The sequence below is a fragment of the Hyphomicrobium sp. D-2 genome, from assembly GCF_029872155.1.
Taxonomy (GTDB): Bacteria; Pseudomonadota; Alphaproteobacteria; order Rhizobiales; family Hyphomicrobiaceae; genus Hyphomicrobium_A.
Genome location: NZ_JARXLA010000008.1, coordinates 401,787 through 515,092, shown reverse-complemented (window position 1 = coordinate 515,092; position 113,306 = coordinate 401,787). Strand labels below are relative to the sequence as shown.

Genomic DNA, 113,306 nt, shown 5'->3' with positions numbered 1-113,306 from the left:
CGGAAATCAGCGGCGTGCCCGCATCCGAAATCAACGCTATGCGCTTGCCCTCCGCCAGGTCCGCCAGTACCCGCGGCCGCTCCCGCGCTGCGTTGTGCTCGTGATAGGGCCGCATCGGCGCGGTGATCGCGAAATGCGCCAGTAGCGTGCGGCTATGGCGCGTGTCTTCGCACAGGATGATGTCCGCGCGGGCCAATACTGCAAGCGCTCGCAGGGTGATGTCGCCCAGGTTGCCTATAGGCGTCGCCACCGCATAGAGCCCGGCGGGCAACGGCGGCGCGGTCTGGCGCGCCAGTTCTCCACCGGCTCGGGCCATCAAATGACTGAAATCGGTGGATGATTCGGCCATGGTAAAGGACACTTTCCTGGGGGTGGGGTCGAATGTTCACGATAGTGGCAGAGCGGCACTTCCCGCAGGCGAATCGAGCGGCTAACCAAAGACTTGTGAGTCGTTACACCCTTCCGCCCGCAGAAACCAACACGCGGCGTCGGAAGGCCTTAAGATGCGGGGCCACATCTGATGCGAAACAGCGTGCAGCGAGCAAGGCTGACAGGCCGCGGGGTTGCCTCTGCAGCACTGGGGATGCTTGCGGCCACTCTGTTCGCAGGCTGCTCCACCGGCGGCATGGGCGGCAGCGCAACGCCTTCGGCAGCGCTGGCACCACCGCCCGGCCTCAGCCAGGGCCAGATCCGTGCACCGGTAAAAATCGCTCTACTGCTGCCGCTGGCCGGCATGGGTGAAATGGCATCCACCGCAAAGGGGATGAAGCAGGGCGCTGAGATGGCGCTGTTTGAGCAGAACGACCCTAACGTCGAACTCATCACCAAGGACGACGGCGGCACGGCCGCTGGTGCGCGAGCCGCAGCCGACGCTGCAATCCGGGAAGGCGCCGAGATCATCATCGGGCCGCTGCTGGCCGACGCCGTGACCGGGGTCGCGCCCGCTGCTGCCAGCGCCAACGTGCCGGTTGTTTCCTTCTCCAATAATTCGCAGGTGGCCGGTCGCGGTGTTTATCTGCTGAGCTTCTTGGCGGAGCAGGAAACCGAACGCATCGTTTCGTACGCCGCTTCCAAGGGTAAGCGCCGCTTCGCCGCCCTCATTCCCAACAGCGCGTATGGCTCGGTTGTCGAAGAGGCGTTCCGGCGCTCGGTCCAGCGCAACGGCGGCGTCGTGGCTACGATTGAGCGTTATCCGCCGACGCCTAACGGCATGCTTGAACCCGCAAAGCGGCTGGTTGAGATCATCAAGGGCGCCGAAGCGCAAATGGCGCCGATCGATGCACTGTTCCTGCCTGCGGGGCAGGAGTCGCTGCCGCAGATCGGCCCCGTCATCGCCTATTCAGGCCTCGACACGCGCAAGGTCAAACTACTGGGCACCAGCGCCTGGGATTATCCCGCCATCAGCCGCGAGCAGGCGTTTATCGGCGGCTGGTATCCAAGCGCCGATCCGGCGGCATGGCGCGGCTTCTCGGAGCGTTTCGCCAAGACATTCGGCACCGCGCCGCCGCGCATGGCCTCAGCTGCCTATGACGCAATCGGCATTGCCATCGGGCTGGCCAGCAACGCACCGGGCGCACGCTATACGCAGGCCAATCTGACCCGCGCCAACGGTTTTGCAGGCGTCGATGGCATCGTGCGCTTCCGCCCCGATGGCATGAGCGAACGCGGACTGGCCGTGCTTGAGGTGCAGCAGTTCGGTGCGGCCGTTGTCGACACAGCGCCCGCCAGCTTCGAGGCAACGCGCGTTTCTACGGCCGATCAGATTGCCACCACCGGCTCCATTCCATCGCAGAACTGAGCCGTGAGCGCGGCAGCTAGCACTACGCTGCCGCAGATGCTCAGGCCGCCAGCGCCGTGGCGTGACGCGGATACCGCGAGCGCTGAGCTGCACCCTGTCGCTCAGCCTCCGCCAGCACAGCGCGCAGACCGGAAACATCGGTCGGCAGCGCCATCGCGGGCCGCAGATCATGCAGCAACTGCGTCAACGCATAGTCGACGGAATCAAGCTGCTGGGCGGCGGTCCGGTGCAGGCTTTTGATCCGCTCAAGCCGCTGCATCGCACTCCGGAGCACCGACGTGACACGGGTCCAATGGTCGGCGGCTGTGATGCGTACCGGTTCGACAACGGCGGGCAGTTCATCTCGTCGCGCGCGCGACGCGGTCGCTGCGTGCAACGGCAGCAGCGCAGCCAGACTGGCGACGGTGATTTTGGCCGGGGCAATAAGGCTTCGAAACATCGCGGTGCCTCTCAATCCGTGATTGATCAAGTTGCATACGCGCCACTAGCGGCAACAGCACACCTAAAGCATGCAAAGACTGAAACACCCAACATCGTGCCATTATTCGCTTTATTAGACAACGACTTCGACTGTTACGCTAACATTTGGCATCGCCTTTGGCCGAGTGGCGGCGCTAAGCCAATGTATTTTTTAGGCACAACGCTTAAGAAAGTACTTACCAAGGTATTTTTTGACGTGTTTAGCTTGGCTTAGGCCACTGTTTCTCAGATTTTACTGGAGCACTGGCTTACTCCCGCGTCGGGCGCCGTCAAAAGCCGCACAGCCGGCGCACGTCCGCAGCCGTCACGCCCTGCGCCCGCAACGCGGCGAGACCAATATCGCCCGCGCTCTTTGCCAGCTTGCGGCCTTCATCGTCCGTCAGCAGGCGATGGTGGTGATAGAGCGGTTCTGGCAACCCCAGCAGTACTTGCAGCAGCCGGTGCAGGCCCGTTGCGTGGAACAGATCCCGCCCACGCGTGACATGCGTAACGCCCTGCGCAGCGTCATCGACGACGACCGCCAGATGATAACTCGCCGGCACGTCCTTGCGCACGATGACGGCATCACCCCACGCCTCAGCGTTCGCCGGCAATACTGTACGCGTACCGCCCTTGCCCAACTCCGTGAATGTCAGCGGCGCACCGTTCAGCATTTCGAGCGCGCGAGCGACAGCCCGCTGCATATCGATCCGCAACGCGAACGGCTGCCCCGCCGCGATGCGCGCTTCAATATCGTCATGCGATAAATGGCGGTGCAGCCCTGGATATAGCGGAGCTCCATCTGGATCGGTTGCGTCGGGAACTGCGGCCGCATGTACTTCGGCGCGAGTAGCAAAGCAGGGGTAAAGCAAGCCTTCGGCGCGCAACTTTGCAGCAGCGGCAGCGTAAACATCAAACCGCTGCGATTGATGCATCACCGGTTGCTCCCACCCAATGCCGAGCCAAGCCAGATCAGCGAACACCTGCGCAACCAGCTCCGGTCTGCAGCGAACCACATCGATATCTTCGATGCGCACCAGAAAGCATCCATTGGCCCGACGAGCCAACTCAAAGCCGGTGAGCGCTGACAGCGCATGACCAAGATGCAGCGGCCCATTCGGACTTGGTGCGAAACGATATACGGCGCGGGATGGCATACAGGAAGCCAAGCTATTTTGATTGCGGTTAAACCATGCAGCACTGCTTATCGCGGCAACGACGCTGGAAACAACAGCGCGCACAAATCACGGCGTCACTGAAAGCAGCACCCCACCACGCCTAAGGTGCCCGTTTGCAAGTTACGGTCAGCGTGCCTAGGCTCAGGAAGTCATTATACCCCGCAGCGAAGCAGAGCGATGCCTGACCGCCGGACAGCCTCAATAATCATCGATGCGGAAACGATGCGAAAGGGCGTTCGATCCTTGCGCCGCAAGTGCCCGCATATCCGGCGCATCCACGATCTGACCGGCGATCCACCCCTACGGGACTATCGGCCCGGCTTCGCCGGCCTGACACGCATTGTCGTCGGTCAGCAGGTTTCACTGGCGGCGGCGCAAGCGATATGGGGTCGTCTCGAACTGGCGACCGCTCCGGCCGTGACGCCGCAGAACTTCCTGCTGTTGAGCGACAATGACCTGCGTCAGGTCGGGCTATCACGGGGCAAGGTCAAAACACTGCGCGGTATTGCAACCGCCATTGAAAACGGCTTCGACTTGGACGCTCTAGGCAGCCTACCCGAAGACGATCTGCTCACGACACTTACTGCCCTGCCGGGCGTCGGTCCGTGGTCTGCTGAGATCTACATGCTGTTCTGCCTGGGGCGTGCCGACGCTTTTGCCGCCGGTGATCTGGCCCTGCAGATATCCGCATGCGCCGCTCTGGGGCTCGAAAACCGTCCCAATCGGGACGAGTTACTCGCCATCGCGGAGCGCTGGAAACCATGGCGCGGCGTCGCAGCGCATCTTTTGTGGGCGTATTACAAGGTGGCCGACCGCGCCTTACTAGCGAAGAAACCCTCATGATTTCTGCGGCTTATCATTGTTCAAATCGCCGCTTGATCACACTTTCGGCAAGACCTTCACAGAGTTGATATGCATCGCTAGTATTCCGGCCGAACACGCGAGGAGAGACGATTCGAACTAACGCCGATAGGACATAACCACAGTGGATGCACACGCTGCCATTCCGGCCAGCTTTCCAGCATTGGTCCTAAACGCCGACTTCCGGCCCTTGAGCTACTATCCATTATCGCTCTGGAGCTGGCAGGAATCGGTGAAAGCGGTATTTCTTGATCGCGTCAATATCGTCTCCGAATACGACCGCTTCGTTCGCAGCCCCACCGCAGAGATCCGGCTGCCCAGCGTCGTTTCCCTCAAAACCTATGTGAAACCGGCGCTTTATCCCGCATTCACGCGGTTCAACGTGTTCCTGCGCGACCGCTTCAGTTGCCAGTATTGCGGCTCGCGCGATGATCTAACATTCGATCATCTCATTCCGCGCTCACGCGGCGGGTTGACCCGTTGGGATAACGTCGTCGCCGCCTGCGCGCCGTGCAATCTGCGCAAAAGCGATTCGATGCCGAAGGATATCGGTATGCTGCCACGCCAGTCGCCATATCGGCCGACGGTGTTTGAGCTTCACCGCAACGGCCGCCTGTTCCCGCCGAACTATCTGCATGAAAGCTGGCTAGACTATCTCTATTGGGATACCGAGCTGCTGCCGTAACAGGCGACCGGCATCACGATGCGCACGCGTCTAATTGGCTGCCAACAAAAAAGGCCCGGCGGAGAGAACCGCAGGGCCTTTATCGTTTCGGGGGGAAACGAATTCATTCGTGCGCGATGCAGCACATCAGCCGGATGCCGGTGCTGCGCTTTCCGCCGTTAGGCTGCGCGCTTCATCGGAGCTGCGCACAAGGATTCGGCAATCGCCTCAACCGCGCGGCTCCAGTCGTTCGCCGTTCGATCATCAGCATTGAGACCGAATGCAAGAAGCGCATCGGCAGGAGCGCCGCCATCACGGAAGAAGCGAGCGCATGACGTGCGCGCAACGCCCATCGCCTGATGCCACTGCAGAGGATTGATGTGCTGGATACTCATTTGACGTCTCCTCATTTACGCGCCCTTACATTGCCCCGGCGCTGAGGCGGAAAATTGGCGGCAAGCACACAGAGCAATGCGTCACGACGCGAAACCAGTTCATGTGACACGACTGCGGATTGGATACTCTCCTGCGCTCGATATGCTTGCCATCTCGTTTGAGGGGCTGCCCCCTCTGATCCGAGTACGCGGCGTGCTTACTTTGTTGACGCCGACGCTATTGGTCCGTCCGTCGAGGACGACGGGCTGCCGATAGCGACGAGAACATCGCCGATTACATCACCTAAAGAACGCCAATCAGACGACTGAACGACCACGCTACACCTCACTGTCTGACTTGAACTGACTACACTCAACGCAACCGCACTGAACTCATTGCCGCTCACCCGCTGGAGAGCATGACCACTCAAAGGAACGCACGAACTAAGCCTTTGAGTGGTCCGCCGCTATGTTGCACGCTCGATCAGGAGCGCACTGGGGGGATGGCAGAGACGCATTTTACGCAACGGGGACGCTACAAAACGCAACAGACGCAACGCTTACTTACGCAGTACTGAAATGGACTAACGGGACATTCGACGCGAACCGGATACTGAAACGCGGGGCACTGATTACGCTGGCACGCTACGCTTCACGAACAACGCGACTGAACTCGTTACACAACTCACGGGATGCGGGAGGTCCCAAATAGATTGACGCGAAACACCAACTGACGAAGCCGAGACGCAACTGGACGCTACATACGCAACACGACACGAACGCAACCAACTCAACTCAACTCAACTCAACTCAACTCAACTCAAGCTGACGCCACGCACACGCTGCCTTGCAACTCGCTCTCGCTACGCCGAGAAACTGTTGGGCTCTAAAGCCGCAAGACTTGCTGTTCGCTGGCTCAACTCAACTCGTCACCGCTGTGTTCCGCGAACGAGGAGTAATAGACCGTTACTTTTTGACCACGGAAAGGCAGCCGCGTGTCAGACCCACGGTATTTTGCTTGACAGTTGCTGAACGCAAAGAGATGCGACGCTCAAGCGTTTGTTCTGTGGATAACTTTCGAGTTTTTCCACAGGCGCGCACAATTATGCAGCGCGCGCTGCCCTGCGCATGGCGCTGAAACTCAGCCACATGATGAGGAGAGAACAAACAACGTTCCAGCCCGCGAACGAAACGCCGAGGAAACGCCACGCAGCTTCATCGCAACGGACGACGTGCGTTTGCTGCAGCGCTTCAAGCAGGTTGCCTGCGCTGGTCGTCAGCTCCTGCGAGCCGGTGCAGCCAGAGGGCCCTTCCCAGAAGCGCCATTCAACACCGGCGTGATACGCGGCCAGCCCCGCATTGCCGAGAAACGCCAATCCCACGAGGCCGAACAGCAGCGCGGCAACGGCGCGCTGGCCAGCGCTGTAAGCCACCAGCGCAAGAAACAGCGCCGGAACGCCAGCATAAAAAGCGTAGCGCTGCATGAGGCAGAGCTCGCACGGGGCATAGCCGCCGATGTGCTCATACGCCAACGCGATGAGAATAGCCGCTGCAGCGAACAGCAACGCCAGGGCGCCAGACTGATAGGCGGTGTTGCGGGCTGGATTTGATCCTGACAGCGGCATGGCGTGCTTGAGACCTCAATGACGTGAACCACAAAACGCGAAACTAAATGGCCTCTTCGACAAAGGGCCCGGCAATCCCGACTGTGTCAGCCCACAACGGGAGGCGCCGCACGGCGGAAATAGCCTAGAACAGATATTTAACAGCCACGAACCCGCTGACCAAGACCACGACAAACACCGTCGTTACCAGCGTCAGACGCTTTTCGATAAAGTGCTTGATGGGTTCGCCGAAGAAATAGAGCAGCGCAGCCACCAGATAGAAGCGCATCGCGCGCGCAACGATGCTGGCGCCGATAAACGCCATCAGATCCATGTGCGCGACACCCGCCGCGATGGTGACAACCTTGAACGGTATCGGCGTCGCGCCCTTGATGATGATCGCGGGCACGCCATACTGCTGCACGAACGCAATGAATGAATCGAGCGCGTGCTCCTTGCCGTAGAACGCCAGAATGGGCTTGCCGATTGCCTCAAACGCAAAATAGCCGATCGCGTATCCTAGCAGGCCGCCCAGCACCGACGTGACCGTGGCGATGGTGGCGTACCACCACGCCTTCGACCGGTTGGTGAGGATCATCGGAATGAGCATCACGTCCGGCGGAATTGGAAAGAACGAGCTTTCCATGAACGAAACCGTGCCCAGCGCTGCAGGTGCGCGCTTGCTGGCAGCCATCCGCATCATCCAGTCGTACATCTTTCGCATGGGGATCCGTTATTCAGCGGCGGGTGGGAACAGGCTTGCCGGGCGGAGGCCTGGATCGTTGGAAAAGCTCATCGCCAGTCGTAGCACGATTGCATTGAGAACGAAGCGACCGTCAGCCGATGCCCGGATGCGGCTGGCAGTGCCCGGAACGCGCTCAATCATGCCATCTGCAAGCAGCGCGCCGATGACGGCGGGAGCAGGGCGCGCCCCGGTACGCCGCCACAGGCTGTCGAGATCAATACCCTCAACCAGCCGCAGTCCCATCATCACCATTTCGTCAGCCTGCTCGGACGGTGAAAGCGGCGTTTCCTCGATGATGCCGTGGCCGTTCTTTTCAACGAGACTGGCCCAGGTTTCCGGATGGCGTTCCGTGCTGGTGCCGATGTGTCCGTTGCTGAGATGCAGCCGCCCATGCGCACCGGGACCGATCCCGGCATATTCGCCGTAGCGCCAGTAGAGCAGGTTGTGGCGGCTTTCTTCGCCAGGCGCTGCGTGATTGGAAATTTCGTAGGTCGGCAACCCGACTGCCGCCGTCAGCTCCTGCGTGATGGCATAGAGCTCCGCAGCGGCATCGCCATCCGGCACCGTCAGCTTGCCGGCCGCGTACAGCTTGGCGAACGGCGTGTCGGGCTCAATCGTGAGCTGATAGAGCGACAGATGCCCGCCTGCGATGGACAGCGCCTCGCGCAGCTCTTCGCGCCATTGCTCGGGCTGCTGCTTCGGGCGTGCATAGATGAGATCGAACGAGAAGCGATCGAACGTGGAGCGGGCAATCTCGATCGCGCGCTTTGCCTCCGCCACAGAATGGATACGGCCGAGCGAACGCAGAATGTCGTCGTGCAGTGACTGCACGCCGAGCGACGCGCGATTGACGCCGGCGGTGCGAAAGCCGCGAAAGCGATCCGCCTCGACGCTGCCGGGATTGGCTTCCAGCGTTATCTCCGCATCGGCGTCCACGCTCCACAGCGCGGCGATGCGATCGAGGATGGCCGCAACCGTTTCCGGCTGCATCAGCGATGGCGTGCCGCCGCCAAAGAATATACTCGACACCCGGCGCGGACCGATGCGCTGCGCGGTGACATCGAGCTCGCGCAGAAAGGCGGCGCGGAAGCGCGCTTCATCGATGCCGCCGAAGCGCACGTGGCTGTTGAAGTCGCAATAAGGGCACTTCTGGGCGCAGAACGGCCAGTGCACATAAACGCCGAACGCAACTTCGTCAGCCGGCGTCGTCAAGGACAGCCCGCTTGAAGTGGTCGAACGCACGGGTTCGGTGCGAGATCGCATATTTGCTGGCCGGCTCCATTTCGCCGAACGTTTGCGCGTGGCCCTCGGCGACGAACATCGGATCATAGCCGAAACCGTTGCCACCGCGGGGCGGCCAGACGATATCGCCATCGACCCGGCCCTTGAAGAACTGCACCTCTCCATCGGGCCATGCCAAGCACAACACCGAGATAAAGTTAGCCTTCAGCGGCTCGCCCTGCCAGTTCTGGCGCTCCACCAGCTCGCGGTTAACCCGCTCCATGGCGAGGGAAAAGTCGCGATCAGGCCCGGCCCAGTCAGCGGTATAGACGCCCGGAGCGCCATCCAGCGCGTCAATTTCAATGCCGCTATCATCGGCCAACGCGGGCAGATTGGCACCCTTGGCCGCAAACACCGCCTTGAGGCTGGCGTTGCCCTCGAACGTCGTTTCGGTTTCGACCGGCTCTTCAAGCCCCAGATCGCCAGCGGAAACGGCAGCGAGACCATAGGGCTCCAGCAGCTTGTTGATCTCCCAGACCTTGCCGGGATTGTGAGTCGCGACGACGAGACGATCGCCGCGCTTCAGACGTCGGGTCATTGCTTGCTCCAGATGCGCGGCTCTGCGAATTCGAGGCAGTTGCCAGCGGGGTCGCGGAAATAGATGGAACGGCCACCGCCCGGCCATTCGAAATCAGCTTCGATGGCGATGCCGCTTGCTTCGAGGTGCTTGCGCCAATCGGTGATTTCGTCGCCCGATGCCGCAAAACAGACATGCCCCTCGCCATCAGCGCCATGCGGCGGCACGGGCAGCGGCGCATCCTCTTCCGGGGCGCGGCTGGTGGCGATGGGATTGAAGATCAACAGCACCTGATCGCCAAGACGATAGAACACCTGGCGCCCGGCCTCTTTGGCAAACGGCTCCAGCTCCAGCACGCGGCGGTAGAATTCTTCTATGGCCTCAAGATCGCGGGCATAGAGCACAGTTTCCAGGATGGCAGCGGGACGCATTTGGTCAGACCCGGCGGTTAGCGTTTCTAGTGTCTGCTCTCAAGCAGCGCATGAGCGGCAGCAAAAACCCGTCAGACTGCATATCAGCATTCAGGTTGTCGCCACACACTCGATACACCGGATTGTCAGGAGACGGTTAGCTTCTGCAATGCGACCAGCTCGCCGATGCCCTTGCGCGCCAGCGCCATCATCTGGTCGAAGCTTTCCTGGCTGAACGCAACCGTTTCTGCGGTGCCCTGCACTTCAACGATGCCACCCGCTCCCGTCATGACGAAATTGGAGTCAGCGTCGGCCGAGGAATCCTCAGCGTAATCCAGATCGAGAACCGGCGTACCGCGATAGATACCGCAGCTAACGGCCGCAACGTGATCGCGCAGCACGTCATCCTTCACCATGTCGCGCAGCTTCATCCACTGGATGCAGTCATACAGAGCAACCCAGGCACCGGTGATGGCCGCGGTGCGGGTGCCGCCATCGGCCTGGATCACGTCGCAGTCGACGGTAATCTGCCGCTCGCCCAGTTTGTTGAGATCAACGATGGCGCGCAGCGACCGCCCGATGAGACGCTGGATTTCCTGCGTGCGGCCGGAAGGATGCCCGACAGTAACTTCGCGCCGCATGCGATCGGTTGTCGAACGCGGCAGCATGCCGTATTCGGCCGTCACCCAGCCACGCCCCTGCCCCTTGAGCCACGGTGGAACGCGCTCCTCAAGACTAGCCGTGCACAGCACATGCGTATCTCCGAACTTGATAAGGCACGAACCTTCAGCGTGCCGGGAGACCGCACGTTCAATTGAAACGCGGCGTAGTTCGTCGGGATTGCGTTTAGAAGGGCGCATGGGCAGGCATACCGGAGTTGTTGCAGGAAATTTGGCCGAACCTACGGGAGGGGCCGCCCGGCATCAACCAAAACCGCCACAGCGTTTGACGAAGGCCATGCAGCGTCCGTAATCTTCACAACCTTCAGGTTGAGGTTCGACCCCGAACGATGAACGAAAACACCAGCGGACTGACGCGACTGAACGAACGCTCCCGCACTATTCTCCGGCAGATCGTCGAATCCTATCTGGAGACCGGCGAACCGGTTGGCTCGCGCAATCTGTCGCGCGTGCTGCCGATGGCGCTTTCGCCGGCGTCCATCCGCAACGTGATGTCGGATCTGGAGCAGCTCGGGCTCATCGTTGCGCCGCACACTTCAGCCGGTCGCCTGCCAACACAGCTTGGCCTGCGGCTTTTCGTCGATGGCCTGCTGGAGGTCGGCGATCTCGATACGCGCGAACGCCGCCAGATCGAAGCGCACATCGCGGGCCGCCAGGCGACGACGGTGGACGACGTGCTGCGCGATGTCGGCGAAATGATCTCCGGGCTTTCCCATTGCGCTGGCGTTGTATTGGCCGACAAGCAGGTCACGCGGCTGAAGCACATTGAATTTGTGCTGCTGGAGCCCGGCAAGGCGCTGGTGGTACTGGTTGACGAGGATCAGACAGTTGAAAACCGCATCGTCGATCTGCCGAAGGGCATGCCGCCCTCAGCATTGGCCGAGGCGGCAAATTATCTCAACGCGCACGTGCGCGGCCTGACAATGTCGGAAGCGCGTGCGCGTATTGAGCAGCAGCTCCAATCATCACGCGCCGAGCTGGATGAGCTGACCAAGCGTTTCATTCAGTCCGGACTGGCTGAATGGTCGGGCACCATCGACGACCGCAAAAGCCTGATTGTCCGCGGTCAGGCCAATCTGCTGAAGGATGTGAACGCGCAGGACGATCTGGAGCGCATCCGTCACCTGTTCGACGATCTGGAGCGCAAGCGCGACCTTGTGCAGCTGTTGGGGCTGTCTGAAAGCGCCGATGGCGTGCGCATTTTCATCGGCTCGGAGAACAAGCTGTTCTCGCTTTCCGGCTCGTCGCTGATTGTCGCGCCGTTCCAGGATGAGCGCAGGAAAGTGGTCGGCGTGCTGGGCGTTATCGGTCCAACACGAATCAATTACGCGCGAATAATTCCTATGGTGGACTACACCGCCAAGCTCGTTAGCCGACTGTTGACTTGATTTTTGCCATACATCGCCTGATATCGGGCCCGCATTCTTAAGGTGCTTCCCCGATAAAGAAGCACGTCGCGGAGAGATCATGGCTGAAGACGAAAACAAGCCCGAACCGAACGCACGCCCCGAGAACGAGGCTGCGCGCCCTTCTGGCAACGGAGAAGCGTCGGGAACCGTGGTTGAGCTTGAAGCTCGCATTTCCGACCTGACCGACCGCCTGCTGCGGGCCCATGCCGAAATGGACAACCTGCGCAAGCGCACCGAGCGCGACAAGGAAGATACGGCGAAGTATGCCATCTCCAAATTCGCGCGTGATCTGCTGTCGATCGGCGACAATCTGCAGCGCGCAACTTCCGCCGTGCCCGCTGGTGCCGCTGACGCCGATCCGGCATTGAAGGCGCTGATGGAAGGCGTTTCGATGACCGAGCGCGAGTTCCTCAACGTACTGGAACGCAACGGCGTTCGCCGCATTGATCCGGAAGGCGAGCCGTTCAATCCGCACCAGCATCAGGCAATGGCCGAGATCGAGCAGCCTGATGTTGCATCTGGAACCGTCGTTCAGGTGTATCAGCCCGGTTACCTGATTGAAGATCGCGTTTTGCGCCCGGCGATGGTTGTTGTTTCCAAGGGCGGCCAGCGCAAACAGGATGCACAGCCTGGAAATGGTTCCCCAGCGGCCGGCTAACGGCGGCTCACAAATGTTTCCGCAGCCGCGTATGAAAGATCACTTCGCGGCGGCGAATGTAGGCGGCTTAGGGCCGAAAATTACGCAACGGGCACAAACCGAGCCCGTTGCGTGCACAGAAAGCCATCTTATATAAGCCGCGTTTACCGTTTGGATGCTCCATAGGGGATCGCACCGGCGCGCTGTATCGCGCTGCGGTTATTCCGGACGCCAGGACAACCAGGGTCCGGACGGTCTGCCGCAGAAGGATGAGGATTAGCACCATGGCAAAAGTTATCGGCATCGACCTCGGAACCACCAACTCGTGTGTGGCGGTGATGGAGGGCGGCAAGCCGCGTGTATTGGAAAACGCCGAGGGCGCGAACACGACGCCTTCCGTTGTGGCGTTCGCCGCCGATGACGAAAAGCTCGTCGGCCTGCCTGCCAAGCGTCAGGCTGTTACCAACCCGATCAACACCTTCTTCGCGATCAAGCGCCTCATCGGCCGTCGCTACGACGATCCCACCGTCGAGAAGGACAAGAATCTCGTCCCGTACAAGATCGTCAAGGGTCCGAACGGCGACGCCTGGGTTGAAGCCCACGGCAAGGATTATTCTCCGCAGCAGATCTCCGCTTTCATCCTGCAGAAGATGAAGGAAACCGCCGAGGCAAAGCTTGGCGAGAAGATCACGCAGGCGGTGATCACCGTTCCCGCTACTTCAACGACGCCCAGCGCCAGGCCACCAAGGATGCTGGCCGCATCGCTGGCCTTGAAGTGCTCCGCATCATCAACGAGCCGACGGCAGCTGCACTCGCCTACGGTCTCGACAAGAAGAAAGATTCCCAGACCATCGCTGTGTACGACCTCGGCGGCGGTACGTTCGATATCTCCATTCTTGAAATCGGCGACGGCGTCTTCGAAGTGAAGTCGACGAACGGTGACACGTTCCTCGGCGGTGAAGACTTCGACATGAAGCTGGTCGAATACCTCGCCGACGAGTTCAAGAAGGAGCAGGGCATCGACCTGCGCAACGACAAGCTTGCTCTGCAGCGCCTGAAGGAAGCTGCGGAAAAGGCGAAGATCGAGCTGTCGAGCGCCACGCAGACTGAAATCAACCTGCCGTTCATCACCGCTGACGCTTCCGGTCCGAAGCATCTGACGATGAAGCTCACCCGCGCCAAGCTGGAGAGCTCTGGTTGACGACCTCGATCACCGCGCACGCGTCGGACCGTGCGAAAAGGCACTGAAGGACGCTGGCCTCAAGGCTGCCGACATCGACGAAGTGGTTCTCGTCGGTGGCATGACGCGCATGCCGAAGGTGCAGGAAATCGTAAAGCAGATCTTCGGCAAGGAACCGCACAAGGGCGTCAACCCGGACGAAGTCGTCGCCATCGGCGCCGCTATCCAGGCCGGCGTTCTGCAGGGTGACGTGAAGGACGTTCTGCTGCTCGACGTGACCCCGCTTTCGCTGGGTATCGAGACGCTGGGCGGCGTGTTCACGCGTCTGATCGAGCGTAACACCACCATTCCTACCAAGAAGAGCCAGACCTTCTCGACCGCCGAGGACAATCAGAACGCGGTAACGATCCGCGTCAGCCAGGGTGAGCGCGAGATGGCAGCGGACAACAAGCTGCTGGGTCAGTTCGATCTCGTCGGCATCCCGCCTGCACCGCGCGGCGTTCCGCAGGTTGAGGTGACGTTCGACATCGACGCCAACGGCATCGTGCACGTTTCCGCCAAGGACAAGGCGACGGCCAAGGAACAGTCGATCCGCATCCAGGCTTCTGGCGGTCTCAGCGACTCCGAGATCGACAAGATGGTCAAGGATGCTGAATCGCACGCTGCCGAAGACAAGAAGAAGCGCGAGCTGATCGAAGCCAAGAACCAGGCCGAAGCCCTGATTCACAGCACCGAAAAGCAGCTTTCCGAGAACGGGTCGAACGCTGGCGTCGCCGCCGTGAAGTCCGACGTCGAGAAGGCAATCGCCGACCTCAAGGAAGCCATCTCGGCCGATGACGCAGAGCGCGTACAGGCCGGAACGACTGCCCTGGCGCAGGTTGCGATGAAGATTGGCGAGGCTATCTATGCCGCCCAGCAGGGCAGCGGCGATGGTGACGACGCCGACAGTGGCGCTTCGGCCGACGACAATGTCGTCGACGCCGACTTCGAGGAAGTAAAGGACGACAAGAAGAAGTCGGCCTGATCTGACAGGGTGTGGTTCCGCCGCACCAAACCACTACCGAGCCCGGCCTTAGTGCCGGGCTCTTGTTTTCAACCCACGAAAAGGCGCAGCAGCAGCGCGCAGGAACGCCTCAGTAGCGTGGCAAATCAGCCATCCAACGCTATAAGAGCAATCGCTTTTCCTGTGTGGCTCCCTGCACCTTGCGGCGATACCACAGCCTCTCCACATTAGCTTTCGTTGTCGGCGCGCACTTTCCCCGCGCCGAAAACAACGCTATTTCCCTAGAAATGGGGTATCAGCCTTGCACCAATCCGAAGGATCCGCGCTGAACATGTCCAAGCGCGACTATTATGAAACGCTCGGGCTTTCCCGGGGGGCCAGCGAGCAGGAGCTGAAATCCGCTTTCCGCCGCCTCGCCAAGGAATTCCATCCCGATCGCAATCCCGGCGACACTTCGGCCGAGGTCCGCTTCAAGGAACTCAACGAAGCTTATGAGGTCCTTAAGGACCCGCAGAAGCGCGCCGCCTACGATCAATTCGGCCATGCGGCATTTGAGCATGGCGGCGGCGGTCGAGGCTTCGGCCCGGATTTCGCCTCCTCGATGTCGGACATCTTCGACGATCTGTTCGGCGAATTCATGGGTGGCCGGCGCGGCGGCCAGCGTGCCGGCGGGGGGCGCTCAGCCCGCGAGCGTGGCGCTGACCTGCGCTACAATCTGGAAATCACCCTCTCGGACGCATACGTCGGCAAGGCTGCCCAGATCCGGGTCCCGACTTCCATCGCCTGCGAAACCTGCGCCGGCACCGGCGCCAAGGCGGGCACCAAGCCCTCGCAATGCCCAACCTGCGCCGGTTATGGCAAAGTCCGCGCCAGCCAGGGCTTCTTCACCATCGAACGCACCTGCCCCAACTGTCAGGGCCGCGGCGAGATCATCGAAGACCCGTGCGCCTCATGCCACGGTGCGGGCCGCATCACCAAGGAGCGTACGCTCTCGGTCAACATTCCGCCCGGCGTTGAGGATGGCACGCGCATCCGTCTGGCTGGCGAAGGCGAAGCGGGCCTGCGTGGCGGACCGGCGGGCGACCTCTACATCTTCCTCTCGCTCAAGCCGCACGAGTTCTTCCAGCGCGACGGCGCCGACATCTTCTGCAAGGTGCCGATTGCCATGACGACAGCGGCGCTCGGCGGCAATATCGAAGTGCCGACCGTTGAAGGCGGCGCGACGCGCATCAAGATCCCCGAGGGCTCGGAAAGCGGCAAGCAGTTCCGCCTCAAGGGCAAGGGCATGCCGGTGCTGCGCTCGAAAGTGCATGGCGACATGTACATCCAGGTTGAGGTGGAAACGCCCAAGAGCCTCACCAAGCGCCAGCGCGAACTGCTGGAAGAGTTCGAGCAGGAAAGCCATAAGGAAACGAGCCCGGAGTGCGCCGGCTTCTTTGCCCGCGTGAAGGACTTCTTCGAAGGCAAGGGAAGCTGAGGCTGCGATGGGCGACACGGTGAAGATGCTGTTCTTCGCGGGGTCGGCGCGCGCCGGCTCCTATAACAAGCAGCTTGCTCGGCTTGGCGCCTTAATCGCCGAAGCCAACGGCATTGAGGCAACCTTCGCCGACCTCGAAGATTATCCGATGCCGCTCTACAACGGCGATGATGAAGCCATCGCCGGAGCGCCTGAAAATGCGGTGCAGTTCAAGAACCTGATGGCCGAGCACGATGCCATTTTTATCGCCTGCCCGGAATACAACGCTTCAATCACCGCGCTGCTGAAGAACACGCTCGATTGGGTCAGCCGGGTGAACGCGCCTGAGCCCAGCGGCAAGCAGGTGTTCAAGACACGGGTGTTCGCGCTTGGCGCGGCTTCGCCCGGCGGCATGGGTGGCCTGCGGGGCCTTACCGACGTGCGCCACGTGCTGGAGCTTGGCCTTGGCGCGCTGGTGCTGCCGGATCAGTTCGCACTGCCCCGCACTGCGGAGGCCTTCGACACCGACGGCCACCTGAAGAACAAAGACAGCCAGGAAATGCTGAAGGCGCTGATCCAACGTGCGGCCCACACCGCGCGCGTGCTACGCGGCGCCTAGCTAGATAAGGCGAGGTGCAGCGCCTACTTATCGCTGCACCCAACTCTACTCTCAAACTTAGGCCGCTGCGTGCCAAGCTTCCACAAAACCATGGTGGTCAACCAACAGCGAAGTCCACGCGGCGTCTCTTGCCTCCGCCACTAGCAGAAGGTCTTCAGAGCCGAGAATGACTTTGAGCTGATCACGAAGCTGCGCTGCACTCCCCCAGTAGGAAACCCACCATACTGATTCCAAGAGCCGACCGCTTCGCGATGCAACGAATCTCACATGTTCATCCATTTCTTCATGAGATGGAGAACTGCCATTGAGATCGTAGCTAACGATGAAATTTGCCATTATGGCATCCTCATGATGCCGGGCAGGGCTTGACAGCATCCCCAAAACGGACTCATTGTCCGCTGGTGATCACACGCCGCCCTACCCGGCGGTTTATTTCAGCCCCATCCGTTCACGAGGCGGATGGGGTTTCCCTTTGTGCCGAACGAGTCGGCACTCGCCATAGTCGAGTGCCAATGCATGTTCGTCAATTGTGCTCATATCAATTTTTCCCGAGTCCGTTGCACAATGTGCTCTAATCGCCACAACCGTGGGACGATACAGTCCCGCTTGGGTTGAGTGAAATCCTCTATCGCGTGTAGCCTTGCCAAAATTCGCGCGAGGGATCTGGAAATGGCAGCGGCGCAGGCACGCAGGTTCTGGCAATGCTCATACCTCGCCGTCACGGCAGCCCTTTCGGTTGCAGCCGCGTCTCCGGCCCGGGCCGACTCAACCCAGACTGACCCATGGAACGGCTTCTATGTCGGTGCCTTCGCCGGCGGCGCATGGGGCAGCGGCGACACCACGACGGACGTCGGCGAGGTGAATGCCACGTCGTTCTTCACCAGCGACGAGAACATCGCCTCCATCGAACAAAACGCCTCGGGTAAGGCGCGCTCTGGCTCGTTCACCGGCGGCGTGCAATTGGGCGCCAACCAGCGCTTCAATCAGTTTCTGATTGGCGCGGAAGTAGACTTCGGCGCCTTCGATCTGAACGGCGGACGGGGCGCCGTTGACGTTCCCTACCCAACTTTCCCGGGCCCCGCGTATACGGTCAAAGCCTCCTATTCCACCGACTGGCTGCTGACCGCCCGCGGGCGTCTCGGCTGGCTCGCCACGCCTGATATGCTGCTTTATTTCACCAGCGGCCTCGCACTCAGCGACGTAAAAGCCTCAAACGAATTCTTCGACAGATTAGTCGCTCTTGGCCCTCAGAGAGCGACGCAGGGCGCGAGTTCTCGCACCCGCACCAAAGCCGGCTACACCCTTGGCGGCGGCATCGAAGCCAATCTCGGCGGGCCATGGTCCATCAAGGCCGAATATCTCTATGTCGATCTCGGCAAGGTAACGACCAAGGGCATCGTTGTTCCACAGGCAGGTCCCGAACGCAGCCCGCTGAATACCTCCGTTGATGTGACCGCGAACATCGCGCGCGTGGGCATCAACTACAGTTTCAGCGATTGACAGCAGGCTTAATGCGTTCGGGCATCGGCCACCCGTGGCCTGGGAGGACGCGCCTGCCCCTTGCACTCACCGCCCTCGTGCTGCATGGCTAACTGCATTCTGGATCCTTTCAGCGTTTCGCTGGATCGCGGAAAGGCTCTAGACATTTGTTTTTCGTGCTTCTTGTCGGAAAATAGGTTCCCACTTTTCCGCAAAGTACTCCAGCCAACAGCCGCCTTGAAAGCCATGACGACTGCCGCCAAAAACCGTTTAATCGTCGCCCTCGACATGCCAACGATCGAGGAAGCCCGGCGCCTGATCGCCACCCTGGGCGACAGCGTCACCTTCTACAAAGTAGGACTGGAGCTGCTGTTCGCGGGCGGCCTCGATCTGGCGCAGGCGCTGAAGGCCGACGGGAAGCACGTTTTCCTGGATATGAAGTTTCTCGACATCGGCAACACAGTCGAGCGCGCGGTCGCTAATGTCACCGAGCTGGGCCTCGACATGCTGACCGTGCATGGCCACGACCTGAAAACGATGCGCGCCGCGGTTTCCGGGCGCGGCGATAGTAAACTGAAGCTGCTGGCGGTGACGGTGCTGACCAATCTCACCGCCGATGATCTGGCCGAGCAGGGCACATCTCTGGCCCCGGCCGATCTTGTTCTGCGCCGGGCGCTGCTGGCGCAGGAAGCCGGCTTCGATGGCGTCATCGCATCCGGGCAGGAGGCTGCACGCATCCGCGAGGCAACCGGCCCCGACTTCCTGATCGTCACGCCTGGCATCCGTCTGACCGGCAGCTCGACCGACGATCAGCAGCGCATCACCACGCCGGACAATGCCATCAGAGCGGGCGCCAGCCACCTCGTTGTGGGGCGGCCGATCACGCAAGCCGACGCCCCGCGCCTGGCCGCCGAGACGTTCTGCAACCACATCCGCGAAGCTCAGGCTTCGATTTAACAAACCATCGCATCAATCTGAAAAATAACGGAGAACTTAGATGGCCAAGGGCTATGTGATCGTGCGCGCAGAAGTGACCAATCCGGACAAGTGGGCCGAATACGTCGCCAAGTCGAAGGTCGCTCTCGATAAGTTCGCCGGCAAGCCGGTCGTGCGTGGCGGTCAGGCCAAGATCATCGAAGGTGATGGCCTTGCCCGCAACGTTGTCATCGAGTTCGACAGCTACGACACCGCCCTCGCCTATGCTTCCTCGCCGGAATATGCCGAGGCCCGTAAGCTGCGCGAAGGCGCTGGCACGCTGCACATGGTTGTGGTGGAGGGCGTCTGACGCCTGACGTCTCCGGAGCTTGGGGCCTGACGCCCAAGTCTGGCACCCGTTGCCGCCTCGCAGCATCGGTTTAACGCCGCCCTTGAGCCAGCCTCGGGGCGGCGTTTCTGTCTGGCGAACCTGGCATTCATCGACGGCCAGCCGGGGCGAAGGGTGACAGCAGGGCGCGCACGGCCATATAAGCCGGGTATGGCGGGAACTGGCCCGCATAACGAGTTGGCGGCGATGGCGCATTTTCCTGAGAAGACCGATCATCCGGCGTGGCGCGCTACGGTGCTGACCCTGTTTCCGGAAATGTTTCCCGGTCCGCTCGGCCTGTCCCTCAGCGGTCAGGCACTGGAAGCCGGGCTCTGGTCTCTCAACACTGTATTTATTCGCGAATTCGGCCTCGGGCGGCATCGCGCCGTCGATGACAGCCCGGCCGGTGGCGGCGCCGGCATGGTGATGCGCGCCGACGTTCTGGCCGCCGCCATCGATCACGCCCGCACAACCGAACCCGACACGCCGCTGATCTATATGTCGCCCCGGGGCGAGCCGCTTTCGCAGGCGCTGGCAGCGGAGCTGGCCGCTGGCCCCGGCGTCATGCTGCTGGCAGGCCGCTTTGAGGGCGTCGATGAGCGCGTGATCGCCGGACGCCAGATGCGCGAGGTCTCCATCGGCGATTATGTGCTGTCCGGCGGCGAACTGGCGGCGATGGTGCTGATGGATGCCTGTGTGCGCCTGCTGCCCGGCGTGATGGGCACCAGCGCTTCCTTGAGCGAAGAAAGTTTTGAAAACGGGCTGCTGGAATATCCGCAGTACACCAAACCCCGCGAGTGGGAAGGCCGCGCCATACCGGACATTCTGCTGTCGGGCGACCATGCCAAGGTCGCCAAATGGCGCCGCGAGCAGGCCGAGCGCATCACCGCGGAGCGACGTCCGGACCTCATCGGCGGCAAGGGTTAAGCAGCGCTTTCCGGTTGCGCTGCGGGCACTATTTCCAGCAATATGGGGCTGAAACACGCGGTTCATGCGGACTGTGCGGGGTTCCGCATCAGGCGGCTTCTCCGGTTTTTCGTGTTGCATCGGTGCCCCGCGACAACTCGCGGCTCGATTTGATGCGACGGCGGCGACAAATCGCCTCCAACCATATCGACAACCCATCGCAATTCGTCTATGAACCGGCCCAAATTCCCTAATGATGCCGTTTAGGGGTGCCGGCCAGTCCGCCGAGCCTCAACGGCCTGTTGCTCCAGTTTTTCACGGTCAGGTGCCCTATGAACGTCATCCAAGAGATCGAGCGCGAGCAGATCAGCGCTGTAATCGCAAAGCGCCCCGTTCCCGAATTCGGTCCCGGAGACACCGTCAAGGTGATGGTGAAGGTGATCGAGGGCGCCAACACCCGTACGCAGGCCTATGAAGGCGTCGTGATCAGCCGCTCCGGCGGTGGCATCAACGAGAGCTTCACTGTCCGCAAGATCTCCTATGGTGAGGGCGTGGAGCGCGTGTTCCCGATCTACTCGCCGTACATCGCCGAGATCGAGGTTATCCGCCGCGGTAAGGTTCGCCGCGCCAAGCTTTACTATCTCCGTGGCCGTCGCGGTAAGGCAGCCCGTATTCCGGAGCGTTCAGACGCCCGCGCCCGCCGCCTCAACGCTGCCTGGAAGGGCTTCAAGAAGCAGAAGGGCGAGCCTGAGGATCTGACGCAGATCAAGGGCATCGACGCCAATCTGGCTGCTGCTCTGCGCCACCTCAACGCTATCAAGCTTGAGCAGATCGCCAACCTCTCGGACGATGACATCGCACACATCGACGAGACGCTGAAGCTGGACGGCCGCATCGAGAAGGACGACTGGGTCGGCCAGGCTCGTACGCTGATCGCTGAAGCCGCTGTGGCTGAAGTTCCGGCCGAAGAAGCTCAGGGCTAAGCCTTTAGCTGAACGGCCATCCCGGCCGGCATCAAGAATTCAAAACGGCGTGCCTCGCGGTGCGCCGTTTTTTGCTTTTTGGCGCGGCTGCCCTTACTTTATTTGCAGCATCCCGCTCCTCCACCCGCTCAAGGCTCCAGGACCAGACCATGTCGAACGTTGAAGTCGGACGCGTGTCCGCCCGCAGTGAGAAGATAAAGCTGCATGGGCCCGAAGCATTTGCCGGCATGCACAAAGCCGGACGGCTGGCGGCGGAAGCACTGGACATGCTGACCGAGCACGTGAAGCCCGGCGTGACCACCGAAGAGCTGGACGAGCGGGTGCTGAAGTTCGCGCTCGATCACAATGCCTACCCGGCGCCTCTGAACTATCGCGGCTTCCCCAAGGCCATCTGCACGTCTATCAACCACGTCGTCTGCCATGGCATTCCGGGGCCCAAGCCGCTGCGCGAAGGCGAGATCCTCAACATCGACGTGACGCTGATTGTCGATGGCTGGCATGGCGACACCTCGCGCATGTATGCGGTGGGCAAAATCTCGCGCAAGGCAGAGCGCCTCATCGCCATCACCTATGAAGCGCTGAAGCGTGGCATCGATGCCGTGCGCCCCGGCGCCACCACGGGCGACATTGGCGCGGCGATCCAGCCCTATGCGGAAGGCGAGCGCTGCTCCGTCGTGCGCGATTTCTGCGGCCACGGCCTCGGGCAAGTGTTCCACGACCGCCCCAACATCCTGCACTACGGCGAGCCGGGCGAAGGCGTGGTGCTGGAGCCGGGAATGATCTTCACCATCGAGCCGATGATCAATCTCGGCCGCCCGCACGTGAAGGTTTTGAACGACGGCTGGACCGCTGTGACGCGCGACCGCGAGCTGTCAGCCCAGTTCGAGCACAGCATCGGCGTGACGGAGACGGGCTGCGAAGTGTTCACCCATTCGCCCGCCGGGCTGGAATTCCCGAAGTTCGAACAGTAACGCATGGCGGCTTTGAGTGATGGCGTCACGGGGTAAGCGATCCGATAGCGGATCGGGGGCGAGTGTAGAGGACAATCCGCAGGGAACGTTCCTCGCCGCATCGCCTACCGCTTCACCATCTGAAACCGCAACGCTATCCGCGCCGACAGCCTCCATCACCCAGGAACCTCCGCCCGACTATCTCGGCCATCGCCAGCGGCTGCGTGAACGCTTCCGCAAAGGCGGCGATGATGCGTTGCCGGACTATGAGCTGCTGGAGATGCTGCTGTTCCGGGCCATCCCGCGCCGCGATACCAAAAGCCTCGCCAAGCAACTGCTGGCGCGCTTCGGCACATTCGCCGAGGTGATCAGTGCGCCGGAGCAGCGGCTGAAAGAAATTGCCGGCGTCGGCGATTCCGTCATCACCGAGCTGAAAGTTGTACGCGCCGCGGCCCTGCGGCTAATGCGCTCGGAAATCGTGCAGCGCCCGGCCATGTCGTCGTCACGGCAGGTGCTGGATTATCTGCTGGCGGCCCAGCGCTATGAACAGTGCGAGCAATTCCGCATCCTGTTTCTCGACAAGCGCAACCGCCTGATCGCCGACGAAGTGCAGCAGCGCGGCACCGTGGATCACACGCCGGTTTACGTCCGCGAAGTAGTGAAACGGGCGCTTGAGCTTTCAGCTACGGCGGTAATTCTGGTTCATAATCATCCCTCTGGCGATCCGACGCCGTCGCGCGCCGATGTCGACATGACAAAGCTGATCGTTTCGACTGCCGCACCTTTGGGAATTGCTGTTCACGATCACATTATTGTTGGCCGCGAAGGCTATGCGAGCCTCAAATCGCTCGAACTGTTTTGAGAATTCTTGCGCACAAGTTACTTGTGTCGACTTAGTTGTTCTGGCAACGATCCGCCCGCGCGCCATTTAAATCACCAATGGCCGGCGCTATTTGCGACGTTGTGTAACCGGCCGTTTACCTGCGCGGGGTGCATTTTACCCCTCAAGCCGAATCGCCCCCATCAAACGAGGACCTATGTGCGGCATCGCTGGAATTATCGACCTTACGGGCAAGCGCCAGCCGGAGCAGGCCGTCGTACGAAGAATGGCCGACGCGCTGCTGCATCGCGGCCCCGATGAGGACGGTTATCTGTTCCGGCCCGGCATCGGTTTCGCCAATCGGCGGCTATCGATCGTAGGCCTCGGTGACGGCTCGCAGCCCATCTTCAACGAAGATGGCAGCGTCGGCGTCGTCTACAACGGCGAGCTGTTCAACTATCCGGAAGTGAAGGCGGAGCTGGAGGCCAAGGGCCACGTATTCCGTACACACACCGACACCGAAATCATCGTGCACCTTTATGAGGAGTACGGTGAGGATGTCTTCTCGCACCTCAAGGGCCAGTTCGCTGTTGCGCTGATCGACTTCACCAAGCGCACCGTTTTCCTTGGCCGCGATCGCGTTGGCATCTGTCCGCTGCACTGGAGCCGCCAGGGCGACTGGCTCTACTTCGGTTCCGAGATCAAAGCCATTCTGGCTTCCGGCGAAGTGCAGCCGCGCTTTGATCCGCGCGGCATGGATCAGGTGTTCACGTTCTTCGCGCAGGGCACCCAGCGCACGATGTTCGAGGGCATCCAATCGGTGCTGCCCGGCCATTACCTCAAGATCGCATTCCACGCCGATGGCAGGACTGCCGAAGTCGTCGAGCGCCGTTACTGGGACATCGACTTCCCAGACGCTGGCGACGAAGTTGACGCTGCCGATCCAACCGCGCTGATCGACCAGTTCGAAGCTCTGTTCCAGCGTTCTGTCGCGATGCGCCTACGCGCCGATGTGCCGGTGGTTGGCTACCTTTCGGGCGGCGTTGATTCCGCCTATGTGCTGGCTACGGCCTCGAAGCTGCGTGGCTCGCCCATCCCGAGCTTCACCATTCAGGTGCCGGGCAAGGGCCTCGATGAAACATCGGACGCGCTATTCACCGCACGTGCGCTCGGCAGCCAGCCGACGATCCTGCGTTCCGACAGCTCCGTAATTGCCAACACCTATCCCAAGCTGATCGCATCAACCGACAGCCCGGTGATCGACACGTCATGCGCGGCGCTGTGGCGTCTGGCGCAGGAGGTGCACGACCAAGGCTATAAGGTTGCGCTGACGGGCGAAGGCTCGGACGAAGCGTTTGCCGGCTACATCTGGTTCAAGCTGCGTAAGCTCAGCTACTTCATGGATGTCGGCGGCACGCATGTTTCCGATGCCGTCAACCGCATGTTCCGCATCGGCATGGCGCCGCATATGTCGAACGCGCAGCTGAAGCGCATCGACGAGAAGATGGGCCGCGCCCACGCGCAGACGCTGATCTATCACCTCGTTTCGCAGTCGCGCGCGAAGTATTTCAGCGGCGACGTGAAGGCGCAGCTGGGCGATTACACCGCCTACGATGACGTGCACATCGACACCGAGCGCATGCGTCGCTGGGATCCGCTGAACCAGTCGCTCTACTACGGCTACAAGGTGCATCTGCCGGGTCTGCTGCTGAACCACAAGGGCGACCGCGTCGCCATGGCGAACAGCGTCGAGACGCGCTACCCGTTCCTCGATGAGGACGTCGTGGAGTTTGTTTCGAAGCTCAATCCGCGCTGGAAGCTGCGCGGCATGCTGAAGGACAAATACTTCCTGCGTCTCGCCGCTTCGCGTGTGCTGCCGAAGGAATCCGCATTCCGCAAGAAGGGCATGTTCCGCGCGCCGCTGGCGGAGTCATTCTTCATCAACCCGCCGGATTATGTGCGCCAACTGATGAGCCGCGAGTCGCTGAACCGCACCGGCTATTTCGACACCGACGCCGTGCTGCGCGACTACGAAGCCATCGGCGCGGGCAAGGGCGGCAAGATCAACGTGTTCCTGAAGATGGGTCTGACGGGCGTGCTCTCAACCCAGCTCTGGCATCAGATCTATATGGGCGGCGGACTGTGCGAACTGCCGGACAACGTGCCTAAGCCGCAAGTTGATCGCCCCGAAGGCGTCGGCCTGCGCAAGGCAGCAGCTTAACTCGGCAGCCGCAACGAAAGCATATGAAAAAGGCCGGTGACGCGATCTGCATCACCGGCCTTCATTGTTTCAGTAGTCAGCGCTTAGACAATCAGCCCTGACGGTCGCGCTGACCCAGCGTGCGCAGACGCAGCGCGTTGAGCTTGATGAAGCCCGCGGCGTCCTTCTGGTCGTATGCGCCCTTGTCATCCTCGAAGGTGACGAGCGTCGACGAATAAAGGCTCTTCGGGCTTTCACGGCCGGTGACGATGACGTTGCCCTTGTAGAGCTTCAGCGTCACCACGCCCTCAACATGCTCCTGGCTCTTGTCGATGGCGGCCTGCAGCATCTCGCGCTCGGGCGAGAACCAGAAGCCGTAATAAACCAGCTCCGCATAGCGCGGCATCAGCTCGTCCTTGAGGTGCATTGCACCGCGGTCGAGCGTGATGGATTCGATGGCGCGGTGGGCGTGCCACAGGATCGTTCCACCCGGCGTCTCGTAAATGCCGCGCGACTTCATACCGACGAAGCGGTTCTCGACCAGATCGACGCGGCCGATGCCGTTCTCGCGGCCGTAATCGTTCAGCGTCGCGAGGATGTTCGCCGGGCTCATCGGCGTGCCGTTGATGGAAACCGCGTCGCCCTGCTTGAAGCCGATGGTGATGACGGTTGCCTTGTCGGGCGCTTCCTCCGGCGAAACCGTGCGCTGGAATACATACGGCGGCGGCTCGACGTTCGGATCTTCCAGCACCTTGCCCTCGGAGGACGAGTGCAGAAGGTTGGCGTCAACCGAGAACGGCGCTTCGCCGCGCTTGTCCTTGGCGATCAGGATCTGGTTCTGCTCGGCGAATTCGATCAGGTCTTCGCGGCTCTTGAACGACCAGTCACGCCACGGCGCGATGATGCGGATCGAGGGCTCAAGGGCGTAATAGGACAGCTCGAAGCGGACCTGATCGTTACCCTTGCCGGTGGCGCCGTGGCAGACGGCATCCGCGCCGGTGGCGCGAGCGATGTCGATCTGGCGCTTGGAAATCAGCGGCCGCGCGATCGATGTGCCGAGCAGGTAGATGCCCTCGTAGAGCGCGTTGGCACGGAACATCGGGAACACGTAATCGCGCACGAATTCTTCGCGCAGATCCTCGATGTAGATGTTCTCCGGCTTGATGCCGAGCATCAGCGCCTTGGCGCGCGCGGGCTCCAGCTCCTCGCCCTGACCCAGGTCGGCCGTGAAGGTAACAACCTCGGCGCCATAGGTCTGCTGCAACCACTTGAGAATGATCGACGTGTCGAGGCCGCCGGAATAGGCGAGCACGACCTTCTTGATCGGCTTGGTCTGGCTGGTCATGGGAGCTCTTTATCGGCTTGAGCGATAGGAAATGGATGCAACAGCCCTGTACGAGATTTCTCACCTCTAGGCCATAGCCAGCGGGCGCGGCGTGCGAGCTCAGTGCCATTTAGGCCAATGCGCTCGCACCGGGAGACCCTGCACCGGCTCCATCCAGAGCCATCCTGCACCATGCATGTGACAGGAAGGCCACCGCCTATAGTTGCAACAGCATCACCATAACCATCGGGACAGGCCGGGCTGGAAATGCCGTGCCCTGAATGGTAAAAAATAGCTTGTAAGTTGTTTCAGGGGGAAATGCCTCGTGATGCGTACCCAACTGGGGCTGAGGGCCTTCGTGGCTACCGCCATCGTCACCATTGCCAGCGTGACGCCGCTCGCCGCCGAAGACAAGGCAGCGCGCAATGAAACCAAAATCGAGCACCGCTCGGCGACATCGTGCGTAGGGCTGGACATCCACACCTGCCAAACCAAGGGCGAATGCCTTTGGCGCAAGCAGCGCGCCACGCGCTTCGGCGACGTCCGCCAGCCGCATTGCCGGGTGCGCCCCTATGAGCAGGTAGCAAAGAAAACGGCCTGACGACGCAGGAAGGCGGCAGGCCGAGTTTCAGGCCGGGGCGCTCAAGTCGCCCCTTACCGGGCCTTGCGAAGACAGGCCGTAGATCAGCGCAGCTTCAGCGCGGTGAACATGGTGCCGATGTTCAGCGGCACAGCGATCATCATGGTCAGGATGTCCATCGGCGTCGTTGCCTCCGGAGCCGGGGACTTCAAAGCACCCTCACGGCGAAATTTGTCGACCGACTGCTGCACCGAGCGACGGGCGGTGTCGGCGGCATCCAGCACCGCTGCGTTGGCCTCGGCGGTGGGCCAGGCGACAGACCGCGGCACGCCGGACTGCATCATCACGAACGCCATCGGCCAGGCTGCCGCCTGTTTCGAAAACGGGAACATGGCGAGCCAGGCAGCCATCGGATTGGAGGGCTGTGCCATCGACCGCACCTGCGCACCGCTCATGGCGCTCATCGTGTTCACAACAGCATCGGTAAAACTCGTCATCGCCTGCTGCATTGCGCCGACCATGGGCAGTCCGAACGAGGGCATACCAAACGGCGACTGTGACGGCGCTGGAGGGGCCGCTGCTGACGGCTGCATGAAAGGCGGCAGGAAGGGTGCCAGCGGATTGAACTGCGGCGCCGGTTCGGGCTGACGCGTACGGCTGGCCGATGACACTGTGCCGCCCGGCAGTGCCCAGGCAAACGGATTACTGAACAGGTCGGCCGAAGTCTCCGCCCGCTGCGGCGGCGTGGAGGTGGCGCCCGGCGGCGTCATCAGCGCCATCCACGGGGCCAGGAAATCCCACGGCTGAAACAGCGACGACGCAGGCGCCGGAGCGGCGGCAGGCTTCTGCACCTGCGGAAGCGCTTGCTGCATGACACCGGACCAGAAGCCGAGCACCTGATCGGTGAACGCGGCATAAGCGGCGGCATTGGCCTTCGAATAGTTGAGCGCTGCGTCGGCACAGCTCTGGGCAAAGCGCTGCTGCAGTTCGGGATTCAGCATTCTGCGTGCCCTTCGGTTTGGTTCATCGGCCTGCAATGGGCCCTGCAATGCTGGCAGCACCAGCCGCCCGCAAACGCCCGTTTGCAGGCTAACCCTATTGCTGCAATGCAAACAAGCCGTTTGCCTTCATAGCAGAAATTGAAAAACCTGGAGCTTTAACTGGCTGACCGGCTCAGGCGGCGGCTTCTGCTTCGGTCGAACCTTCAGCCGTGGCAGCATTCTTGCGTCGGCGGCCAGCTTTACGGCCAGCGAACAGCCAGTAGGTGAAGCCACCCAACGCGCCCGCAGCCAGGAAAGCCGCCAGCGCGTAGTTGTTCAGGATCGAAGCCTCGCCGGCCACTTCGTTCATGTATTCGGCCGAGAAACCGCCCAGCGCGATGATGACGCCAACGGCGACGTAGAACAGCAGCGACCGCAGACGTGCCAGCTCAGCGATGCCGATAGCCAGCACCGCGAAGGGAAAAGCGAAGATGGCAGAATGGGTTGCGGTGAGAAGGGCCAGCACGCCCGCATTGATGAGCCGCTCGCCCTGGGCATCGGCTGGAAGCGCGGCGACATCGCCCGGCGTGACGATGAAAGCAACCGTCACAGCGCCCGCGACGAGGCAGGCAACGATGAACCCGAAAAGAACGCGCAACAGCGTGAGCATAGCCAAGAATTCCCTACAACCGGGCGTAGCTTATAGGCCCTAAGCGCGTGATCTCAACGAAAAACGCTCCGCCTTGCCTAACGGCCGCCCGGGCGTTGCTGCCCCGCCCCGTCATAAAAGGCAGCGCACGCCTCAGGCATTCCGTCCGGCGATCAGCCAATACATGAAACCTCCGGCAAAGCCTGCGGTTGCAAATACCTGCCAGACGATGGCGTCGGACGAGGCAACGGCGCCAGCCTGCCCATAGCGCGCCAGCAGCGGCACAGCCGCCAGCGCCAGCCCGCCGCCGATAACGTAATACGCCAACGCACGAATACGGGCGATCTCCCCTACGACGACCATCAGCAGCGCGGGAATGATGGTGATGCTGGCTGCCAGCACCGCACCCTGATTGACCATCGCGAAGACGGTCTCGACGTCTTCATCGCCAATCGGATTGACGTGCAGGAATGCGGTGGCCCGCTCCAGCCCCAGTGTTACCAGCACGAAGGCAGAGGCAAGCGCTGCCAGCAGCAGCGCAAACGGAATAACGATCAGCACCCGGCCCGCTGTCTTCCAGAACACTAGCGTCAGGCTCCGTCGCGGCTGGATGCGGGAGTAGGGGCGATGAAGTCCGCCGCCGGAACGGAGGCCGCAGCAACAGGGCCACCAACCTGCGGCAGCGATGACAGCGCGGCACTGGCGCGTTGCTTCACGCTGGCGGACTTCAACTGCCCGCAAGCGGCATAGATATCGCGACCGCGCGGCGTACGCACAGGGCTGGCATATCCAGCGCGGTTGACCACCTCGGCAAAGCGCTCGATCTGATCCCAGTCGGAGCACTCATAGGGTGCGCCCGGCCATGCGTTGAACGGAATGAGATTGATCTTGGCCGGGATGCCCGCCAGCAGACGTACCAGCTCGCGCGCCTCGGCCAGACTGTCGTTCACGCCCTTCAGCATGACATATTCAAAGGTGATGCGGCGCGCGTTCGAAAGTGCCGGATAATTGCGGCACGCCTCAAGCAGCTCCGCGATCGGATATTTGCGGTTGATAGGCACCAGCTCATCGCGAAGGTCATCGCGCACGGCATGCAGCGAAATCGCCAGCATGGTGCCTGTGTCAGCGCCCCAGCGCGCGATCTCCGGCACGACGCCCGACGTTGAAAGCGTGATGCGCCGCTTCGAAACCGACAGCCCTTCGCCATCAGCGGCGACTTCCATCGCGCCCTTGACGTTGTCGAAGTTGTAGAGCGGCTCGCCCATGCCCATCAGCACGATGTTGGTGATCTTGCGATCGGACGACGGCAGCAGGCGGCCATCGCCGGGCGGTTCAGCGCCGGGCCAGTCACCGATGCGGTCGCGCGCCAGCATGATCTGGCCGATGACTTCCTGCGCCGTAAGATTGCGCACCAGCTTCTGCGTGCCCGTGTGGCAGAAGGTGCAGTTCAGCGTGCAGCCGACCTGGCTGGAAATGCACAGCGTGCCGCGCTCGGCCTCGGGGATGTAAACCGTCTCGACCTCGGGCGGGCGGCCATCGCGACCCTGTGCGGGCAACCGCAGCAGCCATTTGCGCGTGCCATCGACCGAAACCTGCTCGGATACGATCTGCGGCCGCTCCAGCGAATAGCGATCGCTAAGACGCGTGCGCAGATCCTTCGCCACGTCCGTCATCTGGTCGAAGCTGGAAACGCCACGCACATACAGCCAGCTGTAAAGCTGGTTGACGCGCATGCGCAGCTGCTTCTCCGGCACGCCAGCTTCGGCAAGCGCGGCGCGCAGCCCCTCGCGGCCAAGCCCTGCCAGTGAGGGCTTTTCCGGGCTGGCTACCAGTGGCAGCGCTGCGACTTCGGCAGTCGCGGAATGGTCGAAAGCTAGGGCCATGGGCGTCCGATAGTTCGATAGGGCTCGCGGGGATTTGCGGAAATCAGCCTCTATCTAGCGTTACCGTCCGAATACAGCAAATCCCCAGACCGGTTGAGGTCTGGGGATCGCACTGAGACGCCTTTGAGAGATGCAGCATAGCTACAAGCGAGATGGTTTCCGGCTGGTTACCTGCAGGCCATCTTTTATAGGTTGCCGCAGCCACTGCGGCGCATATGCGGCAATCGGGCCGTGCCGCTGACGTCGGTGGCGCCCCCAGGGCCAAACATGCCGACGCCGTCAGAAAAGTTCAGGCGGCTGGCACCCAGCGCCCTGCCACAAAACCAAATGCGACAGCATCGGGATGCAGCCGCGCGAGTTGCTGAAGCTTGCCAGCTTCCTTGACGTCGGTCTCGTTCAGTACTGCTTTGGCCCGCGCGGCCTTCACAGTGTCGTGGAAGCCGCTAAGCAGGATCACGCGCTTCCCTCGAACATCGATACTCGGACACGACATAAGACCTCCTGACGGGGTAGCTCTGTCGGTCGATCAACTGCGATTTAATCTGAGAGAATGACGCTCAATAGGGGCGCGTCAAACCGCAATGGAACGACCGCTGACAAACATAATGCTACGCGCTGCTCCGCCCACAGAGAAATAAACTTCCGTTGCGCCTGTGAAAGACGAATACCTGTAAAATTGAATGTTTTTGCGCCCGATTTGAATCGGCAGATCTTGAAATGCCTCAATCGCCTAAAGGCATGTTCAATTGAAGCCGTCCGCGCCAATTTTCAGCACCGCTTGTCGCCCCACTTTCGACACCGCCTGTCGCCTGCAATGTCGAGCCATCCTTCACACCGAACATAACGCCAGCTTCAGCCTTGAGCTGCACATCCGTTGGATTGACCGTTGTCACCATCGGATTGATTGCGTTGAGATCGTTGAAGCCGACGAAAGCACCAACCGCGGCGCGCGGCTCGATGAAGGTTTTTTCGTCGAGTTCAAACCGGCGCGTCACTTCAGGCAGCACTTCCACCTTGCCGCTACCGGCCGCTTTCATTGCACCACTGCTGCCATCGCGCACGGCATCTTCGATGTAGACCATGCCAACGCTGGGCGCGACTTTCCAACCGCTGTAGTCGCGCGTTCCGGTAAGCTTGCCGCGCAACAGGCTGCGCTGCGTGAAGCCGTTGTCGATGTCGGGGCTGCTGACGGCGCTCACCGTTTCACCCCATGCCGCGCGTCCGTCAAACACCACGCCCGGCGCAACCTTCATGCTGACATATGGGCCGACCATCCAGCCCTCCGCGCGCATCTGATCATTGCCGTCAAGCGCGCTTTCAACGCCGCGATCGAGCTGCGCCATCGCGCCGACCATAATGTCGGGCCCAACCATCGATCGCGTGCCGACATACAAAACACCAAGGTTTCCTGCATCGCGCGCGGCCGCGCTGCCGGTTTCATAATTCTGCATCCGGCCTTCCAGCCAGAAATCGACGATGCCCGGATCGGCTTTGCCGCCATTGGTGGCAGCGGTGATTTCAGACAGACTGACCGAGAAACCGACATCCTTGGCGCGGCCGTCGTTGTCCAGCGTCACCGTGCTGGAAAGCGGTTTGTCGGCATTGGCTATCGGCGTTGCAGGACGGTCGATCCGCATCCGATCGGGATCGCGGGAGTTGAGCAGCGATTTTCTGCGATTGAGAAACGCCGCATTGGCGGCCGCACGGCCTGAATTGCAGCTTGCCGTAACCCTGGAACCGGCATCGGTGGTGGCCGTGATCTGGAAGGTGTAGGCGCCATTGCGTGGCACCTTGAACGTCCCGCCCGATCCACCGGTGGACACCAGCGCCAGCGGCGCCCTGAAGCCGCCTGTCAGCGCCACCGATGCGCCGGAAGCCGAAAAGGCGATGCTGTCGCCCTCTTCCAGCATCAGCTGGCGCGAAATCGGCGTCGACGACGAGAAATTGATATTGAGCAGGCCGCGGTTCACATCCGAGCAACCGGCGCTTTCCCCAATTGCCTCATCGCTTTGCGCGCGGGCTGGCGCCAATACCGCAAATGCCGAAATTCCAAAAACGCTGGCCGCAACAAGAACGGCACCTATCGTTTTCACGCTGCTCTCCGTGAATAAGATCCATAGGTGTCGGAGCCGACAGACTGGCCACCGCGCATTGCCCGCCGAATATTTAAGCGGGCGCGATTCAGGAGTTCAGTCTACCAGCGTTCCAGCGCTCTTGCTGCCCTGCAAAATGGACACAACTAAGATCGCCACATCAAATAGTTAGCACAGCGGCCGGCGCGCGCCGATCGGTCGCGCTTAGCTTCCCGGCGAGCTTAAATCGCTGCACTGCTCCACCAAGGCGCACCCGTCACGCCGCGATTTGGCCGCGCCCTGTCCATCAGACCGTCACGCTTGTTGGCTTTTCTCGCGGGCGATCAAAACCCAGGCGCGCGCCTGTTGGGCCGCTGCCTCCGCCGTGTTAAGTCTGGCGTCAAGAGTTTAGGGGGAGCTGCCCATGTCCTTGTCGAAGAAGATTGTCACCGTAGCTATCGGCGCTGCTGCGTCCCTTGGCGTTACACTGGCCGCCGGCGGTATCGCCAATGCCGCCGAATTCACATTCAACGAAAAGACCAACGCTTCCCTCGCCAAGAAGCTGAATATTCCGGTGTTCTTCGCCGTGCCAGCCAGCGCCCGCGCGCCGCTGCCCAAGGACATCAAGACCACCGACAAGCTCTATGACTTCAAGCACCCCGAAGCCGCCACGTCGAAGGGCGATGTCGGCCTGCGCCTCATCGTTGCCAAGCGCGCGGGGCTGGCCAAGCGTCTGGGCCAGAGCGGTCTCGTTCAGACCGGCGACATCCTGCTGACGTTCCGCAACGAGTGGGGCGGCGCGGGTGCTTATCCCAACATTCAGATGGGCATCAGCCACACCGGCTTTGCCTATGTCGACAAGACGGGCACGGTGCGCAATCTCGATAACCCGCTCGATGCTGAATATGTCGGCCGCGGCGACCTGACGAGCGACCACTATCGCACGCTGAACTTCCTGCACATCATCCGCCCCCGCAATTTGACGGACGCGCAGAAAGCGAACCTGTTCGCCTGGGCCAAGCGCCTCAACGACAATTCGAAGAAGATCTATCCCAGCCAAATCAGCTTCAATCAGGACTACAACGCGCCCAAGTATCAATCGAGCTCGAACCTCGGCTTCGTGAAGCAGTTCGGACAGATCGCGCTCGGCCAGGGCAATCCGCAGAGCAAGCCGCTGGATATGTACTGCTCGGAATTTGTCTGGTCGCTGCTGTCGCTGCGCAACTGTGATCCCGAAAAGACCGCCAACGACTTCAAGGGCAGCCGCGTGCCTTCATGCATCAAGGAGCCGATGGAGCCGATGAAGGCGACCGGCAACATCCTGCCGCTGAAGGGCCGCAACGGTTATTCCGGTCTGGCCGATGGCCCGCTGCTGGTGCTGGATCAGCTCGATCTGCCTGAAGACCAGAACAAGGCGATGATCGACCGCGTGTTTGCCGAGAACCCTGCCGGCCTTTCGAAGATGTCGGTCGGCCACCGTCAGGTCGCCACCGAAATGCAGCCGCGTTTCGAGCGCCTGAAGACCTATTACACCGGCATGACGGGCCGCATGTGGCAGAATTGGCGTGCGCGCCTGGTCGGCACCGGCTTCAACTGGGCCGGTATCGCCGAGAATTATTCGCCCACCTCGTTCCTCATCAATACGCTGCTGCCGGAGAACGCCAACAAGCGCACCATGGACTATGTGGCGACTGTTGTGATCGAATAACCGGACCGAACGGCTACAAAAAGCACACGACATGCAAATTGACCGCCGGCAGTTCGCGCTCGGCGCACTCGCCGCTTCCTGCACCTTGACTGGAACTGCGCGTCCCTCATTCGCTGAGGGGCGCGCGCCGGTTTATATCGGCGACATGCACGCCCATCTGTTCTTCTTCGGCGCCAACACGCCGGACAAGAAACCGCTTGGCCCAACGATGCGCGCAGGCCATGCCACGCTCGTCGGCTGGTCGCTAGTGGGCGACGTGCCGTGGATCCGGCCAACATCGAAAGGCCTGAAACAGAAGGGCCGTCCGAAACCGGGCGAAGCGGCGGAGTGGTTCGAGACCGACATCGCGCGCATCAAGAAGCATATCACCGAGCAGAACCTGAAACTGGCGCTGACGCCCGATGACGTCGACAACGCGCTCACCGGTGATCCGCATGTGGTGCTGACGCTGGAAGGCGCAACCATCGTCGAGGATGATGCAACGCCTCTGGTGCGCGCGTGGGAGCAGGGCGTGCGCAGCGTGCAGCTTGTGCACTACATTGAAAATCCGATCGGCGATTTCCAGACCGAGCGTCCACGCCACGGCGGTCTTACGCCGCTCGGCTTCAAGGTGATCGAGGAGTGCAATCGCCTCGGCATCCTGATCGACCTTGCGCACTGCACCGACAAGGCGACGCGGCAGGCGATCGAAGCATCGAGCCAGCCCGTGATCTGGTCGCACTCATCGGTGACGCGCACCCGCCAGCCGAACTGGAAAATGCCGGTGTGGCAGGCGCGTCAGATCACCTTCGACACCGCGAAGCTGATGGCGGAAAAAGGCGGCGTCGTTGGTCTGTGGCCGATGCGCTCCGACATCGGAGCAGGCCCGGATGCCTACGCGAAGCGCCTGTGGGAGCTGGGCCAATGGCTCGGCGCCGAGCACGCCGGCATCGGCACCGACATGAATGCGATTTCTCGCCCTGCCATCGCCAGCTATTCGGATTTGCAGAAGGTCATGCGCGCCTGGCAAAAGGCAGGCCATGACGATGCCGCTATCCGCAACATCGCCATTGGCAACTTCGCCCGCGTACTGAAGCAGGCGATGGCTGCACGGCAGGCTTAGCTTTTTGTGGCGCTCGGCGACTCCCCTTCCGGGGAGCCGGCCGCTGAGCGCGGCAAACGCCTGCTTTCCCCACACTGTCATCCCGACAACGGTCGGGATCCACGCCAGCTTCAGACGTCGAGCCGCATGAAGCGATGCGCGCGGTCTGACTCTAGACGTTCCTGCCGGCCGCGCTATTGCGGAGAATTGCGTAGATCCCGGCCTGCGCCGGGAGGACGTATGTCTGCCCCGTCAGGGAGCCGGCCTTGGTTGTTAGTTGCGCTCGGCAACTCCCCTTCCGGGGAGCCCGCCGCGGAGCGCGCAGTTACAGAATGAACTTCGACAGGTCGGTGTTGGCCGCCAGATCGCCGATGCGCATTGTCACGTAGTTCGCGTCGATGACGATCTCCTGCCCGCCGCGATCCGACGCGTCGAACGAGATTTCGTCCAGCACCCGCTCCATCACCGTTTGCAGGCGGCGCGCACCGATATTCTCAACCGTCGAATTCACCTGCACCGCCACATCGGCAATGGCGTCGATGGCCGAAGGATCGAAGCTGATGGCCAGATCTTCCGTCGCCATCAGCGCCACATACTGCTTGATGAGCGAAGCCTGCGGCTCGGTCAGGATGCGGCGGAAGTCTTCGCGCGTCAGCGCCTTCAGCTCCACGCGGATCGGCAAGCGGCCCTGCAGTTCAGGCAGCAGATCGGACGGCTTGGCGACATGAAACGCGCCCGAAGCAATGAACAGCACGTGGTCGGTTTTCACCGGGCCATATTTCGTGGCAACGGTGGTACCTTCGATCAACGGCAGCAGATCGCGCTGCACACCCTCGCGCGAAACATCGCCGCCAACACGACCCGCATCGGAGCGCGAACAGATCTTGTCGATCTCGTCCAGAAACACGATGCCGTTGTTCTCAACCGCGCTGATGGCTTCCGCCGTGATCTGCTCGCCATCGATGAGCTTCTCGCTCTCCTCCGCGATCAGCACATCGTAGCTGTCAGACACCAGAACGCGGCGCGGCTTGGTGCGCTGGCCGAATGCCTTGCCCAACATCTCGCCGATATTGACCGCACCCATGGATGCCCCCGGCACGCCGGGAATATCGAACATCGGCAAACCGCCCGCTGGCGAATCCGCCACCTGTATTTCGATTTCCTTGTCGTTCAGCTCGCCCGCCCGCAGCTTCTTGCGGAAGCTATCGCGCGTTGCCGGGGAAGCGGTCGGGCCAACGAGCGCGTCGATCACGCGTTCCTCGGCGTTCTTCTCCGCCTTCGCGCGCACATCCTTGCGTCGGGTTTCCTTCACCAGCCCGATGGCCACCTCCACCAGATCGCGGATGATGCTGTCGACATCGCGGCCGACATAGCCAACCTCGGTGAACTTCGTCGCCTCGATCTTGATGAACGGCGCGCCCGCCAGCTTCGCCAGCCGGCGTGAGATTTCCGTCTTGCCGACGCCCGTCGGTCCGATCATCAGGATGTTCTTGGGCAGTACCTCTTCCTTCAGGTCGCCCGTGAGCTGCTGCCGTCGCCAGCGGTTGCGCAGCGCAATCGCAACGGCGCGCTTGGCTTCCCCCTGACCGACGATATAGCGGTCCAGTTCGGAGACGATTTCACGGGGCGAGAAGTTGGTCATGGTCTGTCCTGAAGAAGCATCGGGTAGTAGCGCCGGACGATATGTGGCGCTTGCATGGGGGATTAGGAAGCGGGCGGCACATATTTCCTGATACCGTCGAGCGGCAGGTTGTCCAACACCGCCCGCCGGAGACTGCGCCAACGCGCCGAAAGGGTCAGCACCAGAACCGCCAGCCCAAGCAGCGTCAGCGATACTGACATATCCTTGGCCACGCTCTCCTTCAGCAGATAGCCGATTGCCAGCCCCGCATAGGAGAGCGCCGACACCAGCAGCGCCCGGCGGTCAATTACGAGCGCAACGAGGCCGAACACTGCAAACAGCGCCAACACACCGACTGCCCCGCCGGCACCAAACCCCGCATCCGGGTCAACGAAAACCGAACTCGCCGCGTAGACGATCATCGGCGCCGCTAGCATATGCAGCCAGAACGCAACGTCTGACCGGCGCGTGGTTCGCTCCGGATCGGTGGCATCGATCCGCACCGCGAATGCGAACACTGCAAGCCCGCAGGCTGCGCATACGATCGGGCCCCAAGTCTTCCACTGCTCAGGGGCCAGAGCGCTGATGGAGCCGGTGATGGCGCCGATCAATCCCGCCGCAATCAGCGCCGTGTCGATCGGCACCTTGAAGCGCCAGCGGTGCAGCGCAGCTGCAATCGCCAAGCCTACGCTGAAAATTGCCCAACCCGCCGTCCCGGTATCGCTCTCGGTGACAAGAAACGCCATCGCTACCAGAGCGCGCACAGCAAGCGCGCCTGACAACGCGAACATGACGGCAAGCGCGATGGCCGGCAGCGCCAGCCGCAGACGTGAGATGAAAATTTCCGACAGGACCCACGCCGAAGCCAGCGCGACGAAAATGAAGCCGATGGCAAAGCCAATCGAACCAGTAAGGCCAAACAACGCCGACACCAGCAGCACAATACCGATGGTGACGAACACATCGTTGAATCCGCCGATCAGCCGGAAGCGCTCATCGTCGGGATCAGGGGTGTCACGCAGTTCGTGTGGCATTGGCATCGCTGCTGCCGGCGCGACCGCAAGCGCCCGCAACTGCGCCGCTTGAGCGGGCGAAATGATGCCCTGCGCAATCGCCGCATCCAAATGATCGTCCTGAATCATCGACACGTTAATTCTCTGTTTTGAAAAAGGAAATTTGCGTCAGCGTGAGAGAGGCCACGGACCCAAGCCGCTGGCTCCAGGACGATGCCGGGCAACAGCGGCGCCGCGAGGGCGGGAAGACGGCGCCTTGAACGCAAGAGGGATCTATTCCGGGCGCGTGGAGGGCAGGCTTTCGAGAACCAGATTGTCGTTGGTGTAAACGCAGATTTCAGCCGCGATGGCCATCGCCTTGCGGGCGATCTCTTCGGCCTCAAGCGGCTGATCCAGCAGTGCGCGGGCCGCCGCGAGCGCATAATTGCCGCCCGAGCCGATGCCCATCACCTGCCGCTCCGGCTCCAGCACGTCGCCGGTTCCCGTCAGCACCAGAGTTGTCTCAGCATCCGCCACCAGCATCATCGCTTCCAACCGGCGCAAAAACCGATCCGTCCGCCAATCCTTGGCCAACTCGACGCACGCCCGCGTCAACTGGCCGGGATACTGCTCCAGCTTGCCCTCAAGGCGCTCAAACAGCGTGAAGGCATCGGCCGTAGCCCCGGCAAAGCCGCCGATCACCCCGCCCTTGCCAAGAACGCGCACCTTGCGGGCGTTACCCTTGATAATCGTCGGACCAAGACTGACCTGACCATCGCCGGCGATAACGACACGACCATTTTTACGAATGGTGAGTATGGTGGTGGCGTGCCAGGAACCGGAAGCATCGCTCGTAGAGCCGGAAGTCATCATGGGGTGGCACTCGAATTTGCGGGACGGTGCGCGTTGCTGCACGGCCCTAGAATGGATCGGTCCAAGCTGATAAACGCTCGGTTCCGGTGAGGCAAGCTAGCCTTGAGAGGCCTAAATTGAAGCGTCAGGCGACTATTTCCCGTAGCACCAAGGAAACCGAGATCACCGTGACGGTCGATCTCGACGGCACCGGCGCTACGGACATTGAAACCGGCATCGGCTTTCTGGACCACATGTTGGATCAGCTTGGCCGCCATTCAATGATGGACATTACCGTGCGCGCCAAGGGCGACCTGCACATCGACTTCCACCACACGACTGAGGACGTGGGCATTGCGCTCGGCCAGGCATTCGCCAAAGCACTGGGCGACAAGAAGGGCATCACCCGCTACGCCGACGTGCATCTGCCGATGGACGAGACGCTGACGCGCGTCGCCGTCGATATTTCGGGCCGACCGTTTCTGGTGTGGCAGGTAGATTTCACGCAGCCCAAAATCGGCGAGATGGACACCGAGCTATTCCGCGAGTGGTTCCAGGCCTTTGCGCAGAACGCTGGCATCACGCTGCACGTCGCCAATCTCTACGGCGTGAACAACCATCACATCGCCGAGACCTGCTACAAGGGCCTCGCCCGCGCGCTGCGCAAGGCCGCTGAGATGGACCCGCGACAGGAAGGCCGCGTGCCCTCCACCAAGGGAATGCTTGCAGGCTAGCCGCCGGGCACGCACATAACTTAGCGCCCCGCCTACGGACACAACGTCCACGAGGACCCCATGGCCACCTACGTCGTGCTTGAACCGCCGAATGCTCCCGCTGACCGCATGGAAAGCGCTGAGCGTCTCGCGTTCATCCGTGACGGTTTCACCCCTTACGCGGCAGCTCTTCCTCCGGTTTGGCTGCTGGTGAAACGCATGTGGATCGAGTTCGGCATCTACATGGGGCTAGTCGGCATCGTTGCGTGGTTCTTCACCGCGATTGGTCACGGCATAATCGGCAACGCAGCGCTGCTGATCATTCAGATCCTGTTTGGATTTGAAGCTGGCCTGCTGCATGCCGCATCGCTTGAACGCCGTGGTTGGCGTTTTGTCGGCAGCGTCGACGGCGGCAACCGCGAGGATTGCGAGCGCCGCTTTTTCGAAATGTGGCTGCCCACCTACACGACCATTCCTGCACCCACCGTACGCAACGAGCCATCTTCCAGCGGCGGCGGAAACGGAGCCAGCCGCTATTCATCTTCTGCTGCCAGCAATGCGAGCAACTCTGACGCTCTGGGAATGCCTTCGCAGCGGCCCGCCACACTTACATCCGATGACGGGCACTGGGGAGATGCGGGCGGCGACGGGGGCGCTGATCGCACATCTGCAGCGGGATATTCAGTGCCAAGCTGGACCCATCAAGCCATCACGCAGCCGCTGAGCGTTTTCATGCGTGGACGCCGCGCACTTCAAGGAACTTGAGCGAATATGCAGCGCGTCGCGATCATCGATTATGGCTCAGGCAATCTGCACTCGGCCGCCAAGGCGTTCGAGCGCGCAGCTAATGACGCCGGCACTCCAGCTCAGATTATCGTCACCAACGACCCCGTCATGGTCGCCGCCGCCGACCGAATCATACTGCCGGGCGTGGGCGCATTCGCCGACTGTAAAGCCGGGCTCGAAGCTGTGCCGGGCATGATCGAAACGATCGACGACACCGTGCGCAACAAAGGGCGGCCGTTCCTTGGCATCTGCGTCGGCATGCAACTGCTGGCCAGTCGTGGACTGGAGTTCACTGTCACCGACGGTCTCGGGTGGATCGCCGGCGAGGTCCGCCCGATTACGCCATCCGATCCAACGCTGAAAATCCCGCATATGGGCTGGAACACGCTGAACGTCGCGCGCCCGCATGCGCTGCTGCAGGACATTCCGACCGGATCTGACGGGCTGCACGCCTACTTCGTGCATTCCTACCACTTCGTGCCGGAGCAGCGCGATGCGGTGGTTGCGGAAACGGAATACGGCGGACCGCTGACGGCCATGATCGCCGACGGCAATATCGCCGGAACGCAGTTCCATCCGGAAAAGAGCCAGACGCTGGGCCTGAAGCTGATCGCGAACTTCCTCAACTGGAAGCCTTGAGCGACATTCTGCGCACCGTGCCTCGCCGCCAGCCCGCGGCAGCTGCCTATCGTCCCCGCGCACCCTTTGCTGATCAACTGCTGTTCGCAGCGTCAGACACACCGGCCAACCCGTCCGACGCCATCTCTGCCGCTTAGCATCCACGAACCAGGCGTAAGCCCGGCTACGCCTACATGCGCATCTCTACTCGCCACGCAAAAACGGGGCCCGACCTTGCGATCGGACCCCGGCGCGTCACGCATTACCGGAGGGGGCTGAGAGAAGAGAGAACGCACAACACCAGAACGCAAAACTAAAAAACCGGGCCTGATCTTCATCGCGCCAGTGGGCAGCTAACGCATTTCACGAGACCGATGATTCACGCTTCGGACGGACAGGGTCAGAAACGATCATGGTCTGGCGACCCGATTACGCTGCATCGATCTGAAATTCCGACCGACAACAGCCACGCACTTCACAAAACCAAAACCGACCATCCAAGGCGATCAGCACGCTTCCGCCAGATCGAACGGCAGCTCTTCCTGATCGTCGGAAACCGGCTGCGGAGCAGGGAAGGCGATGACGTTGCTGTTGTTGCCGCCGCTATTGGGGCCTGCACCAGTTTCCGGCTGACGCTGACGGAACCAGCGCAGCGCCGTGTTGGTCATCACCGCCTCATCGCGCGTCGCCTGCACCAGCAGACCATCATCAGCCTCCAGAACAACCCGGAGCATTTCCTCCACCTCGTCGGCGGCTGCTTCCGTGCGCACATACCAGGTCTGTTCCAGCGGGCGGGCCCATGAACGGCCGACGGACATGATGTGCTGGGCCAGGACGTGCTTGTTACGCTGCGGTTGAGCCAGATCGTAGGAGATGATGAGGGTGCGCATGGCGGGTCTCGCGGATTGATGTTTCGGACTTGGGGAAACGCGAAACTTGTCCCGGATACTCGATGCACTGTGTTGCTGCGAACGTAGTGAGAACATCACATGAAACTGTGCCGTTGTCCAGCATTTGTTCTTATGTTGTTCCAAGTGTTCTCCTCATCGCGTACGCGCTTGAAACTACTCAAACAATGCGAGCTGATCAGGATGCGGCGCGCGTTCAAAGCGCTGATGCGGACCAAAATCAATGCGATCGATCAGGCTCGGATAGCGCTGTGCGAACACCTCAAGCGCCTTTGCGCGCGCACCGGCGAAGCGTTCTTCCTGCCAGATTTCATAAAGCCGGCGCGGATCGCATCCGTAACGGTCAAGGAGATCCTTGCGACGGATGCGCAGCCAGCGCGCAATCCAAATATCGACCGCGTCCGCCTCGGTAAGCGGTCGGCGCGTAATGGCACGCGGGGCACTGTCTACAAATGCAATGGCCATTGGCTGCTGAACTCTACGCATCAATCACGAACGTGCGGCCTTGACTTATTGGCCGGCAAAATCTCTATCGCCAATAATAACAGCGATCTGATGGCCGGTTTCAATGGCCGCCGCCGTTCAGCATCGCACAATCGCGAGAGAAGCCCGTGATCCTGTTTCCTGCCATTGACCTCAAAGACGGCAAATGCGTGCGCCTGAAGCTCGGCGAAATGGATGAAGCCACTGTCTTCAACGACGACCCGGCGGCGCAGGCGCGCACGTTCCAGGATCAGGGCTTTGAATACCTGCACATCGTGGACCTCAACGGCGCATTCGCAGGCCAGCCGGTCAATCGCGACGCCGTCGATGCGATCCTTGGCGCTATAACCATTCCCGCCCAGCTCGGCGGCGGCATTCGCGACATGCAGACCATCGAGGAGTGGATCGACAGCGGCATCGACCGCGTGATCCTCGGCACCATCGCGGTGCGCGATCCTGAGCTGGTGCGCCGTGCCTGCGTCGAGTTTCCCGGACGCATCGCCGTTGGCATCGATGCCAAGGGCGGCAAGGTGGCGGTCGAAGGCTGGGCCGAAACATCGGAACTGACCGCCGAGGAACTGGCCAAGCGCTTCGAAGACGCGGGCGTCTCGGCAATCATCTACACCGACATCGAGCGCGACGGCATTCTGAAGGGTCTGAACCTGGAAGCCACCGCAGCACTCGCGCGTGCAACGTCGATCCCGGTTATCGCCTCCGGCGGCCTTGCCTCAATCGACGACGTGAAAGCGCTGCTGCAGCCCGAATATGCAATGCTGGAAGGCGCGATCAGCGGCCGTGCGCTTTATGATGGGCGCATCGACCCGAAGGAAGCACTGACGCTGCTCAAAGCTTAGGAGGCGTTGCATTCTTCATGCCTGCAACGGTGACTACAATACATCCTCGAGAGTGCGGCTTTAGCCTAGGACTAACTGCAAGCTGGAATGATGCCGGTATGCTCGTTCCAAATTGGGAGCCCTGCGCAAAGACATCTTCAGATCTGGTCTATGTCGCGCTTCGCGAGGATGGCGCAGCTTTGAAGATCGGTGCAACAGGCGGCACGCTGCACTATCGTTGGTATGGCATTCTAAGGCTGCTAAATGCCGATGTGACCCGGCATAGCTACCGTCCCAACGAGTGGGATGACCGCGCTAGTTGGCTGCATCACCTGGGGCGCCAACCTTTCGAAGTTTGGCTGAGACCAGCTGCAAAAGTGAGTGTTTCGTATCTAACTGGCTACGAGCGTACGCTTTCCCTGCGCCATGCTGAAGAAGACTATCTCGACGCTTATTATTGCCCCCTGATCGGCAAGTCTCTCGACACAAGAAAGAAGGCGAACGCCCATGCTGAAAAACCGCATCATTCCGTGCCTTGATGTGAAGGACGGCCGCGTCGTCAAAGGCGTCAACTTTGTCGACCTCATCGATGCGGGCGATCCGGTTGAAGCCGCTGCAGCCTATGATGCCGCTGGCGCGGACGAGCTCTGCTTCCTCGACATCACCGCTACGCACGAGGGCCGCGACAACATCTTTCACGTCGTGGAACAGACTGCAAAGCGCTGCTTCATGCCGCTGACGGTTGGCGGCGGTGTGCGCACCGTCGACGACATCAGCCGTTTGCTGAATGCCGGCGCCGACAAGGTCTCGATCAACTCCGCCGCTGTGAAAAATCCGCTGTTCGTGCGGGATGCTTCAGAAAAGTTCGGCGCCCAGTGCATTGTTGTCGCCATCGACGCCAAGCGCGTGTCCGCGCAGGGTGAGCCGCCCCGGTGGGAAATTTTCACGCACGGTGGCCGCGCATCAACCGGCATCGACGCCGTGGAATTTGCAAAGCGCGTAACCGAACTGGGTGCGGGTGAAATTCTGCTGACATCGATGGACCGCGACGGCACCAAGTCCGGCTTCGACCTGGAGCTGACGCGCACGGTCGCCGACGCGGTTTCAATCCCGGTCATTGCATCGGGTGGCGTGGGTACGCTTGACCATCTCGTTGCCGGAATTACCGAAGGCCATGCAAGCGCGGTGCTTGCAGCTTCGATATTCCACTTTGGCACCTACACGATTGGCGAAGCCAAACGCTACATGGCCGATGCCGGCATTCCGATGCGGCTTTGAACAGGGCGATGGCGCTGGTCACAAGCTGACCGGCGCCAATCTCAGCCCTTATGCTGCGCAGGGACGGCGCAGCGTGCATTCCGAAAGCATGGCATCAAGCTGTTCGATCGGAACGGGCCGACCGATAAAATAGCCTTGTGCCTTGCTGCAACCGGCGCGCGTCACCGCATCAAGCTCATCCAGTGTCTCAACGCCCTTTGCGACTGCGCCCATGCCCAGCGTTTCCGCCAGCGTGGCCACTGCGCGGATGATGGCAACGTTGTCCCGGTTTAGCGCCGCTTCCCGCACAAGATCTCCATCGATCTTGACCTTATTGAACGGGAACGCACGCAGAGCCGTAAGGGCGCCCGCATCCTTGCCGAAGCTGTCGAGCGCAATCGTCACGCCAAGCTGCTTCAGCTCCTGCAGCGTCGCGCGCAAATTCCCTTTGTCGCGAGCAAGCAGGGTTTCCCCAACTTCAAGCTCGAGTCTCCCAGCCGCCAGCCCCGAGCTTGCAAGGGCCTGCTGCACCGTCGACGTGAGAGTGCCGCTGTCGAATTCCAGCATCGACACGTTGACCGTAACAGCCAGATCATCCGACCAGCGCATCGCATCGCGACAGGCCTGCTGCAGAACCCATTTGCCGATATCAACGATGGCGCCGGTTCTCTCGGCAAGCGGCATGAACGTGCCCGCTGCTACCAGCCCGTCATCGGGATGCTGCCAACGCAGAAGTGCCTCGCAGCCGGTGACGCTGTTGGATTTGAGATTAAGAATCGGCTGGTAGTGCAGCTCGAACTGCTTGTTACGTAGCGCATCCTGAATATCGACCTCAAGCCGACGCTGCGCTTCAACGTGGCGTCCGCAACCGCATTGATACAGCTCGTAACCGCAGCGGCCTGCCGACTTCACATTATACAACGCGACATCTGCATTCTTCAGCAATTCATCGGGCGAGTTGCCATGCGCGGGCGCGCGCACAATGCCGATGCTGGCGCTGACGCTGATCGCATGCCCCAGAATACTGTATGGCCGATTTATCGCGGTGAGAATGCGCTCTGCCAGCCGCTCGCATTGATCACAGTTCACGTCACCACGTTGAATGATCGCAAACTCGTCGCCACCCAGACGGGCCAGAAAATCACTCTTGCGGATGCTTGCGCGCAGACGCTGCGCAACCGCCTTCAGCAAGGCGTCGCCTATCGGGTGCCCATGCGTATCGTTGACTTCCTTGAATTCGTCGAGGTCGAGCCAGTGGAGCGCCAGGTGCTCGCCAGCGCCCAGATCAGCCAACGCGGCTTCGAACGTCTGACGAAAATGGAATCTATTGGCCACTCCCGTCAGCGCATCGTGATGCGCAAGCCATTCGATCCGTTCTTCGGTGCGGCGCTTCTCGGTTATATCTTCTTGAATGTCGACCCACCCGCCTTCTGCCAATGGCTGGTAGGTGACCAGAAGCGTGCGGCCGTTACGAAGCTGCTGCACTTTCGTGAACGAACGGCCGTCGGCAATCATCTCCATATGCTGCGCCAGCCAGCGCGAGAAGCTTGCCGTTTCGTTAAAATTTTCGCGGCCGGTTTCGGAACGCACATGATAACGCACGATGTCGCCCAGATGCGTACCTGGCTGGGTCAGCTCCTGAGGCAGAGAGTAAATTTCGCGATAGCTCTTGTTGCTGACGACCAGTCTCTGGTCCGCGTCGAACATCGACAAACCGCGAACCATGTTGTTCAGCGCCACCTCGAACCAGCTGTTGATCTGCTCAAGCGAGCGCTTCTGCTCCTTAAGGAGAGCTGTTGTCTCCCAATCAGAAGCATCGGCGGCTGACGGCTCGGCGTCAGGTTGTTTGAATGCGGGTGTGTTACCCATTGAAGCGAATGCCCCTCCACAACGCTACCGCGTTGCATAGCAACGGTATGTGGCCCATTCCGCGGACGATACGCATCCATCCGTATGCGTTGACTTAAGCAGATAGGGGGCGTTTCGCGAAAATCGGCCCTATTGCGGTAACCATTCTGAACAACCGGGCACCGATACACCCCGATAATCAGGGGTTTTTTGCCTGTCACATCATGTCAATGATTAATTACAGCCGAGTCCTACAACCTTTGTCGCAATCACATTTTGTATCGCCGGACTTACCCAATCCGCCTACATCGTTTTCGGCTCGAAAAGACATATTTCCCGAACGACACAACGGGGGCATTCAGGCTTACGCGCCTTGCAGACATAACGTCCCAGCAGGATCAACCAGTGGTGGGCGTGAAGAGCATATCGCTGCGGGATAACGCGCAAGAGATCCTCCTCAACCTCAAGCGGGTTACGCCCACTGGAAAGGCCCGTCCGGTTGGCAATCCGGAACACGTGCGTGTCCACCGCCATCGTCGGTTCGCCGAATGCAATATTGAGAACAACGTTCGCGGTCTTGCGGCCAACACCCGGCAGGGCTTCCAATGCTTCGCGCGCCCGCGGCACCTCACCGCCATGGTTAGCGATAAGTTGACGCGACAGCTCCAGCACATTGCGCGCCTTGTTGCGATAGAGCCCAATGGTCTTGATGTATTCGCGGATGCCTTCTTCGCTCAGCCGTACCATCTTCTCAGGTGTATCGGCGATCTTGAACAGGGCCCGCGTTGCCTTGTTCACGCCAGCGTCCGTGGCCTGCGCCGACAGCACAACGGCGACAAGCAGTGTGAACGGATTGACGTATTCCAGCTCGCCCTTCGGCTCCGGGTTATCCTGCTCCAGCAGGTGAAACATTTCTTCGATGGCCTCAGGACTCAATCGCGTGCGGCCTCGGCTGCGCTGTCGCACAGGCGACCGCGTCTTAGCCGGCACCGATGGCTTCTTCTTGGTCGCCAATGCACCCGCTTTTACGGCTGACACAGGCTCGCCCTCGGCCGGCCGACGCCGCTTGCCCCGCCCCGCCACTGCAGACGTCTCCGATTTTATAGTTGTTTTAGGATTCGCCGCGTTGGCTTGACGGTCAGCCCGATTGACGCTCTTCATAAACGGTTCCCCACGCAAGGCTTGCAACATGGGCCACGATCACGAGCCAAACAACGTTCCTCACCAGGGAACTGCACAACCTAATGCCGATCTGCAGCACTCCGATCCAGGTTCGGTGCAACTCCTGCTGTATCCGCACAGATCGTTGAGCCTCAAGGGCTTTCGCAACCTGATGATCGCTCTTGGGGTCGTGAGCCTTGTTACCGGAGTGATATTTCTGCTCAAAGGAGCCTGGCCGGTTTTCGGCTTTTTCGGGCTCGACATCCTGCTCGTCTATGTCGCCTTTCGGCTGAACTATCGCGCGGCCAACCTCCACGAGCGCATCGATCTCAACCGACAACTCCTCACCATCACGCGAGTTTATCCTTCAGGCGAGCAGGAAAGCCGTGAATTCAATCCCTACTGGGTGCGCGTCCGGCTAGCCCAAAATCCGCAGGGCACCACCGACCTGCGGCTGGCCTCGCACGGTCAGGAGTTCGCGTTCGCACGCTTCCTCACCGATGACGAGCGCCGTGACCTCTGCCATTTTCTTTCTGGCGCGCTGGCTGAGGCGCGGGCGGCGCGCGCCTGACTGCCACGCAACGCCAGCCCCTAATTTTTGCTTTCCCAACCCATCAAGCTTGAAAACAATTTTGCGCAAAATCCGCTTTCCCTCGCGAGCGGGATTGCAACGCACCATGCGTAATATGCCTCGATGGATGGCGGATAAAACCGCCGCAACATCATGCAGCGGGAGAGACAAGCATGCGTGCAATTATTGCCAGCGCTTTGGCTGTGGGGCTGACGTGCGCCATGGGCGTTCAAACGGCGGATGCTGGTCGCAACGGCCGCGCCTATCGTACCGCTGACAGCTGCCGCCCCTACAATGGACCGTTCGGCTTCTACGGCAACATCTGGTGCCAGCCGAGCCAGGAATCCTACATGCGCAACCTGGGTGCGCAGTGGCCGCAGAAAACGCCGCGTTCGCTGCGCAATCCGCCTCGCTATGGATCGTATTACGACTATTGATTTTGCAAACGCACAGCGGGGTAGCGCATCGCCTCAACTCAGTTGAAGCGACCGCCCCGCTGGAGCACCTCGATCTTGTAGCCATCCGGATCTTCGATGAAGAAGAACTGACCGAACGGCTGCCCCTCATGCGTCATTGTCTTGATGTCCTTCGGCGATAGCCCGGCGGACTGCATGCGCGCATGCTCAGCACTGAGATCATCGACAACAAAAGCAACGTGGCCGTAGCCGTCACCCAGCGCATAGGGCTCGGCGCGACCCTTGTTGATTGTCAGCTCGACTTCGAAGGGCGACTGCTCGCCCTTCATGTAAACAAGCGTGAAATCGGGGAAGTCGACCCGCTGGGAAATTTCCAGCCCGAATGCCTTGCGATAGAAATCAACGCTGCGCGCCTCATCCAATACGCGCACCATCATATGGATCGGTTTGGCCATTCGTTCCCCCGTTATCAAATGTCAGCTTCAGGCGTCCGCGCGATGACTATTCAATCAAAGCCACGGGCGTGCAGCTGAAACTGTGTTCTCGAACGTCTCGATTTCCGACTTCTTCTGCAGCGTCAGACCGATGGAATCCAGCCCGTTCAACAGACAGTGCTTGCGGAACGGATCAATTTCGAACTTGATGACGCCGCCATCGGGGCCGTGAATTTCCTGCGCTTCCAGATCAACCGTCAGCGTTGCATTGGCGCCCCGGCTGGCATCGTCCATCAGCTTGTCGACTTCAGACTGCGGCAGCTTGATCGGCAGAATGCCGTTCTGGAAACAGTTGTTATAGAAGATGTCGGCGAAATCGGCGGCAATGACACAGCGGATGCCGAAGTCCAGTAGCGACCACGGCGCGTGCTCACGCGAGGAACCGCAGCCGAAGTTCTCGCCGGTCACCAGAATGGTGGCCTTGCGATAGGCCGGCTGGTTGAGCACGAAATCCGGGATTTCCTTGCCTTCCTGATCGTAGCGCATCTCGTAGAACAGGCTTTTGCCAAGCCCGGTGCGCTTGATCGTCTTCAGGAACTGCTTCGGGATGATCATGTCGGTGTCGATGTTGCGCAGCGGCAGCGGCGCGGCAACCCCGGTGAGCGTCGTGAACTTTTCCATGCTCGCTCTTCAGCGCCTTTCACATTCTGAGGCCATCAGCCAGGGCTCTGAAATAGCCTTCAGCCGAGGCGAGGCGATCAAGGTCTTTGGGCTTGCGGCCAGCCACCACATTTCTGTGCAGTTCGCCAGGTCGAAGCACCTCAAGCCGCCTTTTAACCCCCGCAAGCTTGCGCCCGTCAAGCTGCTGCTCCAGCGCACCGACCATGGTGTCTATGTAGCCGGCAATGCGGCCCAGTTCCCGCACCGCCTGTGCCCGGGCTGATCGATCCACCGGATTGGCTTCCAGCCGACGCAAGGCCTCGCCGGCTCGCTCCAATGTGGTGGCGATCCTTTCCGCATAGCCCGCCAGACGGACACGCCGCGCTTCGTCCAGGCCGGTGAGGATGGCAAGCCAGCAATGGACGGTCTGGGCGATGGCAAGAACACCGCGGGCGTAACTGACGATCGGCAAGATCTATGCTCCTGAAAAGGCAACTGAGCATAGGTGCGGGTTTGTCGGACGGGGATTTCAGTCGCCGAGCCCACCTTGGCAGCGGGCGCGGCAAGCCGCGCACTGGAATAGCGAGACTCGCCAAACCGCCCAGGCTCCGCCACCGAATTGCTGCAGGTGCGAACAATGTGTGCGCCTGCTTATTTTGGTTTCGGAATAATCACGCCGTCCATCTTTTCTTAACCAAAATTATTCACCCTCCGAGCACCGCCGATGACCGGCCGAATAGTGTTTCGGAGATGCGTATGTACCGAGTTCTCGCTGCCGTCCTTTTGACCGCTGTAGCTGTGCAGTTGTCGGGCTGCACCGGCTCTCTGCGCCTGGGAAGCAATGTCAGCGTTATGGAAAACCTGCTGAAGGCCAGCCAGGTTTGACGGTTGCTGCCGACGGAATGTCTTGCGCACGGCCAAACTTCCGTAGACGCTGCCCCGTCTCGCCGCTATTGGCGGCGGGATGCTGTTCAGCGTCCGCAACGCTTTCCGAAGATCGCACCGTAGATTGCCATGACCACTTCGCCATCCGGCCTTGCAGCACTCGCCAACGGCGCAGTGCTCTCTCCGTTCACGCAACTGCGCAAGCTGCTCGGTGATACCCCGGCCGGACATGCGAACGTCATCGACCTGACGATTGGCGAGCCGCGCGAGCCGATGCCGCCGTTCGTCACTGAAAAACTTCTGGAAGTTCAAACGGCATACGCCAACTATCCGCCGATCCGCGGTACCGGCGAACTGCGCAACGCGATTTCAAGCTGGGCAGCAAAACGCTTCGGCGCGAACGCTGCACCGGACCCCGAGCGCGAGATCCTGCCCATCAACGGATCGCGCGAAGGCTTGTTTTTAGCGGCTTTACCCGCAGTTGGGCGCAAGGCGAATGTCTCGCGGCCCGCCGTTCTCATGTGCAATCCGTATTACAGCGCATACGTTGGCGGCGCGTTGGCAACCAACGCCGAGCCGGTCTATCTCAACGCCACAGCCGCCACCGGCCATCTGCCTGATCTGGAAGCGCTGGCGCAGAATAAAGCCCTGCTCGAACGCACCGCCGCGCTCTATCTGTGCTCGCCCGCCAATCCGCAGGGCGCCGTTGCCGATGCGCAGTATATCAAGCGCGCACTCGACCTCGCCCGCGCCTACGACTTCATACTGTTCTTCGACGAATGCTATTCGGAGATCTACGACACCACCCCGCCCGCCGGCGCGCTTGAAGTTGCCGCGCAAACGCCGGAGCGGTTCAGCAATCTCGTGGTGTTCAATTCGCTGTCCAAGCGATCGAACCTGCCCGGCCTGCGCTCGGGCTTCTGTGCGGGCGATGCCAGCTTCATCGACACGTTCGGCGAGATCCGCAACATGGTCGCGCCGCAGATGCCCGGCCCGACGCAACACGCCTCCGCCGCCGTGTGGTCGGATGAAGTGCACGTGGAAGCAAACCGCGCTGCATACAGGCAGAAATACGATGTCTGCGATCGCATTTTGCAGGGCCGTTACGGTTACCAGCGGCCGGCCGGAGGCTTCTTTCTCTGGCTCGATGTGAACAATTTCGGCGGTGCAAGTGAGGCTACGGTAACCTTATGGCAACGTGCCGGTGTCAAGGTGCTTCCTGGCGCCTTTCTGGCACAGGCCGGATGTGACGGAACCAATCCTGGAGCAGATTATCTGCGACTGGCTCTTGTCCGTGACCCAGCGACGGTCGGCGAGGCGCTCGAACGATTAGTAGTAGTTCTTGCGTAACAGAGTACGTTCGATATGTCGCTCGAGTCGCATGACCCGAGACGCCTTCTTCCACCAGACCTGGAAGATCGGCTGATCGGCTGGATGATCCGCGTAGCTGGGCTGATGGCTCTCATCGGCGTCGCTGCAGCCTGGGCAAGCTTGCTGACGTGGTCGCAATCCGACCCGAGCCTCACGCACGCCGCCCATGGCGATCCCACCAACGCATTAGGAGCGGCCGGCGCCATCTTCGCGGATGTGCTGCTGAACACTCTCGGCTTTGCCGGCGTGTTTCTGCTGCTTGCGCCCATGTTCTGGGGCATCGAACTGATGCTGGCTGAGCGCATTTCCGCCAGCCGCAAGAAGACAAGCCTTTTCCCGCTCGCGGTTCTGCTTCTGGCCGGTGGCTTCGCAGCTCTGCCGCTTTCCGCTACCTGGCCCTTCGGACACAGCTTCGGTGGCATCGTTGGCGATTGGGTTTATAAGCTGACCGCTACCGCGTTGGATCTCGTCGGTGCATCCGCCGCGATGCCACTCGCCGGGTTTATCTATTTCCTCGCCGGTTTCGCCGTGCTCGGCTACAGCATCGGCCTGGAACGCGAAGACCTGAATCGCCTGCTGGATCGCAGCCGCCGCGTTTCGCGCAGCCGTGGTCCGCTGATGCCGGAATGGCTGGGCCAGTATTTCGCCCGTTCGCCGGTGGTGTTCCAGCCAGCAACTGCGGCGCCGATGCAGCCGGTCTACGCAACTGACAATGAAGCGCCTATCGCGCGCCGTCGCGAGCCGTTCCTTCCCGGACCGGCCAAGTTCGAACGCGCCATGCCGGATGACGCCGATACAGAAATCATGCATCCGGCGCAGCCGCCACGCTCACTGACCGACGCCATCGCAACCGACGCCGTACGCGATCACGATGACATCGGTTTCGATGACACGACCGACGCTGAAAGCCGTGCCATTGCACAGCGCTTTGCGCCCGCCAATGCGCCGCGCGTTGTCGCTGAACCTGACGACTCCGAAGACCTGCCCGCAATCGTAACCAAGCAGCGCGAACAGGCGGCGAAGACGGCGAAGCGCTCAGGGCTTCTGGGTGGCGTTGCCGCCCGCGCCCCGGCTTCGTATCGCCCGCCCGCGATGAACCTTCTGCGCCGGCCCCCTGCCGGAAAGCAGGGCCCAACGTTCACGCAGTCCGTGCTGCGTGGAACTGCACGCCTGCTTGAAGAAGTGCTGGCCGATTTCTCCATCAAAGGAGAAGTGCGCGAGATCAAGCCCGGTCCGGTCGTCACACTGTTTGAACTTGAACCCGCACGCGGCACCAAGTCATCACGCGTGGTGGCGCTGGCTGAAGACATCGCACGCTCGCTCAGCGTCACCTCGGCCCGCGCTGCGGTCGTTCCTGGCCGCAACGTGATCGGCATCGAGCTGCCGAACGTGCGCCGCGAAACCGTATATCTGCGCGACATCTTCGAAGCCGACACGTTCAGCGCATCCGAAGCCGCGTTGCCGATGGCGCTCGGCAAATCCATCGGTGGCGATCCCATCGTCGCGGATCTTGCACGCATGCCGCATTTGCTGGTTGCCGGCACCACCGGTTCGGGCAAGTCGGTCGGCGTCAATGCGATGATCCTGTCGCTGCTCTATAAGCGCGCGCCGGAAGATTGCCGGATGCTGATGATCGATCCGAAGATGCTGGAGCTGTCGGTTTACAACGGCATTCCGCACCTGCTGACGCCTGTCGTCACCGATCCGCACAAGGCCGTCGCGGCCCTGAACTGGGTCGTCGGCGAAATGGAAGAACGCTACAAGCGCATGGCCGCGCTGTCGGTTCGCAACATCGAAGCCTTCAACGCCCGCGTGAAGAAGGCGCAGAGCCGTGGCGAACAGCTTACGCGCACGGTGCAGACCGGCTTCAACGAAAGCACCGGCGAAGCCATCTACGCACAGCAGGAAGTTGCCGCTGAAACGATGCCGTACATCGTCGTGGTGGTGGACGAGTTCGCTGACCTGATGATCGTTGCCGGCAAGGAAATCGAAGCTGCCATTCAGCGTCTTGCACAGATGGCGCGTGCCGCCGGCATCCACCTCATCATGGCAACGCAACGTCCGTCGGTTGACATCGTCACCGGCACGATCAAGGCCAACTTCCCGGCTCGCATCAGCTTCAAGGTGGCATCGAAGATTGACAGCCGCACGATCCTGAACGAGCAGGGTGCCGAACAGCTTCTGGGGCAGGGCGACATGCTTTACTCGCTCGGCACCGGTCAGATCGTGCGCGCGCACGGACCGTTCGTTTCGGATGAGGAAGTGGAATCCATCGTCGAAGCGCTGCGCAAGCAGGGCACACCGCAATACGTCGATGGCATCACCGACACCGCGCCCGCAGCAGACGAAGCCGGTTCCGACCCGCGCACCGCAAGCGAAGATGACATCTACGACATGGCCGTCGCCATTGTGCTGCGCGATCGCAAAGCGTCGACTAGCTACATCCAGCGACGGCTGTCGATCGGCTACAATCGCGCCGCCGATCTGATCGAGCGCATGGAAAGCGAAGGTCTGATCAGCGCCGCAAGCAGCACCGGAAAACGCGAGATCCTCGTTTCCGGTCGTGACGGCTCCGGCGGCCGGGGCTGACCCGATACCGCCACCAGATTATCCAACCCCGCCGCTGTTTGGCGGGGCTTTTCAATGATCCGAGCCTAGCAACGTAAAAACCGCCAACATGTGGTCTCATTGTTTGGCCACGAGTGCGGGTCAGGTGTTCCCGGTTCGGCTGGGATATTCTATCTAATGCGAAAACTACGGCGATTCGGGAGACGTTGAGGGTCCATGCAGGAACTCAAAGCAGTCGCAGCAGCGGCACTGGTATCCCTCGGCCTTCTGGCCGTACCGGCGGCCGCCGTCGATCAGCCGGTCAAGCCTCCCGCGCCAATGCCAGCCTCCGGCCCCAAGCCGGGCGAAGCGACGGCAGGTGCCGGATCAGCCTGGAGCGCTCAGGTTGCCCCCACCAAGGCTGGCAACGAGGGCCTCGCTCTCGATGAACGCCAGACCGATCTCGTGCATCAGGTCTCGCAGTATTTCGCCGGTCTCGACACGCTGCAGGGCAACTTCGTCCAGACGGGCGCAGACAACAAGCGCATGCGCGGCAAGTTCTATGTGATGCGCCCCGGTCGCTTCCGCTTCGACTACAACCGCCCCTCACGTCAGATCGTCATTTCTGACGGTCGCTATCTGGCCATCCAGGATCTCGACCTCAACAACGAAGATCGCGTTGCGCTGGACGACACGCCATTCCGTCTCCTGCTGCGCTCGGACGTCAACCTCGTGCGCGATGCCAAGATCATGGAAGTTCAGGAGGCGGACGACCTGCTCGTTGTGGGCCTCGTCGACAGGAACCCGAACACCCCTGGCCAGATCAAGCTCTTCATGACGACCAAGCCGTCGCTTGAGCTTAAGGAATGGGTAACCAAGGATGCGCAAGGCCTTGATACGCGGGTTCAGGTTTCAAACCTCGCCAAGAGCGTCGAACTCGATTCCGCGATGTTCAAGATTCAGGCCCTGGGCAGACCGCTCGGCACCCCCTGAGCGGCGCGCCGCGAATCACATCACTGTGGCTCCACGAGCCCTGGGCAATCTCTGTCTGGGGATAACTTCCTATGCGCCGGTAACATTTTCGTGATCGACCGGGGGCGCCACTATTGAACTTTCAACCTTTGCGCTTAACTCAAGTCAGACAGGTGATGTCACCCTGTATCGGTAGTGCCCCCCCGTCTAGCCGAAAGACATCACCTGGGGCGCCGGCTTCCCTCCCGGCGCCGCGCGCGAAAGCGCTCTCGACGCCCAACCCCTCCCCCCGGGGTTGGGCGTTTTTTGTTCTAAGCCCGGATTTCAAGCCCGAACGTCAGCCTGCGGCAGCGCGCACTTCCTCTGCCCGCTGGGGCTGCTCAGCCGTTTCCGCCACCCCTGCGGGCTTGTGCACTGCCAGCGCATCCGCCTTCGCAAGGTGGGTATCAACACGCCGCAACACTTCGGCCGTCTGGGCCAGACGCGCTGACAGGTTCTGCATCAGGCGATCCGCCATCGCACGATCCTGCAAAATAAGTTCGTGCAGGCTGTCGCGTCGGATATGCACCGACCGCACCTTGTTGCGGGCAACGACGGTGCAACCGTAATTGGTCTCGATCAGCATCGCCGCTTCGCCGATCAGCGATCCACTCATGATCGGTTCGCCAACGGTGATGAGTTGCGGCCCGCTCACGCGCATCGCCTTACCCGACACGATAAGGATCGCAGCGTCGGCAACGGCGTCTTCCTCAACCATCGTCGCGCCCGGCGTGTAGGTGACGCGATCGGCTCGGCGCGCAATCGCGGCCACCTGCAGCGGCGTCAGCCCGCGGAAAATCGGGAGAATGGCGAGTTGTCCGGCAAAGAGTTCCAAGGCGTTCCCATCGCGTTTGAGTGGCCGAGGACGCGGAACTTTTCAGCATGCGAACATGCCTGCATCAGCTAAACCTTGCAGCGACGCAAGCTGCGGAAACCGTGAGTGATTCGCGGCATCGCACGCATGAGCGGTACACAATTGGCAGCGACGACGTCCACAAGTTACGCACGCACCCTGTGGAAAACACGCCTATCGGAACCCGCTCGCGGCCCAAAGGCCACGCCCTGCCGACGCACGGAATGGGGCAGTAAAACTTGCGAAAAATTAGCCGCGCGCCCAATCGGCAGCACCAGCTGCGATAGGCTTCGTCAGGGTACAAGCCGGTAGCCGCCAGCTTCCGTCACCAGAAGCTCTGCGTTCGACGGATCGCGCTCAATCTTCTGCCGCAGCCGGTAAATGTGCGTTTCCAGCGTGTGCGTCGTCACGCCAGCATTGTAGCCCCACACCTCGTGCAGCAGCGTATCGCGCGACACCACCTTGTCGCCGGAACGGTAGAGATACTTCAGGATTGAAGTTTCCTTCTCCGTCAGCCGGATCTTTGATCCCTTCTCGTCGGTCAGGAGCTTCGAGGCCGGCTTGAAGGTGTATTGGCCGATAGTGAAGATCGCATCTTCGCTCTGCTCGTGCTGACGCAATTGCGCGCGTATGCGTGCCAGCAGCACGGCGAACTTGAACGGCTTGGTGATGTAGTCGTTGGCGCCCGCATCAAGGCCGAGGATCTGATCCGCATCCGATACATTGCCGGTCAACATCACGATTGGCGTCTTGAAGCCGCCCTTGCGCAGCAGGCGAACCGCTTCCCTGCCGTCCATATCCGGCAACGATACGTCGAACACAACAAGATCGAAGTGGTTCGACTTGGCTATCTCCATACCCTTGGCTGCCAGACCGACAGTCTCGACGTCGAACTCGTCATGCAGGATGAGTTGGTCTTTGAGGGTTTCGCGCAGGTCCTCGTCATCATCTACAATGAGGACGCGTCGGGCCGTCGTCATCTTCGCTACTTCGCTCCCTCAGACTTCAAGAATCCCTGCGCCGGTTATTCCGGTGGGTTCGAGTACAATTCGTTGGCATAACTTGGGAGCATTAACGCCCCACCCCGTGACGGCAGCGATAAACTGCTTGGCCACTTCGGATGCCCCATCTTATCTGACGCTTGCCGAATAGCATGGACACCCCGGAAGCTCCAATGACCACCCTACCCAGTAACCGCCGGTCAGCTTCTAAAATAGTCGTGAGAAGCCTTTCGCCAAGGGCTACCCGGGGCGTTCTGACCTTCGGCAACCTCAGCTTTCCGTGCGTACTCGGGTTTAACGGCCGTCGCGTCGACAAGCGCGAGGGCGATAACGCCAGCCCGATCGGCACTTTCGCACTGCGCTCGGCGCGCTATCGCCCCGACAAGTTGCTGCGGCCACGCACGGGGCTGCCGATCCGCGCAATCCAACGCGACGACGGCTGGTGCGATACGCCCCGCGACCGCAATTACAATCGGCCTGTCCGACTGCCATATCCGGCCAGATGCGAAAAGCTTTGGCGCGACGACGGCCTCTACGATGCGATGATCATTCTCGACCACAACGAGCGGCCCCGAGTCCATGGCGGCGGCAGCGCGGTTTTCATCCACATTGCCCGCCCCGGCATGACGCCGACTGAAGGCTGCATCGCGTTACAGAGGCATCACCTGCTGCGCCTGCTGGAAGCGATTGGCAGCCAGCCCGGCGTAGTGCAGATCGTAATTCCAGCTTAATCCGCAAATCATCCGTCAACATACAAAAAAGGCCCGGAAGGCCGAAGCCCCGGGCCAGTTGTGCACGCCTAGGGGAAGGCGCACGCGCGCGGGAGACAAAGGCTGCGGACGAAACTCCGCCCGCAGCCCTTCGAGGAGTTACTGGAGAGACTCGCCGTGCAGAGCAACGTCGAGACCTTCCACTTCCGTAGCTTCGCTGACACGGATGCCCATGGTGTACTTGAGCAGCATCAGGATGCCGAAGGTAGCAACGGCACACCATGCGATGGTGGCGAGGATGCCGTAGAGCTGGATGCCAACCTGAGCGTAGTTGCCTTCGAGCAGGCCGGCGGTACCGCCGATTGCTTCGACCGCGAACACACCCGTGAGGATGGCACCGATGATGCCGCCGACGCCGTGGACACCGAAGACGTCGAGGCTGTCGTCGTAGCCAAGGGCCTTCTTCACGCCGGTCGACATGATGTAGCAGCCGACGCCCGAAGCCGCACCGATGAGGAGAGCACCCTTCACATCAACGAAGCCGCAAGCCGGAGTGATGGCGACGAGACCGGCGATGGCGCCGAAGCGATGCCAAGCATGGTCGGCTTACCGTGCACCAGCCATTCGGAGAACATCCAGGCCAGCGCGGCAGCAGCGGTAGCAACCTGCGTTGCGGACATTGCAACACCGGCAGTGGAGTTGGCGCCGAGGGCCGAGCCAGCGTTGAAGCCGTACCAGCCAACCCACAGTAGGGCAGCGCCGATCATCGTGAATACAAGGTTCGAAGGTGCCATGCTCTCGGTGCCGAAACCCTTACGGCGACCAAGCACGAGGCACGCAACGAGACCCGCAACACCGGCGTTGATGTGAACGACCGTGCCACCGGCGAAGTCAAGAACGCCATCGCCAGCAAGGAAGCCGCCGCCCCATACCCAGTGGCAGACCGGGACGTAGACGAGGAACAGCCACAGCGCCATGAAGACGAGCAGCGATGAGAACTTCATGCGGTCAACAACCGAACCGATGATCAGGGCGGGCGTGATCGCCGCGAAGGTCATCTGGAAGGTTGCGAAAACCAGCTCCGGAATGGTGCCGGTCAGGCTATCCTTGCCGATGCCAGCGAACATCATCTTGTCGAGGCCACCGATGTACGAATTGTAGGCGCCGCCATCGGTGAAGGCGAGGGAGTAGCCGGCAACAAGCCAGAGCACCGACATGAGACAGACCGTGGCGAACACAGCCATACAGACGGAAAGAATATTCTTCTTGCGCACCATGCCGCCGTAAAACAGCGCGAGGCCCGGAACCGCCATCATCAGCACGATGACCATCGACACGAGCATCCATGCAGTGTCGCCGGTATCAAGCTTAGGTGTTTCTTCCTGCGCCAATGCCGGCAGCGCCGTAGCCGCAAACAGGCCGGCTGCCACACAGGTGGACGCCGCCATTCTTCCGAGATCTCTAAAGTTCATCACTAGAATTCCCCTTCCCTTTGGGTACTGGTCGTCTTTTGCCCTCGCCCATGCAGGCGGAGCCGGTTCAAAGCGCGTTGTCGTCCGCCTCGCCGGTGCGAATGCGAACCGTGTGCTCGACAGGAGAAACGAAGATTTTGCCGTCACCGATCTGGCCGGTCTTGGCGGCGCGTTGGATCGCATCCACCGCCTTGTCGACCAGCGCTGTGGGAGCAACGACCTCGATCTTGATCTTGGGCAGGAAGTTCACCGCGTACTCGGCGCCGCGATAGATCTCCGTGTGCCCCTTCTGTCGTCCGTATCCCTTGACTTCCGTGACCGTCATGCCTTGCAGCCCGAGTTCGGTCAGCGCAGAGCGAACCTCCTCGAGCTTGAATGGCTTGATGATTGCCGTGATCAACTTCATGCCGATCTTTCTCCCCTTGACGCACTGACCGCCCGTAGCGGCGGCCTCATCGTCTTCTCAATTCGACGTGCGCATGCGCGACCGCCGCCCTAAGACGGAGTCAAGAGCCGTGCCAATTCGCGAGGGGAGGCGTAGGTCTTTGTTTTTATGAAATAAAAAAGAATATGCCGCCAAGCCGGAGGGCATTTTGGCGGCATATGATGCTTGTTATTTGTGCAATATCTGGTTGATGCTCACTATCTAGGCACAAAAGCGGAGGCTCGCTGCCTCATCAGCCCCTCCTGCACCACCGAGGCGATCAAAATGCCATCACGGGTGTAGATGCTGCCCCGGCAAAACCCGCGCGCGCCGAACCCGTTGGGGCTGTCCTGCACGTACAAAAGCCACTCGTCCGCGCGGAACGGCCGGTGAAACCAGATGCCGTGATCGAGGCTCGCGAGCTGCACATCGGCGTCGAACAGAAGCTTGCCGTGCGCGATAAGTGCCGTATCCAAAAGGGTAAAATCCGACGCATAGGCCAGCACCGCCTGATGCACGATAGGGTCATCCGGCAACTTGCCCGCCGCCTTGATCCAGATGTTCTGCACCGGCGTCTTCTTCTCGCGGACGAGATACCGCGACAAATCAGCCACTCGCATGTCGATCGGCCGCTCGCGGCTCCAGTAGCTGCGCATCGCCTCCGGCAGGGCATCCAGATGCTCGGCGATGGCGTCCTTCGGGTTCGGCAATGCCTCCGGCAGCGGCACGTCCACCGGCATCGTCGCCTGGTGTTCGAAGCCTTCTTCCGCCTTGTGGAACGAAGAGCTCATCGAGAAGATCGGCCGGCCGTGCTGGATCGCCTTCACCCGGCGCGTGGTGAAGCTGCCGCCATCGCGGATGCGCTCCACGTCATAGATGATGGGTCGCGACGGATCGCCCGCCAGCAGGAAATAGCCATGCAGCGAGTGCACCGGCCGCTCCGGATCGACCGTGCGCGCCGCCGCTACCAGCGCCTGCCCCAGCACCTGCCCGCCAAACACCCGCTGCCAGCCCTCGATGCCGCGCGCGCCGCGAAACAGGTTGTTCTCCAGCGGCTCCAGATCGAGCGTCGCCAGTAGCGCATCGAGAGCGGACTGGCCGGAGCTGTCGCCCGCGGGGTGGTCTGATGTCGTCATCTAAGTCCCTTCTCTCTGCCTGAAGCCTGTTCCGCGCCCCGAGCCTTGACCCGCGCTAGCGATACGGCGTCGGCCGACGGATGCTACGCGCTGCCCCGCTACGAGCCAAAATCCACTGACGCAGGCCAGTCCCATGCCGCAAATGGGTTGCCGCTGCTCGCGAGCAAGCCCCGCGCGTCACCACCGGGCGTTTCTCCCGCGCCCCGATCTTGCTATCAGCTTATCCAGCCGGGGCGCTCTGCAAATCGTGCGAACCCGCTGGCCGCACTGAAGGATGGATTGCAAATGGCGCAACAGCCCGCCCGTTTCGATGTCGCGATCTCCGGCGCCAGCTATGCCGGCATGGCGCTGGCCTGCGCTCTCGCCGACGCCTTGGGCGACGACCTACGCATCGCCCTGATCGATCGCGCATCGCCGCCCGCTGCAACATCCGGCCATCAGACCAACCACGCGCACGATGCCCGCGCCTTTGCCCTCTCCGCTGCATCCCGCCACCTGCTGCAGGCCATCGGCGTTTGGGACAGTATCGCCCACGCCGCCCAGCCCGTGACGGGGATCGAGCTGACCGACTCCCCGCTCGATGCCGGCGTGCGGCCAGTGCTGCTGCGCTATGACAACGTCACGGGCGATGGCGAAACTGCAACGCACATTGTGCCGGCGCACCTGCTGGCCGATGCGTTGCGCGCGCGTGTGGCAGCACACCCGTCCGTCACGCTGCTCGCGCCCGCAAGCGCAACCGGCTTCACCACCAACGACGCCACCGCCACGGTGCAGCTTGCCGACGGCCGTGAAATCAACGCCGCACTGGTCATCGCCGCCGACGGACGCAAATCGACGTTGCGCGAAGCGGCGAACATCAAACTGATCGGCTGGGACTATAAGCAGACCGGCATCGTCACCACGGTGCAGCACGCGCATTCGCATGAAGGCCGCGCGGTGCAGCACTTCCTGCCCGGCGGGCCGTTCGCCATTCTGCCGCTGACCGGCAACCGCGCCTGCATCACCTGGAGTGAGGATGCGAAGGAAGCCGCGCGCATTCTGGCGCTGGACGATGACGGCTTCCTGCACGAGGTGGAGAAGCGCTTCGGTGGCCGCCTCGGCGCCATCACGCTGGAAGGGCCGCGCCAGTCGTGGCCGCTGTCGATGCATCTGGCGCGCAGCTATGTCGGCCCGCGGTTTGCGCTGATCGGCGACGCCGCGCATGGCGTTCATCCCATTGCGGGGCAGGGGCTGAACCTCGGCCTGCGCGATATCGCGGCGCTGACGGAAGCGGTGGCCGATAACATGCGGCTTGGGTTCGACGCGGGCGATCCGCAGGCACTGCGCCGCTATGAGCGCTGGCGGCGTTTTGATTCAGCGGTTTCGACAGCAACGTTCGACGGCATCAACCGCCTGTTCTCCAGCGACGCAACGCTGCTACGCTCCGCGCGCGAGTTCGGTCTCGGTGTTGTCGATCGCGTGCCGGCGCTGAAGCGTTTCTTCGTCGAGGAAGCCGCAGGCCTCACCGGTAACGTGCCAAAGCTGCTGCGCGGCGAGCGGGTTTAGGGATAGGCGCAACCGAACCTACTTACTGCGCCGGTTGCGCGCATCCATCAAGCCAGACATCGGAAAATCCCGCTGGCGAACACGCACCCGCAACCAGCCGTTCGATGCGCGCGGCCCGCTCTGAAAGCTTGGTGTCCTGCGCATCAAAAAGATCATACGCCGCCGGAGCGATGAGCACAGCAACCAGCCGGATGAATTCCGCTTCGCTTAAATCCGCTGGCGGCCTGCCGTAAACTGCGGTGCTCGCGTTGTGAAACCCGACCATCCATCCGTCGGGACCTTTGCCCATCTCAAGCGTATCGAGCCAAAGCCCCAGGATCTGCTCCTTCGACAGCTTGCTTTCCAGACCAAGCGCATAGCCGGTCTGCCGGATCTTGCCAAAGCCGGGACGAAACTTATCGAAGCCCAAGCGCTTGGAAGCCGATTGCGTGATCGTCGTGAGTCCTGCGCCCGGTGTCGAAAAATCGACGCCGCCATGCCCAGCAAAATTCGGATCTTCAACCGCGAGCAGAATTTCGCGATGGCGCGCTCCCAGCTGATCGCCGCCACGGCCCTGCGCAATCAACGCATCGGCCCGCGCGCGCAATTTGTCGGCGTCCGAACGCGCATCGATGTAGCCCAGCCCACCCGACACAAGAACCGCGCCGAGCACCAGAACAAGGAGCACACCAACCAGAATGCCTGCAAACTTGAATACTTTTCTCATGCCATCCGCGCGCTGCGATTTAGGATGGCCCAATTGCACATGTGTTTCCGGCCATTCCGAGGCGCGCAGCGAGCTCAGCGGAAATGCGAAAAGTGCGAACGGATGACAGTGCGCAAAAAGCTGCCGAAGGCAGCGCGGAGTCAGCAGATCTGATCTGTCCATGCAGAAGAACATTCAGCGCCAATCGATCCGCTCGACACACATCGTATCACGATATATTGACAGATAGAAACAGAAACGGCCGGGATTACACCCGGCCGCCGGAAACTCGCGTTACGGACAGAACCAGACCGGGCCGACCACCACGCATCCGCGGCGTTGCCAATCTGATGGGCGCTTACCGTGCCTCTTCCAGTTCTTCGGCGCCTTATCGTATTTATGGCCGGGCTTGTACTTCGGACCAGTGTCGTGCTTGTGCCCCGCCTTCTTGTCCGGACCGTGATTTTTCGATTTGGCGTGGTGGTGCCCTTTCGAATGACGGTCGTCCTTCACCAGCTGTAACGTGTTGGGGCCATGCTGAACGCCCGAAAATCCCAATGGCGCCGCAGACGCCGCATAAGAGAAACAGACGACCGCAGCCGCGACCAATCCAACTATCCGCATAGATCCTCCCGAACGCGTCCAAATGCCCGCGTCATGCTAGCTTCAACTCCTCCGATCCATGAGGCTCCGGAGGAGTACCCACATAACGCTGCGCCGGACGATATCCGTCGCATAGCGATATAGATAAATGCGCGGCATGACGCTTGGCTTGCCGACGGCTGAAGCCCTTCTTCATCGATCCGGCGGCAGCACTAACGGCAGCAACCGAAGCGGCTGCGAGGCAGACGCTTTAGCGGCGGCTCCAGATTCCCCCCGCCCGCAATCTCGATAGCCGCTTGCTACCGCCTGCGGCGTCCGTGGACCGCCCATAGGCGTTGATGACCTATGAAACGAACGAGCCCCGCGAACGCGCGATCACCGGTGCACAGATATCTAGAATCTTGACAAATCCGGGGGATTGGCGGCTTAGAGCAAACTTACGCTTTTGAGGGCCGGGCCAGCAATTCATGGACGTTCAAGCTCAGGAAGAAGTCCATCGCATCTGGGATGAAATTTCAGATTTCGACACCAGCAGGTCTGAGGAAGCCGCGCGACACCTCTTGACCCGACTCTGCGACCTCGGCGGCGCATGGAATGCCACCTGGGCCGGAGCGATACGCGTCGGCGGAGCAAACGCTGACGATCCGTTGGCCGGGTGGCGCGTGGGTGCTGTGCAGGCGCTCCATGCCGCCGGATCCCTTCCCGATGAGGGGCATTTCAAGGAGATCCTGCGCATCTGGGACCGGCGCGAGATCGATGTATCTTTTCTTCTGCCGTTACGGGACGTCGGCACATTCAGAACCTACTCGCTCCGCCGCGACCTGCCCCCTGACTGGTTCAGTTCTCCATTCTATGAAGCCTACTACGGCTCGGTGGGGACGCACGACGCTGTCTTCGTCGCCTTTCCCATGAATGGCGATTGCGAGTCGCACTTAGGCTTCTATTCCCGGAATACATTCACCGATGAGGAGATCGCGCTCCTCGCTTACGCGGCGCGGGGCATAAAGTGGTTCCACCGCCACCTGATGCTAAGCCACGGCCTCCTCATGGCATCCGCTCCGCTGACACCTGCCGAACGCAAGGTTCTGCAGCTTCTGCTGACCGACGCTTCTGAAAAGCACATCGCCCATCAAGCGGAAATCGCTGCTTCCACGGCCCATCAGCACGTGGTCAACATCTATCGAAAATTCGGTGTCCGCAGCCGCGCAGGATTGATGAGCCTCTGGCTCAGCCGGCGCTGACGTTGATCAATCGCCGCAACATCAAACACACCCAATCTACCCTCCACTGATTAGTGGGTATGACGTCCGGTTCTGCTCCCGGTACTGACTTGATGTGACGGAATCGCTGCGCCGCCACCTGGGGGATTGGAATGCATCTTAGCCGAATTGCCGCTGTAGTTGCGGCCATCGTGTTATCCGCCCATGGCCAGGCATCCGCTCAACAAGTATCCACCTCGGAAGCCCGGAAGTGGGGCGCGCACGTCGATGTAGAAGGGCTGTACGGGAATGAGCGCAGCCTCGGCGTAATCGACTTTTTCCTGCCGTTGGCGCAGAGCGATCGCACGCTTCTGTTCGGCGATATCCGCATGCGCGCCGACGATGAAGGCAGCCGCGAGGGCAATTTCGGCCTCGGACTGCGGCACATGTTTCCGTCCGGCTGGAACGTCGGGGCCTACGGCTTTTTTGATCGGTCGCGCTCCTCGCTCGACGGCTACTTCAGCCAGGCAACATTCGGCGTCGAGGCTTTGGGGCGTGACTTCGACCTCCGCGCCAATGGCTATCTTCCGTTCGGCGACCGCGTGAGGGACCTCGCCGCCATTCCAGGTGGCGGGAGCTATGCGAGCATCGTCGGCAACGCCATCGAGGTGACGACGATGGGCGCAACTTTCAGCCAGGAGCGCGCTTTGCAGGGCTTCGACGCTGAGATCGGCTGGCGCGTTCCAATCTGGGCTGTTGAGGACAACAAGGCGCTGCGCCTTTACGCCGGCATGTTCCGCTTCGACGACAGCGTGGTGGAAGCCATCACCGGCCCACGGTTCCGGGCCGAGCTTACCGTCTATGAGCTGCCCTATCTGGGGGAAGATTCACGGCTGACGCTCGGCGCCGAATACCAGGATGACAACGTGCGCGGAAGCCAGGGCTTCGCGATGGCGCGCTTGCGTATCCCGTTGCAGTCCGAGAGCGCAGACAGGCGTCCGCTGAACTGGCAGGAGCGCCGCATGACCGACTTCGTCGTGCGCGACATCGACATCGTGACGGAGACGCGCAGCGTAACGGCGCCGACTATCGCCGAAACCGCGACCCAGACGACGAATGGCGATGACATCACCGTCATCGACAGCGCCACAACGTCTGGCGCAACCCTGCCGAGCGCCGTTGCAAACGCCGGCGCCGATAGCTTTGTCATTCTGTCTGGTACGTTTGTGACGACGGCCACCACGACGTTGCAATCGGGGCAGACGGTGATGGGCGCGGGCAATGTCGCCGTACAAACAGCGTCCGGCCGCACCGCGACGCTGACGACGCCCGGCGCCACCGTCAATCTTAGTTCCACCACCACCGGCACACCCGCATTTCAGATGGCCAGCGACAGCGCTCTCTCTGGTCTAACCATCAACGTCGTCGGCACAATCGGCGCCGCCGGTGTGAATGCCAGTAACGTCAGTGGCGTAACCATTGCCAACAACACAATATCGGTATCCGGAACGAACAATAACGTGGCTGCTCTGCAGTTTGTTAATTCGACGGTCACCGTGACCGGCAACAGCCTCAGCGCCACCTCCACGTTGGGCTACTACGCGGTCCCCCTGTTCATGAATGGCGGTACCTACACTATCGCCGGCAACACGTTCAACGCAGCAGGCGGCGATATCAGCCGTAGCCTCTATCTGGCGTCCAACCTAACATTCAATCCAGGCTCGACCGGCAATACGCTCGTCAGCGGCGGGTGTTTTGCGAGTGGTACAATTACGGGCAGTATTGGCCTGGCCGGCGGCGCGACCTGCCCCCCATGACGGCAGGCCGTCCTGCAATCTGCAGGCGTTGCGCCGCTATGAGCGCAGGCGGCGATCTGCTTCAGCGGTTTCGACGGCATCAACCGCCTGTTCTCCAGCGACGCAACGCTACTCCGGTCGGCGCATCAAACATGCGTTTTACAGCCGCAAAATTGTCATCCGCGCAGATGGATTGTTCGGTGGGGTGCGAGCGATTTAAGAAACGCATCGTCGTGGCTGATGACCAGCACCGCGCCATCGTAAGCGTTGAGTGCCGCTTCGAGGGCCGCAATACCGTCCAGATCCAGGTGATTGGTGGGCTCGTCGAGGATCAATAAACTTGGCGGCGGCATGCCCCCAAGTGCACAGGCGAGGCCGGCGCGCAGGCGTTCACCCCCGCTCAGGTTGCCCGCCAGCTGCGATGCGTCGCCAGCACGAAAGCCGAACCGCGCCAAGGCTGAATGGCTGGCGTGTACATCGGCGGAAGGGTTCAGCTGCTGGAAATTCTCGCGCAATGTTCGATTGGAATCGAGCAATCCGACATGTTGATCCAGCATCGCGAACGGCACCATCGCCGTTATGCGGCCGCTCTGCGGCACGAGGTGGCCGACGATGAATTTGAGCAGCGTCGTCTTTCCGCTGCCGTTTGGCCCGGCAATAACCACGCGCTCTGGCCCGATGATGCTCAGCGAAAAATCACTGATGACGGCTCGCATCGGGTCATATCCACCCGTTACGCCGTCGAGCCGAAGCACAACTTTGCCAGCTTGCAGTCCCGTTGAGGCAACGTCCATCCGTAGCGGCTGCAATACTTCGATCTTCTCGCGCGCGGCGGACAGCGCTGTTTCAGCCGTCTCGCGTCGGGCATCACGCACACGCGCGCCCGCAGCACCCGAGGCTTCTGCCCGATCCCTGCTGGCATCCAACAGGATTTTCGGATGATCACCCTTTGCCCGCGCCCTGTGCCCGGCACTGTCCTTGCGCGCTTTGCGTTCGACCGCTTGCTGTGCGCGGCGGGCCGCCTCTTTACTGGTCTTCTCCGCGCGGGCAAGGTCGCGCGATGCCACTTCCAACTCGGCATCCTTGCGTTGCCGGAAGGCGCTGTAGTTCCCGCCATAGCGGGCCGCGCCAAGAGAACTCAGCTCGACAATGGCGCCCATTTCCTCCAGCAATTCGCGATCGTGACTGACGATAATCGCGCCACCGGCCCAGCTTCGGATGAGATCGATTACAGCCCTGCGTCCCGCCCGATCGAGATTATTTGTCGGCTCGTCCAACAGCAGAAAGTCGGGCGCGGCAAGGATCAACGCTGCAAGCGCGGCGCGACTGCGTTGCCCACCCGATAGCGTAGTTAGCAGTGTCTGCGACGGCGCGGTCAGACCACAACGCGACAGCGCTGTCTCGATCCGTGCGGGCAACGTCCAGTCTGCTTCAGCCATGTCGTCAGCATCCGCAAGCCCTGCTTCTGCGCGATCGAGCCGATCGAGCGCTTGCCGTACGCCCAGCACGTCCGCGATCGTTTTACCGGGCCGCTCCATCGCATCCTGCCGCATCATGGCGATGGTGCCCGATACATGCACATGACCTGAAGCAGGGCGCAGATCGCCGGAAATGAGGCGCAGAAGCGTGCTCTTGCCAGCACCGTTACGGCCGACAATGCCGGTGCATTCAGCACCGAAATTCAGATTGAGATCAGTGAAAAGCGGCGTGCCGTCAGGCGTGGACCAGGACAGGCCGGTGAGGGAAACGGATGGAGGCATGGGACATGACTTCTCGCAGCGAAACCGAAAGGGTGAAGGCAGCGAGGTTCATGTCCATATCGATAGCGTCTCCAGTCATGTGTCGGGCCGAAAGTAGGTGCGGCCTCAGAGCTTCGCAAGAGGCCATATCACCAATTGTGCCCGGCGAAGCCCTGCCCTGCAAGCTGCAGCGCATTCGCGACCATTTCAGGGCAATAGCAAAAGTGCGCTAAATCCAAATGCCGACGCAAACGCGCGCCACAGCATTCAGTGCGCGTGCGGATCGACATCGTCCGGTTCGTCACAGTCGTCGCCTACTTCTTCGGCGGCCTCGCGTAGCGCGGCGTCTTCCGCGGAACGATCAATCGTGAGACGATGTTTTTCCAATGCGCGAGACTCAGATGACTTGAGTCATCTCAAATGAAACTATGCCGTCTGAATATTCGCCGCGCGCCGGGCGTTCGCCCAGGACCAACAATCTATTGCTGCGGCTCATCTTAATTCGAAATCCCTGCGCTAACGACAGAACGTGCGCAATGGCTTCATGCTCACAGACTTGGTTTAGCGTGTGTTGAATCCGAATAATGTTCGGTGTCCCGTCGGATGTAAGCGCATCAACGTCAACCTGAACCATACCATCCGCCCATTCCGCCATCGGCAAGCGAGGCAAATGCATGTCGAGAAGATCGCGCCGGTTGTCGCAAAGTATGTGCGCAGTGGATTGGATCAGGTAGTCGTTGCGTCCCAGAGATGCGGCAGGAATTTTGACTACAGGTCTAGCTAAACGCCGAAAGCGGTCAGGAACATCGTTCCGGATATCAACCAGATTCAGCTGAACACCCGACGAAATATAACGCGTCATTCCGATCTGGTCGGGCGGGCTCCAATAGAACGCACAAATCGTGGACGCATCCAGATCATCAGCCGCTGTGGTCGCAGCTGCATTGAAGCCGTGCCACGACACAACCAACCACTCAGAAAGTCTGACAGACTGCGAAAGGATGAAGCATGCCGCCAGAGCCGGATCATCCGTGTCGAGATAGTTGAATGCTTCAAACTTCCAGACATCTGGCGCGTGTTTATCGTGGCGCCACCTGCCTTCCACGTGAAGCCGGTGACCAAGCGCGCGCTCAAGCTCTTTAAGCGGCCGCGACGTCAGCTTTCTCTTGTGAAAGGGACCGATGTTTATATCGACGTCCCACCACACCAGCACACGATGCGAAGCTGTCGAATTGCTGCTGGTGGCGTTTTCAATTTTCATGCGCTGAACGACAATGTAGCCATCGTCCACTTCACCGCGCCATCAGGGCGAAGACGCCCCAACCCAGATATTCGCGCGCATATCTGACGTATCGTTCGGGCGCTGAGGTAAGCTCAGCGCGAACGTCTGCCGCAAAATCATCGTCAGAGTTTTCTTCCAGCCAGCGGCGCATCGTCAGCCACTTGGCTGCCTCGTAGCGATCCCAGCTATCCTGATCCGCAAGAACCATTTCGACGACGTCGTAACCGAGGCTTCCGAAAGCCGCGAGCAGATCAGGCAGAAGCATAAAGTCAGCAATCGCATTCGCCCGGCATCCCTTTGCAACATGCTCCGTCGGCGGCAACCGCAGCCAGTATGGCTCGCCAATGAGGATGACCCCGCCGGGGCGCAAGCTCCGCGCCAGCAGCGCGATCGTGCCCTCAACCCCGCCGCCAATCCACGTGGCACCGACACAGCATGCAACATCGACCTTCGCATCGGCGACATAGCCGGCGGCATCACCGTGGATGAATGCGACGCGATCTTCGACGCCAAGTTCTTCAGCGCGGAGTTTGGCTTGCGCGGCAAACAGGCGGCTCATGTCAATACCCGTGCCGCTGATGCGATGATCGCGCGCCCAGGTGCAGAGCATCTCTCCCGAGCCACTGCCAAGGTCTAGCAAACGGGCGTTTTCTGGCATGCGCAACGCCGCGCCGAGCGTGGCGAGCTTTTCCGGCGTCAGCGGATTGTGAATCCGGTGTGCCGCCTCGGAGATATTGTAGATGCGCGGAATGTCCACTGTAGCGCCTTTCGCGTATGCGGTTGCCTCCGGCAGCAATTGCGCCGGATGCTCTGAACAGGCGAGGACCAACGATTGCAATCGGCCACCGAGATCATGCTATCTAGCGTCGCTCTCGCCGCTTTCGTCACCGTCGCCTGCTTCTTCGGCGGCCTGACGTAGCGCGGCGTCTTCCGCGTCATCAACGCTTGCAACCGGCACCTCCACAACAACGCGGCCGCCAGCAACATCAACCGTCGGCACAAACGTGTCGGTGAACGGCACCAGCTCCGTGATCGCAACGCCATCAAGACGGATTTCGAGCAAGTCACCGGCGCCGTAATTCTGCACGCTGACCACCTTGCCCAGCGCCGCGCCGCTGGCGTCCTCAACCCTCAGGCCAATCAGATCCGTGTGGTAGTATTCGCCCGCTTCTGCCTCGGGCAGATCGGAGCGCAGAGCGTATAGCTCGGTCTTGCGCAGCGCCTCGGCACCGTTGCGATCAGCTACGCCCGCGACCCGCGCAACCACGCCGCCCTTTGGCGAGCGCCGCACCACCTTCAGCTCGAACGTACGCGCACCATCCGCCGACTGCAGCGGCCCATAGGCAGCGATATCTTCCGGATTGGCGGTGAAGGTTTCGACGACCACCTCACCCCGAATGCCGTGGGCTGCAACGATGCGGCCAAGGAGGACGCGCGGGGCTTGCTCGGTCATGGTGTGGGACGCCGTTCCGCTGGAGGTGCTGACACCGGAAGCGCTAACCCGCTTTCCGGTCACAGTCACGATGGGACAAACCAGCCAGAGCCGGCCGGTTGTCATGCACCCGAAACGGAGCGGCTCTAGTTGGGCAAGGGGCCAAGATACCTGATTTCAACGCTGATGGGCGAGCCGGCGACCTGCAGATAGGCCGCTGAATCCACCGATGCGCGCGGGAACGCCCCGGCGATGTGCAGCGTCGCGCCGTGAGGGCCGGCGGTGTAGCCGTTCACCAGCACGCCATCGGGCGGCACATCGAGCCGCAGCCGCACGCGATTGAGCTCGCGGCCGCCGTCATATTCGTAGGTGCCGCTGAAAACCGCGCCCAGCGGATCGGAGCCGAGCACAGTGCCGGAGCGCAGCACGGCAAGGCCGCCGGATGCGCCGGGCTCGTCGCCATCGGTGGCGACGAAACGCAGGCCATAAAGGCCGTCTTCGAGCATGTCATTCCCCCTCAGACGGCAGCGCTATGTGCGCCGCCTTCCGAGAGGATTAATGACACGCAAAGATTGAACGCAGCGTTACTACGCACGCATAGCGCGCGCAGAGTGGCGGCATTCCCGCGGATTACTCCGCAGCGGGCTCAGCGGCGGCGGCAGCCTCAGCGGCCTTTGCAGCAGCGGCCTTGGCGGCCTTTTCAGCTTCGGCAGCTTCACGCTCCAGGCGCTTCTTGCCGGGCTTCGCCTTGTTCGGGTTGTTCGAAGGCGTGCGCTTCATCAGGCCAGCGGTGTCGAGGAAGCGGGCAACGCGATCGGTCGGCTGCGCACCGGAAGCAAGCCAGTGCTTGCAGCGGTCCAGGTCGAGCTTCACGCGGTTTTCGTCGTCCTTCTTGAGCATCGGATTGAAGGTGCCGACCTGCTCGATGTAACGGCCGTCGCGCGGTGCGGTCGCCTGGGCAACGACGATGTAATAGTAGGGACGCTTCTTGGCGCCGCCGCGGGCGAGACGGATCTTCACTGCCATTGGTATTCTTCCTTCAGGTGTTGTGTTGGTGTGTTTGCGATTGTGAAATTCAGTTGAGTGCTACTTCTTCTTTTTTCCCGGAAGACCGGGGAACCTGGGCATCCCGCCACCGAGACCGGGCAGGCCACCGCCCAAACCGGGGAGCTTGGGCATGCCACCGGCGAGACCGGGCAGGCTTTTGCCGGAGCCGGGAAGTCCTCCGCCCGGCAAGGCGTCCTTGAGTTCGGCGGGGAGCTGATCGAAAGCCTTCGGATCAAGCTGCGACAGCTCCTGCTGCATCGCTGCCATTTCTTCTTCGCTCGGACCGGCGCCACGCCCACCGCCGACGAGGCGGTTCAGCATGCCCTTGTTGCGGCCCAGCGATTTCATCATGTCCGCCATCTGGCGGTGCATTTTCACGAGCTTGTTGACGTCCTCGACCTTGGTGCCGGAACCAGCCGCGATGCGGCGCTTGCGCTTGGCGTCCAGCAGCTTGGGATTGCGGCGCTCCTTCGGCGTCATCGACGTGATGATCGCGTGCTGCCGCTTGAGGATGGAATCGTCGAGATTGGCTTCGGCCACCTGCGACTTGATCTTGCCCATGCCTGGCATCATGCCGAGCACGCCGGACATGCCGCCAATGCGTTGCATCTGCTTGATCTGCTCGGCCATGTCGTCGAGATCGAAGATGCCCTTCTTCATCTTCTCGGCGATCTTCGTCGCCTTCTCGGCATCGATGGTCTGCGCGGCCTTCTCAACCAAGCTGACGACGTCGCCCATGCCGAGAATGCGCGAAGCAACACGATCAGGGTGGAAGTCTTCGAGCTGGTCCCAGCGCTCGCCAACACCCAGCAGCTTGATGGGCTTGCCGGTGACGGCGCGCATCGAAAGCGCTGCGCCGCCACGCGCATCGCCATCGGCTCTGGTCAGCACGATGCCGGTAATGCCGATGCGCTCGTCGAACGACTTGGCGACGTTGACGGCATCCTGACCGGTGAGGCTGTCGGCGACGAGCAGCGTTTCGTGCGGATGCGCGATGTCCCGCACCTCCACCGATTCCTGCATCAGCTCTTCGTCGATGTGGATACGACCGGCGGTGTCGAGGATGACGACATCGTAGCCACCGAGCTTCGCCGCTTCGAGAGCGCGGCGGGCGATCTGCTGCGGGTTCTGGCCAGCCACGATGGGCAGCGTGTCAACGCCGGTTTGCTCGCCCAGCACGCGCAACTGTTCCTGCGCAGCAGGACGGCGCACGTCGAGCGACGCCATCAGCACTTTTTTGCGATCGCGCTCGGTAAGGCGGCGGGCGATCTTCGCGGACGTGGTGGTTTTACCGGAGCCCTGCAGACCCACCATCATGATGGCGACCGGCGGCGTGGCGTTGAGATCGATCGTCGAGGTATCCGAGCCGAGCATGGCGACCAGCTCGTCGTTGACGATCTTGATGACCATCTGGCCGGGGGTGACCGAACGCAGAACTTCCTGCCCGATCGCCTTCGCCTTCACCTTCTCGATGAAGTCGCGCACCACATCCAGCGCGACGTCCGCTTCAAGCAGCGCGCGACGCACTTCGCGCATCGCTTCGTTGACGTCGCTCTCGGTGAGCGCGCCACGGCGCGTCAGCTTGTCGAGAATGCCTGACAGGCGATCTGACAGCGATTGGAACATGTGCGTCCTTCACCCACGCTGCTAGCCGAGCCGAAACCCGGATGCGGCAAACGAAAATCGCATCCGCGGGCGCAACGCGCTGGCGGATGTTGACCCCTGACTCAATCGATCCGTGCCAGCTAAGATGGCGCGACGAACGGACAGGGCGGCGGCTCTGAAAACAGGGCCATCGGAATTTGGGCGGACAATGCCTCCAGCGGGGGGCGGATGTCAACTGTTGCCCGGAACTTAAGGATTTGGCGGGGCGCCGACGTCGCTGCCCAGATTACGAGCCTCGGCGCGCCTGCGTGCATCCTCCCGCACCTGGCGGCGGACCTGCTTACGCCATTGCCGGGCAATCTTGGTTACCCGGCGTAAACTTTTGCGCTCCGCCCGGGTCAGGCAGATGCAGCCGCCGCAGCACCGGCAGGGCCTTGGCGTAACAAAGGATAGTTGCAGCAGCCTGCGGCTGGCGCGGGACATGCCGGGCACATTGCCAGCACGAGGGCCAGCAGCGGGCGATGTTTGGGCTTGGGCGGAAGGCTCTTGAGATTGGCTAGGTTGCATGGGCTGGACACTCGAAGAACTGAACGGAGGCGTGCTCCATCTCCCGGATAACAACGCGATCAGCCTATTGGTTGCCCCGCCTAGCTTGTGCATTACGGATTTCATCATTGGTCACAATTCCCAGGCGCTGGCAGAGCTTCAGCTTCCACCAATCAGAATTGTTCGAGCGCGATACATTGGTGGCAGAGTTGGCCAGACCATCCAACAACTGCTGCTTGTTTCGCATGCACTCAATGGTTTCGGCGCGAAACTCGGCCTTTTGCTGCATCTGATGCTGATATCGGATGACGGCGTCAAAAACCAACCCGCCAAACAATCCCAGCGCCGCCAGTGCGGCGGTGATTTTGCCGATGCTTAACCATGGGTTGGATTGATCAACATCGTTGGTGCCCTGCCATCTGGCCAGCACCAGGGGAAGGATCAGCGGCGGCAGCAGGAACAAAACCCAAAACGAAGCCCCATGCCGCGGACCCCACTCATAACCGTAGCTCTCCAGGCCGAAGTGGGCGGCAATCACTACCGCCCACCACACTATAGCGGCCGTGATCGCCTGCTTCGCCACCTTTTCCATGCGCGCGTTCCAAATATCATTACGTGCAATATGCGTTCGGCGGGTGCCGCACGGACTGACTCGGCCAAATTACTCCGGCTCAGATTACTCTGGTTTTGGCGCAGCTTCCGCCGGTGTTACGCGCAGCACCTCGCCGGTGTCATCCGCCAGCAGCCAGATTGCACCATCCGGCCCCTGCCGCACATCGCGGATACGCTTGCCCTGATCCTCAAGCAGCACCTCGGCCGCAACGACGTCATCGCCGTTCAGAACCAGACGCTCAACGCGGGTTCCGGCCAGACCGCCGACCAGCGCGTTGCCCTTCCACTCCGGGAACAGGTCACCGTCATAGAAAGCCAGATTGGAAACCGCGATCGACGGCACCCAATAATAGATGGGCTGCTCCAGCCCTTCCTTGGCTGTGCCTTCACCGATGCTGCCGCCGATATATTCCTTGCCGTAGGTGATGATCGGCCAGCCATAATTCTTGCCGGCTTCCGGATGGTTCAGCTCATCGCCACCGCGCGGACCATGTTCCAGCGTATAGAGCTTGCCGTTCTCCGGGCGGATGGCAGCGCCCTGCACGCTGCGATGGCCGATGGACCAGACTTCCGGCGCCCATCCCGGCAGCTTCGGGTTGTCGGCGGGAATAGAGCCATCGGCGTTAATGCGCACGATCTTGCCCACCGTGTTGGCGGGGTTTTGCGCTTCGGGGCGCAGCTTGTTGCGGTCACCCGTTGTTATAAAGAGCGTGCCGTCCTTCCCCCAGACGAGGCGGGAGCCGAAATGATGGCCACTGTCAGCCGAAGGCTCCTGGCGGAAGATCACCTTGAGATCCTCAAGACGGCCGGTGTCGCCATCGGCCACCAGCTTGGCGCGGGCCACGACGGTGGAATTGGTGCCGTCCTCGCGCGGTTCGCCATAGGAGAGATAGATCGTGCCGGTCTTCTCGAAGTCCGGCGCCAGCAGAACATCCAGCAAACCACCCTGATTAACGGCGGCCACATCCGGCACTCCGGCGATCGGCGCCGACAGACGGCCGTCCTTGGCAATATACCGCAGGCGACCCGGGCGCTCCGTCACCAGCAGGCGGCCATCTGGCAGGAATTGCATGCCCCAGGGATTTTCCAGGCCCGAGGCGAACGCCGAAACCTTGATATTGCTCGATTTTGCTGGAGCAGGCGCATCGGTTTGAGCAGCCCAGACGACCGGAGCGCCGGCCCCTATCAGCATTGCGGATCCAAGGGCTAGTCGGCGTAGGGTCTTCTGCATCATCGGGCTTCTCTCCGCTCGATTGTGTTTAATGTCCCTGCGGGCCATATATGCGCTCATGACGGACGCTACCAGCATCCCTTTTCGGAAAATGAACGGCCTTGGAAATGATTTCGTCGTGCTCGATGCTCGGGCACGGCCGATCACCATTGGCCAAACGCAGGCACAGACCTTAGGCGATCGCAAAGGCGAGCTGGGTTGCGATCAAGTGATCGTGATGGAGCCGTCGAAGACCGCCGATGTCTTCATGCGCATCTTCAACGCCGATGGCTCGGAGGTCAGCGCCTGTGGCAATGCCACCCGCTGCATCGCGCTCGTCGCCGCGGAGGAGCTTGGGCGCCCGGAGGTCACGGTCGAAACGCGTGCCGGGCTGCTGAAAGCGAAGGTCGCTGACGCCGACAACATCACCATCGACATGGGCAAGCCCCGTTTCGGCTGGGAGGATATCCCGCTGGCGGAGCCGTTCCACGACACAACCGGCATCGAGCTACAGATCGGCCCGGTGGATGAGCCGGTGCTGCACACGCCGTCGGTTGTCAATGTCGGCAATCCGCACGCGATCTTCTGGGTCGACGACGTTGACGCCCACGATCTCGGCCGCTTCGGGCCGCTGCTGGAAAACCATCCGATCTTTCCGGAGCGAGCCAACATCTCGCTGGCGCAGATCACCTCGCGCAACAGCCTCAAGCTGCGTACGTGGGAGCGGGGTGCCGGCCTTACCCGCGCTTGCGGCACCGCCGCATGTGCCGCCGCCATCTGTGCGGCGCGAAAGGATCTGACCGACCGGCGCGTCAACGTCGAGCTGCCCGGCGGCACGCTGGTCATCGAATGGGCGCCCAACGATCACATTCTGATGAGCGGGCCCGCAGAACAGGAGTTTGCTGGCACATTGGCGGCGGATACCCTGTCGCGAAATCCCGCCTAGCGAACGTCAAAGTTGTCCGTTATGACCGATTTTCGATTAACCGGCCGGACATCCCGTTGGCGCCAAGCTGTGAACGCGCGGATCGGCTTTCCCCGCCCCGCGCGTTATCCGTTTTTCGAGGCTTGCTGACCAGGTAATGGCCGAACCCCTGATCATAACGCTCGGCTGCCGGCTCAACGCGTATGAGTCAGAGATTATGCGCCGCAACGCCGTCGCCGCTGATCTGGACAACGCGATCATCGTCAACACATGCGCGGTGACGGGCGAGGCTGTGCGTCAGGCACGGCAGACCATCCGCCGGCTGCGCCGCGAACATCCGCAGGCGCGCATCATCGTCACCGGCTGCGCCGCGCAGGTGGAACCGGAACGCTTCGCCGAACTCGACGAAGTCGATCATGTCATCGGCAATGCCGAAAAGCTTAAACCGGAAACATTCGCAGGCTTTTCAACCGACACCACCGAACGCGTACAGGTGGACGACATCATGAGCGTGCGGGAAACCGCGGGCCATCTGATCGACGGCTTCGGCACCCGCACCCGCTCCTATGTGCAGGTTCAGAACGGCTGCGATCATCGCTGCACGTTCTGCATCATCCCTTTCGGGCGTGGGCCTTCGCGTTCGGTCGCGGCAGGTGAGATCGTGCCCCGTATCCGCAGGCTGGTGGAGAGCGGCTGTCGCGAAGTTGTACTGACCGGGGTAGACATCACATCCTACGGCGCCGACCTTCCCGGCAAACCCACGCTCGGCGCGCTGGTGCGCCAGATCCTGAAGCTTGTGCCGGAGCTCGACCGCCTGCGGCTGTCCTCGATCGATCAGGTCGAAGCCGACGAGCAGCTAGTACGCGCCATCGCCGAAGAAGAACGGCTGATGCCGCACCTGCACCTTTCCATGCAGGCGGGCGACGACATGATCCTGAAGCGCATGAAGCGCCGCCATTCGCGCGCCGACGCGGTGAAATTCTGCACCGAGGTGCGCCGCCTGCGCCCGGAAACCGTTTTCGGTGCTGATCTGATTGCGGGCTTTCCCACCGAAAGCGAGGACATGTTCGCCAACTCGCTGAGCGTGGTGGACGACTGCGGACTGACATACCTGCACGTGTTCCCCTTCTCGCCGCGCAATGGCACCCCGGCGGCGCGTATGCCCCAGGTCGCACGTGCTGAGGTGAAGGATCGCGCCGCGAGGCTGCGCCGCAAGGGCAGCGCAGCACTGTCGCAATTCCTCGATAGTCAGGCGGGCAGGGAAGTGGAACTGTTGGTTGAAAATGGCGGCATCGGGCGCACGCGCCAGTTCGCAGAGATGCGCACGCCGCCAACGCTGGACGCCGGCACGCTGGTGCGTGCCCGGGTTACCGGCAACGATGGACAAAGGCTTTCCGGCGAGGTGATGGCGTGAGCGGCAAGACACGCGGCGTATTTGGTCGGCTGTGGGGCAAGCGCTCCGACGAGCCTGCTGCGTCCCAGGACGCGGCAGAAGACAGCGCACGCCAGCAGGAAACTTACGCGGCCCATGAGCAGCAGCCGCTGAGCGCTGAGCAGGTCGCTGCGCCGTTGGAAGAAACGGCAGCTAGCGAAATTGCGGCTCCTGCATCCGCGGTCGACGCTCCGATAGCTGCGGAGCCTCTACAGCCTGCCGTCTCACCATCCGAACCGCAGGCTGAGATCGACGAAGCTCCTGCGAAGGGCGGTTGGTTCTCGCGCCTTAAGCAGGGCCTGGGCAAAACGTCGGCCAAGCTTTCCGACGGCATCACCGGCATCTTCACGCGCAAGAAGCTGGAAGCGGCAACGCTTGAAGAGCTGGAAGACGTGCTGATCGAGGCTGATCTTGGCGTCGGCACCGCTGAAAACATCATCGAGACCCTGCGCAAGGGCCGCTATGAAAAGGGCATCAGCGCTGATGATGTGCGCTCCGTGCTCCAGGCTGAAGTTGCGCGGGTTCTCACCCCGGTTGCAAAGCCGCTGGTGATCGATGCCACGCATAAGCCGCATGTGGTGCTGATGGTGGGCGTGAACGGCACCGGCAAGACCACCACCATCGGCAAGCTGTCATCGAAGTTCCGCGCTGAGGGCAAATCCGTGATGCTGGCTGCCGCCGACACATTCCGCGCCGCAGCAATCGACCAGCTCAAAGTCTGGGGCGAACGCACAGGCACCACGGTGATATCCGGTGCCGTCGGTGCCGATGCTGCCGGGCTCGTCTATGACGCGCTGGCCCGGGCTGGGCAGGAGGGCGTCGACGTTCTGCTGGTCGACACCGCCGGCCGCCTCCAGAACAAGGAAGGGCTTATGGATGAATTGTCCAAAGTCGTTCGCGTCGTCCGCAAGCTCGACGATAGTGCACCGCACGATGTTCTCTTGGTGCTGGACGCCACGACGGGACAAAACGCCATGTCGCAGGTGGACGTTTTCCGGCAACGGGCAGAAGTGACGGGCCTTATCATGACCAAGCTGGACGGAACCGCACGTGGCGGCATTCTGGTCGCCATCTCCGCCAAGCATGCGCTGCCGGTCCACGCCATCGGTGTGGGAGAGGGTGTTAACGATCTCCAACCCTTCGATGCCGGTGAATTCGCCCGAGCGATTGCAGGAAACGATTAAACCCTGGGCTGAGCACTGGCTTCGCTGGCTCTCACAACCTAGATAACTGGCCTGGAATTGGGCGCACCACAATCTCAAGCAACAAGGATGACGCTGGCTACATGAGCGCGCTTAAGCGACTGATGCCTTTCAACGCCGAGCAGACGGTGAACATCCTCAGCGAGTTCGGCCCGCTGGTCCTGATGTTTGTCGTCAACGCGATGTACGGCATCACTGCCGGCACGTGGGCGTTGATCATCTCAACCGTCGTCGCCATCGCGGCGATGCTGATCGTGCTGCGCCGGCTGCCGATCTTTCCCCTGATCGCCTCATCGGTAACGATGGTGTTTGGCGCGCTGACGATCATTACCGGCGACGCCATGTGGGTGCAGATCAAGGTGACGATCTTCAACCTGATGTTCGCGGTGTTCCTGTTCGGTGGGTTGTGGCTCAACCGGAATTTCTTCAAATACGTGTTCGAGAAGACATTCCATTACACAGAGGAAGGCTGGAACCGCTTCACCTGGAGCTTCGCCTGGTTCTTTGTGTTCACCGCTATCGCCAACGAGGCGGTGCGGCTGTCGTTCCATGACCACGAAGTTTATAATTTTCTCGGGCTGCAGATGGACGGCGTTGGCATCTGGATCGCCTTCAAGGTGGCGATCATCATGCCGCTGTCGGGGCTTTACGCATGGTATCTGACGCGCGTGATGCAACGCTTCCGGCTGCCTGACGATCACCTCGGCACCGATGCTGCCGCTCAGGCTGAACCATCGAACAATGGCGTCAAGCGTGCAGCCAGCGGGAATTGATCGTCCTGAGCAATACGCGGCGACTGACGTACGATTGCACAGCTATAAATTTGCCGCTTGATAGGCGAGCGAACGGATCCAGGGAGTGGTGGTGGCATGGCCGATGAAGCAGCATCCAAGACCGAGGCCGGCGAACCAACGCCTGATCTGCGCGGCCAGCTTCTGAAGCTGATTGTTGAGGTCGGCCCGCTGGCCGTGTTCTTCCTCGTAAATGCTCGCGCCGGCATTTACTGGGGCACCGGTCTGTTCATGGGCGCCACCGTCATCTCACTGATCGCTTCCCGCATTCTCTTCGGGCGCATCCCCCCGATGCCACTTATTACGGGCGCTTTCGTCCTCGTATTTGGCGGACTCACCGTCTGGCTGCAGGACGATCATTTCATCAAACTGAAGCCCACAATCGTCAACGGGCTGTTCGCGGCCGCGCTATTCGGTGGCCTCCTTGCCGGCCACTCCTTGCTCAAGATCGTATTTGGCGAGGTATTTCGTCTCACCGAAGAAGGCTGGCGCAAGCTGACGTTTCGCTGGGCGTGTTTCTTCACATGCCTCGCGCTGCTCAACGAAATTGTCTGGCGCACTGTTTCCACGGACACATGGGTCAGCTTCAAAGTGTTCGCAATTATGCCGCTAACAATGATCTTCGCGGTCGCACAACTAGGCCTGTTGAAGGCGCATGAAGCACCATCGAATTAGTGCGGCCGCCAACCGATATTCTGCATGATGACTATCTGCCATCGGATGACTTCTTGATTTATGTTTACCTCGCCACCGTCTTTTGCTCTGGACGCGCGCGACATTCTGGTATTTTCTCCTTTTCGAACCGCAACCTATTCCTCAAAGGCAAAGGTGAGCGAGGGGGGTGAAGTGGCTGCCTGATGGGGGCCACGTCACAAGTGCTCAGCTTTGGCCAAACACATAAAATTCGGTGGGGCACGACATGGCAGTGGTACGGCTGGAGCGATCTCCTATTCATTTGCTACATCGCGCCGGTCAATGCGCTAGCGACATATTCCAGGAAGAGATCGGCGAAAGCGATCTGACGCCACGTCAGTATGCTGTGCTGGTCGCGGTCTCGCAGAATGAAGGCGTTAGCCAGACCCTTCTCGTCGAGAAGACTGGCGTTGATCGGTCGACGCTCGCTGACATTGTCCGGCGCATGCTCAAGAAGGGTCTGTTACAGCGCCGTCGCACGCGGGAAGATGCGCGGGCATACGCTGTGAAACTGACTGACGCCGGCTGGAAAGCCCTCAAGGGTACCGATCCCTTGGCCAAACGCGCTGACGACAAACTACTGGCCGTGCTGCCCGCGGCCCAGCGCGACCGTTTCCTGCAGGATCTCAGCCAGATCGTTGCAGCGCTAACGGGTGAAGAAGCAGAGCAGCAACCGGCAGCCAAGCCTGCGACAGCAACTAAGCGCCGCGCGAAGAAGTAGGCCGAACGCGGCCGCCTCAAACCTTCGCTAGCTCCCAACGCGCATCGCCACACCGCAGTGCGCGCTTTCGGACACGCGCAAACTGCGCGGCCATTTACTGCCGGCGCTCATTTCACGCCAGACACAAAAAAGCTCGCCTCCAACTGGAAGCGAGCTTTCAAATTCTGTGGTCCCCGATCAGAGATCGAGAGCCAGCCTTACGCCGCGTTCGGCAGCAGACGGCGGTTGATGATCGTCTCGGCGATCTGCACCGTGTTGAGTGCTGCGCCCTTCAGCAGGTTGTCCGAAACGATCCAGAGCTGCAGGCCGTTCTCAACCGTTGCGTCCTCGCGGATGCGCGACACGTAGGTTGCAAACTCACCCGCTGCCTCAACCGGCGTCACGTAGCCGCCAGGCTCGCGCTTGTCGACCACCATGATGCCCGGAGCCTCACGCAGAATGGCGCGGGCTTCCTCAGCCGAGATCGGCTTTTCGAACTCGATCGTCACGGCTTCGGAGTGGCCGACGAAGACCGGCACGCGCACGCAGGTGGCGGTCAGCTTGATCTTCGGGTCGAGAATCTTCTTCGTCTCGGCCAGCATCTTCCATTCCTCCTTCGTGTAACCGTCCTCCATGAAGACGTCGATGTGAGGAATGCAGTTGAAGGCGATCTGCTTGGTGAACTTCTTGGCCTCGACCTCAGCGCCCGGCACATACATGCCCTTGGTCTGCTGCCACAGCTCGTCCATCGCCTCCTTGCCCGCGCCGGAAACCGACTGGTAGGTCGCGACGACAACGCGCTTGATGGTGGCTGCATCGTGCAGCGGCTTCAGCGCCACCACGAGCTGAGCGGTGGAGCAGTTCGGATTGGCAATGATGTTCTTCTTCGTGTAGCCGGCAACCGCGTCTGCGTTCACCTCCGGCACGATCAGCGGAACGTCCTGGTCGTAACGCCAGTAGGATGAGTTATCGATGACGATGCAGCCGGTGGCCGCGATCTTCGGACCCCATTCCTTCGCAACGCTGGAGCCAGCCGACATCAGACAGAAGTCGACCTTCGAAAAGTCGAACTGCTCAATATCATGGCATTTCAGGGTTTTATCGCCGAACGATACCTCGGTGCCGAGCGAACGGCGAGAGGCGACGGCGTACACTTCGTCCGCCGGAAACTCGCGCTCGGCGAGTACGTTCATCATTTCGCGGCCCACGTTGCCCGTGGCGCCAACTACGGCGACCTTGTAACCCATTTTCTGACCCGATTTTCAAGCAGCCCGCGGAACATGCCGCGTGTGCGGGTCACTTACGCGCGGACGGCCTCGCGCGCAAGGGGTACTCCCGTCGGAGCGCGCTTAAACCGCGTAGTTGCAGGGCTTTCGGGGGGCTAATCAGCTTGCGTGCTCTGATGCCCCGCGAGACACACAAAGCCGAAAGAAAAGCGGCGCGGAGCACCAGCTCCACGCCGCCCATCTTGTCCGTCGGCTAAGCTGTCAGCCTCGGCGGATTAACCTGCGAGCTTCTTCAGCTCATCCAGGATGGCGCCGCCCATTTCCGCGGTGCCGACCTGTTTCATGCCCGACTGCATGATGTCGCCGGTGCGATAGCCCGCCGCCAGCACACCCGCGATGGCCTGATCGACAAGATCGGCCTCCGCGCCCATGTCGCACGAGTAGCGCAGCGCCATGCCGAACGAGGCGATGGTGGCGATCGGGTTCGCAAGCCCCTTGCCCGCGATGTCCGGCGCTGAGCCGTGCACCGGCTCATACAGCGCCTTGCGCTTGCCGGTGGTCGCATCAACCGCACCCAGCGACGCCGACGGCAGCATGCCGAGCGAGCCGGTGGCCATCGCCGCTTCGTCGGACAGTACGTCGCCGAACAGGTTGTCCGTCACGATGACGTCGAATTGCTTCGGGTTGCGCACAAGTTGCATGGCGCAGTTGTCGGCCAGAATGTGCTCAAGCTGCACGTCCGGCGCATACGAGCGGTGCACCTCGGTGACCACTTCCTTCCACAGCACGCCCGTGCGCATCACGTTGTGCTTCTCAGCTGAGTGCACCTTGTTGCCGCGCTTGCGGGCCAGATCGAAAGCCGCCTTGGCAATGCGCTCGATCTCGCTGGTCGTATAGATCTGCGTGTCGATGGCGCGCTTCTCGCCGTTCTCCAGCGTGACAATTTCCTTCGGCTCGCAGAAATAAACGCCGCCGGTCAGCTCGCGCACGATCATGATGTCGAGGCCTTCGACCAGCTCGCGCTTCAGCGACGAAGCATCGGCCAGAGCCGGATAGCAGATCGCGGGGCGCAGGTTGGCGAACAGGCCCAGATCCTTGCGCAACCGCAGCAGCCCCGCCTCCGGACGCACCGCATAGGGCACGTCCGCCCACTTCGGCCCACCAACCGAGCCGAAGATTACAGCGTCGGCCTTCTGCGCTTTGTCCATGGCGGCGTCGGTGATCGCCACGCCGTGGGCGTCATAGGCAGCGCCGCCAACGAGATCGGATTGTGTATTGAACGTGGCGCGCCCGGAGCGATTGAAGAAGTCGATGATGCGTTCAACTTCGACCATCGTCTCGACGCCGATGCCGTCACCAGGAAGAAGCAGCAGATTGAAAGTGGCCATGGGAGATTGAGCCCCGCGAGAGGTGGGAAGAAAAGTGGCGTAGTGCTATCCCCTCGGCCCCGGAGCGGCAAGAGGCGATGGGTTCGGATGGGACCCGACGCGCTTTAAGCGCCGACCTTGAAAGGTGCTGGTCAGCGGGAGCTTCAGAGGAACGCCGGCACCCAGAACAGCAGGAAACCATTGAGCGTTGCGGCCGCGCCCAGCACGGCAATGACACCGCTGAGAACCAAAAGCGAGCTGCCGCCGGCGATGATCGCCACCGAAGCCAGCACGATGGCAATCTGCAGCAGCGCGCGGCCATAATCGAAGAACGGATCCCGCTGCATGGCCACGTCCCGCTCGGCTTCAAGCTGCTTGCCCTTGACGAACAGCTCGTCGAGGCCTTCGCCGCGCTCTGGATCAGTCGTCAGATGCTGGTCGTCTTTACGGTAGGTGGCGATCTTTTCTGTAATCATCGAGCGGGCGGCGGCAGGCATATCCGGCTGCACTGCAAGCATCGCTTCGAATTCCGCCACCTGCAACCGTAGCTCATGGCGACGGATATTCTTGGCCTGGAAGAACGCCCAAGTATTCGATGCCTCGATATTACGGGCCATCGCGTCTTTCATCGCGTTGCCTGAGCCAACACCGGCAACGGCCAGCAGAACTGCAAGCACGCCGATGTAAACCGCGATCCAGCGATCGCGCCCCTTCTTGCCGCTGTCCTCGACGGCGTCGGCTATTTCCTGCAGGGCCATCGGCGCGCCTCAGACGATGTCTTCCGGATGGGCATCCATGCTGCGCGTTGGCAGCAGATCCTTGCGTTCCAGCGGCACGCCATCGGCGCCAAGCCGGTAGACTATGGGCGCGGCTGTTGCCAGCTCGCGGCGCAGGATCTCTTCGCCCGAGAGTTACTCAAGGTTCATGATCAGCGCCCGCAACGAATTGCCGTGCGCGACCAGCAGCACCGATTTGCCTGACTTCAGATCCGGCCAGACGTGATCCTGATAATATGGCATCACACGGTCTTCGGTGTCCTTCAGGCTCTCACCGCCGGGCGGTGGAATGTCATAGCTGCGCCGCCAGATGCGCACCTGCTCTTCGCCCCAGCGCTCTTTCGCTTCGTCCTTGTTCAAGCCGCACAGGTCGCCGTAGTGGCGCTCGTTCAAGGCTTCCTCGAAATGGATCGGCAGATCGGTCTCGCCCATTTCGGAAAGGATGAGATCCAGCGTGCGCTGTGCGCGCCGCAGCCGGCTGGTGTAGCAAACGTCGAACTTCAGCCCTTCGGCGCGTAGCAACCGGCCCGCCACAAGGGCTTCGATCAGGCCCTTCTCCGTCAGGTCCGGATTGCACCAGCCCGTGAACAGATTTCGCCGGTTCCACTCACTCTCACCATGGCGCACCAGCACCAGCGTGCCCGTGCGTTGATCGGCGGCGGCTTCCGGAGCACTGACTTCCACGATCACAGCCCCAACACATCCGACATGGAATAAAGACCCGGCGATTTACCGCGGCCCCACTGCAGCGCCTTCACAGCGCCGCGCGCGAAGATCGAACGGTCAGTCGCGATATGACCGAGTTCGATACGCTCGCCCGCACCGGCGAATATAACCTTGTGCTCGCCGACCACACTGCCACCACGCAGCGTAGCGAAGCCGATGTCGCCCGGGCGGCGGGCGCCGGTGTGTCCATCTCGGGACTTCACCGCAGTTTCCTGCAAATCGACGTTGCGGCCGTCTGCGGCTGCCTGACCGAGCATCAGCGCGGTGCCTGAGGGCGCGTCAACCTTGTGACGGTGGTGCATCTCAACGATTTCTATGTCGAAGTCCTCGTCCAGCGCTTCGGCCACACGTCGCGTCAAGGCCACCAGAAGATTTACACCAAGGCTCATGTTGCCGGCCTTGATAATTGGTGCATGGCGCGCCGCTGCTGCGATCTGCGCTTCTTCCTCGGCCGTGAAACCTGTCGTGCCGATCACATGCACGGCCCGGGCATTGGCGGCCAGACCTGCAAACTCGGCGCTGGACTTGGGCGATGTAAAATCGAGGAGGCCCTCACAACGGGCAATACCCTCCAGCGCGTCGGAGGAAACGGCCACGCCCAGCGGCTCCAGACCCGCCAGCGTGCCGACATCAGCACCGATTGCCGGCGAGCCTTCACGCTCCAAGCCGGCGACGATGGTGCATCCAGCCGCGTGCGCTGCACGCACAAGCTCCTGGCCCATGCGTCCTGCAACGCCCATAACGGCGACTTTCATTATCGGAACCTCGACATTCAATCGGCTATGAATGCGCTGCGGTATAGCAACACAAACCCGGATGAGGAAGGCTGCGTGGACGTTTGCCCCTCGGGTGGATTGCCGCTAGGCCGGAAAAGATCGCCTAGCGGCGAACAAAAGACGGCGAATCTGGCAGGCGGACGGCGCCTAATCCCAGGCGAAGGCGATCTTTTTAAGCTTTGACCGCCCGTAGCGCTCGAACGCGTTGCCAACCGGCCGGCCGCCGCGACGCCAGTAAAAATCGGTGGCGGCCGCATTGTCAGCCAGTGCCCAGACGATCAACCCGTTGAGGCTACCGATATCGAGTTCATGGCGGCAGGCTTCGAACAGACGCTCGCCAAACCCCAGCCCCTGATACTCCGGCGCCAGGTACAGCTCGAAAATTTCACCTTCGAAATTGCTGCGGGCACGCGCTGGCCCCAAGGTCGCATAGCCCGCGATCACGCTGGCGACCTGCAACACCAGAAGCTGCGCTCCGGACTGAATAGCAGCGCTCCACCACTCCGGATTACGCCGACGGATCATACCGTCGAGATGGAAATGGGGGATGATGCCCAGGTAGGCATTGGTCCAGCTGGAGCTGAATACCTCGCTCAGGGCTTTCGCGTCCGAGGGCATCCCGGGACGGATGGTACAGTGTGAACTCTCACCCAACATGACGCACTATTTTTTGTTTACCCACGCGATCTTACATCAATTCACGACGCTAGGTGAGCGTTTTGCCAAAAGTGAGGCTGGCTGGCACGAAAAAGGCCGCGAGTTGTTCCGCGGCCTTAATACGATGTCTGACGCACAACCAAAAACCTGGCGAAAACCTAGCTTCAGCCGACCTTGCGGATCTGCTCGAAGCTCTTCGTGGCGGCGGCATTCATGCTCTCAAGCGTCTGACGGCTGATTTTGTTCGACAGCTCGAAGAACTCTTTCGTCTGCGAAGAAGCGGCGGCAAACTGCTGCTTCAGATAGTCAGCCTGAAGACGGGCAATTTCCGGCAGCGTCTTGGCGCGGGCGATAGCCTCAGCCGCATCGAAGGCAGCTTCAACATTAACAGCGGCAGCCTGCATCACCTTCTCGCTGAAGGTCTTGGCGCCGGCCTGCGCGGTCTGGACGATCTCTTCGACCGCCTTGACGTTGTCCTGGGTGGCGGCGCTGAGCTTGGCATAAGCATCGCGGCTCTTGGCAACGCTCTCTTCCGCGAAAACCTTTACGTTCTCGGGAATGCGGGCATCCTTGGCAGCCGCCAGCATGTCCTGGGCTTGCCGGGCGAACTGATCGTTCATTGGAAAACTCCGTATCTCGTTGGAGCAACCGACCAACGCGGCGCTCATGCGGGGGCTAAAATAAGTTGCATGACCCCAGCGGGGCCTGACGAGACAGACACTACCCCAGGTTATTGTGCGCCGCAACATCAATCTTGCTGCAACGCGGAAATGGCAGCCAATACTGGCCTCCCAGCTTAACTTCTTCTCGCAACTGCGAAATATGACAGCGCGCTGCCCCCGCGCTTAAAGACGTGCAAATCGGTCGCGGTAGCCCATCGCCAGATCGTCGAACACGATGTCAGAGGGGCGGAGCGGTCAGGCCAGCGCCAGCCCCTCCAGCGATCGGCAGCGCGATAGGGCAACATACGCCTGTCCATGCGCGAATGTTCCGCGCCCAAGGTCGATGTAAACCTTATCCAGCGTCAGGCCTTGGGATTTATGGATCGTCAGTGCCCAGGCCAGCCGCAACGGGAACTGGCGGAACGTGCCGGTGACGTTCTCGACGATCTTTTCGGATGCTTGGTCATAGGCATAGCGGCGCGCTTCCCACGCAACCTGCTCAACCTCATGAACCGAGCCGTCCAGTTCGATCCAGACGCGCTTGTCTTCCAGCTTGGCGACGCGTGCGATCGTGCCATTGACCCAGCGCCTGTCGGGATCGTTGCGCAGCAGAATGACCTTAGCGCCCTCCTTCAGCAGCAGGTTGGCATCGGTGGGATGGGATGAGTCGTTGTATTCGCCCGTAATTCCAGCCTCATAGACACTCTCGGCCGCCGGCAAGGCGTTGAGATAGGCCATGTTGATCCGCTGCGCCGCAGCGTTGGTTGGCGTCAGGATCACATAGGGGTCGCCTTCGCCCAGCGTGCGGATGGGGTGCGCGCGCTCGTTCAGAACCGCCATGTCTTCCTCGGTTGCCTCACCATCGCGAATGCGATTGAGCACGGTCAGGAAGGTTTCATCGCTCTGGCGGAACACCTGATCCAGTTCCAGCACATTCATGCCAGCGCCTTCATTCAGCGACGGCACCTGAAAGAAAAACGGCCCGCCGAACTCGCTGTGCAGGTGCTGCGCGACATCGCCCTGCACCACCGGCGGAAGCTGATGCAAATCGCCGAACAATATCAGCCGGACGCCGCCGAACGGCTCGCGTGGCTTGGACCGGTTAATGCGCAACGACATATCGATGGCCCACATCAGATCGGAGCGCACCATCGACACCTCATCGATGATGATGACCTTCAGCTTGCGCATTAGGCGGCCATTTCGGCTGCGCTTGATGTCATCGGAGCGAATGAGGCGAGGCGGAAAACCGAAAAACGAATGGATCGTCTGGCCGCCGACGTTGACCGCTGCAAGGCCCGTTGGCGCCAGCACGATGTGCTCATCAACCAGATGATCGCGCAGGGCCCGCAGCAGTGTGGATTTGCCGGTGCCCGCGCGCCCGGTGACGAACAAGTGCCCGGTATCGGAGCGAACGAACTCCAGCGCGTTCAAGAATTCCGGCGGGGGCGTTACACCTGCCGGCCAATTGATCGGAGCCAGTGTGGTCGTCTCGTTCGGGCGCGTCAGTGGGTTGCTGGTCACTTCATCTCGCTGCGTTGGGGCTTGGCGCCGGGTTGCCTAAGCGCCTTTAAAAACACTAACGCCGGCCGCTGGAAAACGGCCGGCGCAGTGATTCTTACCCAAAACTGCGCCGCTGCGCTGCCCCGAGTTGCCCAAAGAAGGGTTTTACGCAGGAAGCGTTGCAGCGATGCGGGTACGCGCTCTCAATTAGGCGACGTCCTTATCGCGCGCGCGGTCCATCTTCTTGCGCTCGTTGGGGTCAAGCCAGCGCTTGCGCAGACGAATGTTCTGCGGCGTCACCTCAACAAGCTCGTCGTCGTTGATGTAGCTGAGCGCGCGCTCAAGCGGCAGCTTCATCGGCGTCGTCAACAGCACGTTCTCGTCCTTGCCGGACGCGCGCATGTTGGTGAGCTTCTTGCCCTTGACCACGTTCACTTCGAGGTCGTTATCGCGGGTGTGCTCACCCACGATCATGCCCTCGTAAACGCGTGTCTGGGCGCCGATGAGGAACGGGCCACGATCCTGCAGGTTGAAGATCGCATAGGCCGCTGCTTCACCATTGGCGTTGGAGATCAGCACGCCGGTGCGGCGTCCAGAAATGTCGCCCTTATGCGGCGCATAGCTATGGAACAGCTTGTTCATCACCGCCGTGCCGCGCGTATCGGACAGCAGCTCGTTCTGATAGCCGATCAAACCACGCGTCGGCACCAGGAACACCATGCGCTGACGGCCAGCACCGGACGGGCGCATTTCCAGCAGTTCGCCCTTGCGCTCCGACAGCTTCTGCACCACGACGCCGGTGAACTCTTCATCGACGTCAACGATGACTTCTTCGATCGGCTCAAGACGCGCGCCGGTCTCTTCATCGGTCTTCATCACGACCTTAGGCCGCGACACGGTGAGCTCGAAGCCCTCGCGGCGCATGTTCTCGATCAGAATGCCGAGCTGCAATTCACCGCGGCCAGCAACATCGAACGAATCCTTGTCGTCCGACTGCGTGACCTTGATGGCGATGTTGGTCTCGGCTTCCTTGCGCAAGCGATCATGGATGACGCGGCTCTGGACCTTGTCGCCTTCCTGACCGGCAAACGGACCGTCATTGATGCGGAAGGTCATCGACAGCGTCGGCGGATCGACCGGCTGCGCCGCCAGCGGCTCCTGCACCGAAGGATCGCACAGCGTGTCGGCCACGGTCGCATCGGTCATGCCAGCGATGGAGACGATCTCGCCTGCTTCCGCCTGATCGACGGGCACGCGCTCCAGACCGCGGAAAGCCAGCACCTTCTGCACGCGGAAGTTCTCAACCAGCTTGCCTTCGTGGTTCAGAGCCTTCAGCGGCATGCCGGTCTTCAGCACGCCCGACGTAATGCGGCCGGTGAGAATACGGCCAAGGAACGGATCGGCATCCAGCGTGGTGGCCAGTACACGTACCGGACCTGTGTCGACCGTCGGCGGCGGCACATGCGACACCACCAGATCGAACATCGGCGCCATGTTTTCCTGCGGACCCGAAGGATCCAGCGCCATCCAGCCATTACGGCCCGAGCCATAAAGAACCGGGAAGTCGAGCTGCTCGTCCGTAGCGTCCAGATTGGCGAACAGGTCGAACACCTCGTTCAGCACGTCCTGATGGCGCTCATCCGGGCGGTCGATCTTGTTGATCGCCACGATGGGGCGCAGACCGCGCTTCAGCGCCTTCGAGACCACGAACTTGGTCTGCGGCAGCGGGCCTTCGGAAGCATCCACCAGCACCACAACGCCGTCGACCATGTTCATGATGCGCTCAACCTCGCCGCCGAAATCGGCGTGGCCTGGCGTGTCGACGATGTTGATCCGTACATCTTTCCAGATCACGGAGGTGCACTTGGCGAGAATGGTGATGCCGCGTTCGCGCTCAATGTCTCCTGAGTCCATCGCGCGCTCGGAAACGCGCTGGCCCTCACGAAAAGAGCCGGACTGCTTCAATAGTTCATCCACGAGCGTCGTCTTGCCGTGGTCAACGTGGGCGATAATCGCAATGTTTCTAAGGTTCATCTGGGCTTTTTGCGCTGCAATAGGTGCGCGCCAACTAGCATATCGCGGGTTCCACCGCCAGAGACGTAGTAGTCACGCCTAATTCTCAGGCAGATATCATGGCCCAATAGGCGTCATTATTGGCCAAAACGCGCGACAACTTGGCAGTCAGCCATGATCATCGGCCGCCGCACCTCAGCGACATTCGCCAAGCGGCGACATCAAATGTGCCGGTCCATGGCGGAATGGCGCCGGGTATCGCGCATGCCCGCATAGACCAGCAGCGACACTCCGATACAGGCCGAAACGTACCAGTAAAACGCCGATTCATGGCCTATGCTCTTCAAATAGAGCGCCACATATTCCGCCGTGCCGCCGAACAGCGCGACCGTGATCGCATAGGGCAGGCCAACGCCCATCGCGCGCACCCGGGTCGGAAATAACTCCGCCTTAACCACGGCGTTAATTGCCGTATAGCCGCTAACGATGACGAGCGCGGCCATGATGAGGAAAAACGCGGTCCAGGCGCTGTGGGTGTTTTCCAGCGCGGTCAGGATGGGCACGGTCAGCAGGGTGCCCAGCACACCGAAGGTCAGCAGCACCGCCCGCCGCCCAACGATGTCGGAAATCGCTCCCACCACCGGCTGCAGGCACATATAGAGGAACAGCGTCGAAGCCGCGATGATGGTTGAGGTATCTTTCGAAAGCCCGACCGAGTTGACCAGGAACTTCTGCATATACGTCGTGTACGTATAGAACGCGACCGTGCCGCCCAGCGTCAGGCCGACAACAATTGCCACCTCACGCGGGTGCTGCATCAGACCCCGCAGCGGACTTTCCTTCACCCCGGCAGCGCGGGCCGCAAGGTAGGCATCGCTCTCGTGCATATCGCGGCGCATGAAATACACCACCACTGCCAGCAGCGCGCCAATGGCGAACGGAATACGCCAGCCCCACGCTTCAAGCTGCTCCGGCGTCAGCACCAGATTCTGCAGCGTCAGTAGCACCAGCATCGCCAGCAACTGGCCGCCAATCAGGGTCACATACTGAAAGCTGGAATAGAAGCCGCGATGATCCGGATGCGCCATCTCGGAAAGATAGGTTGCGCTGGTACCGTATTCGCCGCCGAGGCTGAGGCCCTGAATCAAGCGCGCCAACAGCAGTATGATCGGCGCGGCAACGCCGATGGTCGCATAGGTCGGCGTGATGGCAATGATGAGCGAGCCGAAGCACATCATCATCACCGACACGGTCAGCGCCAATCGCCGCCCGTGCCTGTCAGCCACATGACCGAACAACCAGCCGCCAACCGGCCGCATAAGGAAGCCGACGGCGAAAATCGCGGCGGCGTTCAGCAGCTGCGCCGTCTGGCTTTCATCCGGAAAGAATGACTTGGCGAAATAGAGCGCGAATGCCGAATAGGCATAGAAATCGAACCATTCGACCAGATTGCCAGCCGAACCGACAAAGATGGCCTTGAGCCGCCGTGCCGTGTCGGCGAGGCCGGTTGGCGCAGCCGCAACACCATCACCGGCGGTTTCAATATCCGGGGCAGGTTGCCGGGTTGAATGCGCCTCAAGCGGTGGCCCGTTGCTTCCATCCGCCTGACTGCCCATCCATCACCCCCTGAAAATCACTGTATTCGCAAAATTGATTTACTCATTTCGTTTCGCATCGGGGCACCGTCGGCGACACCCGAAACGGATCGTCATCACGCCCGACGCAGCATGGAACGCAATTCCTCCAGCCGCTGCCGCGTCTGCATGTCGATCGCGTCCTTGATGGTCGACATCTGCTTTTCGATCGAAGCGGTGAGCTCACCCGCCATGCTCTCTCGCGCGCTTGTGTTCATCGACGCCAGTGTTTCGCGGATGTGCGCCAGCCCCAGATCGCGTTCGATGTGATTGCCAAGCTTGTCGATGAAATCGCGCGCGAAGTTCGGCACCTCAAGCCGGGCCATGGCGGAGAGAGCCCGCCGACGCACCGCCGTATCGGGATGTGTCAGCGCTGCTTTCATCAGATGGCTGTTGAGCGTCGTCGGCACGCGCACGAGCCGCGTCTTCACCGCATCCGGGCTGACGGTGCCGTTTTCCAGCGCATGGGCCATCGAAACCTCATGGCTCCACTGCTGGAAGCGCAACAGAAACGCGCGAATGACGATGATGGACAGCGTGACGACGATGAACACGCGCACCGCATTTCCCGTCATCCCGTTGTAGACGATCTGCGCGCTGAGATTGTCGGAGAACTTGGCGAGGTTCGCCCACGCGTTCAACAGCGTGTTGACGATCGGGATCTCGTTGAGGATGCAGGCGAGATATTCGCTGTATTCATTCGGCAGCGTCGGACGGCTGCGTAGGATTTGCGCCAGGCCCGCGCGCTCGACAGTCTGTATAAGGGCCGCCAGGCCGAAGATGTAAAACGCGGTCGATGAAGCGAGGATCGACACGTTGTTGACCGCATCGAGCGCCGAGAACGTCATTTTGTCGGCGGCGAGCGAACCTTCCATCACGCGACGCTCTTCGTGCATGATGCGCAGGCTGGACATGATGATGAGGATGTGGACGCCGAGGAAGAAAATGAGCGTCCAGAACAGCGGCCTGTCACCAAGGTCGAGTACGGCGGCACTCAGCACGGCGGCATTCGCAATCAGCCACAGCAGCACTTTCCAACTGGAAACATCGCCGGATTGAGGATCGGGGCGGAAGATCAGGTTGAGAAACCCGATCAGCGGCCAGCAGATGCTGGTCCATGCCTTATCGAACGCGCCAAACACCGCGCCCGTCACTCGTCCCCAAATCGCACGCATAATCCCACCTTAGCCGGCCAGCTTCCCGGCGCGAAGCTATCGCAGCTGAGCACGGGCCGACAACACAGCTGCGAAACGAACTTTGCCCGGAACGGCTTATACGTGTTGCAACAGCGCATTATAGCGACCGAGCGATGCGCCCGGAACACATTGACCTCCCGCCTTGCAGGGGGCTATCTCCAGCCCAATCTAAACGGACCCCGGCAGAACGCTCCGGGCGCAGGAGGGTATGATGGCCAACGCCAGGCATTCAAAAGTGCTGATCCTAGGTTCGGGACCAGCGGGCTACACGGCCGCGATCTACGCTTCCCGCGCCATGCTGAAGCCGCTGCTTATCGAAGGCTCGCAGCCGGGCGGCCAGCTCACCATCACGACAGACGTCGAGAATTATCCCGGCTTCGCCGATGTCATCCAGGGTCCCTGGCTGATGGAGCAGATGCGCGCGCAGGCGGAGCATGTCGGCACCGAAATTGTCATGGACCAGATCGTCAAGGTTGATCTGAACGTGCGTCCATACTTCCTCGAAGGCGATTCCGGCGAGAACTACACCTGCGACGTGCTCATCATCTGCACCGGTGCACAGGCGCGCTGGCTTGGCATTGAATCCGAGCAGACGTTCCAGGGCTATGGCGTTTCGGCCTGCGCCACGTGCGATGGCTTCTTCTATCGCGACAAGGAAGTGGTGGTGGTCGGCGGTGGTAATACCGCGGTCGAAGAAGCCATCTTCCTCACCAACTTCGCCAAGCGCGTGACGGTGGTGCATCGTCGCGATCACTTCCGCGCCGAGAAGATCCTGCAGGAACGGCTGGCGAAAAATCCCAAGATCGAAGTTGTCTGGGATCATGAGCTGGAAGAGATCACCGGCACGCTCGATCCAAAGTCGGTCACCGGCGTGAAATTGAAGAATGTGCACACCGGCAAAATCACCGAGCGCCCCGCCGATGGCGTGTTCATTGCCATTGGTCACGCTCCAGCGACGGAACTGTTCAAGGGCCAGTTGGAGCTGACGCGCTCGGGCTACATCATCACCCGGCCGGATTCCACCGCCACCAGCATTCCGGGCGTCTATGCGGCCGGTGACGTCAAGGACGAGGTTTACCGGCAGGCCGTCACCGCCGCCGCCATGGGCTGCATGGCTGCGCTTGAAACGGAGCGCTATCTGGCGACGCTGGAAATCGAAGCTGCTTCAGAGGCGGTCGCGTGAAGTTGTGTCCGCGCTAAAACCGAAGACGAACAAAAAACGCGGCTCACCAGATAAAGGCGAGCCGCGTTTTGCGTTTCTAAAGCTAGAGAGCGGCGGGCACACGCAAATTGCGCATGCCCAACCTTCGACAATCAGTTCACTGCACCTTGTAGGCGCGGACCAGATCGTCCTTCATCATTGGCACCAGCAGCGTTTTGCTGGCAGGATCATAACCGATGTCCGCCGCGCCCTGACCCAGATCGAGCAGCAGCTCGGCCTTGCCGGACTTCGCGATGCGGAACACCTTGCCAGCAACCCAATCCGAAACGAGGTAGTCGTCGCCGTCCGCTTCGATGCCGTCGAGGTTGCCCACCGGTGTGCCGTCACCCAGCGCTTCAATCTTCTTGTCGGCGATCGAAAGCTTCAGCAGCCCAGCCGGTTCGGCGGGCTTGCCGGTGGTGCCAGGAGGCCCCCACGGCGCAACGATGATGCTGTCACCCTCGACGAAAACGCCGTTGGGATATTTCAGCTCGGCGCCATCAACCCACTTCTCAAGCTTGCCGTCCGCAAGGCGCCAGATGCTGCTGGTATTGCTGTCCGTCATGTAGACATTGCCCTTGGCATCGGCGGCAACGTCATTGAGGAAGCCTGGGTCGGCGACTTCATGCGAAGCCGTGATCTTGCCGGTAGCCGGATCGATCTCAACCAGCTTGTCGACGTCCGAAACGAACAGCTTGCCATTCGACAGCGCCATGCCTTTCGGCGCGTTCAGCCCTTCAGCCCATTTGCGCGCAATGATTTTTCCGTCCGCAAGCGACACCTTGGAGATGAAGCCGTTGCCGTCCTTGTCCAGCGGATTGCCGGCCACGTTGCTGACGTAGGCGAAGCCTTCCGCGGGCACGGCCAGCACGGATTCCGGCGTCGAGAAACCCTTGGTCTCCCACAGCAACGTCGGTTCGGCCTGCGCCGCCGCGAAAATGGCCGTTGCCGCCAAAGCAGCCAACGCTGGTGCGCCTGATCTCATCGTCATCCTCCAACATGCTTTTTTATCGGTCCGAGCCATATATAGGCGGTGATTGGCCGTCACCCTACCCTTCACGTGAGTAGTCGTCTAAGTTGCGCCGCACCACGATGCGCAGCGCGTCACATTACCTTTTCGGTGTGACCTGTCGCGATAGATTCAGCGCCAATTCAGGCGGCACAACGGGGCCCTGTCGAAATGGATTGGGACAAGCTCAGGATTTTCCACGCCGCGGCCGAGGCTGGCAGCTTCACGCACGCTGGCGAAGCGTTGCACATGAGCCAGTCAGCCGTTAGCCGCCAGGTGTCGGCGCTGGAGCGCGACCTTAAGGTGACGCTGTTCCATCGCCATGCGCGCGGACTTGTACTGACGGAGCAGGGCGAACTGCTGCACCAGACAACTTCCGACGTAATCAACCGGCTGCACACGGCCGAGACGCTGCTGTCGGACACGACGTCCAAGCCTTCGGGCGAGCTGCGCATCACGGCCCCGGTCGGTTTCGGCACCATCTGGCTGACGCAGCGGCTGCGTGAATTCCGCGATCATTATCCCGAGATCCGCATCGAGTTGCATCTAAACGACGACCAGGTCGACATCGGCATGCGGGCCGCCGACGTCGCCATCTGGACGCGTGAACCGCCGCAATCGGACCTCATCCGCCGCATGCTGTTCACCAGCCGGGTGCGGGCGTTTGCATCGGCGCAATACGTACAGCGCTTCGGCGCGCCGAAAACCCTGGAAGAGCTGGACGAGCACGACATCGTCTCATACAGCGGCCAGCCGGCGCAGCATCTGGCCGCCATCTCGTGGATCGAAACCGCCGGGCGTGGCAGCCGCGAGCCGCGCGAGCCCGCCTTCCGCGCCAACAGCGTCGTGGCTCTGCGCGAAGCCATTCGAGCCGGGCTCGGCGTCGGCATGATCCCGGATTACATGTCTGAGGAGGGGGGCGATCTGGTGCCGGTCCTCACCGAGATTGAGCCCCCAACCCTGCCGATCCTGTTTGTTTACCCCGAAGAACTGAAAGCCTCCAAAAAGGTGCAGGTGCTGCGAGACTTCCTTGTCGGGCAGGCGCGACAGTCGCGTGGCTAAAGCCTTTCAGCGTTTCGTTGAATCGCGGAGCGGCTCTAGCTGTCTGTTTGTCGTGCTTCTTGTCGGAAAACCGGTTCCCACTTTTCCGGAAGCACTCTAGCTGGCTGGAATTCTACGAAAGCCGCGACGAGGAGGCGATTGCAGTCTCCAAGGCTAGAAGCTATCTAAACGGGACAGTTTCTTGGATATCGGCGGCTAAGAAGCACCCATCCACCTTTTGCTCGGCTCATCCGCATGGTGGAAGGGCAAAGCAATGCGGTGGATTTTGGCGCCGCGCCGGCTGCTTTGCTGGCGCTGATTGGCTCTAGAGGCCCCACAAACGCGACGGAAGTTGGCATGGCAAAGACACTCTACGACAAGATCTTCGACGATCACGTGGTCGAGCGCCAGGATGACGGCACGTGCCTCCTTTATATCGACCGCCACCTTGTTCACGAGGTGACGAGCCCGCAGGCATTCGAAGGCCTGCGCATGTCCGGCCGCAAGGTGCACGCTCCGGAGAAGACGCTGGCGGTTGTGGATCACAACGTGCCGACGTCCGACCGTTCGAAGGGCATCGACGACGAAGACAGCCGCATTCAGGTTGAAACGCTGGCTTCCAACGCGCGTGACTTCGGCATCGAGTACTACAACGAGCTCGATGTGCGTCAGGGCATCGTGCACGTGGTCGGACCGGAGCAGGGCTTCACGCTGCCGGGCACCACCATTGTTTGCGGTGACAGCCACACCTCCACGCACGGCGCATTTGGCGCGCTGGCGCACGGCATCGGCACGTCCGAGGTCGAACATGTTCTGGCCACCCAGACGCTGATCCAGCGCAAGGCCAAGAACATGCGCGTTTCCGTCGACGGCAAACTGCCGGCTGGCGTTACCGCCAAGGACATCATCCTCGCCATCATCGGTGAGATCGGCACCGCGGGCGGCACTGGCCACGTCATCGAGTATGCGGGCGAAGCCGTGCGCTCGCTGTCGATGGAAGGCCGCATGACGATCTGCAATATGTCGATTGAGGGCGGTGCTCGCGCGGGCATGATCGCGCCGGACCAGACGACCTACGAGTTCATCAAGGGCCGCCCGAAAGCTCCGAAAGGCGCTGCCTGGGACATGGCGCTGCGCTACTGGGAAACGCTGCACTCCGATGAGGGCGCGTATTTCGACGCCGAGATCAAGCTCGACGCCAACAAGCTGCCGCCCATCGTTACCTGGGGCACCAGCCCGGAAGATGTGATCTCGGTTGCCGGTCTCGTTCCCGATCCAGCCAAGGTCGATAACGAAAACAAGCGTGCTTCCATGCAGCGCGCGCTGGACTATATGGGCCTGACACCGGGCACCCGCATGACCGACATCCCGCTCGACGTGGTGTGGATCGGCTCGTGCACCAACGGCCGCATCGAAGACCTGCGCGCGGTTGCCCGCATTGTCGAGGGCAAGAAAATCTCCGAGCGTCTCGCCTATGCGATGATCGTGCCCGGTTCCGGTCTGGTGAAAGCACAGGCTGAAGCCGAGGGGCTGGACAAGATCTTCCTGGATGCCGGATTTGAATGGCGCGAGCCGGGTTGCTCCATGTGCCTGGGCATGAACCCCGATCAGCTCAAGCCGGGCCAGCGCTGCGCGTCCACCTCAAACCGCAACTTCGAGGGCCGTCAGGGCCGCCTTGAACGCACCCATCTGCTTTCGCCCACAATGGCCGCTGCAGCAGCCATTGAAGGCCACTTCGTAGACGTGCGCGACTGGAAGGCGTGATCCCGTCCGCGCCCTAGACGAAGCGGCGCGCGCAATAAAAAATGGCTTCGGACCGTGAGGTGGTCCGAAGCCATCGACTGCACACTGGCCTGTTATGTTCCGGAGCCCGACCCGCTCCTTTAGTCAGGCTCCGGCGCCCGTTATTCGACTAAGCCGCCTCGCGATCTCGCTCCGTTGCGGGGGAGATCCCACCAGGGTTTTTCGCCCTCGTGCCATGCATCGGCTCGCGATGCGCCAAAGTCTTTCAGGGCGTTATCGTCGAGGCGCATCAAAGCTTTGCGCTCCCGGGCCACCCGATTGGCCCGTTCGATAAACGCAAGCAGCTTGGCAAAGCCCGAGGCCGTCCGGCGCGGTACGGTTCGAGGGCCGGCTGCGTTTCTGCTCAGTGCTTCCTCTCCTTTTTCAGCCATTTGTCACTCTCCTCCCAAAAAGAGCCAAGTGCATCTGCCTTCGAATGTAGGCATTGACCTTCCATAAACAAAACGAATGTTTATGATGGACGACATCACGATCCTTTATGAGGTCGGCCATGTCGCGGAATATCGATGTCGGGTTGCTACGCGCCTTCGTTGCGGTGGTTGAAACCAGAAGCGTGACCCGCGCCGCGAACCTTGTGAATCTCACCCAGGCGGCCGTCAGCCAGCAGATCAAGCGGCTTGAAGAGCTGTTTGGAGTGGAGCTGTTCGACCGTTCGAACCGGACTTTGCGCACCAGCGCGGCCGGCGAACGCCTGCTCTCCAGCGCGCAAGCGATGCTGACCATGAACGACACGCTGTGGGGCATGATGAGCAAGCCTCACTATGAGGGTGAAGTGCGGGTTGGCGTGCCCCACGATGTCGTCGAGCCCAACATCCCGCCGGTTCTGCGCCGCTTCGATCGCGCCTGGCCACGCGTTCGCGTCACGCTCATTGCCGGCATCACCGCCGACTTGCTGGCTTCACTGAAGGACGGCGAGCTCGACATCGCGCTTTCCACCGAACCCGATGTACCGCCGGAAGCCGAGCTGCTGCTATGCGATCCGCTGGTATGGATCGGCGCGCCGGGCGGGCAGGCTCGCTTTCGCACGCCGTTGCCGGTTTCGTTCGGCAGCCCAAGTTGCGCATTCCGCGCTTCGGCCGTCGCTGCGCTGGCCACAGTCGGACGCGACTGGCGCCCCGTGTGCGAAGCTACCGTGCTCGATGCAATCAAGGCCACGCTGTTCGCGGACGTCGCCATTGCACCGATGCTGCTATCGACAGTGCCACCCGGATTGGCGGTGTATGAAACCGGCGAAGGGTTGCCGCCGTTACCACCATTCTGCATCAACATGCATGTGCGCCGAAGCGGACGTCTGCCGGTTGCCAATGAATTTGCAGCGTTTGTACGGCAGGAATTCGAGAGCAGGTACGGCAACCGGCGCCAGATCGTCACCGCCGCAGCACAGAATGATGGCAATGATGGGTCGACGCCCCCCTGACTGCGATGCTAGGTGAAACCGGTGGAACCGGGATCGCGCATGACGAAATCGCTCGTTGAAACCCAATTTGGGGCCTCCGCCGCCAGCTACGCCACTTCCTCCGTTCATGCCAGCGGAGCAGGTCTGGCGCGTCTGGTTGCTCTCACCTCTCCGATGCCGAACTGGAAGGCTTTGGACGTCGCGACCGGGGCCGGCCACACTGCGCTGGCGTTTGCCCCACTTGTGGCGCAGGTGTTTGCTTCGGATATCACCGACGAGATGCTGGCCGAGACGCGCAAGCTGGCAGCCGCACGCGCTCTGCTGAATGTCGCCACCACCAAGGCCGACGCCGCAACGCTCCCGTTCGATGATGACGCCTTTGACCTTGTCACCTGTCGGCTAGCGGCTCACCATTTCGACGACATCCCGCAGTTCGTTCGTGAGGCTTGGCGGGTGCTGAAACCCGGTGGAGCGCTTGCAATCGCTGACAACGTCGGCCCCGATGCCCGCCTACTGCCCGATAGAACCGCGGAGCAGATTGCCGAGATGGCGGAGATCTATAACGCCTATGAAAAGCTGCGCGATCCAAGCCACGTCCGTTGCTTTGGTCTCAACGAATGGTTGTCTGTACTGAATGAAACCGGCTTTGAGCAGCCGCTCTTTGAGGTGCTGGATCAGGACATCGTATTCGAGCCGTGGATCAAGCGCATGCGCTGCGATGTCGATACGGTCGACGAACTAGAGACCATGCTCGAAAACAATCTACTGATAGATTTTCTGCGCCCCAGAACAGAAAACGACGAGCGCCTGTTCACACTGCAGGAGGCTATCATCGTCGCTCGCAAGCCTGAACCGGCATGACGTTCGGGATGGATTGGCGATACGCAGTTGCACCGGGGCTGGCGGAGTTCGAAGAGATGGCGGCCCTCGCATGGGATCGCCTGCCGGATGCCTTCCGCTCACGCGCTGGCGATCTCATCATTCGCATCGAAGACTATCCTACCGACGAGGTGCTCGACGCCTTAGAGATCGAAGATTCGCTAGGGTTGCTGGGGCTTTATCACGGCGTCAGCCTCGACCGGAAAAGCGTGCTGGACGTGCCATCGCAGCCGGACATGGTGTTTCTCTACCGTCGCCCTCTGCTCGACGAGTGGGCCGAATCCGGTGAGACGCTAGGCGATCTCATAACGCACGTTCTGGTGCATGAAGTTGGCCATCACTTCGGTTTTTCCGATGACGACATGGCCCGCATCGAAGCCGCGGCCGGCGGCTCGTAACTCAATTGTGAATGCCACAGCGAAGACGATGCGGCTGCCGACATGCGTCCGTTATGTCCGACTGCACGCACGCCCAAGTGTATTCATGGTCGATCACTCGCGCTGATTGTCGCGAGCTGATCCGCAGCCACATTAAGCGGTGCTCACGCGCGCACTTGTGTCGCCGACTAAACACCGCCATGTTGAGCATATTCGAGGCTGGAACATTAACGAGTTTGCCGATGTTGATCCGCCACGGCTTGCGCCGTCTGGCTTTGGGTTTAGCTGCGCTCGCGATGATACCGTCGCTGGCCTTCGCCGATCCGCGCACGCCGACGCCTGAAGAATACGTCGCGCACACGGGCGGGCAGGCGACCATCGTTCCGTATGGCGAATTCGTGCTGGATGGCATTAAGCTCTACTGCGGACGCAGACCAACCGTGATCGACAACAATCTCGACGATTACGGCGCCGCATATCCCGGCTTTCTCATCATGAACATGCGGCTGCTGGCGCGCGTTTCAACGCCGGTGAAGCTGTGGATCTACTCGCACGAATGCGGCCATCAGTTCCGCGGGCCGGACGAGGAAACCGCCGATTGCTTCGCCGTTCAGCGCGGCCGCCGTCAGGGTTGGCTGTCGCCCGGCGGCGTTGAGGAAATCTGCTCGTTCATCTCGCCGGCCAAGGGCGACGCCATGCATTTTTCCGGCTCGCACCGCTGCGAATACATGCGCCAGTGCTTCTCCGAATTCGGCATTCGCTGATCCAGCGCTGACCTAAATCGGCAGGCGTGTTTCCGGACCGTCAACGCATCGTTTATGGCCGTTTATGCGCCATGTTCCCGAGCACGCACATTTTGGCTACTCAGGCGTTAGACGACGCGAATGTTACCGATCGGGTACTTTGCACCTGAGATCAGCCATCTCCGCCCCTCGTGTTCCCGATCGGGAATATTGGTGCCTGAAATGGGGCAGATCAGACCGTATGTTCCCGTTCGGGAACGTGCACGTGATGTAACGCGTGATTCCCGCAATAACTTCCCGATCGGGAACATTTGCATCAAGGATGACCGCCATGGCCCGAACAACAAACTCAGCGCGGTCGTCGCGCCGACGGCCACCGGCTTCGGCTACAGGGACCTCGGCGCCGCCCGCTGCCGCTGTTGTGTCGGCGCCAGCTCTCCATGAAGCACCGCAGCGGTCCTATCAGCCGCACGAACCCGCTGCCGATTTAACGCCCCGCTCCGAGATCGAAAATGCTGCGGGCGAACAGGCCCGGCGTTTCGGCGCCATGGTGCGCGAACGGCGCGAGGCACTGCGGATGCGTCAGGACGATCTGGCCTTGGCGACCGGCGTCGGCCGACGCTTCATCCTTGAACTGGAGGCAGGCAAGGCTTCGTGCCAGCTCGGCCGCTCGCTCGTTGTTGCTGCCGCCGTGGGCCTACGCCCCTTCGACCTGATGAGCGTGATTGCGGATGACGAAACGCCGTTCCTGCCTGACGACATTGACGACCTGCCGGAGCCTTGAGGATGGCAAGCGTGCATGAACTCAACGTCTACTATGAGAGCCGCGTCGTCGGCACCATCTCGGTGCATGCGGACGGGCCGAGCTTCAGTTACGCGCCGGAATGGCTGACCACGCGCGGCGCCTTTCCGGTGTCGCTGCTGATGCCGTCGACGCCGCGTCCCGTGCCGCCACGGCGCTTTCTGCCGTGGGCTGCCAATCTGTTGCCTGAATCATCGCAACTGCGCGCGATCGGTCTGCAACTCGGCGCTGCACCTGAAGACGTGATCGGGATTCTGGCCGAGCTTGGACGCGACACCGCAGGCGCACTTTCCATCGGACAACCCGGCACGCGCAGCACACACGGTTGGAAGCCGATTGGAAGCGAACGCGAGCTTGAGAAAATCCTCGACGAGCTGCCATCGAAGCCATTCCTCGTGGGTGAAGACGGCGTCTCCATGTCGCTCGCCGGCGTGCAGACCAAGATCGGCGTTGCCATCGATGCCGAAGGCCGCATCTGCATACCGATCAACGGCGCGCCTTCAACCTGGATCATGAAGCCGGACGCAGAGCGGCTCTACGGCGGCGTTCAGAACGAAGCGCTGTGCCTTGCGCTGGCGAAGCGTCTTGGCCTCAACGCACCGGAGATAACCACCGGAGCAGCGGGGCGGCGCACCTATCTGCTGGTGAAGCGCTATGACCGCGTGGAGCAGCAGGGCCACTGGCGGCGGCTGCATCAAGAGGATTTTTGCCAGGCGCTCGGCAAACCGCCGTCAGCAAAATATGAATCGAACCAGACCGGCATCCCCGGCCCGACGCTGGCTGAAATGTTCGCAACGACTCGTAATGCGATGCAAGCGCCGGATATCATCAACCTGCTCGACTACGTGATTTTCAACGTGCTGTCGTGCAACACCGACGCGCACGCCAAGAACTATTCGATGATGATCTCCGGCCGCGGTTTCAAACTGGCGCCGATTTACGACGTCACGTGCGCGCTGGCGTGGGATCACGTAACGCGTAACATGGCCCAGAAGATCGCCGGCAAAAATCGCGGCGAACATTTGAAGCGCCGTCACTGGCAGCGGTTTGCAGCCGATGTTGGTCTGAACGCGCCGCGCCTGCTGGCGCGCGTTGAAGCACTGGCGAAGGGCGCGCTGGCCGAAACGCGCAATGCAGCGGCCGAAGTCGAAGCAATGCCAGCGGGTGCGCATCCGCTGATGACGCAGGTTTCAGAGGCGATCGAGGGGCGGGCCCGCGCGCTGTTGCACGGGCTGGCGGATGCGACTGGGGCGGAGCCGGAAGCTACAACGGCCAGATCGAAGCCCGCGCCGGCAACCAAAGCGAAGAAAAAGGCCGCTCCGAAGAAGAAAGCGACAACGGCCAAACCACGCCGCGTATCAAAGCAAAAGCGGCGCGCGCCTGATGCACGCATCACATCGCGCCACGATATATGCGTGAAATCAATGCGGCTAGCGCATGCGGAAGCTGGTGTGGATTCCGACCTGCGTCGGGATGACGTTGCGCGCTCGGCGGCCGGCTGTCCGGAGGGCAGTCGCCGAGCGCAACAAAAAGGCGCTAACGCAGGCGGCGAGGGTTCTTGTAGAGATCCAGCTCCTGCGGATCGAGCACGATGGCGGTCTTGCCACGGCGCACCATGCGCCACAGACGGCGCAGGTAACGGCGGCTTTCGCCATTGAAAACCTGCATCGCAGCGAACATCTGCAGCACTGTCAAAAGACGGCGATCGGCATGCTCGATGCGCACCTTGCACTTCCATTTGCCGCCGATTGAAAACACCTTGCCGTCGACCATGCCGACCTTGTTGTCGTGCTCGTCGTAAAGCGTGTAATCGCCGCCCAGGTTGATGAAGTGACGCTTCAAGCGATAGAACACCGGCTGACCATCAGGCCCCGGAATAAAGAAGCCGAAGTGCTCGGGCATGAACGGCCACTTGTTAGCTGACCGCTCCAGATAAACAACGAAATCGTCGCGATCGGTGTTGATGGCATAGACCATCACCGGCGTTCCACGCGCCGCGATCGTCTGCTGCATCGATCGCCCGAGCATCAGATCCATCGTTGCGCGCCAGTTCAGCGTATCGGTGAACATCTTCGAACACGAGACGCTTGTCTTTGGTCTGAGCTTTCTTCCAGGTTTCTTCGCGATAGCCGATCAGGCCGGTGCGCTCCACCGCCTTCTGGTCACCTCGGCGAAGATGTCCCCATGTCAGTGGTGAACTGGCGCGACTTGGCGCGATTGCGCGTGTGCTTGTAGACGCCGAACTCGATCGCATTGAAGTTCGGTGATCCAGACATCGACCATGAAATGATAGTAACCGTTGCGCGTCGCCCTAGCGGCTGTTGCCTCAGAGACGCCGGGCACTTTCGTCACGACTTCCGCGCGGGCGTCAGCCGCTGCATCCGCCGCTGCGGCGTTGGCGGCGGCGGTATTGGCGCGAGCCTCTGCGCGGGCTGCGGCTGCGGTCATCATCGGCCTCCGGCTTCATGCGAATCAGGTTGCAGCAGCCTAGCATTGGATATGCATGACCGCGGCGCGTGCGCTGAAATCGCTATGGAAAACTCTGGAAGTCGTGATGGCGGCACGCTGCGGATGGCGCGCCGCCCGATTCGGCCGTGCCGCGAGCTTCAGCTGCGCCCGCCGAAAATGGCGCTGCCGACACGCACATTGGGTGGCTCCGAACGCGACCGCAGTAGCGAAGTCGTCGCTCATGCCCATGGAGAGCTCCGCGACGCCATTCTCGACCGCAAGCTTGGCGAGGAAAGCAAAGTGGATGGCCGGTTCCTCATCTACGGGAGGAATGCACATCAGGCCGTCGATGGTGAGCTCCAGCTCGTCCCGGCACAGCGCCAGCAGTGCGGGCAGCTCGCGAGGCGGGAACGCCGGCCTTCTGGGCTTCCTCGCCCGTATTCACCTGCACAAACAGCTTCAACTTGCGGCCCTGCTTCGTCATTTCCTCGGCGATGGCGCGCGCGATCTTGGGCCGATCGATGGAATGGATCGCATCGAACAGCTCGACCGCCTCACGGGTTTTATTAGATTGCAGCGGACCGATGAGATGCAGCTCCACATCGGGGAACTGCTGCCGCAGCGCGGGCCATTTGCCAGCCGCCTCCTGCACCCGGTTTTCGCCGAAGCGGCGCTGACCGGCCTCCAGAACCGGTTTGATTTCCGGACCGTCGAACGTTTTCGACACCGCTATAAGCTGCACATCCGCAGGCTTTCGGCCCGCTTCCTCAGCCGCGGCGGCGATTTCCGCCTCGATTTCCGCCAGTCTTGCGACCGGTCCTTTTTGTATTTCAGCCTCAGGTGTCATCCGACCGCCTTGACCCCAATGATGCTTTAAGGCTCATTACGCCGCTCAAAGCTGCTAAATCCTGAAAGTTTGATGCCGTATGGCCAATCAGAGCTACGACGCGCCCGCGCGTGAGAAACACTGGCAGGAAGCCTGGGACAAGGAAGGCATCTTCCGCGCCTCCGAAAAGGAAGGCCTGCCCAAGTGCTACGTGCTTGAGATGTTCCCGTATCCTTCGGGGCGCATCCATGTTGGCCACTCGCGCAAGTACACCATGGGCGACGTGTTCGCACGCTACAAGCGCGCGAAGGGCTTCAATGTGCTGCACCCCATGGGCTGGGACGCATTCGGCATGCCGGCCGAAAACGCCGCCATGGAACGCAAGGTGCATCCGGCTGAGTGGACCTACGAGAACATCGCCACCATGCGCCGGCAGCTGAAGTCGATGGGCTTTTCGCTGGACTGGTCACGCGAGATCGCGACCTGCTCGCCGGATTACTACCAGCATCAGCAGAAGCTGTTCCTGGACATGCTCAAGAAGGGGCTGGCGTATCGCAAGTCCTCGAAGGTCAACTGGGATCCGGTGGATCACACCGTGCTGGCCAACGAGCAGGTGATCGATGGCCGCGGCTGGCGCTCCGGCGCGCTGGTGGAGCAGCGCGAGCTAACGCAGTGGTTCTTCAAGATCACCGCCTACGCCGACGAACTGCTCGATGCGCTGAACGCGCTCGACAAATGGCCGGAGAAGGTGCGCCTGATGCAGGCGAACTGGATCGGCCGTTCGGAAGGCATGCTGGTGCGGTTTGCGCTGGATGGGGCGACGGCGCCTGAGAACCACGGCGAGGTTGAGGTTTACACCACGCGCCCCGACACGCTGTTCGGCGCTTCGTTCCTGGCGGTATCGGCGGACCATCCGCTGGCCAAGGCAGCAGCGGCTAACAATCCGAAGCTTGAGGCGTTCTGCGAGGAATGCCGCCGCATGGGCACCTCCGTCGCGGATCTCGAAACGGCTGAGAAGCAGGGCTTCGACACCGGCATCCGCGCGGTGCATCCGCTGGATGACAGCTGGACGCTGCCGGTCTACGTCGCCAACTTCGTGCTGATGGACTATGGCACCGGCGCGATCTTCGGTTGCCCCTCCGGCGACCAGCGCGACCTTGATTTTGCTCGCAAATATGGTCTGCCGTTCAAGCCGGTGATCCTGCCGCCGGGCAAGGACGCGGCGAGGTTCGAGATCACCGACAAGGCCTATGACGAAGACGGCACGATGATCAATTCATCGTTCCTCGACGGCATGACGACCGAAGAGGCGTTTGCCGAAGTTGCCAAGCGGCTGGAGCAGGCCAAGCTGGCAGGCAAGGCCACGGGCACGCGCAAGGTGAACTACCGTCTGCGCGACTGGGGTGTTTCGCGTCAGCGCTATTGGGGCTGTCCGATCCCGGTCGTCCATTGCGAGACCTGCGGCATCGTTCCGGTGCCGGACAAGGATCTGCCGGTGGAGCTGCCGAAGGATGCAACCTTCGACAAGCCGGGCAATCCACTGGACCGCCACCCGACCTGGAAGCACACGACCTGCCCCTCGTGCGGTGGCAAGGCGCGGCGCGAAACCGACACGATGGACACGTTTGTCGATTCATCGTGGTATTTCGTGCGCTTCACCGCTCCGCACGCGAAAACGCCGGTCGACAAGGACGCGGCGGCCTACTGGATGTCGGTTGATCAGTACATCGGCGGTATCGAGCATGCGATCCTGCATCTGCTGTATTCGCGCTTCTTCACCCGCGCGCTGTGCGACACCGGCCATCTGAAGCTGGCGGACAACACCCGCGAGCCGTTCGCCGCGCTGTTCACGCAGGGCATGGTCACGCACGAGACCTACAAGTCTCGCCACGGCGGCTGGCTGCAGCCCGGCCAGGTGCGGATCGATGGCGAGGGTTCCGCCCGCAAGGCGGTCGAGATCGCGACCGGCGAGCCGGTTACGATCGGCCCGATCGAGAAGATGTCGAAGTCGCGTAAGAACACCATCGACCTCGACGAGTTCGTCACCCGTTATGGCGCCGACGTTGCGCGCTGGTTCGTGCTATCGGACAGCCCACCGGAACGCGATGTCACCTACACCGATGTGGGCGTCGATGGCGCACGCCGGTTCGTGCAGCGCATCTGGCGCCTGGTCGATCAGGGTGCCGAGAAGGTTGCGGAAAAGGGTGCGCCGCAACCGTCTGAAATGGGTGCTGACGCAGTGGCGCTGCGCCGGGCGAGCCACAAGGCGCTGACGCAGGTTGCCAGCTCCATCGAAGGCCTGCGCTTCAACGTGGCCGTCGCTCAAATCTATGAATTCGCGAACGTTCTCGGCTCTGCGCTGACAAAGACCGGCGCCGACATGGCCTGGGCGCAGCGCGAGGCACTGGAATTTATGGTGCAGATGATCGGCCCGATGATGCCGCATCTGGCGGAAGAAAGCTGGGCGCGACTTGGATACAACACACTGCTGGCCAATAAGGCGTGGCCCGAGGCCGACCCGGCGTTGCTCGTTGACGATACGATCGTCATTGCCGTACAGGTGAATGGCAAGCGGCGGGACGAACTTGCGATTGCCAGAACGGCCGACAAGGCTGAGATCGAGGCTGCGGCTCTCCAGTTGGAGACGGTGCAGCGCGCGCTCGAAGGCCGTCCGGTCAAGAAGGTCATCGTTGTGCCGCAGAAAATTGTAAATGTCGTCGGCTGATGCCTAATTTTGTCGACTGACGCCGTAGCGCGAGGGGCGGGCGATGTGGGCCGCTAGCCACCGAGGGATGATCCGGGTTGCGTTGGCGTGTGCTGCGGCATCCATGCTGCTGACAGCCTGCGGCGATACCGGATTCCGTCCGATGTACGCTTCCAGCGCCATCACCGGCGGCCCGGAAGTCAACGAGAGACTTGCTGAACTTGAGATCGCGCCCATTCCGGGGCGCGTTGGTCAGCGCCTGCGCAACGAGCTGATCTATCAGTCGACCGGCGGTGGTCATCAGGCCCAGCCGGTTTATCGGCTTGAAGTCGTGATCCAGGAATCGATCACGCCCACGCTGGTGCAGGTGGACGGCAACTCCTCAGGCAGCGTCTACAATCTCAACACGACGTTCCGCCTTGTCCGTCTCGCCGACAATTCGGTGGCACTGCAGGGACAGAGCTTCGGCCGTGCTGCATTCCAGCGCTTCGAGAGCGTATTCGCCAACACCCGCGCACGCGTCGATGCTGAAAATCGCGCCGCCAAGACCGTCGGTGACGAGCTTAAGGGCCGCGTCGCGGCCTTCCTGTCCGGCAACGCCTGATTGAAGTTTTAGTGGCGCTGGTTGTAGTGGCGCTCGGCGACTCTCCTGCGGAGAGCCGGCCGTGATTATTTGTTACGCTGGCGACTGCGCTCCGCACAGCCGGCCGCCAGCGCTGATTGGTGCGTGGTGCACCGCGGTACCTCCTGCGCCGTCATCCCGACGTAGATCGGGAACCACGCCGGCTTTAGTTGGCGCTCGGCGACTCTCCTGCGGAGAGCCGGCCGCCGAGCGCGTAAGAATCCGTCGCCGACAAGATGGCTCGGCAGCTGACGATGCGTTCAATCAAACACTGAAATGCGCTAGAAGGCCTTTGAAGTTCTGACGTACTTCGTCGGACGCAAATCGTTAGTGCGGTGCCCATGGTCGCCATCAAGGCCCATCAAGCTCAGTCCTTCCTCAATCCGCCAGGGCCTAAAGTTCCGGCCGTGCTGTTCTATGGCACGGACGCCGGGCTTGTTTCCGAGCGCGCGGCACAGCTTGCAAAGCTATTTGCTAAGCGCGATCAGGGCGAAATCATCCGGCTGGACGACGCCGATCTCGACAACGATCCCGACCGTCTGATTGTTGAGCTGCAAACCATTCCGATGTTTGGCGGCTCCAAGGTTGTGCGGGCCACTGCGGGCCGGCGCATCAACGCGGCAAGCCTGCAGCCGTTGCTGGCCGAAGGCGCACTGGCTGCCAATCTCATCGTGGAAGCAGGCAACCTGAAGCCCACCGACGCGATGCGTGCGCTGTTCGAGAAATCGCCCCATGCGGCTGCTGTTGCCTGCTATGGCGACGAAGCGGCGGATCTGGAGGGCCTGATCCGCGAAACGCTGAAGGCGCACGGCCTTGCCATCACCTCGGACGCGCGCGAAATGCTGCTGGCCCGCATGGGTGCGGACCGCGCACTTTCCCGTGGCGAAATAGAGAAGCTGGCGCTTTATGCTGCGGGCCGGGGGGAAATCGAGGCCGCCGATATCGAAGCGGTGGTGGGCGATGCCTCGGAAATGGCGATCGACCGCACGCTGAACGCCGCTGTTTCCGGCGACGCCGCAACCGCCATGGCGGAGTTTTCGCGGGCGATGGCGGCGGGCGAAAGCGCGCAGATGATCATTCTGGCCGTGCAACGCCATCTGCAGCGGCTACATCGCATTCGCACGCAGATTGATGCCGGCGCCAGCTTCGACGACGCCATTCGCCAGCAGCGTCCGCCGGTGCATTTCAAGCAGAAGGGCGCGCTTGGACTGCAATGCCGGTTGTGGAACTCCGAACGGCTGACCGCAGCACTCGCGCGCACCGCCAAGACGGCCAGGTCGGCGCGGCTTTCCTCGTCGCTGGAAGAGGCGATAGCAGAGGAACTGCTGCTGTTTCTCGCCGCCACGGCGCGTCCCGGAGCGCCGACGCGACCCTTAACTGCCCATCGTCACTAAACTTTTTCGGTCAAGTTGCCGCTACGGCTTGTCGGACGCGGCCACGGCCCTATAGTGCGCCCGATCCAGACACTTGGGGGACGCATGCAAGAGACACGCTACGACGTTGTCGGCATCGGCAATGCTATTGTCGACATCATCGGACGCTGTGACGACGATTTTCTGTCAAAGCAGGATCTGACCAAGGGTTTCATGCGGCTCATCGATGCCCATGAAGCCGATCGACTCTATGCGCTGATGGGACCGTCGATTGAACGCTCCGGTGGCTCGGCGGCAAACACGGTTGCGGGCCTGGCCTCGTTTGGCGGTCGCGCGGCGTTCATCGGCCGAGTTGCAGATGATCAGTTCGGCAAGGTGTTCTGGCATGATGTCCGCTCCGCTGGCGTTGCCTTCGAGACCGGGCCTGCGGTCAGCGGTCTGCCCACGGCCGTGTGCCTCATCCTGGTGACACCGGATGGCGAGCGCACGATGAACACCTTCCTGGGCGCCAGCACTGAGCTAAGCGCCGCCGAAGTCGATCCAGCGCTGATCGAGGCTTCGAAGGTGACCTACCTTGAAGGCTATCTGTTCGATAAGCCCGAGGCGAAGGAAGCTTTTTACAAGGCTGCGGAAATTGCCGCGAAGGCAGGCCGCAAGACCGCGCTGTCGCTGTCGGACGCCTTCTGCGTCGATCGCCATCGCGCCGACTTCCGCCGTCTGGTGAAGGACGGCATCGATATCCTGTTCGCCAACGAGACCGAGATCACCGCGCTTTACGAAGTGAACAGCTTCGATGAAGCAGTGGCTGCGGTACGCGGCGAATGCGAGATCGCGGTGCTGACGCGCTCGGAAGCGGGTTCGCTGATCGTGACCGGCTCTGACACCGTGGAAGTGCGGCCGATGAAGGTTGAGAAGGTGGTGGATGCCACCGGCGCCGGCGACCTCTACGCGGCGGGCTTCCTCTATGGCTACACGCGCGGGCTGAAGCTATCGGACTGCGGACGTCTGGGCAGCCTCGCGGCATCGGAAGTGATCAGCCATATCGGCGCCCGGCCGGAGCGCGCGCTTTCCGTGATCGCCAAGCAGGAAGGGCTGATCGCCGACTGAGGATGACTGAGAGCAGGGGGGCCCGCATTGGCCCGATGC

The 113,306-nt window shown here is 61.3% G+C and carries 109 protein-coding genes and 4 pseudogenes (1 of these 113 only partly in view); 55 read left to right on the top strand and 58 right to left on the bottom strand.

Annotated elements, in window-relative coordinates; all coding sequences use genetic code 11:
• Positions 1–349: the start of a 16S rRNA (cytidine(1402)-2'-O)-methyltransferase gene (rsmI, locus tag QEZ49_RS14895; protein WP_280388111.1), read on the bottom strand. The gene continues 587 nt to the left of window position 1, outside the view; 349 of the gene's 936 nt are visible here — the first part of the coding sequence; its start codon is at positions 347–349; its stop codon lies beyond the left edge, outside the window.
• Positions 350–583: 234 nt separating this feature from the next.
• Here rsmI and QEZ49_RS14890 point away from each other — a divergent pair, with 234 nt between their 5' ends.
• Positions 584–1,798, top strand: a complete 1,215-nt coding sequence (locus tag QEZ49_RS14890; RefSeq protein ID WP_280388109.1) for a penicillin-binding protein activator — start codon at positions 584–586, stop codon at positions 1,796–1,798.
• Positions 1,799–1,838: 40 nt separating this feature from the next.
• Here the strand turns inward: QEZ49_RS14890 and QEZ49_RS14885 are convergent, their stop codons facing one another.
• Both QEZ49_RS14885 and gluQRS read right to left on the bottom strand, forming a co-directional pair.
• Positions 1,839–2,237 (bottom strand): hypothetical protein, encoded by a 399-nt coding sequence (locus tag QEZ49_RS14885; RefSeq protein WP_280388108.1) that lies wholly within the window; start codon positions 2,235–2,237, stop codon positions 1,839–1,841.
• Between the two features lie 310 nt (positions 2,238–2,547).
• Complete coding sequence (gene gluQRS, locus QEZ49_RS14880) at positions 2,548–3,414, bottom strand: tRNA glutamyl-Q(34) synthetase GluQRS (protein WP_280388106.1); 867 nt, start codon at positions 3,412–3,414, stop codon at positions 2,548–2,550.
• Positions 3,415–3,678: 264 nt separating this feature from the next.
• Here gluQRS and QEZ49_RS14875 point away from each other — a divergent pair, with 264 nt between their 5' ends.
• Positions 3,679–4,278 carry a DNA-3-methyladenine glycosylase 2 family protein gene (locus tag QEZ49_RS14875; protein WP_280388105.1) on the top strand — a complete coding sequence of 200 codons (600 nt, stop codon included), beginning with the start codon at positions 3,679–3,681 and terminating at the stop codon, positions 4,276–4,278.
• A gap of 142 nt (positions 4,279–4,420) precedes the next feature.
• Entirely contained in the window at positions 4,421–4,981 is a 561-nt protein-coding gene (locus QEZ49_RS14870) for an HNH endonuclease (RefSeq protein WP_173952771.1), read from the top strand.
• A gap of 158 nt (positions 4,982–5,139) precedes the next feature.
• On the opposite strand, the gene QEZ49_RS14865 is transcribed toward QEZ49_RS14870, so the two are convergent.
• The 7 genes from QEZ49_RS14865 to rph all read right to left on the bottom strand — a co-directional run bounded on the left by QEZ49_RS14865 (position 5,140) and on the right by rph (position 10,751).
• The gene (locus tag QEZ49_RS14865) at positions 5,140–5,355 is read right to left on the bottom strand and encodes a hypothetical protein (RefSeq protein WP_068462825.1); all 216 of its coding nucleotides are present in this window, start codon (positions 5,353–5,355) and stop codon (positions 5,140–5,142) included.
• Positions 5,356–6,437: 1,082 nt separating this feature from the next.
• Positions 6,438–6,959: a disulfide bond formation protein B gene (locus QEZ49_RS14860; RefSeq protein ID WP_280388101.1), complete on the bottom strand. Its 522-nt coding sequence runs from the start codon at positions 6,957–6,959 to the stop codon at positions 6,438–6,440.
• A 124-nt stretch (positions 6,960–7,083) separates the two neighbouring features.
• Positions 7,084–7,641, bottom strand: a complete 558-nt coding sequence (locus tag QEZ49_RS14855; RefSeq protein ID WP_083509750.1) for a YqaA family protein — start codon at positions 7,639–7,641, stop codon at positions 7,084–7,086.
• A gap of 30 nt (positions 7,642–7,671) precedes the next feature.
• Positions 7,672–8,895, bottom strand: a complete 1,224-nt coding sequence (hemW, locus tag QEZ49_RS14850; protein WP_280388099.1) for a radical SAM family heme chaperone HemW — start codon at positions 8,893–8,895, stop codon at positions 7,672–7,674.
• Entirely contained in the window at positions 8,879–9,502 is a 624-nt protein-coding gene (gene rdgB, locus QEZ49_RS14845; protein ID WP_280388097.1) for an RdgB/HAM1 family non-canonical purine NTP pyrophosphatase, read from the bottom strand. The genes hemW and rdgB overlap by 17 nt, the downstream gene beginning before the upstream one ends.
• Positions 9,499–9,912, bottom strand: a complete 414-nt coding sequence (locus tag QEZ49_RS14840) for a VOC family protein (protein ID WP_280388095.1) — start codon at positions 9,910–9,912, stop codon at positions 9,499–9,501. The genes rdgB and QEZ49_RS14840 overlap by 4 nt, the downstream gene beginning before the upstream one ends.
• 125 nt (positions 9,913–10,037) lie before the next feature.
• Positions 10,038–10,751: a ribonuclease PH gene (gene rph / locus QEZ49_RS14835; protein WP_280388093.1), complete on the bottom strand. Its 714-nt coding sequence runs from the start codon at positions 10,749–10,751 to the stop codon at positions 10,038–10,040.
• 149 nt (positions 10,752–10,900) lie between these two features.
• Here rph and hrcA point away from each other — a divergent pair, with 149 nt between their 5' ends.
• The 5 genes and pseudogenes from hrcA (at position 10,901) to QEZ49_RS14810 (ending at position 16,875) form a co-directional block, all read left to right on the top strand.
• Positions 10,901–11,959, top strand: coding sequence for a heat-inducible transcriptional repressor HrcA (gene hrcA / locus QEZ49_RS14830; RefSeq protein WP_280388090.1), 1,059 nt, complete (start codon positions 10,901–10,903; stop codon positions 11,957–11,959).
• A 76-nt stretch (positions 11,960–12,035) separates the two neighbouring features.
• Positions 12,036–12,638: a nucleotide exchange factor GrpE gene (gene grpE, locus QEZ49_RS14825; RefSeq protein ID WP_280388568.1), complete on the top strand. Its 603-nt coding sequence runs from the start codon at positions 12,036–12,038 to the stop codon at positions 12,636–12,638.
• A gap of 263 nt (positions 12,639–12,901) precedes the next feature.
• Positions 12,902–14,821: pseudogene (dnaK, locus tag QEZ49_RS14820) on the top strand (molecular chaperone DnaK).
• 310 nt (positions 14,822–15,131) lie between these two features.
• Complete coding sequence (gene dnaJ / locus QEZ49_RS14815; protein WP_280388088.1) at positions 15,132–16,277, top strand: molecular chaperone DnaJ; 1,146 nt, start codon at positions 15,132–15,134, stop codon at positions 16,275–16,277.
• Between the two features lie 7 nt (positions 16,278–16,284).
• Positions 16,285–16,875 (top strand): NAD(P)H-dependent oxidoreductase, encoded by a 591-nt coding sequence (locus tag QEZ49_RS14810; RefSeq protein WP_280388087.1) that lies wholly within the window; start codon positions 16,285–16,287, stop codon positions 16,873–16,875.
• Between the two features lie 57 nt (positions 16,876–16,932).
• Here the strand turns inward: QEZ49_RS14810 and QEZ49_RS14805 are convergent, their stop codons facing one another.
• Positions 16,933–17,211, bottom strand: a complete 279-nt coding sequence (locus QEZ49_RS14805; protein WP_280388085.1) for a hypothetical protein — start codon at positions 17,209–17,211, stop codon at positions 16,933–16,935.
• Between the two features lie 333 nt (positions 17,212–17,544).
• Here QEZ49_RS14805 and QEZ49_RS14800 point away from each other — a divergent pair, with 333 nt between their 5' ends.
• The 8 genes from QEZ49_RS14800 to asnB all read left to right on the top strand — a co-directional run bounded on the left by QEZ49_RS14800 (position 17,545) and on the right by asnB (position 25,537).
• The gene (locus tag QEZ49_RS14800) at positions 17,545–18,375 is read left to right on the top strand and encodes an outer membrane beta-barrel protein (RefSeq protein ID WP_280388083.1); all 831 of its coding nucleotides are present in this window, start codon (positions 17,545–17,547) and stop codon (positions 18,373–18,375) included.
• Positions 18,376–18,600: 225 nt separating this feature from the next.
• The gene (gene pyrF, locus QEZ49_RS14795; RefSeq protein WP_280388081.1) at positions 18,601–19,311 is read left to right on the top strand and encodes an orotidine-5'-phosphate decarboxylase; all 711 of its coding nucleotides are present in this window, start codon (positions 18,601–18,603) and stop codon (positions 19,309–19,311) included.
• A 40-nt stretch (positions 19,312–19,351) separates the two neighbouring features.
• Entirely contained in the window at positions 19,352–19,639 is a 288-nt protein-coding gene (locus QEZ49_RS14790; RefSeq protein ID WP_280388079.1) for a DUF1330 domain-containing protein, read from the top strand.
• Positions 19,640–19,864: 225 nt separating this feature from the next.
• Positions 19,865–20,584: a tRNA (guanosine(37)-N1)-methyltransferase TrmD gene (gene trmD, locus QEZ49_RS14785; protein ID WP_280388567.1), complete on the top strand. Its 720-nt coding sequence runs from the start codon at positions 19,865–19,867 to the stop codon at positions 20,582–20,584.
• Positions 20,585–20,895: 311 nt separating this feature from the next.
• The gene (gene rplS / locus QEZ49_RS14780; RefSeq protein WP_068462850.1) at positions 20,896–21,546 is read left to right on the top strand and encodes a 50S ribosomal protein L19; all 651 of its coding nucleotides are present in this window, start codon (positions 20,896–20,898) and stop codon (positions 21,544–21,546) included.
• A gap of 149 nt (positions 21,547–21,695) precedes the next feature.
• On the top strand, positions 21,696–22,517 hold the full coding sequence (gene map / locus QEZ49_RS14775) for a type I methionyl aminopeptidase (protein WP_280388075.1): 822 nt from the start codon (positions 21,696–21,698) through the stop codon (positions 22,515–22,517).
• Positions 22,518–22,536: 19 nt separating this feature from the next.
• Positions 22,537–23,358, top strand: a complete 822-nt coding sequence (gene radC, locus QEZ49_RS14770; RefSeq protein WP_280388074.1) for a DNA repair protein RadC — start codon at positions 22,537–22,539, stop codon at positions 23,356–23,358.
• A 175-nt stretch (positions 23,359–23,533) separates the two neighbouring features.
• On the top strand, positions 23,534–25,537 hold the full coding sequence (asnB, locus tag QEZ49_RS14765) for an asparagine synthase (glutamine-hydrolyzing) (protein WP_280388072.1): 2,004 nt from the start codon (positions 23,534–23,536) through the stop codon (positions 25,535–25,537).
• A gap of 91 nt (positions 25,538–25,628) precedes the next feature.
• Here the strand turns inward: asnB and QEZ49_RS14760 are convergent, their stop codons facing one another.
• Positions 25,629–26,861: an argininosuccinate synthase gene (locus QEZ49_RS14760; RefSeq protein ID WP_280388070.1), complete on the bottom strand. Its 1,233-nt coding sequence runs from the start codon at positions 26,859–26,861 to the stop codon at positions 25,629–25,631.
• A 307-nt stretch (positions 26,862–27,168) separates the two neighbouring features.
• Between QEZ49_RS14760 and QEZ49_RS14755 the strand changes: the two genes are divergently transcribed.
• A complete protein-coding gene (locus tag QEZ49_RS14755; protein ID WP_280388068.1) occupies positions 27,169–27,441 on the top strand; it encodes a hypothetical protein in 273 nt (90 codons plus the stop codon).
• Positions 27,442–27,524: 83 nt separating this feature from the next.
• Here the strand turns inward: QEZ49_RS14755 and QEZ49_RS14750 are convergent, their stop codons facing one another.
• From QEZ49_RS14750 to QEZ49_RS14725, 6 genes are all read right to left on the bottom strand, one after another.
• Positions 27,525–28,421, bottom strand: coding sequence for a hypothetical protein (locus tag QEZ49_RS14750; protein ID WP_280388066.1), 897 nt, complete (start codon positions 28,419–28,421; stop codon positions 27,525–27,527).
• Between the two features lie 172 nt (positions 28,422–28,593).
• Positions 28,594–29,070, bottom strand: a complete 477-nt coding sequence (locus QEZ49_RS14745) for a hypothetical protein (protein WP_280388064.1) — start codon at positions 29,068–29,070, stop codon at positions 28,594–28,596.
• Positions 29,071–29,202: 132 nt separating this feature from the next.
• A complete protein-coding gene (locus QEZ49_RS14740) occupies positions 29,203–29,634 on the bottom strand; it encodes a hypothetical protein (RefSeq protein ID WP_280388062.1) in 432 nt (143 codons plus the stop codon).
• A 5-nt stretch (positions 29,635–29,639) separates the two neighbouring features.
• The gene (rlmN, locus tag QEZ49_RS14735) at positions 29,640–30,932 is read right to left on the bottom strand and encodes a 23S rRNA (adenine(2503)-C(2))-methyltransferase RlmN (RefSeq protein ID WP_280388060.1); all 1,293 of its coding nucleotides are present in this window, start codon (positions 30,930–30,932) and stop codon (positions 29,640–29,642) included.
• 289 nt (positions 30,933–31,221) lie between these two features.
• The gene (locus QEZ49_RS14730) at positions 31,222–31,425 is read right to left on the bottom strand and encodes a hypothetical protein (protein ID WP_280388058.1); all 204 of its coding nucleotides are present in this window, start codon (positions 31,423–31,425) and stop codon (positions 31,222–31,224) included.
• A gap of 229 nt (positions 31,426–31,654) precedes the next feature.
• Positions 31,655–33,025, bottom strand: a complete 1,371-nt coding sequence (locus tag QEZ49_RS14725; RefSeq protein WP_280388056.1) for a hypothetical protein — start codon at positions 33,023–33,025, stop codon at positions 31,655–31,657.
• Between the two features lie 403 nt (positions 33,026–33,428).
• On the opposite strand from QEZ49_RS14725, the gene QEZ49_RS14720 reads away from it, so the two are divergent.
• Complete coding sequence (locus QEZ49_RS14720) at positions 33,429–34,712, top strand: hypothetical protein (RefSeq protein WP_280388054.1); 1,284 nt, start codon at positions 33,429–33,431, stop codon at positions 34,710–34,712.
• Between the two features lie 31 nt (positions 34,713–34,743).
• Positions 34,744–35,814 carry a membrane dipeptidase gene (locus QEZ49_RS14715; RefSeq protein ID WP_280388053.1) on the top strand — a complete coding sequence of 357 codons (1,071 nt, stop codon included), beginning with the start codon at positions 34,744–34,746 and terminating at the stop codon, positions 35,812–35,814.
• A 304-nt stretch (positions 35,815–36,118) separates the two neighbouring features.
• Here the strand turns inward: QEZ49_RS14715 and hslU are convergent, their stop codons facing one another.
• From hslU to hslV, 3 genes are all read right to left on the bottom strand, one after another.
• Positions 36,119–37,435: an ATP-dependent protease ATPase subunit HslU gene (hslU, locus tag QEZ49_RS14710; RefSeq protein ID WP_280388051.1), complete on the bottom strand. Its 1,317-nt coding sequence runs from the start codon at positions 37,433–37,435 to the stop codon at positions 36,119–36,121.
• A 62-nt stretch (positions 37,436–37,497) separates the two neighbouring features.
• On the bottom strand, positions 37,498–38,562 hold the full coding sequence (locus QEZ49_RS14705) for a hypothetical protein (protein WP_280388049.1): 1,065 nt from the start codon (positions 38,560–38,562) through the stop codon (positions 37,498–37,500).
• A 138-nt stretch (positions 38,563–38,700) separates the two neighbouring features.
• Positions 38,701–39,276 carry an ATP-dependent protease subunit HslV gene (gene hslV / locus QEZ49_RS14700; RefSeq protein WP_280388566.1) on the bottom strand — a complete coding sequence of 192 codons (576 nt, stop codon included), beginning with the start codon at positions 39,274–39,276 and terminating at the stop codon, positions 38,701–38,703.
• A gap of 119 nt (positions 39,277–39,395) precedes the next feature.
• On the opposite strand from hslV, the gene hisB reads away from it, so the two are divergent.
• Genes hisB through hisH form a run of 3 tightly spaced genes read left to right on the top strand, consistent with a single transcriptional unit; the run spans position 39,396 to position 41,396 of the window.
• Positions 39,396–39,992, top strand: coding sequence for an imidazoleglycerol-phosphate dehydratase HisB (gene hisB, locus QEZ49_RS14695; RefSeq protein ID WP_173952793.1), 597 nt, complete (start codon positions 39,396–39,398; stop codon positions 39,990–39,992).
• A gap of 60 nt (positions 39,993–40,052) precedes the next feature.
• Entirely contained in the window at positions 40,053–40,736 is a 684-nt protein-coding gene (locus tag QEZ49_RS14690; RefSeq protein WP_280388047.1) for a DUF2628 domain-containing protein, read from the top strand.
• A gap of 6 nt (positions 40,737–40,742) precedes the next feature.
• Positions 40,743–41,396 (top strand): imidazole glycerol phosphate synthase subunit HisH, encoded by a 654-nt coding sequence (gene hisH / locus QEZ49_RS14685; protein WP_280388045.1) that lies wholly within the window; start codon positions 40,743–40,745, stop codon positions 41,394–41,396.
• 485 nt (positions 41,397–41,881) lie between these two features.
• Here hisH and QEZ49_RS14680 read toward each other — a convergent pair whose 3' ends face one another.
• Positions 41,882–42,265, bottom strand: coding sequence for a hypothetical protein (locus QEZ49_RS14680; protein WP_280388043.1), 384 nt, complete (start codon positions 42,263–42,265; stop codon positions 41,882–41,884).
• Positions 42,266–42,364: 99 nt separating this feature from the next.
• Between QEZ49_RS14680 and QEZ49_RS14675 the strand changes: the two genes are divergently transcribed.
• From QEZ49_RS14675 to hisF, 4 genes are all read left to right on the top strand, one after another.
• Complete coding sequence (locus QEZ49_RS14675) at positions 42,365–42,898, top strand: hypothetical protein (protein ID WP_280388041.1); 534 nt, start codon at positions 42,365–42,367, stop codon at positions 42,896–42,898.
• The gene (gene hisA, locus QEZ49_RS14670; RefSeq protein WP_280388039.1) at positions 42,895–43,620 is read left to right on the top strand and encodes a 1-(5-phosphoribosyl)-5-[(5-phosphoribosylamino)methylideneamino]imidazole-4-carboxamide isomerase; all 726 of its coding nucleotides are present in this window, start codon (positions 42,895–42,897) and stop codon (positions 43,618–43,620) included. Before QEZ49_RS14675 ends, hisA begins: the two co-directional genes overlap by 4 nt.
• Before the next feature lie 98 nt (positions 43,621–43,718).
• Positions 43,719–44,138: a hypothetical protein gene (locus QEZ49_RS14665; RefSeq protein ID WP_280388037.1), complete on the top strand. Its 420-nt coding sequence runs from the start codon at positions 43,719–43,721 to the stop codon at positions 44,136–44,138.
• Positions 44,107–44,877, top strand: a complete 771-nt coding sequence (gene hisF, locus QEZ49_RS14660; RefSeq protein ID WP_280388035.1) for an imidazole glycerol phosphate synthase subunit HisF — start codon at positions 44,107–44,109, stop codon at positions 44,875–44,877. The genes QEZ49_RS14665 and hisF overlap by 32 nt, the downstream gene beginning before the upstream one ends.
• A gap of 48 nt (positions 44,878–44,925) precedes the next feature.
• Here the strand turns inward: hisF and QEZ49_RS14655 are convergent, their stop codons facing one another.
• Complete coding sequence (locus QEZ49_RS14655; protein ID WP_280388033.1) at positions 44,926–46,725, bottom strand: EAL domain-containing protein; 1,800 nt, start codon at positions 46,723–46,725, stop codon at positions 44,926–44,928.
• 282 nt (positions 46,726–47,007) lie between these two features.
• Complete coding sequence (nth, locus tag QEZ49_RS14650; RefSeq protein ID WP_280388031.1) at positions 47,008–47,742, bottom strand: endonuclease III; 735 nt, start codon at positions 47,740–47,742, stop codon at positions 47,008–47,010.
• A 151-nt stretch (positions 47,743–47,893) separates the two neighbouring features.
• Between nth and QEZ49_RS14645 the strand changes: the two genes are divergently transcribed.
• Complete coding sequence (locus QEZ49_RS14645; RefSeq protein ID WP_280388029.1) at positions 47,894–48,436, top strand: DUF2244 domain-containing protein; 543 nt, start codon at positions 47,894–47,896, stop codon at positions 48,434–48,436.
• Positions 48,437–48,609: 173 nt separating this feature from the next.
• Positions 48,610–48,873 (top strand): hypothetical protein, encoded by a 264-nt coding sequence (locus QEZ49_RS14640; RefSeq protein ID WP_173952798.1) that lies wholly within the window; start codon positions 48,610–48,612, stop codon positions 48,871–48,873.
• A gap of 38 nt (positions 48,874–48,911) precedes the next feature.
• Here QEZ49_RS14640 and QEZ49_RS14635 read toward each other — a convergent pair whose 3' ends face one another.
• Genes QEZ49_RS14635 through QEZ49_RS14625 form a run of 3 tightly spaced genes read right to left on the bottom strand, consistent with a single transcriptional unit; the run spans position 48,912 to position 50,418 of the window.
• On the bottom strand, positions 48,912–49,307 hold the full coding sequence (locus QEZ49_RS14635; protein WP_280388027.1) for a VOC family protein: 396 nt from the start codon (positions 49,305–49,307) through the stop codon (positions 48,912–48,914).
• A gap of 54 nt (positions 49,308–49,361) precedes the next feature.
• On the bottom strand, positions 49,362–49,967 hold the full coding sequence (gene leuD / locus QEZ49_RS14630; RefSeq protein WP_068462891.1) for a 3-isopropylmalate dehydratase small subunit: 606 nt from the start codon (positions 49,965–49,967) through the stop codon (positions 49,362–49,364).
• Positions 49,968–49,986: 19 nt separating this feature from the next.
• Positions 49,987–50,418, bottom strand: coding sequence for a hypothetical protein (locus QEZ49_RS14625; protein ID WP_280388024.1), 432 nt, complete (start codon positions 50,416–50,418; stop codon positions 49,987–49,989).
• A 284-nt stretch (positions 50,419–50,702) separates the two neighbouring features.
• Here QEZ49_RS14625 and QEZ49_RS14620 point away from each other — a divergent pair, with 284 nt between their 5' ends.
• The 4 genes from QEZ49_RS14620 (at position 50,703) to QEZ49_RS14605 (ending at position 55,742) form a co-directional block, all read left to right on the top strand.
• Positions 50,703–50,831, top strand: a complete 129-nt coding sequence (locus QEZ49_RS14620; RefSeq protein ID WP_280388022.1) for a hypothetical protein — start codon at positions 50,703–50,705, stop codon at positions 50,829–50,831.
• Positions 50,832–50,960: 129 nt separating this feature from the next.
• Positions 50,961–52,181 carry an aminotransferase class I/II-fold pyridoxal phosphate-dependent enzyme gene (locus QEZ49_RS14615; RefSeq protein WP_280388020.1) on the top strand — a complete coding sequence of 407 codons (1,221 nt, stop codon included), beginning with the start codon at positions 50,961–50,963 and terminating at the stop codon, positions 52,179–52,181.
• A gap of 84 nt (positions 52,182–52,265) precedes the next feature.
• On the top strand, positions 52,266–54,791 hold the full coding sequence (locus QEZ49_RS14610) for a DNA translocase FtsK 4TM domain-containing protein (protein ID WP_280388018.1): 2,526 nt from the start codon (positions 52,266–52,268) through the stop codon (positions 54,789–54,791).
• 195 nt (positions 54,792–54,986) lie between these two features.
• The gene (locus QEZ49_RS14605) at positions 54,987–55,742 is read left to right on the top strand and encodes an outer-membrane lipoprotein carrier protein LolA (protein WP_280388016.1); all 756 of its coding nucleotides are present in this window, start codon (positions 54,987–54,989) and stop codon (positions 55,740–55,742) included.
• Between the two features lie 316 nt (positions 55,743–56,058).
• Here QEZ49_RS14605 and QEZ49_RS14600 read toward each other — a convergent pair whose 3' ends face one another.
• Both QEZ49_RS14600 and QEZ49_RS14595 read right to left on the bottom strand, forming a co-directional pair.
• Complete coding sequence (locus QEZ49_RS14600) at positions 56,059–56,595, bottom strand: cyclic nucleotide-binding domain-containing protein (protein ID WP_280388014.1); 537 nt, start codon at positions 56,593–56,595, stop codon at positions 56,059–56,061.
• Positions 56,596–56,906: 311 nt separating this feature from the next.
• Positions 56,907–57,593, bottom strand: coding sequence for a response regulator transcription factor (locus QEZ49_RS14595; protein ID WP_280388012.1), 687 nt, complete (start codon positions 57,591–57,593; stop codon positions 56,907–56,909).
• 194 nt (positions 57,594–57,787) lie between these two features.
• Between QEZ49_RS14595 and QEZ49_RS14590 the strand changes: the two genes are divergently transcribed.
• Positions 57,788–58,345, top strand: a complete 558-nt coding sequence (locus tag QEZ49_RS14590; protein ID WP_280388010.1) for a L,D-transpeptidase family protein — start codon at positions 57,788–57,790, stop codon at positions 58,343–58,345.
• Positions 58,346–58,483: 138 nt separating this feature from the next.
• Here QEZ49_RS14590 and QEZ49_RS14585 read toward each other — a convergent pair.
• From QEZ49_RS14585 to tesB, 3 genes and pseudogenes are all read right to left on the bottom strand, one after another.
• A pseudogene (locus QEZ49_RS14585) lies at positions 58,484–59,772 on the bottom strand (ammonium transporter).
• A gap of 91 nt (positions 59,773–59,863) precedes the next feature.
• The gene (locus QEZ49_RS14580; protein WP_068462907.1) at positions 59,864–60,202 is read right to left on the bottom strand and encodes a P-II family nitrogen regulator; all 339 of its coding nucleotides are present in this window, start codon (positions 60,200–60,202) and stop codon (positions 59,864–59,866) included.
• 236 nt (positions 60,203–60,438) lie between these two features.
• Positions 60,439–61,356 carry an acyl-CoA thioesterase II gene (gene tesB, locus QEZ49_RS14575; RefSeq protein WP_280388007.1) on the bottom strand — a complete coding sequence of 306 codons (918 nt, stop codon included), beginning with the start codon at positions 61,354–61,356 and terminating at the stop codon, positions 60,439–60,441.
• Positions 61,357–61,641: 285 nt separating this feature from the next.
• Between tesB and QEZ49_RS14570 the strand changes: the two genes are divergently transcribed.
• Complete coding sequence (locus QEZ49_RS14570; RefSeq protein ID WP_280388005.1) at positions 61,642–62,901, top strand: FAD-dependent monooxygenase; 1,260 nt, start codon at positions 61,642–61,644, stop codon at positions 62,899–62,901.
• Positions 62,902–62,923: 22 nt separating this feature from the next.
• On the opposite strand, the gene QEZ49_RS14565 is transcribed toward QEZ49_RS14570, so the two are convergent.
• Both QEZ49_RS14565 and QEZ49_RS14560 read right to left on the bottom strand, forming a co-directional pair.
• Positions 62,924–63,607: a transglycosylase domain-containing protein gene (locus QEZ49_RS14565; RefSeq protein WP_280388003.1), complete on the bottom strand. Its 684-nt coding sequence runs from the start codon at positions 63,605–63,607 to the stop codon at positions 62,924–62,926.
• A gap of 273 nt (positions 63,608–63,880) precedes the next feature.
• Positions 63,881–64,195, bottom strand: a complete 315-nt coding sequence (locus QEZ49_RS14560; protein WP_280388001.1) for a hypothetical protein — start codon at positions 64,193–64,195, stop codon at positions 63,881–63,883.
• A 461-nt stretch (positions 64,196–64,656) separates the two neighbouring features.
• Here QEZ49_RS14560 and QEZ49_RS14555 point away from each other — a divergent pair, with 461 nt between their 5' ends.
• Both QEZ49_RS14555 and QEZ49_RS14550 read left to right on the top strand, forming a co-directional pair.
• The gene (locus tag QEZ49_RS14555; RefSeq protein WP_280387999.1) at positions 64,657–65,430 is read left to right on the top strand and encodes a helix-turn-helix transcriptional regulator; all 774 of its coding nucleotides are present in this window, start codon (positions 64,657–64,659) and stop codon (positions 65,428–65,430) included.
• 131 nt (positions 65,431–65,561) lie between these two features.
• A complete protein-coding gene (locus QEZ49_RS14550) occupies positions 65,562–67,205 on the top strand; it encodes an inverse autotransporter beta domain-containing protein (RefSeq protein ID WP_280387998.1) in 1,644 nt (547 codons plus the stop codon).
• Positions 67,206–67,360: 155 nt separating this feature from the next.
• Here QEZ49_RS14550 and QEZ49_RS14545 read toward each other — a convergent pair whose 3' ends face one another.
• The 9 genes from QEZ49_RS14545 to QEZ49_RS14505 form a co-directional block, all read right to left on the bottom strand.
• Positions 67,361–68,944 (bottom strand): ABC-F family ATP-binding cassette domain-containing protein, encoded by a 1,584-nt coding sequence (locus QEZ49_RS14545; RefSeq protein WP_280387996.1) that lies wholly within the window; start codon positions 68,942–68,944, stop codon positions 67,361–67,363.
• 376 nt (positions 68,945–69,320) lie between these two features.
• Positions 69,321–70,214 carry a hypothetical protein gene (locus QEZ49_RS14540; RefSeq protein ID WP_280387994.1) on the bottom strand — a complete coding sequence of 298 codons (894 nt, stop codon included), beginning with the start codon at positions 70,212–70,214 and terminating at the stop codon, positions 69,321–69,323.
• Position 70,215: 1 nt separating this feature from the next.
• The gene (locus QEZ49_RS14535) at positions 70,216–71,043 is read right to left on the bottom strand and encodes a class I SAM-dependent methyltransferase (RefSeq protein ID WP_280387992.1); all 828 of its coding nucleotides are present in this window, start codon (positions 71,041–71,043) and stop codon (positions 70,216–70,218) included.
• 18 nt (positions 71,044–71,061) lie between these two features.
• Positions 71,062–71,658 carry a ribosome maturation factor RimM gene (gene rimM / locus QEZ49_RS14530; protein ID WP_280387990.1) on the bottom strand — a complete coding sequence of 199 codons (597 nt, stop codon included), beginning with the start codon at positions 71,656–71,658 and terminating at the stop codon, positions 71,062–71,064.
• 125 nt (positions 71,659–71,783) lie between these two features.
• A complete protein-coding gene (locus QEZ49_RS14525) occupies positions 71,784–72,143 on the bottom strand; it encodes a hypothetical protein (protein WP_280387988.1) in 360 nt (119 codons plus the stop codon).
• A gap of 124 nt (positions 72,144–72,267) precedes the next feature.
• A complete protein-coding gene (rpsP, locus tag QEZ49_RS14520; RefSeq protein ID WP_280387986.1) occupies positions 72,268–72,663 on the bottom strand; it encodes a 30S ribosomal protein S16 in 396 nt (131 codons plus the stop codon).
• Positions 72,664–72,723: 60 nt separating this feature from the next.
• Positions 72,724–74,310 carry a signal recognition particle protein gene (gene ffh / locus QEZ49_RS14515; protein WP_280387984.1) on the bottom strand — a complete coding sequence of 529 codons (1,587 nt, stop codon included), beginning with the start codon at positions 74,308–74,310 and terminating at the stop codon, positions 72,724–72,726.
• Positions 74,311–74,920: 610 nt separating this feature from the next.
• Positions 74,921–75,427, bottom strand: coding sequence for a hypothetical protein (locus tag QEZ49_RS14510; RefSeq protein WP_280387981.1), 507 nt, complete (start codon positions 75,425–75,427; stop codon positions 74,921–74,923).
• A gap of 84 nt (positions 75,428–75,511) precedes the next feature.
• Positions 75,512–76,639: a PQQ-dependent sugar dehydrogenase gene (locus QEZ49_RS14505; protein WP_280387979.1), complete on the bottom strand. Its 1,128-nt coding sequence runs from the start codon at positions 76,637–76,639 to the stop codon at positions 75,512–75,514.
• 97 nt (positions 76,640–76,736) lie between these two features.
• Here QEZ49_RS14505 and dapF point away from each other — a divergent pair, with 97 nt between their 5' ends.
• The 6 genes from dapF to QEZ49_RS14475 all read left to right on the top strand — a co-directional run bounded on the left by dapF (position 76,737) and on the right by QEZ49_RS14475 (position 82,421).
• Complete coding sequence (gene dapF, locus QEZ49_RS14500) at positions 76,737–77,603, top strand: diaminopimelate epimerase (RefSeq protein WP_280387977.1); 867 nt, start codon at positions 76,737–76,739, stop codon at positions 77,601–77,603.
• 136 nt (positions 77,604–77,739) lie between these two features.
• Positions 77,740–78,996, top strand: a complete 1,257-nt coding sequence (gene mtaB / locus QEZ49_RS14495; RefSeq protein ID WP_280387975.1) for a tRNA (N(6)-L-threonylcarbamoyladenosine(37)-C(2))-methylthiotransferase MtaB — start codon at positions 77,740–77,742, stop codon at positions 78,994–78,996.
• Entirely contained in the window at positions 78,993–80,198 is a 1,206-nt protein-coding gene (ftsY, locus tag QEZ49_RS14490; protein ID WP_280387974.1) for a signal recognition particle-docking protein FtsY, read from the top strand. The genes mtaB and ftsY overlap by 4 nt, the downstream gene beginning before the upstream one ends.
• Positions 80,199–80,299: 101 nt before the next feature.
• Positions 80,300–80,989 (top strand): septation protein IspZ, encoded by a 690-nt coding sequence (locus tag QEZ49_RS14485; protein ID WP_280387972.1) that lies wholly within the window; start codon positions 80,300–80,302, stop codon positions 80,987–80,989.
• Between the two features lie 96 nt (positions 80,990–81,085).
• Positions 81,086–81,682, top strand: coding sequence for a septation protein A (locus QEZ49_RS14480; RefSeq protein ID WP_280387970.1), 597 nt, complete (start codon positions 81,086–81,088; stop codon positions 81,680–81,682).
• A gap of 244 nt (positions 81,683–81,926) precedes the next feature.
• Positions 81,927–82,421, top strand: a complete 495-nt coding sequence (locus QEZ49_RS14475; protein ID WP_280387968.1) for a MarR family transcriptional regulator — start codon at positions 81,927–81,929, stop codon at positions 82,419–82,421.
• Positions 82,422–82,618: 197 nt separating this feature from the next.
• Here QEZ49_RS14475 and QEZ49_RS14470 read toward each other — a convergent pair whose 3' ends face one another.
• The 11 genes and pseudogenes from QEZ49_RS14470 to QEZ49_RS14420 all read right to left on the bottom strand — a co-directional run bounded on the left by QEZ49_RS14470 (position 82,619) and on the right by QEZ49_RS14420 (position 94,915).
• Positions 82,619–83,647 (bottom strand): aspartate-semialdehyde dehydrogenase, encoded by a 1,029-nt coding sequence (locus QEZ49_RS14470; RefSeq protein ID WP_280387966.1) that lies wholly within the window; start codon positions 83,645–83,647, stop codon positions 82,619–82,621.
• A gap of 254 nt (positions 83,648–83,901) precedes the next feature.
• Positions 83,902–85,014, bottom strand: a complete 1,113-nt coding sequence (leuB, locus tag QEZ49_RS14465; protein WP_280387963.1) for a 3-isopropylmalate dehydrogenase — start codon at positions 85,012–85,014, stop codon at positions 83,902–83,904.
• 143 nt (positions 85,015–85,157) lie between these two features.
• Entirely contained in the window at positions 85,158–85,751 is a 594-nt protein-coding gene (locus QEZ49_RS14460) for a DUF4337 domain-containing protein (protein ID WP_280387962.1), read from the bottom strand.
• Positions 85,752–85,760: 9 nt separating this feature from the next.
• Positions 85,761–86,405: pseudogene (locus tag QEZ49_RS14455) on the bottom strand (2,3-bisphosphoglycerate-dependent phosphoglycerate mutase).
• A gap of 50 nt (positions 86,406–86,455) precedes the next feature.
• Positions 86,456–87,250 (bottom strand): 4-hydroxy-tetrahydrodipicolinate reductase, encoded by a 795-nt coding sequence (dapB, locus tag QEZ49_RS14450; protein WP_280387960.1) that lies wholly within the window; start codon positions 87,248–87,250, stop codon positions 86,456–86,458.
• 168 nt (positions 87,251–87,418) lie between these two features.
• A complete protein-coding gene (locus tag QEZ49_RS14445; RefSeq protein WP_280387958.1) occupies positions 87,419–87,928 on the bottom strand; it encodes a GNAT family N-acetyltransferase in 510 nt (169 codons plus the stop codon).
• A 164-nt stretch (positions 87,929–88,092) separates the two neighbouring features.
• Positions 88,093–88,548, bottom strand: a complete 456-nt coding sequence (locus tag QEZ49_RS14440; protein WP_068462950.1) for a phasin family protein — start codon at positions 88,546–88,548, stop codon at positions 88,093–88,095.
• A gap of 297 nt (positions 88,549–88,845) precedes the next feature.
• The gene (locus tag QEZ49_RS14435) at positions 88,846–90,114 is read right to left on the bottom strand and encodes an AAA family ATPase (RefSeq protein ID WP_280387955.1); all 1,269 of its coding nucleotides are present in this window, start codon (positions 90,112–90,114) and stop codon (positions 88,846–88,848) included.
• 186 nt (positions 90,115–90,300) lie between these two features.
• A complete protein-coding gene (typA, locus tag QEZ49_RS14430; RefSeq protein ID WP_280387953.1) occupies positions 90,301–92,127 on the bottom strand; it encodes a translational GTPase TypA in 1,827 nt (608 codons plus the stop codon).
• A 200-nt stretch (positions 92,128–92,327) separates the two neighbouring features.
• Positions 92,328–93,722, bottom strand: coding sequence for an MFS transporter (locus QEZ49_RS14425; RefSeq protein ID WP_280387952.1), 1,395 nt, complete (start codon positions 93,720–93,722; stop codon positions 92,328–92,330).
• Positions 93,723–93,817: 95 nt separating this feature from the next.
• Positions 93,818–94,915: a hypothetical protein gene (locus QEZ49_RS14420; protein ID WP_280387950.1), complete on the bottom strand. Its 1,098-nt coding sequence runs from the start codon at positions 94,913–94,915 to the stop codon at positions 93,818–93,820.
• A gap of 232 nt (positions 94,916–95,147) precedes the next feature.
• On the opposite strand from QEZ49_RS14420, the gene trxB reads away from it, so the two are divergent.
• Complete coding sequence (gene trxB, locus QEZ49_RS14415; RefSeq protein WP_280387948.1) at positions 95,148–96,119, top strand: thioredoxin-disulfide reductase; 972 nt, start codon at positions 95,148–95,150, stop codon at positions 96,117–96,119.
• Between the two features lie 136 nt (positions 96,120–96,255).
• Here trxB and QEZ49_RS14410 read toward each other — a convergent pair whose 3' ends face one another.
• Positions 96,256–97,122 (bottom strand): hypothetical protein, encoded by an 867-nt coding sequence (locus QEZ49_RS14410; RefSeq protein WP_280387946.1) that lies wholly within the window; start codon positions 97,120–97,122, stop codon positions 96,256–96,258.
• A 195-nt stretch (positions 97,123–97,317) separates the two neighbouring features.
• On the opposite strand from QEZ49_RS14410, the gene QEZ49_RS14405 reads away from it, so the two are divergent.
• Both QEZ49_RS14405 and leuC read left to right on the top strand, forming a co-directional pair.
• Complete coding sequence (locus QEZ49_RS14405) at positions 97,318–98,208, top strand: LysR family transcriptional regulator (RefSeq protein WP_280387944.1); 891 nt, start codon at positions 97,318–97,320, stop codon at positions 98,206–98,208.
• A 336-nt stretch (positions 98,209–98,544) separates the two neighbouring features.
• Complete coding sequence (leuC, locus tag QEZ49_RS14400) at positions 98,545–99,951, top strand: 3-isopropylmalate dehydratase large subunit (RefSeq protein WP_280387942.1); 1,407 nt, start codon at positions 98,545–98,547, stop codon at positions 99,949–99,951.
• A gap of 140 nt (positions 99,952–100,091) precedes the next feature.
• Here leuC and QEZ49_RS14395 read toward each other — a convergent pair whose 3' ends face one another.
• Positions 100,092–100,361 carry a hypothetical protein gene (locus tag QEZ49_RS14395; RefSeq protein ID WP_280387941.1) on the bottom strand — a complete coding sequence of 90 codons (270 nt, stop codon included), beginning with the start codon at positions 100,359–100,361 and terminating at the stop codon, positions 100,092–100,094.
• A gap of 119 nt (positions 100,362–100,480) precedes the next feature.
• Between QEZ49_RS14395 and QEZ49_RS14390 the strand changes: the two genes are divergently transcribed.
• From QEZ49_RS14390 to QEZ49_RS14365, 6 genes are all read left to right on the top strand, one after another.
• Positions 100,481–101,407, top strand: a complete 927-nt coding sequence (locus QEZ49_RS14390) for a LysR family transcriptional regulator (RefSeq protein WP_280387939.1) — start codon at positions 100,481–100,483, stop codon at positions 101,405–101,407.
• Positions 101,408–101,446: 39 nt separating this feature from the next.
• Positions 101,447–102,247, top strand: coding sequence for a class I SAM-dependent methyltransferase (locus QEZ49_RS14385; RefSeq protein WP_280387937.1), 801 nt, complete (start codon positions 101,447–101,449; stop codon positions 102,245–102,247).
• The gene (locus QEZ49_RS14380; RefSeq protein ID WP_280387935.1) at positions 102,244–102,663 is read left to right on the top strand and encodes a metallopeptidase family protein; all 420 of its coding nucleotides are present in this window, start codon (positions 102,244–102,246) and stop codon (positions 102,661–102,663) included. Before QEZ49_RS14385 ends, QEZ49_RS14380 begins: the two co-directional genes overlap by 4 nt.
• A 221-nt stretch (positions 102,664–102,884) precedes the next feature.
• Complete coding sequence (locus tag QEZ49_RS14375) at positions 102,885–103,406, top strand: hypothetical protein (protein WP_280387934.1); 522 nt, start codon at positions 102,885–102,887, stop codon at positions 103,404–103,406.
• A gap of 310 nt (positions 103,407–103,716) precedes the next feature.
• Positions 103,717–104,169: a hypothetical protein gene (locus QEZ49_RS14370; RefSeq protein WP_280387932.1), complete on the top strand. Its 453-nt coding sequence runs from the start codon at positions 103,717–103,719 to the stop codon at positions 104,167–104,169.
• Between the two features lie 2 nt (positions 104,170–104,171).
• Positions 104,172–105,845: a type II toxin-antitoxin system HipA family toxin gene (locus QEZ49_RS14365; RefSeq protein ID WP_280387930.1), complete on the top strand. Its 1,674-nt coding sequence runs from the start codon at positions 104,172–104,174 to the stop codon at positions 105,843–105,845.
• Positions 105,846–106,374: 529 nt separating this feature from the next.
• Here QEZ49_RS14365 and QEZ49_RS14360 read toward each other — a convergent pair.
• A complete protein-coding gene (locus QEZ49_RS14360) occupies positions 106,375–106,635 on the bottom strand; it encodes a hypothetical protein (RefSeq protein ID WP_280387928.1) in 261 nt (86 codons plus the stop codon).
• Between the two features lie 158 nt (positions 106,636–106,793).
• Positions 106,794–107,482, bottom strand: a pseudogene (locus QEZ49_RS14355) (YggS family pyridoxal phosphate-dependent enzyme).
• A gap of 79 nt (positions 107,483–107,561) precedes the next feature.
• Between QEZ49_RS14355 and leuS the strand changes: the two are divergent.
• The 4 genes from leuS (at position 107,562) to QEZ49_RS14335 (ending at position 113,267) form a co-directional block, all read left to right on the top strand.
• Positions 107,562–110,186 (top strand): leucine--tRNA ligase, encoded by a 2,625-nt coding sequence (leuS, locus tag QEZ49_RS14350; protein ID WP_280387926.1) that lies wholly within the window; start codon positions 107,562–107,564, stop codon positions 110,184–110,186.
• Positions 110,187–110,289: 103 nt separating this feature from the next.
• On the top strand, positions 110,290–110,769 hold the full coding sequence (locus QEZ49_RS14345; RefSeq protein WP_280387924.1) for a hypothetical protein: 480 nt from the start codon (positions 110,290–110,292) through the stop codon (positions 110,767–110,769).
• Between the two features lie 359 nt (positions 110,770–111,128).
• Positions 111,129–112,181, top strand: coding sequence for a DNA polymerase III subunit delta (holA, locus tag QEZ49_RS14340; RefSeq protein ID WP_280387922.1), 1,053 nt, complete (start codon positions 111,129–111,131; stop codon positions 112,179–112,181).
• Positions 112,182–112,265: 84 nt separating this feature from the next.
• Positions 112,266–113,267 (top strand): adenosine kinase, encoded by a 1,002-nt coding sequence (locus QEZ49_RS14335; protein ID WP_280387920.1) that lies wholly within the window; start codon positions 112,266–112,268, stop codon positions 113,265–113,267.
• Positions 113,268–113,306 lie beyond the last annotated feature (39 nt).

Excerpts from the sequence above, each read along its gene's own strand:
- QEZ49_RS14370 (WP_280387932.1), top strand. The coding sequence starts at position 103,717 with ATGGCCCGAACAACAAACTCAGCGCGGTCGTCGCGCCGACGGCCACCG.
- rpsP (WP_280387986.1), bottom strand. The coding sequence starts at position 72,663 with ATGGCAGTGAAGATCCGTCTCGCCCGCGGCGGCGCCAAGAAGCGTCCC.
- leuD (WP_068462891.1), bottom strand. The coding sequence starts at position 49,967 with ATGGAAAAGTTCACGACGCTCACCGGGGTTGCCGCGCCGCTGCCGCTG.
- QEZ49_RS14655 (WP_280388033.1), bottom strand. The coding sequence starts at position 46,725 with ATGGGTAACACACCCGCATTCAAACAACCTGACGCCGAGCCGTCAGCC.
- hslV (WP_280388566.1), bottom strand. The coding sequence starts at position 39,276 with ATGACTTCCGGCTCTACGAGCGATGCTTCCGGTTCCTGGCACGCCACC.
- gluQRS (WP_280388106.1), bottom strand. The coding sequence starts at position 3,414 with ATGCCATCCCGCGCCGTATATCGTTTCGCACCAAGTCCGAATGGGCCG.
- QEZ49_RS14645 (WP_280388029.1), top strand. The coding sequence starts at position 47,894 with ATGGGCCACGATCACGAGCCAAACAACGTTCCTCACCAGGGAACTGCA.
- QEZ49_RS14675 (WP_280388041.1), top strand. The coding sequence starts at position 42,365 with ATGAAACTGTGCCGTTGTCCAGCATTTGTTCTTATGTTGTTCCAAGTG.
- holA (WP_280387922.1), top strand. The coding sequence starts at position 111,129 with ATGGTCGCCATCAAGGCCCATCAAGCTCAGTCCTTCCTCAATCCGCCA.
- hisH (WP_280388045.1), top strand. The coding sequence starts at position 40,743 with ATGCAGCGCGTCGCGATCATCGATTATGGCTCAGGCAATCTGCACTCG.
- QEZ49_RS14380 (WP_280387935.1), top strand. The coding sequence starts at position 102,244 with ATGACGTTCGGGATGGATTGGCGATACGCAGTTGCACCGGGGCTGGCG.
- rimM (WP_280387990.1), bottom strand. The coding sequence starts at position 71,658 with ATGACCGAGCAAGCCCCGCGCGTCCTCCTTGGCCGCATCGTTGCAGCC.
- tesB (WP_280388007.1), bottom strand. The coding sequence starts at position 61,356 with ATGACGACATCAGACCACCCCGCGGGCGACAGCTCCGGCCAGTCCGCT.
- QEZ49_RS14810 (WP_280388087.1), top strand. The coding sequence starts at position 16,285 with ATGGGCGACACGGTGAAGATGCTGTTCTTCGCGGGGTCGGCGCGCGCC.
- QEZ49_RS14550 (WP_280387998.1), top strand. The coding sequence starts at position 65,562 with ATGCATCTTAGCCGAATTGCCGCTGTAGTTGCGGCCATCGTGTTATCC.
- ffh (WP_280387984.1), bottom strand. The coding sequence starts at position 74,310 with ATGTTCCAATCGCTGTCAGATCGCCTGTCAGGCATTCTCGACAAGCTG.
- QEZ49_RS14390 (WP_280387939.1), top strand. The coding sequence starts at position 100,481 with ATGTCGCGGAATATCGATGTCGGGTTGCTACGCGCCTTCGTTGCGGTG.
- QEZ49_RS14715 (WP_280388053.1), top strand. The coding sequence starts at position 34,744 with ATGCAAATTGACCGCCGGCAGTTCGCGCTCGGCGCACTCGCCGCTTCC.
- trmD (WP_280388567.1), top strand. The coding sequence starts at position 19,865 with ATGGCGCATTTTCCTGAGAAGACCGATCATCCGGCGTGGCGCGCTACG.
- QEZ49_RS14690 (WP_280388047.1), top strand. The coding sequence starts at position 40,053 with ATGGCCACCTACGTCGTGCTTGAACCGCCGAATGCTCCCGCTGACCGC.
- QEZ49_RS14750 (WP_280388066.1), bottom strand. The coding sequence starts at position 28,421 with ATGCTGAATCCCGAACTGCAGCAGCGCTTTGCCCAGAGCTGTGCCGAC.
- QEZ49_RS14505 (WP_280387979.1), bottom strand. The coding sequence starts at position 76,639 with ATGCTGATAGGGGCCGGCGCTCCGGTCGTCTGGGCTGCTCAAACCGAT.
- QEZ49_RS14665 (WP_280388037.1), top strand. The coding sequence starts at position 43,719 with ATGCTCGTTCCAAATTGGGAGCCCTGCGCAAAGACATCTTCAGATCTG.
- QEZ49_RS14460 (WP_280387962.1), bottom strand. The coding sequence starts at position 85,751 with ATGGCCCTGCAGGAAATAGCCGACGCCGTCGAGGACAGCGGCAAGAAG.
- QEZ49_RS14635 (WP_280388027.1), bottom strand. The coding sequence starts at position 49,307 with ATGGCCAAACCGATCCATATGATGGTGCGCGTATTGGATGAGGCGCGC.
- QEZ49_RS14485 (WP_280387972.1), top strand. The coding sequence starts at position 80,300 with ATGAGCGCGCTTAAGCGACTGATGCCTTTCAACGCCGAGCAGACGGTG.
- QEZ49_RS14365 (WP_280387930.1), top strand. The coding sequence starts at position 104,172 with ATGGCAAGCGTGCATGAACTCAACGTCTACTATGAGAGCCGCGTCGTC.
- QEZ49_RS14545 (WP_280387996.1), bottom strand. The coding sequence starts at position 68,944 with ATGCCTCCATCCGTTTCCCTCACCGGCCTGTCCTGGTCCACGCCTGAC.
- rph (WP_280388093.1), bottom strand. The coding sequence starts at position 10,751 with ATGCGCCCTTCTAAACGCAATCCCGACGAACTACGCCGCGTTTCAATT.
- QEZ49_RS14885 (WP_280388108.1), bottom strand. The coding sequence starts at position 2,237 with ATGTTTCGAAGCCTTATTGCCCCGGCCAAAATCACCGTCGCCAGTCTG.
- rlmN (WP_280388060.1), bottom strand. The coding sequence starts at position 30,932 with ATGGCCCTAGCTTTCGACCATTCCGCGACTGCCGAAGTCGCAGCGCTG.
- QEZ49_RS14680 (WP_280388043.1), bottom strand. The coding sequence starts at position 42,265 with ATGCGCACCCTCATCATCTCCTACGATCTGGCTCAACCGCAGCGTAAC.
- QEZ49_RS14745 (WP_280388064.1), bottom strand. The coding sequence starts at position 29,070 with ATGCTCACGCTGTTGCGCGTTCTTTTCGGGTTCATCGTTGCCTGCCTC.
- QEZ49_RS14840 (WP_280388095.1), bottom strand. The coding sequence starts at position 9,912 with ATGCGTCCCGCTGCCATCCTGGAAACTGTGCTCTATGCCCGCGATCTT.
- QEZ49_RS14410 (WP_280387946.1), bottom strand. The coding sequence starts at position 97,122 with ATGAGATCAGGCGCACCAGCGTTGGCTGCTTTGGCGGCAACGGCCATT.
- QEZ49_RS14385 (WP_280387937.1), top strand. The coding sequence starts at position 101,447 with ATGACGAAATCGCTCGTTGAAACCCAATTTGGGGCCTCCGCCGCCAGC.
- QEZ49_RS14475 (WP_280387968.1), top strand. The coding sequence starts at position 81,927 with ATGGCAGTGGTACGGCTGGAGCGATCTCCTATTCATTTGCTACATCGC.
- QEZ49_RS14570 (WP_280388005.1), top strand. The coding sequence starts at position 61,642 with ATGGCGCAACAGCCCGCCCGTTTCGATGTCGCGATCTCCGGCGCCAGC.
- QEZ49_RS14470 (WP_280387966.1), bottom strand. The coding sequence starts at position 83,647 with ATGGGTTACAAGGTCGCCGTAGTTGGCGCCACGGGCAACGTGGGCCGC.
- QEZ49_RS14510 (WP_280387981.1), bottom strand. The coding sequence starts at position 75,427 with ATGGAAAAGGTGGCGAAGCAGGCGATCACGGCCGCTATAGTGTGGTGG.
- rdgB (WP_280388097.1), bottom strand. The coding sequence starts at position 9,502 with ATGACCCGACGTCTGAAGCGCGGCGATCGTCTCGTCGTCGCGACTCAC.
- QEZ49_RS14805 (WP_280388085.1), bottom strand. The coding sequence starts at position 17,211 with ATGGCAAATTTCATCGTTAGCTACGATCTCAATGGCAGTTCTCCATCT.
- QEZ49_RS14620 (WP_280388022.1), top strand. The coding sequence starts at position 50,703 with ATGTACCGAGTTCTCGCTGCCGTCCTTTTGACCGCTGTAGCTGTGCAG.
- hisF (WP_280388035.1), top strand. The coding sequence starts at position 44,107 with ATGCTGAAAAACCGCATCATTCCGTGCCTTGATGTGAAGGACGGCCGC.
- asnB (WP_280388072.1), top strand. The coding sequence starts at position 23,534 with ATGTGCGGCATCGCTGGAATTATCGACCTTACGGGCAAGCGCCAGCCG.
- QEZ49_RS14425 (WP_280387952.1), bottom strand. The coding sequence starts at position 93,722 with ATGGGCAGTCAGGCGGATGGAAGCAACGGGCCACCGCTTGAGGCGCAT.
- QEZ49_RS14565 (WP_280388003.1), bottom strand. The coding sequence starts at position 63,607 with ATGAGAAAAGTATTCAAGTTTGCAGGCATTCTGGTTGGTGTGCTCCTT.
- QEZ49_RS14525 (WP_280387988.1), bottom strand. The coding sequence starts at position 72,143 with ATGCTCGAAGACGGCCTTTATGGCCTGCGTTTCGTCGCCACCGATGGC.
- QEZ49_RS14760 (WP_280388070.1), bottom strand. The coding sequence starts at position 26,861 with ATGACCAGCCAGACCAAGCCGATCAAGAAGGTCGTGCTCGCCTATTCC.
- mtaB (WP_280387975.1), top strand. The coding sequence starts at position 77,740 with ATGGCCGAACCCCTGATCATAACGCTCGGCTGCCGGCTCAACGCGTAT.
- QEZ49_RS14790 (WP_280388079.1), top strand. The coding sequence starts at position 19,352 with ATGGCCAAGGGCTATGTGATCGTGCGCGCAGAAGTGACCAATCCGGAC.
- typA (WP_280387953.1), bottom strand. The coding sequence starts at position 92,127 with ATGAACCTTAGAAACATTGCGATTATCGCCCACGTTGACCACGGCAAG.
- QEZ49_RS14640 (WP_173952798.1), top strand. The coding sequence starts at position 48,610 with ATGCGTGCAATTATTGCCAGCGCTTTGGCTGTGGGGCTGACGTGCGCC.
- QEZ49_RS14445 (WP_280387958.1), bottom strand. The coding sequence starts at position 87,928 with ATGTTGGGTGAGAGTTCACACTGTACCATCCGTCCCGGGATGCCCTCG.
- hslU (WP_280388051.1), bottom strand. The coding sequence starts at position 37,435 with ATGACCAACTTCTCGCCCCGTGAAATCGTCTCCGAACTGGACCGCTAT.
- trxB (WP_280387948.1), top strand. The coding sequence starts at position 95,148 with ATGGCCAACGCCAGGCATTCAAAAGTGCTGATCCTAGGTTCGGGACCA.
- leuS (WP_280387926.1), top strand. The coding sequence starts at position 107,562 with ATGGCCAATCAGAGCTACGACGCGCCCGCGCGTGAGAAACACTGGCAG.
- QEZ49_RS14755 (WP_280388068.1), top strand. The coding sequence starts at position 27,169 with ATGCGTACCCAACTGGGGCTGAGGGCCTTCGTGGCTACCGCCATCGTC.
- QEZ49_RS14375 (WP_280387934.1), top strand. The coding sequence starts at position 102,885 with ATGTTGATCCGCCACGGCTTGCGCCGTCTGGCTTTGGGTTTAGCTGCG.
- dapF (WP_280387977.1), top strand. The coding sequence starts at position 76,737 with ATGACGGACGCTACCAGCATCCCTTTTCGGAAAATGAACGGCCTTGGA.
- QEZ49_RS14610 (WP_280388018.1), top strand. The coding sequence starts at position 52,266 with ATGATCCGCGTAGCTGGGCTGATGGCTCTCATCGGCGTCGCTGCAGCC.
- QEZ49_RS14595 (WP_280388012.1), bottom strand. The coding sequence starts at position 57,593 with ATGACGACGGCCCGACGCGTCCTCATTGTAGATGATGACGAGGACCTG.
- QEZ49_RS14555 (WP_280387999.1), top strand. The coding sequence starts at position 64,657 with ATGGACGTTCAAGCTCAGGAAGAAGTCCATCGCATCTGGGATGAAATT.
- QEZ49_RS14420 (WP_280387950.1), bottom strand. The coding sequence starts at position 94,915 with ATGCGTGCGATTTGGGGACGAGTGACGGGCGCGGTGTTTGGCGCGTTC.
- leuB (WP_280387963.1), bottom strand. The coding sequence starts at position 85,014 with ATGGCCACTTTCAATCTGCTGCTTCTTCCTGGTGACGGCATCGGCGTC.
- QEZ49_RS14860 (WP_280388101.1), bottom strand. The coding sequence starts at position 6,959 with ATGCCGCTGTCAGGATCAAATCCAGCCCGCAACACCGCCTATCAGTCT.
- pyrF (WP_280388081.1), top strand. The coding sequence starts at position 18,601 with ATGACGACTGCCGCCAAAAACCGTTTAATCGTCGCCCTCGACATGCCA.
- QEZ49_RS14480 (WP_280387970.1), top strand. The coding sequence starts at position 81,086 with ATGGCCGATGAAGCAGCATCCAAGACCGAGGCCGGCGAACCAACGCCT.
- leuC (WP_280387942.1), top strand. The coding sequence starts at position 98,545 with ATGGCAAAGACACTCTACGACAAGATCTTCGACGATCACGTGGTCGAG.
- QEZ49_RS14335 (WP_280387920.1), top strand. The coding sequence starts at position 112,266 with ATGCAAGAGACACGCTACGACGTTGTCGGCATCGGCAATGCTATTGTC.
- QEZ49_RS14720 (WP_280388054.1), top strand. The coding sequence starts at position 33,429 with ATGTCCTTGTCGAAGAAGATTGTCACCGTAGCTATCGGCGCTGCTGCG.
- QEZ49_RS14800 (WP_280388083.1), top strand. The coding sequence starts at position 17,545 with ATGGCAGCGGCGCAGGCACGCAGGTTCTGGCAATGCTCATACCTCGCC.
- QEZ49_RS14580 (WP_068462907.1), bottom strand. The coding sequence starts at position 60,202 with ATGAAGTTGATCACGGCAATCATCAAGCCATTCAAGCTCGAGGAGGTT.
- dapB (WP_280387960.1), bottom strand. The coding sequence starts at position 87,250 with ATGAAAGTCGCCGTTATGGGCGTTGCAGGACGCATGGGCCAGGAGCTT.
- map (WP_280388075.1), top strand. The coding sequence starts at position 21,696 with ATGTCGAACGTTGAAGTCGGACGCGTGTCCGCCCGCAGTGAGAAGATA.
- QEZ49_RS14865 (WP_068462825.1), bottom strand. The coding sequence starts at position 5,355 with ATGAGTATCCAGCACATCAATCCTCTGCAGTGGCATCAGGCGATGGGC.
- rplS (WP_068462850.1), top strand. The coding sequence starts at position 20,896 with ATGAACGTCATCCAAGAGATCGAGCGCGAGCAGATCAGCGCTGTAATC.
- dnaJ (WP_280388088.1), top strand. The coding sequence starts at position 15,132 with ATGTCCAAGCGCGACTATTATGAAACGCTCGGGCTTTCCCGGGGGGCC.
- QEZ49_RS14890 (WP_280388109.1), top strand. The coding sequence starts at position 584 with ATGCTTGCGGCCACTCTGTTCGCAGGCTGCTCCACCGGCGGCATGGGC.
- QEZ49_RS14405 (WP_280387944.1), top strand. The coding sequence starts at position 97,318 with ATGGATTGGGACAAGCTCAGGATTTTCCACGCCGCGGCCGAGGCTGGC.
- QEZ49_RS14395 (WP_280387941.1), bottom strand. The coding sequence starts at position 100,361 with ATGGCTGAAAAAGGAGAGGAAGCACTGAGCAGAAACGCAGCCGGCCCT.
- hrcA (WP_280388090.1), top strand. The coding sequence starts at position 10,901 with ATGAACGAAAACACCAGCGGACTGACGCGACTGAACGAACGCTCCCGC.
- QEZ49_RS14615 (WP_280388020.1), top strand. The coding sequence starts at position 50,961 with ATGACCACTTCGCCATCCGGCCTTGCAGCACTCGCCAACGGCGCAGTG.
- QEZ49_RS14360 (WP_280387928.1), bottom strand. The coding sequence starts at position 106,635 with ATGACCGCAGCCGCAGCCCGCGCAGAGGCTCGCGCCAATACCGCCGCC.
- radC (WP_280388074.1), top strand. The coding sequence starts at position 22,537 with ATGGCGTCACGGGGTAAGCGATCCGATAGCGGATCGGGGGCGAGTGTA.
- QEZ49_RS14590 (WP_280388010.1), top strand. The coding sequence starts at position 57,788 with ATGACCACCCTACCCAGTAACCGCCGGTCAGCTTCTAAAATAGTCGTG.
- QEZ49_RS14345 (WP_280387924.1), top strand. The coding sequence starts at position 110,290 with ATGCTGCTGACAGCCTGCGGCGATACCGGATTCCGTCCGATGTACGCT.
- QEZ49_RS14605 (WP_280388016.1), top strand. The coding sequence starts at position 54,987 with ATGCAGGAACTCAAAGCAGTCGCAGCAGCGGCACTGGTATCCCTCGGC.
- QEZ49_RS14440 (WP_068462950.1), bottom strand. The coding sequence starts at position 88,548 with ATGAACGATCAGTTCGCCCGGCAAGCCCAGGACATGCTGGCGGCTGCC.
- QEZ49_RS14855 (WP_083509750.1), bottom strand. The coding sequence starts at position 7,641 with ATGATGCGGATGGCTGCCAGCAAGCGCGCACCTGCAGCGCTGGGCACG.
- QEZ49_RS14730 (WP_280388058.1), bottom strand. The coding sequence starts at position 31,425 with ATGTCGTGTCCGAGTATCGATGTTCGAGGGAAGCGCGTGATCCTGCTT.